Annotated in this window: 104 protein-coding genes (1 of these 104 cut by a window edge); 58 read left to right on the top strand and 46 right to left on the bottom strand. The window is 66.5% G+C overall.

The window, feature by feature from the left end:
• Positions 1–756, top strand: the 3' portion of a protein-coding gene (locus Pla123a_RS16505) for an endonuclease/exonuclease/phosphatase family protein (RefSeq protein WP_231956516.1). It extends 99 nt beyond the left edge of the window; the window shows 756 of its 855 coding nt (coding positions 100–855); its start codon lies off the left edge, out of view; it ends in the stop codon at positions 754–756.
• A gap of 15 nt (positions 757–771) precedes the next feature.
• Here the strand turns inward: Pla123a_RS16505 and Pla123a_RS16500 are convergent, their stop codons facing one another.
• The 6 genes from Pla123a_RS16500 to Pla123a_RS16475 all read right to left on the bottom strand — a co-directional run bounded on the left by Pla123a_RS16500 (position 772) and on the right by Pla123a_RS16475 (position 6,341).
• Entirely contained in the window at positions 772–1,209 is a 438-nt protein-coding gene (locus tag Pla123a_RS16500) for a response regulator (RefSeq protein WP_146588960.1), read from the bottom strand.
• Entirely contained in the window at positions 1,187–2,863 is a 1,677-nt protein-coding gene (locus tag Pla123a_RS16495; protein ID WP_197528049.1) for a sensor histidine kinase, read from the bottom strand. Before Pla123a_RS16495 ends, Pla123a_RS16500 begins: the two co-directional genes overlap by 23 nt.
• A gap of 52 nt (positions 2,864–2,915) precedes the next feature.
• Positions 2,916–3,863 (bottom strand): response regulator, encoded by a 948-nt coding sequence (locus Pla123a_RS16490; protein WP_146588955.1) that lies wholly within the window; start codon positions 3,861–3,863, stop codon positions 2,916–2,918.
• Positions 3,864–3,932: 69 nt separating this feature from the next.
• A complete protein-coding gene (locus Pla123a_RS16485; protein WP_146588953.1) occupies positions 3,933–4,298 on the bottom strand; it encodes a response regulator in 366 nt (121 codons plus the stop codon).
• A gap of 13 nt (positions 4,299–4,311) precedes the next feature.
• Positions 4,312–5,886 (bottom strand): ATP-binding response regulator, encoded by a 1,575-nt coding sequence (locus Pla123a_RS16480; RefSeq protein WP_146588951.1) that lies wholly within the window; start codon positions 5,884–5,886, stop codon positions 4,312–4,314.
• A 2-nt stretch (positions 5,887–5,888) separates the two neighbouring features.
• Positions 5,889–6,341, bottom strand: coding sequence for a response regulator (locus Pla123a_RS16475; protein WP_146588949.1), 453 nt, complete (start codon positions 6,339–6,341; stop codon positions 5,889–5,891).
• Between the two features lie 579 nt (positions 6,342–6,920).
• On the opposite strand from Pla123a_RS16475, the gene Pla123a_RS16470 reads away from it, so the two are divergent.
• The 13 genes from Pla123a_RS16470 to Pla123a_RS16410 all read left to right on the top strand — a co-directional run bounded on the left by Pla123a_RS16470 (position 6,921) and on the right by Pla123a_RS16410 (position 20,303).
• Positions 6,921–8,108, top strand: coding sequence for a GspE/PulE family protein (locus Pla123a_RS16470; RefSeq protein ID WP_197528048.1), 1,188 nt, complete (start codon positions 6,921–6,923; stop codon positions 8,106–8,108).
• Positions 8,109–8,120: 12 nt separating this feature from the next.
• Complete coding sequence (locus tag Pla123a_RS16465; RefSeq protein WP_146588945.1) at positions 8,121–9,158, top strand: type II secretion system F family protein; 1,038 nt, start codon at positions 8,121–8,123, stop codon at positions 9,156–9,158.
• A gap of 60 nt (positions 9,159–9,218) precedes the next feature.
• Positions 9,219–10,271, top strand: a complete 1,053-nt coding sequence (locus tag Pla123a_RS16460; protein WP_146588943.1) for a type II secretion system F family protein — start codon at positions 9,219–9,221, stop codon at positions 10,269–10,271.
• 6 nt (positions 10,272–10,277) lie between these two features.
• Complete coding sequence (locus Pla123a_RS16455) at positions 10,278–11,531, top strand: type II secretion system F family protein (protein ID WP_146588940.1); 1,254 nt, start codon at positions 10,278–10,280, stop codon at positions 11,529–11,531.
• Positions 11,528–11,971, top strand: coding sequence for a hypothetical protein (locus Pla123a_RS16450; protein ID WP_146588938.1), 444 nt, complete (start codon positions 11,528–11,530; stop codon positions 11,969–11,971). The genes Pla123a_RS16455 and Pla123a_RS16450 overlap by 4 nt, the downstream gene beginning before the upstream one ends.
• Positions 11,968–12,471: a PulJ/GspJ family protein gene (locus Pla123a_RS16445; RefSeq protein WP_146588936.1), complete on the top strand. Its 504-nt coding sequence runs from the start codon at positions 11,968–11,970 to the stop codon at positions 12,469–12,471. The genes Pla123a_RS16450 and Pla123a_RS16445 overlap by 4 nt, the downstream gene beginning before the upstream one ends.
• Positions 12,468–12,890, top strand: a complete 423-nt coding sequence (locus tag Pla123a_RS16440; RefSeq protein ID WP_146588934.1) for a hypothetical protein — start codon at positions 12,468–12,470, stop codon at positions 12,888–12,890. Before Pla123a_RS16445 ends, Pla123a_RS16440 begins: the two co-directional genes overlap by 4 nt.
• Positions 12,890–13,843, top strand: coding sequence for a DUF1559 domain-containing protein (locus Pla123a_RS16435; RefSeq protein ID WP_146588932.1), 954 nt, complete (start codon positions 12,890–12,892; stop codon positions 13,841–13,843). Before Pla123a_RS16440 ends, Pla123a_RS16435 begins: the two co-directional genes overlap by 1 nt.
• Positions 13,844–14,016: 173 nt before the next feature.
• Entirely contained in the window at positions 14,017–16,620 is a 2,604-nt protein-coding gene (locus tag Pla123a_RS16430; RefSeq protein WP_146588930.1) for an alpha/beta hydrolase-fold protein, read from the top strand.
• A gap of 163 nt (positions 16,621–16,783) precedes the next feature.
• Positions 16,784–17,731, top strand: a complete 948-nt coding sequence (locus Pla123a_RS16425) for a hypothetical protein (protein ID WP_146588928.1) — start codon at positions 16,784–16,786, stop codon at positions 17,729–17,731.
• Between the two features lie 182 nt (positions 17,732–17,913).
• Positions 17,914–18,597 (top strand): hypothetical protein, encoded by a 684-nt coding sequence (locus Pla123a_RS16420; protein ID WP_146588926.1) that lies wholly within the window; start codon positions 17,914–17,916, stop codon positions 18,595–18,597.
• Positions 18,598–18,867: 270 nt separating this feature from the next.
• Positions 18,868–19,398 carry a hypothetical protein gene (locus Pla123a_RS16415; RefSeq protein WP_146588924.1) on the top strand — a complete coding sequence of 177 codons (531 nt, stop codon included), beginning with the start codon at positions 18,868–18,870 and terminating at the stop codon, positions 19,396–19,398.
• 158 nt (positions 19,399–19,556) lie between these two features.
• The gene (locus Pla123a_RS16410; protein WP_146588922.1) at positions 19,557–20,303 is read left to right on the top strand and encodes a hypothetical protein; all 747 of its coding nucleotides are present in this window, start codon (positions 19,557–19,559) and stop codon (positions 20,301–20,303) included.
• 208 nt (positions 20,304–20,511) lie between these two features.
• Here Pla123a_RS16410 and Pla123a_RS16405 read toward each other — a convergent pair whose 3' ends face one another.
• Complete coding sequence (locus Pla123a_RS16405) at positions 20,512–21,231, bottom strand: hypothetical protein (protein WP_146588920.1); 720 nt, start codon at positions 21,229–21,231, stop codon at positions 20,512–20,514.
• A gap of 464 nt (positions 21,232–21,695) precedes the next feature.
• Positions 21,696–22,067 carry a VOC family protein gene (locus Pla123a_RS16400; protein ID WP_146588919.1) on the bottom strand — a complete coding sequence of 124 codons (372 nt, stop codon included), beginning with the start codon at positions 22,065–22,067 and terminating at the stop codon, positions 21,696–21,698.
• Positions 22,068–22,217: 150 nt separating this feature from the next.
• Between Pla123a_RS16400 and Pla123a_RS16395 the strand changes: the two genes are divergently transcribed.
• The 6 genes from Pla123a_RS16395 to Pla123a_RS16370 all read left to right on the top strand — a co-directional run bounded on the left by Pla123a_RS16395 (position 22,218) and on the right by Pla123a_RS16370 (position 26,938).
• Positions 22,218–23,093 (top strand): ion transporter, encoded by an 876-nt coding sequence (locus tag Pla123a_RS16395; RefSeq protein ID WP_197528046.1) that lies wholly within the window; start codon positions 22,218–22,220, stop codon positions 23,091–23,093.
• Between the two features lie 105 nt (positions 23,094–23,198).
• Positions 23,199–24,185 (top strand): hypothetical protein, encoded by a 987-nt coding sequence (locus Pla123a_RS16390; protein WP_146588917.1) that lies wholly within the window; start codon positions 23,199–23,201, stop codon positions 24,183–24,185.
• Positions 24,186–24,208: 23 nt separating this feature from the next.
• Positions 24,209–25,138, top strand: coding sequence for a hypothetical protein (locus Pla123a_RS16385; RefSeq protein WP_146588915.1), 930 nt, complete (start codon positions 24,209–24,211; stop codon positions 25,136–25,138).
• 59 nt (positions 25,139–25,197) lie between these two features.
• A complete protein-coding gene (locus Pla123a_RS16380; RefSeq protein ID WP_146588913.1) occupies positions 25,198–25,542 on the top strand; it encodes a PadR family transcriptional regulator in 345 nt (114 codons plus the stop codon).
• On the top strand, positions 25,539–26,282 hold the full coding sequence (locus tag Pla123a_RS16375; protein WP_146588911.1) for a permease prefix domain 1-containing protein: 744 nt from the start codon (positions 25,539–25,541) through the stop codon (positions 26,280–26,282). The genes Pla123a_RS16380 and Pla123a_RS16375 overlap by 4 nt, the downstream gene beginning before the upstream one ends.
• Before the next feature lie 47 nt (positions 26,283–26,329).
• The gene (locus Pla123a_RS16370; RefSeq protein WP_146588909.1) at positions 26,330–26,938 is read left to right on the top strand and encodes a nucleotidyltransferase family protein; all 609 of its coding nucleotides are present in this window, start codon (positions 26,330–26,332) and stop codon (positions 26,936–26,938) included.
• Here Pla123a_RS16370 and Pla123a_RS16365 read toward each other — a convergent pair.
• From Pla123a_RS16365 to Pla123a_RS16330, 8 genes are all read right to left on the bottom strand, one after another.
• Complete coding sequence (locus Pla123a_RS16365; protein ID WP_146588907.1) at positions 26,895–27,275, bottom strand: hypothetical protein; 381 nt, start codon at positions 27,273–27,275, stop codon at positions 26,895–26,897. The genes Pla123a_RS16370 and Pla123a_RS16365 overlap by 44 nt on opposite strands.
• 89 nt (positions 27,276–27,364) lie before the next feature.
• On the bottom strand, positions 27,365–29,296 hold the full coding sequence (cysN, locus tag Pla123a_RS16360; protein WP_146588905.1) for a sulfate adenylyltransferase subunit CysN: 1,932 nt from the start codon (positions 29,294–29,296) through the stop codon (positions 27,365–27,367).
• A gap of 46 nt (positions 29,297–29,342) precedes the next feature.
• Entirely contained in the window at positions 29,343–30,413 is a 1,071-nt protein-coding gene (locus Pla123a_RS16355) for a dockerin type I domain-containing protein (RefSeq protein WP_146588903.1), read from the bottom strand.
• Positions 30,413–31,612 carry a dockerin type I domain-containing protein gene (locus tag Pla123a_RS16350; protein ID WP_146588901.1) on the bottom strand — a complete coding sequence of 400 codons (1,200 nt, stop codon included), beginning with the start codon at positions 31,610–31,612 and terminating at the stop codon, positions 30,413–30,415. Before Pla123a_RS16350 ends, Pla123a_RS16355 begins: the two co-directional genes overlap by 1 nt.
• Positions 31,613–31,667: 55 nt before the next feature.
• Entirely contained in the window at positions 31,668–32,579 is a 912-nt protein-coding gene (gene cysD, locus Pla123a_RS16345; protein ID WP_146588899.1) for a sulfate adenylyltransferase subunit CysD, read from the bottom strand.
• Between the two features lie 119 nt (positions 32,580–32,698).
• Positions 32,699–33,070: a hypothetical protein gene (locus Pla123a_RS16340; RefSeq protein ID WP_146588897.1), complete on the bottom strand. Its 372-nt coding sequence runs from the start codon at positions 33,068–33,070 to the stop codon at positions 32,699–32,701.
• 37 nt (positions 33,071–33,107) lie between these two features.
• Positions 33,108–33,497 carry a hypothetical protein gene (locus tag Pla123a_RS16335; protein ID WP_146588895.1) on the bottom strand — a complete coding sequence of 130 codons (390 nt, stop codon included), beginning with the start codon at positions 33,495–33,497 and terminating at the stop codon, positions 33,108–33,110.
• A 52-nt stretch (positions 33,498–33,549) separates the two neighbouring features.
• Positions 33,550–34,593, bottom strand: coding sequence for a DUF1559 domain-containing protein (locus Pla123a_RS16330; protein WP_146589282.1), 1,044 nt, complete (start codon positions 34,591–34,593; stop codon positions 33,550–33,552).
• Positions 34,594–34,869: 276 nt separating this feature from the next.
• Between Pla123a_RS16330 and Pla123a_RS16325 the strand changes: the two genes are divergently transcribed.
• The 5 genes from Pla123a_RS16325 to Pla123a_RS16305 all read left to right on the top strand — a co-directional run bounded on the left by Pla123a_RS16325 (position 34,870) and on the right by Pla123a_RS16305 (position 40,421).
• On the top strand, positions 34,870–35,598 hold the full coding sequence (locus tag Pla123a_RS16325) for an FKBP-type peptidyl-prolyl cis-trans isomerase (RefSeq protein ID WP_146588893.1): 729 nt from the start codon (positions 34,870–34,872) through the stop codon (positions 35,596–35,598).
• 659 nt (positions 35,599–36,257) lie between these two features.
• Positions 36,258–37,847 carry a hypothetical protein gene (locus Pla123a_RS16320; RefSeq protein WP_146588892.1) on the top strand — a complete coding sequence of 530 codons (1,590 nt, stop codon included), beginning with the start codon at positions 36,258–36,260 and terminating at the stop codon, positions 37,845–37,847.
• 199 nt (positions 37,848–38,046) lie between these two features.
• Positions 38,047–39,072 carry a DUF481 domain-containing protein gene (locus Pla123a_RS16315; RefSeq protein ID WP_146588891.1) on the top strand — a complete coding sequence of 342 codons (1,026 nt, stop codon included), beginning with the start codon at positions 38,047–38,049 and terminating at the stop codon, positions 39,070–39,072.
• Positions 39,073–39,144: 72 nt separating this feature from the next.
• Positions 39,145–39,654 carry a YiiD C-terminal domain-containing protein gene (locus tag Pla123a_RS16310; protein ID WP_146588889.1) on the top strand — a complete coding sequence of 170 codons (510 nt, stop codon included), beginning with the start codon at positions 39,145–39,147 and terminating at the stop codon, positions 39,652–39,654.
• 338 nt (positions 39,655–39,992) lie between these two features.
• Positions 39,993–40,421: an Hsp20/alpha crystallin family protein gene (locus tag Pla123a_RS16305; protein WP_146588887.1), complete on the top strand. Its 429-nt coding sequence runs from the start codon at positions 39,993–39,995 to the stop codon at positions 40,419–40,421.
• A gap of 111 nt (positions 40,422–40,532) precedes the next feature.
• On the opposite strand, the gene Pla123a_RS16300 is transcribed toward Pla123a_RS16305, so the two are convergent.
• The 4 genes from Pla123a_RS16300 to Pla123a_RS16285 form a co-directional block, all read right to left on the bottom strand.
• Positions 40,533–41,849: a hypothetical protein gene (locus tag Pla123a_RS16300; RefSeq protein WP_146588885.1), complete on the bottom strand. Its 1,317-nt coding sequence runs from the start codon at positions 41,847–41,849 to the stop codon at positions 40,533–40,535.
• A gap of 4 nt (positions 41,850–41,853) precedes the next feature.
• Positions 41,854–42,264: a hypothetical protein gene (locus Pla123a_RS16295; RefSeq protein WP_146588884.1), complete on the bottom strand. Its 411-nt coding sequence runs from the start codon at positions 42,262–42,264 to the stop codon at positions 41,854–41,856.
• A gap of 8 nt (positions 42,265–42,272) precedes the next feature.
• On the bottom strand, positions 42,273–42,791 hold the full coding sequence (locus Pla123a_RS16290; protein ID WP_197528044.1) for an RNA polymerase sigma factor: 519 nt from the start codon (positions 42,789–42,791) through the stop codon (positions 42,273–42,275).
• Positions 42,792–42,992: 201 nt separating this feature from the next.
• A complete protein-coding gene (locus Pla123a_RS16285; RefSeq protein ID WP_146588879.1) occupies positions 42,993–43,376 on the bottom strand; it encodes a fluoride efflux transporter FluC in 384 nt (127 codons plus the stop codon).
• Between the two features lie 220 nt (positions 43,377–43,596).
• Here Pla123a_RS16285 and Pla123a_RS16280 point away from each other — a divergent pair, with 220 nt between their 5' ends.
• Positions 43,597–46,311, top strand: a complete 2,715-nt coding sequence (locus Pla123a_RS16280) for a hypothetical protein (protein ID WP_146588877.1) — start codon at positions 43,597–43,599, stop codon at positions 46,309–46,311.
• A gap of 13 nt (positions 46,312–46,324) precedes the next feature.
• Here Pla123a_RS16280 and cls read toward each other — a convergent pair whose 3' ends face one another.
• The 4 genes from cls to Pla123a_RS16260 all read right to left on the bottom strand — a co-directional run bounded on the left by cls (position 46,325) and on the right by Pla123a_RS16260 (position 51,071).
• Entirely contained in the window at positions 46,325–47,800 is a 1,476-nt protein-coding gene (gene cls, locus Pla123a_RS16275) for a cardiolipin synthase (RefSeq protein ID WP_146588875.1), read from the bottom strand.
• Positions 47,793–48,539, bottom strand: a complete 747-nt coding sequence (locus Pla123a_RS16270; protein WP_197528043.1) for an endonuclease/exonuclease/phosphatase family protein — start codon at positions 48,537–48,539, stop codon at positions 47,793–47,795. The genes cls and Pla123a_RS16270 overlap by 8 nt, the downstream gene beginning before the upstream one ends.
• 80 nt (positions 48,540–48,619) lie before the next feature.
• Entirely contained in the window at positions 48,620–50,620 is a 2,001-nt protein-coding gene (gene feoB, locus Pla123a_RS16265; protein WP_146588867.1) for a ferrous iron transport protein B, read from the bottom strand.
• Positions 50,621–50,747: 127 nt separating this feature from the next.
• The gene (locus Pla123a_RS16260) at positions 50,748–51,071 is read right to left on the bottom strand and encodes a FeoA family protein (RefSeq protein WP_197528042.1); all 324 of its coding nucleotides are present in this window, start codon (positions 51,069–51,071) and stop codon (positions 50,748–50,750) included.
• A gap of 290 nt (positions 51,072–51,361) precedes the next feature.
• Between Pla123a_RS16260 and Pla123a_RS16255 the strand changes: the two genes are divergently transcribed.
• Entirely contained in the window at positions 51,362–52,936 is a 1,575-nt protein-coding gene (locus tag Pla123a_RS16255; protein ID WP_197528041.1) for an amidase, read from the top strand.
• A 4-nt stretch (positions 52,937–52,940) separates the two neighbouring features.
• Here Pla123a_RS16255 and Pla123a_RS16250 read toward each other — a convergent pair whose 3' ends face one another.
• Positions 52,941–53,372: a secondary thiamine-phosphate synthase enzyme YjbQ gene (locus tag Pla123a_RS16250; protein ID WP_146588861.1), complete on the bottom strand. Its 432-nt coding sequence runs from the start codon at positions 53,370–53,372 to the stop codon at positions 52,941–52,943.
• 494 nt (positions 53,373–53,866) lie between these two features.
• On the opposite strand from Pla123a_RS16250, the gene Pla123a_RS16245 reads away from it, so the two are divergent.
• Entirely contained in the window at positions 53,867–54,097 is a 231-nt protein-coding gene (locus Pla123a_RS16245) for a hypothetical protein (protein WP_146588858.1), read from the top strand.
• Positions 54,098–54,332: 235 nt separating this feature from the next.
• Positions 54,333–57,236: a thioredoxin family protein gene (locus Pla123a_RS16240; protein WP_146588856.1), complete on the top strand. Its 2,904-nt coding sequence runs from the start codon at positions 54,333–54,335 to the stop codon at positions 57,234–57,236.
• Positions 57,237–57,263: 27 nt separating this feature from the next.
• On the opposite strand, the gene mtaB is transcribed toward Pla123a_RS16240, so the two are convergent.
• From mtaB to Pla123a_RS16225, 3 genes are all read right to left on the bottom strand, one after another.
• On the bottom strand, positions 57,264–58,526 hold the full coding sequence (mtaB, locus tag Pla123a_RS16235) for a tRNA (N(6)-L-threonylcarbamoyladenosine(37)-C(2))-methylthiotransferase MtaB (RefSeq protein WP_146588854.1): 1,263 nt from the start codon (positions 58,524–58,526) through the stop codon (positions 57,264–57,266).
• 34 nt (positions 58,527–58,560) lie between these two features.
• Entirely contained in the window at positions 58,561–58,914 is a 354-nt protein-coding gene (locus Pla123a_RS16230; protein ID WP_146588852.1) for a four helix bundle protein, read from the bottom strand.
• Between the two features lie 65 nt (positions 58,915–58,979).
• Positions 58,980–59,366 carry an ATP-dependent Clp protease adaptor ClpS gene (locus Pla123a_RS16225; RefSeq protein ID WP_146588850.1) on the bottom strand — a complete coding sequence of 129 codons (387 nt, stop codon included), beginning with the start codon at positions 59,364–59,366 and terminating at the stop codon, positions 58,980–58,982.
• Between the two features lie 125 nt (positions 59,367–59,491).
• Between Pla123a_RS16225 and Pla123a_RS16220 the strand changes: the two genes are divergently transcribed.
• From Pla123a_RS16220 to Pla123a_RS16155, 14 genes are all read left to right on the top strand, one after another.
• Positions 59,492–60,859, top strand: a complete 1,368-nt coding sequence (locus tag Pla123a_RS16220; protein WP_146588848.1) for a dipeptidase — start codon at positions 59,492–59,494, stop codon at positions 60,857–60,859.
• A 167-nt stretch (positions 60,860–61,026) separates the two neighbouring features.
• Positions 61,027–62,325 (top strand): serine--tRNA ligase, encoded by a 1,299-nt coding sequence (gene serS, locus Pla123a_RS16215; protein WP_146588846.1) that lies wholly within the window; start codon positions 61,027–61,029, stop codon positions 62,323–62,325.
• A 44-nt stretch (positions 62,326–62,369) separates the two neighbouring features.
• Positions 62,370–63,062 carry a DUF4166 domain-containing protein gene (locus tag Pla123a_RS16210; protein ID WP_146588844.1) on the top strand — a complete coding sequence of 231 codons (693 nt, stop codon included), beginning with the start codon at positions 62,370–62,372 and terminating at the stop codon, positions 63,060–63,062.
• A gap of 1 nt (position 63,063) precedes the next feature.
• On the top strand, positions 63,064–63,618 hold the full coding sequence (locus Pla123a_RS16205) for an adenylate kinase (protein WP_146588842.1): 555 nt from the start codon (positions 63,064–63,066) through the stop codon (positions 63,616–63,618).
• A 908-nt stretch (positions 63,619–64,526) separates the two neighbouring features.
• A complete protein-coding gene (rpsB, locus tag Pla123a_RS16200) occupies positions 64,527–65,318 on the top strand; it encodes a 30S ribosomal protein S2 (protein WP_231956515.1) in 792 nt (263 codons plus the stop codon).
• 100 nt (positions 65,319–65,418) lie between these two features.
• Positions 65,419–66,255, top strand: a complete 837-nt coding sequence (gene tsf / locus Pla123a_RS16195; protein WP_146588837.1) for a translation elongation factor Ts — start codon at positions 65,419–65,421, stop codon at positions 66,253–66,255.
• 106 nt (positions 66,256–66,361) lie between these two features.
• Entirely contained in the window at positions 66,362–67,099 is a 738-nt protein-coding gene (gene pyrH / locus Pla123a_RS16190; protein WP_146588836.1) for a UMP kinase, read from the top strand.
• A 65-nt stretch (positions 67,100–67,164) separates the two neighbouring features.
• Positions 67,165–67,725 carry a ribosome recycling factor gene (gene frr / locus Pla123a_RS16185; RefSeq protein WP_146588834.1) on the top strand — a complete coding sequence of 187 codons (561 nt, stop codon included), beginning with the start codon at positions 67,165–67,167 and terminating at the stop codon, positions 67,723–67,725.
• 43 nt (positions 67,726–67,768) lie between these two features.
• On the top strand, positions 67,769–68,377 hold the full coding sequence (locus tag Pla123a_RS16180) for a hypothetical protein (protein ID WP_146588832.1): 609 nt from the start codon (positions 67,769–67,771) through the stop codon (positions 68,375–68,377).
• A gap of 166 nt (positions 68,378–68,543) precedes the next feature.
• Positions 68,544–70,460, top strand: a complete 1,917-nt coding sequence (locus Pla123a_RS16175) for a peptidylprolyl isomerase (RefSeq protein ID WP_146588830.1) — start codon at positions 68,544–68,546, stop codon at positions 70,458–70,460.
• A gap of 136 nt (positions 70,461–70,596) precedes the next feature.
• On the top strand, positions 70,597–71,850 hold the full coding sequence (locus tag Pla123a_RS16170; protein WP_146588827.1) for a hypothetical protein: 1,254 nt from the start codon (positions 70,597–70,599) through the stop codon (positions 71,848–71,850).
• Between the two features lie 18 nt (positions 71,851–71,868).
• Positions 71,869–72,183, top strand: a complete 315-nt coding sequence (locus tag Pla123a_RS16165) for a hypothetical protein (protein WP_146588826.1) — start codon at positions 71,869–71,871, stop codon at positions 72,181–72,183.
• A gap of 455 nt (positions 72,184–72,638) precedes the next feature.
• Entirely contained in the window at positions 72,639–74,114 is a 1,476-nt protein-coding gene (locus tag Pla123a_RS16160) for a DEAD/DEAH box helicase (RefSeq protein WP_197528040.1), read from the top strand.
• A 497-nt stretch (positions 74,115–74,611) separates the two neighbouring features.
• Positions 74,612–75,931 carry a glycosyltransferase family 4 protein gene (locus Pla123a_RS16155; protein ID WP_231956514.1) on the top strand — a complete coding sequence of 440 codons (1,320 nt, stop codon included), beginning with the start codon at positions 74,612–74,614 and terminating at the stop codon, positions 75,929–75,931.
• A 20-nt stretch (positions 75,932–75,951) separates the two neighbouring features.
• Here the strand turns inward: Pla123a_RS16155 and Pla123a_RS16150 are convergent, their stop codons facing one another.
• The 12 genes from Pla123a_RS16150 to ppdK all read right to left on the bottom strand — a co-directional run bounded on the left by Pla123a_RS16150 (position 75,952) and on the right by ppdK (position 85,838).
• A complete protein-coding gene (locus Pla123a_RS16150) occupies positions 75,952–76,305 on the bottom strand; it encodes a YciI family protein (protein WP_146588822.1) in 354 nt (117 codons plus the stop codon).
• A gap of 26 nt (positions 76,306–76,331) precedes the next feature.
• Positions 76,332–76,820, bottom strand: a complete 489-nt coding sequence (locus Pla123a_RS16145; protein WP_146588820.1) for a VOC family protein — start codon at positions 76,818–76,820, stop codon at positions 76,332–76,334.
• A complete protein-coding gene (locus Pla123a_RS16140; RefSeq protein WP_146588819.1) occupies positions 76,820–77,575 on the bottom strand; it encodes a DUF899 domain-containing protein in 756 nt (251 codons plus the stop codon). The genes Pla123a_RS16145 and Pla123a_RS16140 overlap by 1 nt, the downstream gene beginning before the upstream one ends.
• A gap of 6 nt (positions 77,576–77,581) precedes the next feature.
• Positions 77,582–77,893: a hypothetical protein gene (locus Pla123a_RS16135; protein ID WP_146588817.1), complete on the bottom strand. Its 312-nt coding sequence runs from the start codon at positions 77,891–77,893 to the stop codon at positions 77,582–77,584.
• Positions 77,894–77,926: 33 nt separating this feature from the next.
• Positions 77,927–78,343 (bottom strand): YciI family protein, encoded by a 417-nt coding sequence (locus Pla123a_RS16130; protein WP_146588814.1) that lies wholly within the window; start codon positions 78,341–78,343, stop codon positions 77,927–77,929.
• A gap of 57 nt (positions 78,344–78,400) precedes the next feature.
• The gene (locus Pla123a_RS16125; protein ID WP_146588811.1) at positions 78,401–78,745 is read right to left on the bottom strand and encodes a YciI family protein; all 345 of its coding nucleotides are present in this window, start codon (positions 78,743–78,745) and stop codon (positions 78,401–78,403) included.
• Positions 78,742–79,137, bottom strand: coding sequence for a YciI family protein (locus Pla123a_RS16120; RefSeq protein ID WP_146588809.1), 396 nt, complete (start codon positions 79,135–79,137; stop codon positions 78,742–78,744). The genes Pla123a_RS16125 and Pla123a_RS16120 overlap by 4 nt, the downstream gene beginning before the upstream one ends.
• Before the next feature lie 40 nt (positions 79,138–79,177).
• Positions 79,178–79,654, bottom strand: a complete 477-nt coding sequence (locus Pla123a_RS16115) for a VOC family protein (RefSeq protein ID WP_146588807.1) — start codon at positions 79,652–79,654, stop codon at positions 79,178–79,180.
• Positions 79,655–79,713: 59 nt separating this feature from the next.
• Positions 79,714–80,277, bottom strand: a complete 564-nt coding sequence (locus Pla123a_RS16110; RefSeq protein ID WP_146588805.1) for a DUF1579 domain-containing protein — start codon at positions 80,275–80,277, stop codon at positions 79,714–79,716.
• A 107-nt stretch (positions 80,278–80,384) separates the two neighbouring features.
• Positions 80,385–81,641, bottom strand: a complete 1,257-nt coding sequence (locus tag Pla123a_RS16105) for an RNA polymerase sigma factor (protein WP_146588803.1) — start codon at positions 81,639–81,641, stop codon at positions 80,385–80,387.
• A gap of 1 nt (position 81,642) precedes the next feature.
• Complete coding sequence (locus tag Pla123a_RS16100) at positions 81,643–82,968, bottom strand: TlpA family protein disulfide reductase (protein ID WP_146588801.1); 1,326 nt, start codon at positions 82,966–82,968, stop codon at positions 81,643–81,645.
• A 182-nt stretch (positions 82,969–83,150) separates the two neighbouring features.
• Positions 83,151–85,838 (bottom strand): pyruvate, phosphate dikinase, encoded by a 2,688-nt coding sequence (gene ppdK / locus Pla123a_RS16095; protein WP_146588799.1) that lies wholly within the window; start codon positions 85,836–85,838, stop codon positions 83,151–83,153.
• Positions 85,839–86,089: 251 nt separating this feature from the next.
• Between ppdK and Pla123a_RS16090 the strand changes: the two genes are divergently transcribed.
• Positions 86,090–86,689: a CPBP family intramembrane glutamic endopeptidase gene (locus Pla123a_RS16090; RefSeq protein WP_146588797.1), complete on the top strand. Its 600-nt coding sequence runs from the start codon at positions 86,090–86,092 to the stop codon at positions 86,687–86,689.
• Here Pla123a_RS16090 and Pla123a_RS16085 read toward each other — a convergent pair.
• Entirely contained in the window at positions 86,674–87,504 is an 831-nt protein-coding gene (locus Pla123a_RS16085; RefSeq protein WP_231956513.1) for a glycoside hydrolase family 16 protein, read from the bottom strand. The genes Pla123a_RS16090 and Pla123a_RS16085 overlap by 16 nt on opposite strands.
• 91 nt (positions 87,505–87,595) lie before the next feature.
• The gene (locus Pla123a_RS16080) at positions 87,596–88,291 is read right to left on the bottom strand and encodes a DUF2461 domain-containing protein (protein ID WP_146588795.1); all 696 of its coding nucleotides are present in this window, start codon (positions 88,289–88,291) and stop codon (positions 87,596–87,598) included.
• A 49-nt stretch (positions 88,292–88,340) separates the two neighbouring features.
• On the opposite strand from Pla123a_RS16080, the gene Pla123a_RS16075 reads away from it, so the two are divergent.
• Positions 88,341–89,270 (top strand): aminotransferase class IV, encoded by a 930-nt coding sequence (locus Pla123a_RS16075; RefSeq protein ID WP_197528038.1) that lies wholly within the window; start codon positions 88,341–88,343, stop codon positions 89,268–89,270.
• Here the strand turns inward: Pla123a_RS16075 and Pla123a_RS16070 are convergent.
• On the bottom strand, positions 89,249–90,589 hold the full coding sequence (locus Pla123a_RS16070; RefSeq protein ID WP_146588792.1) for a YifB family Mg chelatase-like AAA ATPase: 1,341 nt from the start codon (positions 90,587–90,589) through the stop codon (positions 89,249–89,251). The genes Pla123a_RS16075 and Pla123a_RS16070 overlap by 22 nt on opposite strands.
• A 364-nt stretch (positions 90,590–90,953) precedes the next feature.
• On the opposite strand from Pla123a_RS16070, the gene Pla123a_RS16065 reads away from it, so the two are divergent.
• From Pla123a_RS16065 to Pla123a_RS16055, 3 genes are all read left to right on the top strand, one after another.
• Complete coding sequence (locus Pla123a_RS16065; protein ID WP_146588790.1) at positions 90,954–92,555, top strand: hypothetical protein; 1,602 nt, start codon at positions 90,954–90,956, stop codon at positions 92,553–92,555.
• A gap of 160 nt (positions 92,556–92,715) precedes the next feature.
• Entirely contained in the window at positions 92,716–94,467 is a 1,752-nt protein-coding gene (gene lnt / locus Pla123a_RS16060; protein ID WP_146588788.1) for an apolipoprotein N-acyltransferase, read from the top strand.
• A 50-nt stretch (positions 94,468–94,517) separates the two neighbouring features.
• Positions 94,518–96,284, top strand: a complete 1,767-nt coding sequence (locus tag Pla123a_RS16055; protein ID WP_146588786.1) for an ABC-F family ATP-binding cassette domain-containing protein — start codon at positions 94,518–94,520, stop codon at positions 96,282–96,284.
• A 47-nt stretch (positions 96,285–96,331) separates the two neighbouring features.
• Here the strand turns inward: Pla123a_RS16055 and Pla123a_RS16050 are convergent, their stop codons facing one another.
• Both Pla123a_RS16050 and Pla123a_RS16045 read right to left on the bottom strand, forming a co-directional pair.
• Positions 96,332–97,261 carry an alpha/beta hydrolase gene (locus tag Pla123a_RS16050; RefSeq protein ID WP_146588784.1) on the bottom strand — a complete coding sequence of 310 codons (930 nt, stop codon included), beginning with the start codon at positions 97,259–97,261 and terminating at the stop codon, positions 96,332–96,334.
• Positions 97,262–97,318: 57 nt separating this feature from the next.
• Complete coding sequence (locus Pla123a_RS16045; RefSeq protein WP_146588782.1) at positions 97,319–98,002, bottom strand: RsmD family RNA methyltransferase; 684 nt, start codon at positions 98,000–98,002, stop codon at positions 97,319–97,321.
• A 127-nt stretch (positions 98,003–98,129) separates the two neighbouring features.
• Here Pla123a_RS16045 and Pla123a_RS24700 point away from each other — a divergent pair, with 127 nt between their 5' ends.
• The 8 genes from Pla123a_RS24700 to Pla123a_RS16005 all read left to right on the top strand — a co-directional run bounded on the left by Pla123a_RS24700 (position 98,130) and on the right by Pla123a_RS16005 (position 109,767).
• On the top strand, positions 98,130–99,302 hold the full coding sequence (locus Pla123a_RS24700; RefSeq protein ID WP_197528037.1) for a peptidylprolyl isomerase: 1,173 nt from the start codon (positions 98,130–98,132) through the stop codon (positions 99,300–99,302).
• Positions 99,303–99,549: 247 nt separating this feature from the next.
• Positions 99,550–100,509 (top strand): LysR family transcriptional regulator, encoded by a 960-nt coding sequence (locus Pla123a_RS16035; RefSeq protein WP_146588780.1) that lies wholly within the window; start codon positions 99,550–99,552, stop codon positions 100,507–100,509.
• A 74-nt stretch (positions 100,510–100,583) separates the two neighbouring features.
• Positions 100,584–105,257, top strand: coding sequence for a glutamate synthase-related protein (locus Pla123a_RS16030; RefSeq protein ID WP_146588778.1), 4,674 nt, complete (start codon positions 100,584–100,586; stop codon positions 105,255–105,257).
• A 306-nt stretch (positions 105,258–105,563) separates the two neighbouring features.
• On the top strand, positions 105,564–107,144 hold the full coding sequence (locus Pla123a_RS16025) for a glutamate synthase subunit beta (protein ID WP_146588776.1): 1,581 nt from the start codon (positions 105,564–105,566) through the stop codon (positions 107,142–107,144).
• 41 nt (positions 107,145–107,185) lie between these two features.
• A complete protein-coding gene (locus Pla123a_RS16020) occupies positions 107,186–107,950 on the top strand; it encodes a GDSL-type esterase/lipase family protein (RefSeq protein WP_146588774.1) in 765 nt (254 codons plus the stop codon).
• Positions 107,947–108,153 (top strand): SlyX family protein, encoded by a 207-nt coding sequence (locus Pla123a_RS16015; RefSeq protein WP_146588772.1) that lies wholly within the window; start codon positions 107,947–107,949, stop codon positions 108,151–108,153. The genes Pla123a_RS16020 and Pla123a_RS16015 overlap by 4 nt, the downstream gene beginning before the upstream one ends.
• Before the next feature lie 143 nt (positions 108,154–108,296).
• Positions 108,297–109,244 carry a tRNA glutamyl-Q(34) synthetase GluQRS gene (gene gluQRS, locus Pla123a_RS16010; RefSeq protein WP_146588770.1) on the top strand — a complete coding sequence of 316 codons (948 nt, stop codon included), beginning with the start codon at positions 108,297–108,299 and terminating at the stop codon, positions 109,242–109,244.
• Positions 109,245–109,281: 37 nt separating this feature from the next.
• The gene (locus Pla123a_RS16005) at positions 109,282–109,767 is read left to right on the top strand and encodes an SRPBCC family protein (RefSeq protein ID WP_146588769.1); all 486 of its coding nucleotides are present in this window, start codon (positions 109,282–109,284) and stop codon (positions 109,765–109,767) included.
• A 300-nt stretch (positions 109,768–110,067) separates the two neighbouring features.
• Here Pla123a_RS16005 and Pla123a_RS16000 read toward each other — a convergent pair whose 3' ends face one another.
• Complete coding sequence (locus Pla123a_RS16000) at positions 110,068–111,918, bottom strand: glycerophosphodiester phosphodiesterase family protein (protein ID WP_146588767.1); 1,851 nt, start codon at positions 111,916–111,918, stop codon at positions 110,068–110,070.
• A gap of 403 nt (positions 111,919–112,321) precedes the next feature.
• Between Pla123a_RS16000 and Pla123a_RS15995 the strand changes: the two genes are divergently transcribed.
• Positions 112,322–112,801: an Appr-1-p processing protein gene (locus Pla123a_RS15995; RefSeq protein WP_146588765.1), complete on the top strand. Its 480-nt coding sequence runs from the start codon at positions 112,322–112,324 to the stop codon at positions 112,799–112,801.
• 169 nt (positions 112,802–112,970) lie between these two features.
• Positions 112,971–113,552, top strand: a complete 582-nt coding sequence (locus Pla123a_RS15990; RefSeq protein WP_146588763.1) for a suppressor of fused domain protein — start codon at positions 112,971–112,973, stop codon at positions 113,550–113,552.
• The last annotated feature ends 95 nt before the right edge of the window (positions 113,553–113,647 follow it).

The raw sequence follows: 113,647 nt of genomic DNA, 5'->3' as shown, positions 1-113,647 counted from the left end.
GTCCGCGCGGCCGACGGACCGATCCAACTGCGCGTGATGAGCTACAACATCCACCACGGCGAGGGCGTCGACGGCAAGATTGATCTCTCCCGCATCGCCCGCGTCATCAACGACGCCCGCGTCGATGTAGTAGCGTTGCAGGAAGTTGACTCCGGAGTAGAACGCACCGCGGGGGTCGACCAGCCGCGGGAGCTTGCGCGTCTCACAGGACTCGCGATCGTGTTCGGAGACAACATTGCCTACCAGGGCGGTCGGTACGGCAACGCCGTCTTGTCGAGGTTTCCGGTGGAAGAGTGCGTCAACCACCCTCTCCCGAGTCACTACGAAGGGGAGCAACGCGGCGTCATGCGTGTGGTGTTGAAAACGCCCGATGGGTGGCCGGCGGTGCGGGTGCTGGCAACCCACTTCGACTACCGCCAGGGGAGCACCGAGCGGCTCGACTCGGCCGAGGTGGTCAATCAACTGCTGCGTGACACAGCGCCCGACGCTCGCTCGCTGACGCTGCTTGTGGGGGACCTCAATGCCCAACCGGGCAGCCCCACGCTCCTCAGGCTAGCCGAGCAATGGCGTTCGGCCAGCGCCGCTCCGGCGCCGACGTTCCCGGTTGATCACCCCACTCGGCAGATCGACCACGTGCTTGTCGGCAAGTCCTCGCGTTGGCAGAACGAGTCGTTCGAGGTCCTTGCTGAACCGACCGCCTCGGACCACCGGCCGATTGTCGCCACGCTGCGGTTCGCGCCTCAGCAGTTGGACTAGCAGGCGGCCGAGCGTTCACCGGCCGGGCAGCTTGACCACGGTAAACCAGTACTTCTTGAGCGTCGCCAAACACTCGCGGAACTGTGTCAGGCCGACCGGTTTGGTGATAACGCTGTTGGCCTGACGCGAGTAGCTTTCTATGAGATCGCGTTCGTCGTCCGAGGTGGTCAGGACGACAACCGGAATGCACTTGAGCTCCGGGTCGGACTTGACCTCCTTGAGCACCTCGCGGCCATCCATACGCGGCATGTTGAGGTCGAGCAGGATCAGGTCGGGCCGCGGCGCATACTCGTACGGCGGCGCCCTACGCAGGAAGTCCATCGCCGCGACACCGTCTTCGACGCGGTGCGTGTTGACCATCACACGGTCTCGCGCGAGCGACTTGAGCGACAAGAAGTAGTCGTCGTCGTCGTCCTCGACAAACAGAATCTCAATCGGCGCTTCCACAGGCATAGATCTGCTCCCCGCTGTTGATGGTGGCTTGATCTTCCGCCGTGATTAACTGGAAGCGGAACACACTCCCACCGCCCGGCGCCGGGTCGACCCAGATAGAGCCCCCAAATCGCTCGACGACACGGCGGCAGAGCGCCAGTCCAATACCGGTTCCGCTGTACTTGTCGCGAGAATGCAGACGCTGAAAGATCTGGAATACTTTGGCGGCGTACTCCTGGGGAATGCCGATCCCGTTGTCCTCGATCGAGACAACGCACTCCCGGCCCTGACCCTCAGCGGTGATATTGATCACCGGAGGCTCGCTGCTGCGGTACTTGAGCGCGTTGCCGATCAGGTTCTGAAACAACAGCGTGAGTTGACTCTCGTCGGCCATCACACGCGGCAGCCCCTCGCACTCAACGCGGGCCTGGCTCTCTTCAATCTGCAAGGCCAGGTTGTCGAGCGCAGCGTTCAGGCAGGCGTTGGCGTCGGTCGGCGCCAGCGGCTCGCCCTGGGTCGCGATCCGAGAGAGGCTGAGCAGGTCCTTGACGAGCACCCGCAGCCGTTCTGCGCCGTTGATCGAGACGTCCAGGTAGCTGACCGCTTCCGGGTCGAGCTGATCGCCCTTCTCTTCCTTCAGCAGCTGGCAGTAAGAAGAGATCTTGCGGAGCGGCTCCTGCAGGTCGTGCGAGGCGACGAAAGCGAAGGTCTCAAGCTCTTGGTTGCTGCGGAGCAGCGCGGCGTTGGCTTCCGCCAGCTCTCCGCTCTTGGCATCAATCGCCCGCGCCATCGCCGACCGTTCGCTCGTGTCGACAATCGCGCTGACTACTCGCAAACCGTTTCGGGTCTGCACCGGCTGGAGCCCGATCTCGACCGGGAACTCCTCGCCGTTGGCCCGCAGTCCAAATAGCTCGCGACCGGCCCCCATACGGCGGACGGATGGATCGTTGAAGTAGTTGTCCCGCTGCGCGGGGTGCGCCGCGCGGTAGCGTACTGGCAGCAGCACTTCGATCGGGCGCCCGACCAAGTCTTCGCGTTTCCAGCCGAAGATCCGCTCCGTAACGCCGTTGACCATGATGATCACGCCACTTTCATCAGCCATGACGATGCCGGTGGGCGACGACTCGATTACCTGCAGGGCTTCGTGCTGCGCGAGCTGGAGCTCCCCGGTACGTTGCTCAATGAGTGTCTCACATTCGTCAGGGCTGCGGTACGCCATCGCCAGCGGAGCAATCCTGACGAGCGCGACCACCGTGGTCACCGAAACGAAAGCGGTCGCCGCCTTGAGGCAGCCCGCCAAGCCGTAAGCGGGCCACCAGAAGATAACGGCCTCCATCAGGTGGGACAGGCCGCACAGCAGGATGAACGCCCCAAACAGCAGGTACACCCTGCGGAATGGCAGGTCGGGCCGGGTGCGGGCGAACCAGCCGAGCGTCAATGGGATCGCGAGATACGCCGCCCAGATCAGGGTATCCGAGACAATATGCAGCCAACCGATCCCGGCCGTCCAACGTCCGCACCGCCAACGAGGTGGGTACGGGGAGGTGTCGAGGACCCAACCCAGGAATGGCGCGGCCGACGCCTCGCTGCCGCCGCCGCCCGGCGCCGACGCGTCGACGCAGCAGCTGGGGATCCCGGCAGTTTTAGCGGGCGGGCCGTCACTGGCCGAGGCCACACCCGCTGCGGCCAGACAGGTCAGCAACGCGCCGGCAAAGCACAGCGCCCGCTCACAGCCGCGCGGGCTGGCAGGTGGGCGCCAAGCTGAGCACAGCCTCGCGCAGCTGCTCCCACTCGTAGGGCTTGTTAAGGAACTCATCCGCTCCGAGTCTCCGCATTTGATGTTCGATCGTGGGCTCGCGCCGCCCCGTCAGAACAATGACCGGGATCGACGCGGTGGCGGGCGACTCCTTCAGCCTGCGCAGCACATAGTCCCCGTTCCCGTCGGGGAGCTCGTAATCCAACAGGATCAGGCTCGGCGTATCGAAGAACGCGCGTCGGTAGCCGTCACGCCCCGCGACGGCGCGGCGGACATCCAACCCAAGCTCTTCCATACGGCAAGAGATTGACCAAAAAACGTCCTCGTCGTCTTCTATCGACAGGATCCAAGGACGCGGGTCCTCGGTTGATTCCGTTTGTGGGATGCCGTCGGACTCGCGGCCGGGTGAGAGCATCTCGAACGCTGCATCTATTAGATTCACTTTTGACGCTTCTTCGGGTTGCTCGCCCCGGGGTGTCCCCACGACGATCGGCGGCAGTAGCGCGCCGGTCCCGGGGGCCGGCGACTCTTCAGTTGGGTCGTTATCGCCTTCCGCATGCAGCAGCTCGCCGATGAGCGGCTCGATCCGCGACCACAGTTCCGGACCCTTGGGCACGTAGTAAGCGCACAGCTGGTGGCAACGCCGGACGGTGTCCTCGCAGACCGCGCCGGTCATCACGATCACCGGGATCTTGGCGAGCTCGTGGTGGTCGGCCATCATCTCGCACACCCCCAGACCGTTTCCGTAGGGCATATTCACGTCGAGGATCACGAGGTCCGGCAGGGTCTCCTCGGCCTTGCCGAGGGCCGACATCGCGTTGGCGGCGATGTCGGCGGTTAGCCCCAGCGACTCGCAGCGGCGGGCGAGCAGTTCGGCGAGGTCGAGGTCGTCGTCGGCAATAAGCACAGTCTTGTTCATGGCGTCGGTCTCTGATGCAGCGCGTGTGGTCGAGAAAAGAGAAATAAGAAAAGGTGTCGGCGTGCGCGTCTAGGCGAGCGCCGATTTCAAGGCAGCCAGCAGCTTCTTGTGGTCGTAAGGCTTGTGGATGAAGAACCGGGCGCCGGCGTCTAGCGCACGCTGCTCGTCGCGGAGACTGGCCGACAGCATCACCACCGGAATCTCCGCGGTCGCCGCGGTCGCCTTCAGGCCCTCCATCGCCTTCAGGCCGTTCATCCGGGGCATCATCATGTCCAGCAGGATCGCGTCAGGGGGCGAGGTCACCGCCGACTCCAGCCCGTCGACCCCGTCGGATGCCTGGGTGGTGTCGTAGCCCGCGACGCCAAGCCACATCGCGACGCTCTCGCGAATGTCTTCCTCGTCTTCAACGATCAGCACGCGGCTAGGGCTGTTCATGGCGGATCCTCTTCTAAACAGTAAGCGTGACGTTCTCAGCCGGGGCGGCAAGTTCCTCCCGCACGCATTGGAACTCGGTGAGGCGTTGGTCCAGCGTTGATTGGGTCTCCCAGACACAGCGGAGCGTCACCTCAAAGTCGGGAAGCGGGCCCAGCGGGCGATTGCGGTTGGCGCGTTGGAGTTCTTGCTTCATGCGGTCGCACCACTGCGCGGCCTCGACGGAGCCGACCGCCATCACGACCAGCCACGCCCGCTCGCCTACCCGCAGCAGCAGATCGCCGCGCCGGACAAAGCAATTGAGAAAGTTGTCCAATTCGTCGGCCGACTGCTCGGACACCGCCTCATCAACCCGCAGCTCTTTGAGGCGTAGTTCGGGCGCGCCCGGATGACCTCGCAGCCAGCGCCGCAGCACCTCGTCGGGCTCGGCGACCGGGATCGTGAACGAGAACGTGCTGCCCTTGCCGACCTCGCTCTCGACCGACAGCTCGCCCAGGTTCAGCCGGCACAGCATGTGGGCGATGTTGAGACCCAGTCCAAACCCCTTAGAAGCGATGCCGCCGGCGTTGCTGAGCTGTTCGAAGCGCTGGAATATCTTCTTGAGCGAATCGTGATCGATGCCGGGGCCGGTGTCGGTCACGCCGATGCGGACCTGCCTGTCCCGTGGTTCGTGCCGGGCCCAGAGCGACACCTCGCCACCCTTGCCAGAGTACTTGACTGCATTGACGGTCAGGTTGGTAAGCACCCGGCTAACCTGCTCGCAGTCGCAGAACACCCGCGGTGTGTTGTCGTCGCAGTCGATAGTTAGCGCAACCTGATTGACCTCGGCCCGTTGCACAAGCAGCGGCGCGACGCGGTCCAGAACGCTGCCGAGTTCGACCGGACGGCGCCACGTCCCGAGCAGTCCCGACTCGAGCTTGCTGGCGTCGAGCAGGTCGTCGACCATGTTGTTGAGGTCGTCGGCCCGGACGCTTACCTTGTTGAGCATCCGCCGCTGCTCGGCGTTGATCTCGCCGATCAGCCCCTCGCTGATCATCGCGACGTAGTCCTTGATGACCGTCAGCGGTGTCCGCAGGTCGTGCGAGACGTTGTCGACAATCTCCTGCGCGGTGTTGTAGAGCCGTTTCAGGTCCTCGTTCTTCCGCGTCAGCAGCATCTGACTCGACTCGAGCTCAGCGACAAGCGAGGTGACCTCGTTGAGTGCGTTCTGCCGCTGCACCGCGTGCATCACGGCCCGCGTCACGGCCCGGCCGCCGACCTCTCCCTTGACCAGGTAGTCCTGCGCGCCGGCGTCGACGATCTCGTGCTCGATCGCCTCGTCGTCGAGCGAGGTCAGCACCAGGATCGGGGTCCGACCCGCGTGCTGGCGGAGCCGCGACACGGTCTCGACGCCGACACTGTCGGGCAGGGACAAGTCGGTCAGCACGACGCTGAAGTCGCGCGACGACAGGTGCTCGACCGCCTCGGCGAAAGACTCCGCGGAGGTGATGCAGATCTTCCCGCGGTCGCGGCGGAGCTGCTTTTCCAAGAGGAACCGGTCGTCGGGGTCGTCCTCAACGAGGAGGACTTCGATGGGGTCGTTCAACTGCATGGCTAGCGGCTTTCCTGGTCATGGGGGCGGAGATCGACAAACTGCCCAAGCGTGTGCAGCAGTTCGTCAAACGCGACCGGCTTGCTGAGGAATGCGGCCGCGCCGGCCGAGATCATCTTCTTCCGCAGCCCGGGGTCGCGCATGCCGGTCAGCACCACCACCGGGATATCCGAGGTCGCGGCGTTTCGCTTGATGCAATCCAGCAGGTACTCGCCGTTGCCGTTGGGCATGGCGATGTCCATCAGAATGACATCGGGGTGATTCTTGATGGTCTCGGTGATGCCCTGCATCCCGTAGAACGCGTGCTCGACCTCAACGCGGTAGTCGCGCATCCGCATCTCGATGGTGGTCTGCACGTCGGGGTCGTCGTCGACGCAGAGCAGCTTCGGCATGGGAGCCCGGGTCTCCGGGGTTGGGAAACTCTTGAACACGACGCGATCAACGGTGGCTAACATCTAACACTCCTTCTAGGGCGCGCGTGGGCGCCCAGCGGTCATAGAGGTCGAATCAGGTGGCTACGTGCAGACACCCCGGGCTGGCGCCCGGGGAGGGTGAAGCAGAATGTTCAAACAGCCGGAAGCTGCTGGGGTGAACCACCCTGTAGGTTGTAGCTCTTGAAGAACATGGCCCCGGGTCGAACCCGGCCGGATTACCGCAGCAGCGTAGAACTACACCGAGCGGAACGGGCGGAGCCAACAGCGTGGGGACCGCCCACTGAAAACCTACTTCGCCCCGCACGGCCGGCCGCGGCGAATGTCCGCTCCTGCCGTAGTTTCGACATTTCGGGTACTTCCCACAACGAACTTCGCGGCGAGCGGCGGCGCTTGACCCGGCTCGGCCGCGGCGGTTCCACTGAGGGCCGGCCGCACCGCGGGTTGGTAGACTCAGCGGCCACAAAATTCGTTGCCACCAGTTTGAGTGATCCCGCGTAAGCGAGCGAATAGGGTAGTGACTCCACCCTGACCTCGGCCGCCGCGGCGGCGAAATCCGTCATGATCGCTCTTAGCCTTACTCAACACGCCAGGCCCAGAACGATGCCAGACAATGACTCGCCGCAGGAAGGTCGCCGCCCCGAATCACTGCTAAACGACGCCTCTGCCGGCCGCGGGCCGAGCGGCGACGCACCGGAGATTGTGGACTCGCTTATCCACCAGACCTTCGAGCTCGGCGCCAGCGACATGCACCTGCTGCCGATGGCCCACGGGCTCCGCGTTCACTGGCGGATTGACGGCGTGCTGCACCACGCGGGCGACCTCCCCAAAGCCGTGGCGACGCATGTCGTGACCCGGCTCAAGGTCTTGGCCGACCTGATCACGTACGACAACCACAAGCCCCAGGAGGGGCGACTCCGCACCAGCCCCGACCGGCCACCGGTGCGTGTCACCACGATGCCGACCCTGTTCGGCGAACAGATCGTGGTGCGGGTCCTGCCCGGCAACGCCCACCACCTGGGGCGCCTCGGCGACCTTGGGATGCCGGAATCGGCGTACCAGGTCCTCTCCGAGGCCCTGCGTCAGACCACCGGCGCAATCCTGATCGCGGGGCCTGCCGGGAGCGGCAAGTCGACCACGGCGTACGCCCTGATCCGTGAGATCGCCGCCGCGTCGACCGGCGCCCGCAGCATCGCCTCGCTGGAGGACCCGGTCGAGATCGTGCTGCCCGGAGTGGCCCAGGCGCAGGCGGCCCCGCACGCCGGGTTCGACATGCACACCGGGCTCCGGGCCTTAGTGCGGCAGGACCCCGAGGTGATCCTGCTCGGTGAGATCCGCGACGACGAGTCCGCCAAGCTGGCGTTCCAGGCCGCCCTCACGGGGCAGCTCCTGGTCACGACCTTCCACGCCGGAGACATCGCCACCGCGATCACCCGGCTCATCGACATGGGCATCCCGCCCTACGTGCTCAAGGGCGCCACGCAAGCGATTGTCGTGCAGCGGCTGCTGCGGCGGCTGTGCGAGTGCTCCACGCCCGACTGCATTGTCGGGTGCGAAGAGTGCCGCGGCGCCGGTCACCAGGGCCGGGTTGTAATCGCCGAGGCGGCCGACATCCGCCACCCGGACCTGGCCGACGAGATCCGCGGCGACTACGACCGCCAACGCCTGCACGGCAAGCTGCACGACCACGGCTCCTCCAGCCTGCGCGAGCAGGCCGAGGCGCTTGTCGAGCAGGGCGTGACCTCGCGGCTCGAGCTCGAGCGCGTGCTCGGCTTCCCCCACAAGGACTAGGACGCGACTGGCATGGCGGGCGCCTCGATCCAAGACCTGATCGCGCTGAACCAGGAGATCCTGGCGATCGCCCGTGCAAAGGCGCCGATTGCGGCCGAGCTGGCCGCCGCCGCCCGGCAGATGCCGTCGGGCGCGGCGATGCTGGCAGAGCTGATTGCCCACGAGCTCGAGCGGGGCAAACCGCTCGACCAGGCGGTCGCCGCTCAGCAGGCCAGGCTGCCCCGCTTCTACACGGCGGTCGTTGCCGCGGGGGTCAACTCGGGGAAACTAACGTCGGCGCTCGAGGGCCTGAGCGAATCACTAACGCGGATGCAGGCGCTCCGCTGGCGGGTGCTGAACTCGTTCTCCTACCCGTTGTTTGTGGCCTCCATGGCGTGGGTGTTGGCGGTGGCCGCCGCCCGGACCTTCGCCCCCAGGTTCGACTGGGTAGACCCGTCCATGCCGCCGACGCTCGAGTGGCTCCGCGCCGACGGCGTGGGCTTCTGGCTGTTGCTGGTGAGCGTCCCGCTGGTGTTGTTCGGGGCGGAGCTATTCACCCTCTGGGGTTCGGCCCGGACAGGCCGCTCGTACGCTACCGGGCTCGGTGTGCTCGACCGCCTACCCGGCGTGAACTCCGCCTGCCGCTCGACGGCGTCCGCCAACTTTGCCGACCTGCTTTCGCTGCTGGTCGCGCACCGCACGCCGATGCCGGACGCGTTGCGGATGGCTGCCGACGCGGTCGACTGGCGGCCGCTCACCGCGGCGGCCGGCGGGCTCGCCTCGGAGATCGAGGTCGGCCACCCGATCGCGGCCGGCGGGGCCTCGCTCCGGCTCCTCCCGCCGCTGGTCCGGATGGCGCTGCTGACCGGCGCCGACGCCGACTCGATGGCCGCCCTGCTGCAGCAGGCGGCCCAGTCCTACCACCGCCGCGCGTTGTCGGCGATCAACGGGCTGTCACTGCTGCTCCCGGCCGCCACCACCGCCACGATCGGCGGAGTCGCGGTCGCCGCGTACGGGTTGCTGATGCTCGGCCCCTACTTCTCTGCGCTCAACAAGCTGGCGCTCCCCTAAACCCCGCCCCCGCATCTGCCGTTCGCCACCCACCCCAAAAGCTCCGCGTTCCAATCTCTCATGTCACTCACCAGCAGCCACCAGACGCCCTCGAGGTTCGCCGACTGGCCGGACGACCCCGCGTCGCGGCTTGCAATCTGGCTCGACCAGCGGCTGCCGCTGCCGCAGATGCTGCGGGCGCTGGCCGAGGAGCAGGGGGGCCGCGCGGCGGCGGGACTGGGGCTGATGGCCGACCGCGTCGAGGCAGGCGACGACCTGAAACAGGCGTTCGCCGCCGCCCAGGACAAGCTGCCTCGCCGGCTGCGTCGGCAGCTCGCCGTGGCGGCCGAATCGGACGACCTGCGGACCGCGCTGCCGGCCGCCACCGCCGCCAACGCGTCGTCCGCCGGCCTGACCCTCGAGACCCTCGCCATCCTGGCGTACCCCGCGATCTTCCTGGCGGCGGTGCTGTTGGTGTTCAGCCTATTTTCTTACGTGGTCTTCCCCGAGTTCTGCGCGATCTTCAACGACTTTGGATTGGACCTGCCGGTGATGACCGTGGTGTTGCTGAACGCGGGCGCGGCGTTGCCCGGGATCGTGCTGACGCTCTTTGTGTTGATCGTAGCGGCGCTGATCCTGTCACGAATCCCCGGCGTTGGCCGGTGGGTGCACTGGCTGGCGACCGCAGCGCCACTGGTGGGACGCCTGTGGGTCAGCTTCGGGCACCAGTCATTCTCACAACTGCTGTCGGCGTACACCGCGGCCGGCATGCAGGCCCCGCAGGCGCTGCGGGCCGCGGCGGCCGGCCTGGCCGACCGCAACCTGGCCCACGCCACCCGGCTGGTCGCGCGGCGGTGCGAGGCGGGTGAGTCCATCGCGCAGGCGATGGCCGCCAGCCGGCATTTCGAACGCTCGCTCACCGCGCTCGTCCACTGGGGGGAGAAGAACGGCCAGCTCCCCGCCGCGCTCACCGAGGCGAGCCAGACCTACTGGATCCAGACACGGCACCTGGTGCAGCTGGTGCAGCGTGTGGTCCCGCCGCTCACCTTCGCGCTGGTGATCGGGGCGGTGTTCTTTTCGGTGCTCGCGTTGTTCCTGCCGCTCGTCTCACTTGTCCAGAACCTGAGCGGGTAGCCCACCATGTTTTACCCCATCCTTGTCCTGCTGTCCCTGGTGGCGGTCGCCGGCGTGCTGACGCGGTTCGCGTTGCGTCTTGCGTACGGCGCCCGCGGCCCCGACACGGGGGACGACCTCTACTCGATCATCAACCTGCTCAGCTGGGTGGCGATCGTAGTCGGGGCTACCGCGTTCTCGCTGCTCAACCTGCTGTTCGGCGTGCTGCTGGCGACCATGATCGGCATTGCGTTGCTCGAATACACTCAGTCCCGCCGCCGCGTGCAGCGGCACGCCGCCTGGGGCATCCTCAATCAGGCGGCCCGCCACGGGCACAACGTCGCCGAGATGGTGAAGCTGCAGCAAAGCCGATTCTCCGGAGTCGCCCGCAGAGAACTCGACGGGTTTGCGTGGCAGGTGACCCAGGGGGAACCGCTGCCGATGGCGGTCGCGATCTGGCGGCGGGCGTTCCCCCGCGAGGCCCAGGGCTTCGCGGCGCTCGGCAAGGACGACGGCGTGCTGGCGATCGAACCGAACGACGCCTCGCAGCAGGCGCTCGACCCGTCGCCTGGGTGGTCGGACAACCTCGGCTACCTCGTGTGGGTGGTCATCAGTGGGATGGCGGTCGCCGCGTTCATGACAGTCTGGATCGCGCCGTCCTACCAACAGATATTCGTCGATTTCTCCATCGACCTTCCCGACTCAACCGAAGCGTTCTTTGCGATCACCAACGGCCCCCTGCCGGTGCTGCTGGTCGTCGCGCTGCCGCTGCTGGTCCTGCTCCTAGTGAGCGTGTTCTTCTTCTACCTGACCGACGTGCCCATCTTGCAGGCGGTGACCGACCGGCTGATGTTCTCGCGTCACCGAGCCCAGCTGCTGAGGCTGCTGGCGCTCGCCGCCGAACGCGACCAGCCGTTCGCCAAAACGCTGCAGCACCTGGGGCTGGGCCAGCCCCGCTTCCCGGTGGGGTGCTTCGACCGCCCGCTGCGACGCGCGCTGCGGTCGGCGGCCAGCGGGGCCAATTGGAAAGACGCCCTCGCGTCCGCGGGCCTTCTCAAGCGGAGCGAGCTCTCGCTGATCACAGCCGCCGAGGCCGCGCAGAACCTGCCGTGGGCGCTGCGTGCGCTCGCCGAGCGGTTGATCAACCGCTCGGTGGCCCGGTGGGAATCAATCCGCAGCATCACGACGGTGATCGGCACCCTGCTGGTGGGGCTGCTGGTGCTGTGGTTTTGTGTCGCGATGTTCAGCCCCCTGGTCGTCCTCATCGAGTCGCTGTCATGACACGAACCTCAATTCTCAGAATCCGACGCCTGCCCGCACGCCGCTCGGGCGTGACCATCCTGGAGTGCGTCGGCAGCCTGGTGATGCTGTCGGTGCTGCTGACGCTGGTCGCCAAGATGACGCTGCTGGTAGACCGGCAGAGCGAGCTGCGTTGGCAGCAGCGGTTGGCCAGCGCCACCCTGTCGAACCTGATGGAGCACGCTTCCGCCCGGCCGTGGGAGCAGCTCAGCACTGAAACACTCGCCGCGGACCTTGGTGAACGTGTCGACTCTCTCCGACTCCCGTCCCCGGAACTCGACGTCGAGGTCACTGAGGCTCCCGGCGAACCAGCGGCGAGGCAGATCAACCTCTCGCTCGGCTGGTCGCCTCTCGCGGCTGCCAAGCCGCAGCAGTTGAGCCTGCGGGCCTTCGTCTACCGCACCCCGGAGGCCAACGAATGAGCCGCTCTGCCCCCGCTACCACCTGCCGGCCACGCCGCGGCATCAGCCTCGTCGAGATGCTGGTGGTGATCGCGATTGGCTCGGTCGTCATGGGCGCGGTCGTGTCCGGCGCCGCGACGCTGCTGAGCGTCAACGGCCGGGTGAAGAACCGCGCCGACGCGGCCGAGCAGGTCGACCTGCTTGTCAGGCGGCTCCGCGCCGACCTGCACGCCGCCGACCAGGCGCAGTTCGACGACGAAGCAACGGAGCTCGTTCTGACCTCGCCGCAGGAAGAGGAAGTCCGCTACCGGTTCGAGCCCGGCGGCGGCGTCCGCGAGTCGAGCGAGGGCGCCCTGCCCTTCCGATTGCCGGCCGGCGCAACGGTCGCGTGCGACGCGGGACAGACGTCGGCCCCCGCGGTGTACCAGTTGTCGATCACGCTCGACGCCACCCACTCGCTGCCGATCGCGGCCCGGCTGGGCTCGGCCCGGCGGCTGCTGGCCCCAGGAGGATCGCCATGACCAACCGGCTGCCGGCCCGCCGCCAGCGCGGGTTCTCGATCATCGCGGTGCTGGCGTTGTTCGCGCTGGCGGGCTCGCTGTTCACCGTCTGGGCGCGGGACGCCCTGCAGCAGCGGCAGCGCACCCAGCTCTCGCACCAGCGGGTGCAGGCCGAGTGGCTCGCCACGTCGGCCCTCGGGCGGGCCGCCGCGCTGCGCACCGACAATCCCGAGTACGACGGCGAGCAGTGGGAGCTCGACCGCCAGCAACTCGGCCAGCCCTACGCCGCGGAGGTCGCGATCTCCCTCGAGCCCAACGACGCCCCCACCACCATCAAGGTCGTGGTGCGGCTGACGCTCAACGCCGATCGGCGGTTGCAGGTGACCCGCACGGCGCCCCTAGCCCAAACAAACCCCAGCCCCCAATCGGGAGACCCCTGATGAGAAACCAAAACGTCCGCGCCTTCACGCTCGTCGAGTTGTTGGTGGTGATCGCCATCATCGGCATCCTGGTCGCCCTGTTGCTGCCGGCGGTGCAGTCGGCCCGCGAAGCGGCCCGCCGCTCGATGTGCCAGAACAACCTCCGGCAGACACTGATGGCGATGCACTCGTACGAGGGCGCCTACGAGGCGTTCCCGATGGGCGTGTCGAACGACACCGGGCCCGTGCTCAACCTGCCGCAGGGCGATCACAAGAGCTGGGTCGCACGCGTGCTGCCGTACCTCGGCGAGCCCGCCCGCTACCGCCACATCGATTGGGACGTCGGCGCCTACCACGCCGCGAACAACGCGGTGCGGCAGACCTCGATGGACATCCTCTCGTGCCCGTCGTGGCCCGGTTTTGACGGCCCCGGCTCGAGCTACGCCGGCGTGCACAATGACGTCGAAACGCCAATCGACGCCGACAACAACGGCATGCTGTTCCTCAACAGCCAAGTCACCATGAACGACGTGCAGGACGGCGCCAGCTACACGCTGCTGCTGGGCGAGAAGGACTTCATCACCACCCACTCGCTCGGCTGGCTATCGGGCACGTCCTCGACGCTCCGCAACACGGGCACCAAGCTCGACGCCGACGAGTCCCGGCCGTGGCGGTCCAGCAACCGCAGCGATCTGCTGGAACCGCCGCCGTGGTACAAGGACGACCCAGACTTCGAAGAAACCGGCGACGCCGAAGCCGGTGACGACAAGCCGCAGGACCCGCTCTACGCCGCCGGCGGCGACACCGACTCGCCCCGCGCGGTCGGTGGGTTCTCGAGCGCGCACCCCGGGGGCGTGCAGTTCGCCTTCGTCGACGGCTCGGTCACATTGATCCGCGACAATGTCGAGCTGGAGATCCTCCAGAAGCTCGCCAACAGGCAAGACGGCGCCATGGTCGACTCCGACGATTTCTAGCGGAAAAACGGGGTGAGGCGACATGCGGGCGGCGCGCAGGTAGACTAGTAGCTGCACGCCCCGCCCCGATAGTTGCTTCCCTCGCCGGCCCAACAGGCCGGATCTCCGTCATGGTCGATACAGCCCGGACGCGCCGACGCTGGTGGCCCGCGGCCCTGTGCCTCGGGGCCCTGATGCTCTTTCCCGGCACGACGCCGGCCCAGCAAGCCGACGCCCCCGCAGGCGTCGAACAAAGCGTCGCTGCTACTGCCAGCAATGATGCCGCCGGCAACGGCGCCCAGGCCGCCGAGGGCGACCAAGACTCCGCCCAACCACCGGCGACGGGGCGCCCGAACACGCAGCCAGCGGCCGCTCCTCTGGAGATCGTGCTCCGCGACTACCTGGTCCTCCCCCTTGTCGGCGAGTACCAGCGGACCATCGTCACCCGCGACCCCATCGACGCCGCGATTGTCAGCGGCAAGTGGCAGGCGCCCGTCGCCGGCGACAAGGTCACCGGCGACGACGGCAAGCCGTACCAGTGGAAGCGTCAGCAGGCCGCGGCCGACGGCGTGCTGGCCACGAACGTGGTCCCCGGCGGTTACGCGTTTGTGTCGGTCGAGGTCGACTACCCGCGGATCATGATCCTCGAGGCCCAGCGCCACGCCGCGGTCTGTGTGAACGGCGAGTGGCTGGCCGGCGACCGCCACGGGCAAGGCTGGCTGCGACTGCCGGTGCGTCTCAAGCAGGGCCCGAATGAATTCCTGTTCCACATCGCCCAGCCCGGCATGAAGGCCAGGCTCGTAGCGCCCGCCATGCCGGCGTACTTCATTGCCGAGGACGCCACCCTGCCGGACGTTGTGACGGGCGACGACTCGGAGCTGTGGGCGGCGGCGCCGGTTGTGAACGCGACCAGCGAACCACTCGCGGGCGCCGAACTACTGATCTCGATCGACGGAGGCGAAGCGATCGCCTCGCCGTTGGCGACTGTGCCGCCGCTGTCGGCCTACAAGGCGCCGCTCCGGTTGCCGGCTCCGGTGTCCGGCGAGGGGCAACAGCACAAGCTCACCCTCTCGCTGCGGATGCCAAACACCGACGCCACGCCCACCGCCACGATGGCGCTCGCCAAGGTCGGCCCGCAGGACGCCCGCCGCTGCACGTTCGTCAGCAAGATCGACGGCGGCGTGCAGTCGTACACGCTGCTGCCGGCCACGCAGTCCGACGACCCGTCGGCCGACCAGACCGAGCCGCCGGGGATCATCCTCGCCCTGCACAGCGAGGGGGTCGACCACCGCGCGTTCGCCGACAACTACCTCGCCAAGCCGTGGGCCCACATCGTCGCCCCCAGCAACCGCGGCGAGTACGGCTTCGACTGGGAAGACTGGGGCGCGGTCGACGCGATGGAGGCCCTGGCCGATGCCCAGGCCCGGCTGCCGCACGACCCGCGGCGGGTCTACTGCACGGGGCACTCGATGGGGGGGCACGGCGCGTGGCGGCTCGGCGTGATCTACCCCGACCGCTTCGCCGCGATCGGCCCCAGCGCCGGCTGGCTCAGCCTGTGGAGCTACGGCGGCGGCATGCCGACCTACGACGACCCCAACCACGTCCAGCAGATGCTGCTCCGTGCGGCCTCGACCAGCGACACCCTCAGCCAGATCAGCAACCTCTCGACCCAGGGCGTGTACGTTCTGCACGGCGACCGCGACGCCCACGTCGGCGTGGCGCAGAGCCGGTTCATGCGATCCCGGCTGGGCGAGTTCCACACCGACTTCTCGTACTTCGAGCGGAAGGGCGCCGGCAACTGGTGGGGATCCGCCTGCTGCGACTGGCCCCAGATGATGGAGTTCTTCCGCGAGCGGTCGCTGCCCCAACCCGGCGACACCCGGCAGATCGAGTTCGCCACGCCCAACCTCGGGCTCACCGCCGAGTGCCACTGGGCCCGGGTCGAGACCCAACTCCAGCAAGGCCAGACCTCGCGACTCACCCTCGGCATGCTCAAGCGGTCCCGCGCGTTTATCGGGACCACCGAGAACGTGCGGCGGCTGTCGCTTGACGCGTCCGTGCTGGGCGGCGACCAGCCGGTCCGCATCAAGCTCGACGGCGGCCGCGCGTTCTCCGCCAATCCGTCGTCCAAGGGCCGCGTCTGGCTCTCGCGCGACGAGGACGGCCGCTGGTCGCAGATCGCCCGCCCGCCGGTCGGCGGCAAGAGCCCCGCCCGGCACGGCGGATTCAAGTCGGTGTTCAACAACAACGCCGTGCTGGTCTACTCCACCGGCGGCTCGGAGGAAGAGAACGCGTGGTCGCTGGCCAAGGCCCGGTTCGACGCGCAGTCGTTCTGGCTCCGCGGCAACGGCGCGCTGCAGGTGATGGCCGACAAGGAATTTGACGCCAACCGCCAGCGGAACCGCAATGTCGTGCTGTACGGCAACGCCGACACCAACCTCGCCTGGCCGGCGCTGCTGTCGACCTCGCCGGTGCAGGTCCGCGGCGGCCGCGTGCGGGTCGCCAACCAGGGCCAGGAACGCCCCGAGGACGACCCCGGGCTGGCCGCCCTGTTCGTGCGGCCCCGCCCGCGGAGCGAGACCGCCACGGTCGGCGTCGTGGCGGGCGTTGACCTGGCAGGCATGCGTCTGACCAACCGCATCCGCTACTTCCACTCCGGCGTCGGCCTGCCCGACCTCACGCTGCTCGGCCCCGAATCGCCCGCCGAGGGCGACTACGGCGTCCGCGCGGTCGGCTACTTCGGCCACGACTGGGGCGTCGAGTCGGGCGACATCGCCTGGCGGGACACGGCCCTCTAGGCCAGCCCGTGGGCCCTTTCCGTGGGCCAATCGAATATTTCTCGACCGATGCGGCGAACCCTGTGGCAGCCGCCCCGTACCTAGGAGCCCTGTACCCAGGACTGGAACAGGGCGAGCGCGCATGGAATGGTGACCCACTACCGCACCGCGTAGGCTCCTCTCGATGAACACCCTCAAGCGTTTGTTCGGCCGCAGCCTGGCCGAGCTCGACCAGCTGCTGCGCGGCGCCGCCACGCGGCCCGCGCTCCTTAATTCCGACAAGCTCGGCGTTTCCGCCCGCGGGCTGGCGGTCGTGTCGGTGCTGCTGGCCATGTTCTACGGCGCGTGCATGGGCTCGTACTCGCTGCTGAAGGAGGTTCCGCCCGACCTCCACGACCCGTACGGGCCGTACCTGCAGGTGCTGGCCTCGACGATCAAGACCCCGGCCCTGTTCCTGCTGACGCTGCTGATCACGCTGCCGTCGCTGTACGTGTTCAACGCGCTGGTCGGCTCGCGGTTGACGCTGATCGGGATGACCCGGCTCTTGGTGGCGGCGCTGGCGGTGAACATCGCGGTGCTCGCTTCGCTGGGGACGATCGTCGTGTTCTTCTCGCTGACGACCGGCAGCTACGCGTTCATCCGGCTGCTGAACGTGGCGGTGTTCACGGTCGCCGGCGTGCTGGGGCTGATGTTCCTGCTGCAGACGCTCCACCGGCTGATCCGCGCCAGTGAGGAGCGGGAGCTGTCAGAAATGCTCGCCGCAAAACGCGCCGCCGATCGTGCTGACGACGGGGCCGACGGCGACGCCGAAACCGCAAAGCTCGCCGCCGCCGAGAGCATCCTCTACGAGACCGACACCCCACCGGATGCCGCGGTCGACGAGTCCCGGCTCGAGGAGCAGATCGCCAGCGCGCTGGACATGCCGTCGGGCCAGGTGCTGGGGCGGCACACGCGGCTGGTGTTCCGCTGCTGGATCGTGCTGTTCTCGCTGGTCGGCGCGCAGATGGGCTGGGTGCTGCGGCCGTTCATCGGCTCGCCCGACCTGCCGTTCACGTTCTTCCGCGAGCGGCAGTCGAACTTCTTCGCCGCCGTCCTGCACTCGCTGATCGAGCTGCTGTCGGGCGGGGCCTAGCAATGGTGACGACAGAATCCCAAACACGCGAGCCGAAAAAACGGGGACTGGCTCGACGCGTCTGCCGAGACTCGAACCAAGATGGTCGCCTGCCGCGTCGTGCCTGTCCCCGTTTCAAGCCACACTACCGACGAACGTAGAATCATATCCGACGAGTCGCTTCCCAATTGGTCCGCCAACCGATGACCGCCCTGCTCCGCACCGCCGACGACATCCTCCGCCGCGCGCCGTGGACCACCGCCCCGCACGACGCCGGGCGGGCCGTGCCGCGGCTGGCGGGGTGCGTCGTGGCGTTCGCCTGCGTGTACGGCGCGGCGATGGGCGCCTACCGCGGCTTCAATGCCGAGCCGCAGTGGGCCCTGCAGATGGCCTACTCGGCGATCAAGGCGCCGCTGCTGCTCGGCGGCTCGTTCCTCTTGACGCTGCCGGCGTTCTTCACGCTCAGCAGCCTGCTGGGCCTCCGCGACAGCTTCGGCCAGATGGTGCGGGCGCTGGTCGCCGGCCAGGCGGCGCTCGCCATCGCGCTGGCCGCGTTCGCCCCGCTGACGCTGCTGGCGTACGCGTCGAGCCCCGACTACGACTTCGCCCGCGCGTTCAACGCGGTGGTGTTCGCCACCGCGGCGCTGGCCGGCCAGTCGGTGCTGCGGCGGCACTGCCGCCCGCTGATCGAGCAGAACCGGCGGCACCGCACGCTGCTCGTGGCGTGGGGCGGCGTGTACGCGTTCGTCGCGATCCAACTGGCGTGGCTGCTCCGCCCGTTCTTCGGCGCCTCGGGCCTGGCGGTGCGGTTCCTCAGAGAAGAGGCGTGGGACAACGCCTACGTGCAGCTCGCGAGGATCGTCTGGCGGGCGGTGGTGGGGGAGTGAGGGCTGTGCGGGACCCGTCTTAGATGCGCAGAACGATGAAGCCTGCGGACTCTCGGTAATCCCGGATCTGACCGAGGTTGTGACAACCTCAGCGCGCTAGATGCCTGCCCGATTGCCGTAGGAGCGAGCCAACGCGGTCGAAAAGCAGGTAGCTTGAGAAGGCCCGCGGCAGCCCGCTAGAATGGCAGCCTGCTTACTGAAGGTCTCCTTCAATATGCCGGGCATACTGAAGAAGTTTCTGTCTAATAACAAGTTAGCCGGCGCACCAACATGGAAGCTCGATACGAGATCCTGCCGGGCCTTCCTTCAACGGGCCCGATGCCCGAGCAGTTCAGTGCGACGGGCATGGGGAAGCACAGCGAAGGTTTCGTGGTTCGCTTTCACTCATCAGCCGGAGACCCCTGGGTAGGCAACTTTCAGGGCGGCCTCGGCGAATGCGAAGGTGTCTACCGCGAACCCGGATTGCGTCACCTCATCGTTGTCTCCGCTGGTCAAGCCTACGTTGTCGATCCTGAAGAACGAGCTCTCGTGCGCACGTTCGGTGGCGGGATCTGCCACGTACTTCCAGTTCCAGACCTTGAGCTACTAGTATTCGACAACGGAATTTGGCTCGAAGGTATGGGCGCGTCCGGCCTCGCGTGGAAGACGCGTCGTCTCTCGTGGGATGGGTTTCGCGAGTTGCGGGTTGCGGGCTCGTCGCTATTCGGCGAAGCGTACACTCCGATGGGTGACAGCTGGCACGAGTTCGAGGTCGACCTCGAGACCGGTGAAGCCGTGGGCGGCTCATACAACGGCCCGTAAGCCAGGCGCCGGCTAACAAGGGCTTGCAGCTGACAACAGACAGCTGGGCGTTCCTGAATTGGGTAGCATCCTGGCGTCGGGACTCTGCGGCCTAGCGTTGACGGTCAGCGCTGTCTGTTGCAGCTGAAGCCCGATCCGTTATGCTCAAGGATAGAATCATGATCCATTGCCGATTCGTGACTTTGGCTTTTTGCCTCGTGACCACACTCTCGGTGAACGACGATGCGGTTGCCGCAGGCGGAACCACAATTGTCGCCACGAAAGGTCAGCCTGCTAACGTGTCACCAAACTGGCCAGAAGGGGCTGGCGAATTGGTCAACGACGCATCGCGCACCTCCGGATGGAACTCGTGGTTCTCTGAGTGGCCGAATGACGTCCATCAGTACGCTTTTGAAATCAAATCAACCGACGACTTGAATCGGTTGATCGAGCGATTGGCGGCGATCAAGAGCGATCTACGACAGATTCGATTGTCGCATCTGAAAGAACCCAACGGACTTGGTTTGGTCACGCGAGTTCCAGAAGGGAACGGAATCGCAGTCATCTTCTCGATTGGCGACCAAGCTCGTATCGACCAATGGTTCAAGCATGTGCGAAAGCCGTTCGGCGTGATGGAGTTCGCCGCGACACCAGAGGCTGTTCCACCGACACTTACTATTTTTATCCAGAACGCAGTCGTCGACCTCAACGAACTAAAAGTCCCCGAGGGAATTGACGTGTTGGCGGGCTACGTTCCAACGGTCTTTCATAAATCTAATACGACCATCAAACAGCGAAAGGCAAAAGAAGGCTCGAAAACACCCGAACCGGAGTCGCAGAGAAACAAGCTTGATGACCGTTCACTCACTGCGATGAATCAGATCGAAGCGTTTATCGACTCGCAAAAGAGCAGAACAAAGCAGTGAACCGAAGCCGCCGGTCACTCGAGTTGTGAAATCAGAGTTTCTTGGCGGCGGCCCGGTTACCGCGGTCGTTCCCCTTGCGTGTCGAAGGCCTCTTGTCGCAAGCGACCCCGACTATCGCCCGGTTGATGGCCGATAGCAGGCGAGCGGTTTGGCGGGCGACTGTCGGGGCTACCCAGGCAGGCTTGTTCCCCGCACCGCACGCCCCTGACTACGCCCGCACCAACGCGTTCAAGACAAACGACCCGAACGTCGACACGAGCAGGGCTATCACGATGTAGGCAATCGCCCGCCGCGGGCCTTGCTGAACGAGCCACACGCCGAGGGCCAGTTCGACCGCGGTCAGCAGCACCGCCAGCCAGGGCGTCTCGTTCATGCCCTGCCCGAGCAGGCTGTTGATCAAGATGGCAGAGAACAGCACGGGCGCCCCGCCCATGATCCAGAAGATTGACGGCCAGAGCCGCTCGAGTTCCTCGTAGAAGAACACCCACACAAACGGCAGCAGCATGCAGGCCAACAGGGCGGCAATCGGCCAGCGGCGGTCGCGAGATCGCCCCCCTACCCAGCCGGCGTAGCCGTAGGCCACCGCGCACAAGGCGCCGCTCACCACCAGCGGATACCGGACGCCCGCCGCGACGACCACGGCCAATGCGGCGGTTGCGGCGAGTAGCAGCCTGATCGTGAAGCGGAACCGCGGCCGGGCGTCGCCGCGCGGCGTAGGCGACGCCAAGGGCGCCCACGGCAACGCCGCGCAGACTACCGCCGCCAGAACGCACATCGCGATCGCGGCCTGGCCGACGAGCGGCGACATCCGACTCTGTTCGGAGCCGGTCCACTCGTAGAACCAGGGAACGAGGCAGCCGACGAGCAGGCTGAATGCCATCAGCAGCAAGTAGAGCGGAACGACCGGCATGGTGGTCTTAGTTCTCACACGCTGCTCTCATCGCTGTTGCCGTTGGCTCCTTCGACCGCAATCCTCTGCCGAGTCGCTAGTGGAGATTCAGGAAACCTACCATTTCGTTGTCGAGAACAGCCAGCCGGCGCGGTCCAATGATGAATGGCCGGAGGTTCTTCGACGTGGCGGTAGGAGCGGACGGGGCTGGGCTCTCAAGCCGGCGGAGCCTTCGCAGGGGCGGGTCGGCGGTTCGCAATCACACCCGGCGTTTTGTCCCAGCCGCCTACCACGGGGGCGAACCTTGGGACAAAACCCCACCACCGCGAGGAGCGGCGACGCCGCAACCCATTCGTAAACAAACACTTAGAGCAAACGGGGCTGAAGTACGCCGGGGGTTTTGTCCCCTCCGAGCGTTTTTTCGGACTAAACGAGGTCGGCCCAGCCACCACGACAAGGAGCCTGCATTCCCAAACAGAACCGCACCGCGGACCCGGCCCTCGCTACTGCTGCGAGTGCATCCCGAACATATTGCCTTCGGTGTCGGTCGCCAGGGCGATAAAGCCGTACTCGCCAACGGAAAACTTCGGCTTGAAGACCTGACCGCCGGCGGCCTCGACGCGACCGGCCTCGACCGCGCAGTCCACGCAGCTGAAGTACACCAGTGTGCCGCCACTGCCCGACGGGACGCCCTCCATTTTTACCAGGGCGCCCGGCGCGCCCGGCAGGTCGGGGTTCATTGGGAAGGTGTGCATCTCGATCTCGGGCGCGGGCAGTGGCTCGAGCTTGACCGCCAGCACGGCCTCGTAGAACGCCTGGGCGCGGGGCATATCCTGCACGTAGATCTCGAACCAGCCGACGGGGTTGCGCTGCATAGCGGGCCTCGCAAGTGTAGTGATTGACAAGGAGATTCTGCCGCGGGGGCGGAGAACCACACCCCAAGGCCCGGCAGTGTAGCACGCCGCGGACGGCCGGGCGAGCTTCGGCGTTGGCCCCTGCCGGGCCATGAGCTACCCTTACAGACCATGCCTGCCGAACCGCCCACCGCCGAATCGCCTCAGCCCAAGCTGCACAGCTTGGAGCGCCGGATGCTGCCGCCCGGCCCAGCGGCGTGGCAGCATAAATGGTACGAGGTGATCTTCGAGGCCGAGACTCCCGCCGGCAAGTGGTTTGACGTCGGGCTGCTGGTGGCGATCGTCCTCAGCATCCTGGTCGTGATGCTGGAGAGCGTGTCGTCGCTCAACGAGCGGTTCGGCCCTACGTTCGACGCGATCGAGTGGGTCATCACGCTGCTGTTCACACTCGAGTTCGCGGCCCGGCTGGCGTGCGTCGCGCGGCCGCCGAAGTACGCGTTCAGCTTCTTCGGCCTGGTGGATCTGGTGTCGCTGCTGCCGAGCTACTTGAGCCTGATCGTGGTGGGCGCCGACTCGCTGCTGGTGATCCGCACGCTGCGGCTCTTGCGGGTGTTCCGCGTGCTGAAGCTCGCGCGGCACGTCAGCGAGTCACGGACGCTGCTCTTGGCGCTGCGGCACACGTGGCCCAAGATCACGGTGTTCCTGCTGGTGATCTTCTGCGCGATCCTGATCTCCGGCACGGTGATGTACTTGATCGAGGGCAAGCAGGACAGCGGCTTCGACAACATCCCGATCAGCGTCTACTGGGCGATCGTCACGATGACCACGGTCGGCTACGGCGACATCGCCCCCAAGACCGACGCGGGCCGGTTCGTGGCGGCGCTGATCATGCTGTTCGGCTACGCGGTGATCATCGTGCCGACCGGCATCTTCTCGGCCGAGGTCGTGACCAGCAGCCAGGGCAAGCGGAAGGGCTGCCCCTCCTGCGGCGTCGACGGGCTGTCGCCCCAGGCGAATTTTTGCGAGCACTGCGGGGGGCGGGTGTAGAGGGAATTGCCCCAATCGTGCCCGCCGTGCCCCGGCCCCCGGTCGCCACAAGTTTGACACCCGCTTCCCAACGGCCTAGCATGCAGGCTGCGACTAAGCGCAGCGATGACTTTCTTCCAGGTGAGCTCCATGTTTTCGATGCTGAGGCGGTCGGCACTTCTCCTCGCAGCCTTTGGATTGGCATTCGAGTGCCACGCGCGGGAGTTTCAGAATCTGGACTTCGAAGGCACGACGTTTGACTTCGAACTGCTCGTCGACAACCATCCGTACAGCATCGATGCCGCCTACGATATCCAAACGATGATCCCCGGTTGGTCTCTCCGCACCGAATCCGAAGAGGGGGAGGTTTGGGGCGCGCGAACGAACGGAACATGGGGCAACTTTCTTCTGCCGAATCTAGATGACTCGCCATGGACGCTGCTCGGCAGCACCGATCCCAGCATCCCCCCTGAATGGATCAGCACGGATGGCTATCAAGGCGAGTATTTCCTTTACCTGCAGAATGGACAGCGGCACGAGTTTACCAACGTCGGGCTAGAAAGCTTCAATCTGACAAACGTCGCGTTTCAGACGGGCACCGTCCCCACCGACGCAAAGTCGGTGCTGATCCAAACCAGCAGCTGGGACCTCACCTACGAGCAGGTTGAGGTAACGCCCGAGAACCCTTGGGGCGAGATTGAGATTGCTGTGCCCTTATTCCGTATGCTCTTCAACGGCTTCGAGATCGACGCCCAGCTGGTAGATATCGCTGACTACCCCGACGTCAACAACCCGCTGCCGGGCGACGCCGACCCTTCACGAGAGAACGCTTACTGGGCAGCGAATATCGAGTCCATCGCCGGGCTGGAAAGAGAGCTGGCGGTTCAGCCCCCCTCCGGAATCAACTGGCAGCTTAACTTCAACGCCATTTCGTTCGACAACATCCTGTTCTCAACGACGCCCACGGCCGGGCGGCCGGTAAGAGTGCCAGAGCCGGCAACGGCAGTGATGCTGGCGATCGCGTGTTCTTGGCAAGCGCTGCGCCCACGCCGCGTCCGTGCCCTTAAGTCGGCCGGGCGAATCAACCCCGCTCAATACGGCCGCATTTGCTAACCCGAACAGCTTCTATGATGCGCATGTTTAAGAAGATGGCACTGCTTTCGCTAGCCTGCCTGGCTCCCGCGTGCCACGCGCGGGAGTTCCAGAACCTGGACTTCGAGGGCACGACGTTTGACTTCGAACTGCTCGTCGACAACCATCCGTACAGCATCGATGCCGCCTACGATATCCAAACGATGATCCCTGGTTGGTCTCTCCGCACCGAGACTGAAGACGGCAAGATCTGGGGCGAACGCACGCTCGGGCAGTGGGGCAACTTTCTTCTTCCAAGTCTCGATGATTCCCCTCGGACGCTGCTAGGCCATATCGACCCTAGCCTGCCACCCGGATGGATCAGCACAGACGGCTACCAGGGAGAGCATTTTCTGAGCCTAGAGAATGGTCGCGGATACGACTTCTCCGATCCCGAGATCTATCCGTTACCCAACTTCCTATTGACGTCAGTCGCGTTTCAGACCGGGACCGTCCCAAATGAGGCGAAGTCAGTGCTTATCCAAACCAACAGTTGGGACCTTACCTACGAACAAGTCGAGGTGACGCCCGAAAACCCCTGGGGCGAGATCGAGGTCGCTGTGCCCGGGTTTCGCTTGCTCTTCAACGGCTTTGACGTTGACGCCCAACTGGTAAGCATCGCCGACTATCCAGACGTGTACAATCCGCTGCCGGGCGACTCCGACCACACGCAACAGAATGCCTACTGGGCCGCGAACATAGAATCGATCACCGGCCTCGAGCGAGAGCTGGCCATTCAGCCGCCCGCAGGAATTCACCCTTGGACGCTAGATTTCAACGCAATTTCGTTCGACAACATTCTGTTCTCAACGATGCCCACGGCCGGGCGGTCGGTTCGGGTCCCGGAGCCATCGGCAGCGTTGATGGCCATAGCAGTTTTTTCCGCTATCGCTTCAGCTCGCAGCAGTCGGGAGCTTCTCGTGGGAAGCGCTTGACTCCGGAACTAAGTCTGCCTATATATTTAGGCAGACCTAGTACCCAGGAGCTCGCGACCGTGCCCGATCCGATTCAAGGCGATGCGCTCCGCGGCCACCTCCAGACGCTCGTGCTGTCGGTGCTGGAGGACGACTCCGCCCACGGCTTCGAGATCCTCCGGCGCCTCGAGGCCGCCGGCCGCGGTGCGCTGCACATGAAGGAGGGCTCGCTCTACCCGGCCCTGCACCGCATGGAGAAGCAGGGCCTGCTCAAGGCCGCTTGGGAAGCAAAGAGCTCCGGCCGGGGCCCCCGTCGACGCAACTACCGGCTGACCGCGAAGGGCCGCCGTCAGCTGCGGGCCGGCCGCGAGGAGTGGACCACGTTCGTGTCTGTCCTGTCCCCCATCATAGGAGCCACGGCATGATCGAGTTGAAGCGGTTCGTCGAGCGGGCGGTGCGGCCGGTGCGCTCCGAGACGATGCACAAGCTGCGGCTCCGCGAGGAGCTGTACGCCCACCTGCAGGACGCCTACCAGCAAGAGTGCAACGCCGGCCGTGAACCCGAGGAAGCCCAGCGGCGGTCCATCGCCCGGATGGGCGACCCCGCCGAGTTGACCGCGCAGATGCAATCGACCATCTCCGTGCGCGAACGGTGGGCCGCCTGGGTCAACGACCGGCTTGGCCGCGCCCGTGGTGAGTCGCCCGAGCGGGGCGCCCGCCGGGTGGCGTGGGCGATGGCGTGGCAGATGACGATGATCGAAGTCGTGCTCGTACTGATGGAGAGCTCGTGCCTCACCCATTGGGACGCCCGCGTGGTTGTCGCGGCTCGGCTGATGACGGCCCTGACGCTCGGCATGTCGGTCGGGGCGTACCTGCTGACGATGCTCTCGCTCCGCTTCATCGATCGGGAGTCCGCCGAGCCTCGACCCTACCCGTCAGTCAGCACTTCGCTCCTGTTCCTCGCCAGCGCCGCGGCGGTGATCTTTGCGCTAGGCGCCGTCACGCACGCCCTTGCCGCCTGGGGGCCGTTTGATCTCTGGCCGGCAACCGCCCGGTGGCTGGGGGCGTCGGCAGGCGGAAGCATGGTCGCACTAGGCGCGAGCCTGATGGCCGCGCGAGAAAAGCGGCAGCTTGAGCCCTGGTTGGAGTTGGAAATCGAGGGCTAGCTGGCTGGCGATCGTGCTATACTGGATGGGGGCGACCGAGGCAGACCATGACCAGCATCCGCTACACCGGCGAAGAACTCTGGAACCGAATCGAGCGTTCCGTGGAGAAGGTAAAGGACCGACTGCAGCGGGTGGCGACGGCGCTCAACGCCGCCGGCATCCCCTACGCGGTCGTCGGCGGCAACGCGGTGCAGATCTGGGTTGCCCAGGTCGATGAGTCCGCCGTCCGCAACACGCGTGATGTCGACATTATCCTGAACCGCGACGACCTCGAATCAGCCAAGGCGGCCCTCGCGGCGGCCGGTTTCCTCTACCGGCAGTCGGCGAGCCTCGGCGGCGGCCGCGTCGAGATGTTCCTCGACGGCCCCGACGCCAAGGCCCGTGACGCGGTGCACGTAGTCTTTGCCGGCGAGAAGGTTCGCGAGGACTACGCGGCGCCGGTCCCGCTGATCGATGTGTGCGAGATCGATAAGGACGTGCGGACCCTGCCGCTGGAAGCGCTGGTAAAAATGAAGCTCACGAGCAATCGGCGCAAGGACCAAGTACACCTGCTCGATATGATCCACGTTGGGCTGATCGACGAGTCCTGGCCTGAGCGTTATGAAGCCGAACTCAGCCATCGCCTGCAGGCGCTGCTGGACGATCCGGACGGTTAGCAATCGCGTAAAGCGCCGCCACCTCACGAAAGGCCGCCAGGACGCCCTCGATCTGCTCGTGGCCTTCACTCGTTGCGGCGGCGATGAACGAGTTGTTCTTTTCGAAGCCTCGCACTTCCACCCCTGGATCGCCCTCGATTGCCACCGCCACCGCCGCGACAAGATCGGGCAGCGCCAGCGGCCCCGGCGCTCCATTCTCGTTGGCGGCAACGAGGTCGGCGGCGTAGTAGGACTTCACGACCACAGCCTCCGGCGGGGCCTCGTTCTGCCAGCGACCCATACGGTAGCCGCCGAAGAACAACGCCGCGCAGGTCAGCAACCAGAGGGCGGTCGACACGCCTAGCTGCCATCGCCGCCGCGGTCCGTCCATGGGAGCCCTTCGAGAGTGACGCCGGTTGCGTAACGCCTATCGCTGTCGGTAACTCGCTATCCCAACACCCCCCGCGAATCCAACAGCTCCACCACCTTCGCAGCGCACTCCTCGATGCTGAGCTCGTGGGTTGGCAGCACGACGTCGGGGTTGGCGGGGGCCTCGTACTCGGCGGTGACGCCGGGGAAGTTCGGGAGCTCGCCGGCGTCGGCCTTGGCGTACACGCCCTGTTCGTCCTGCTCGCGGCACCACTCGACCGGGGCCGAGCAGTGGGCGACGATGAAGCGTTCGGCGCCGACCGCCTCGGCCGCCTTCTGGCGGACCGCCTCGTGCGGGGCGACGAACGCCGCGATCGTGATCAGGCCGGCGTTGTTCAGCGTCTTGGCGACTTCACTCGCGCGGCGGAGGTTCTCGCTCCGTTCCTCGGCCGTGAAGCCGAGGTCACGCGACAGGCCCCGACGCATGTTCTGGCCGTCGATCACGGCGACCGCCCTGCCCTGGTCGAACAGGAGCCGTTCGATGGCGTTGGCGATCGGCGTCTTGCCGCTGGCCGGCAGGCCGGTCAGCAGCACGGTCACCGGGTGCTGGCCGTAGCGGGCGGCCCGCTCGTCGGGGGTCACCGCGCTGATGCGGGCCTCGAGGCCCTCGGCCGCCTCGGTGTCCCACGAGTCGCTCGGCTCGTCGGCCTTGCGGTCGAGGATCATGCCGGCGCCGACCGTGACGTTTGTCACCTGGTCGATGAGGATGAAGGCGCCGGTCCCCTTGTTCCGCTTGTAGCTGTCCAGCGCGATCGGGGCGTTCAGACGCACCTCGGCGCGGCCGATCTCGTTCAGTTCGAGGGTCGGCGTCGGGCTGCGGTGCAGGGTGTTGACGTCGATCTTGTAGCGGAGCGTGCTGACCCGGCCCGGCGTCAGCTTGGCGCCGTGCTTGATGAAGTACTCCTTGCCCGGCGTCATGGCGGACTCGTCCATCCAGACGATCGTGGCGTCAAACTTGTCGGCCACGGTCGGCACGTTGTCGGGCCGCACGATCATGTCGCCGCGGCTGATATCGATCTCGTCCTCGGTGGTGAGGGTGATCGCCAGCGGCGCGAACGCCTCGTCGAGCTCGCCCTCGTACGTGACGATCGACTTCACGCGGGTCCGCTTCTTGGACGGCAGCGCGAGGATCTCGTCGCCCTTCTTCACCCGGCCCGACGCGATCGTTCCGCAGAAGCCGCGGAAGTCGAGGTTCGGGCGGTTGACGTACTGCACCGGCAGGCGGAAGTCGATCAGGTTCCGGTCCGAGGCGATGTGCACGTTCTCCAGGTGGTGCATCAGGGTCGAGCCCTCGTACCATGGCAAGTTCGGGCTGTGCGTCACGAGGTTGTCGCCCATCAGCGCGCTGATCGGGATGAAGTGCTGGTCCGGCATATCGAGCCGCGTGGCGAACTCGCGGTAGTCGCGCTTGATCTCCTCGAAGCGTTCCTCCGACCATTCGACCAGGTCCATCTTGTTGACCGCGATCAAGACGTGCTTGATGCCCAGCAGCGACACAATGAACGAGTGCCGCCGGGTCTGCGTCATGACCCCGTGCCGGGCGTCGATCAGGATGATCGCCAGGTCGCAGGTGCTGGCGCCGGTCGCCATGTTGCGGGTGTACTGCTCGTGGCCCGGGCAGTCGGCGATGATGAACTTCCGCTTGGCGGTGGAGAAGTACCGGTACGCGACGTCGATCGTGATGCCCTGCTCACGCTCGGCCTTTAGGCCGTCCATCAAGAGCGCGACGTCGATCTCGCCGCCGGTGGTGCCGTACTTCTCGGAGTCCTTCTGCACGGCCGCCAGCTGGTCCTCGTAGACCATCTTCGACTCGTACAGCAGCTTGCCGATGAGCGTGCTCTTCCCGTCGTCGACCGAGCCGCACGTCAGGAACCGGAGCAGCTCCTTGTTCTCGTGCTGCTCGAGGTAGGCGTCGATGTCGGTGGCGATCAGGTCGGATTGGTGAGACATGTTCTAGACGGTTGCGGTTGAGGCGGGTTGGCCTGCGTGGTTGTATTTAGCGTCGCGATTTCATCGCGAGTGAACCGGCGAGGATCAGCAAGAGGAACGACGAAGGCTCCGGCGCCGTGCTCGCGACGGCGGTGGGCGCCGCGGATACCGCGTCGCGCCATACGGTGTAGTCGGCGGCGTTGACCGTGCCGTCGGCGTTGGCGTCGGCGGAGCCGGCTGGGGCGCCGTACTGGTTCTGCCAGGCGGCGTAGTCGGCGGCGTCGATTGAGCCGTTGCCGTCGAAGTCGCCCGGCTCGGGATCAGCGGGCGTTGGGATTACAACAATGCCCTTGGGCGAGAAGAACGTCCCCTCGGCGACCAGCGACCGCGTCCCGGTAACGCCGTCAAAGCGGAACACGCCGTCGGTCGACGTCATCAGCACATCGCCATCGGCCTCGACCGCCAGGGCGATTGGGAAGGTTGGCAGGTCGGTCGAGAACAACCCAGTGGCGCCGGTGTCCGGGTCGATCCGCAGGAGCTGGTTGTCGATGTTCAGCACAATCAGGTCGCCCGAGGGCTGCACCGTAAGCAGCGACGGCGAGTCGAGGTCGGGCGTTGGGACGGAGGAGCGTCCGATTGAGGTCGACGACAACTCCCACAGGTCATTGAAGAACTCGGTGAAGAATACCCGTCCATCCTGCCCCTGGGCGATGCCGGCCGGCCCGAACAGGTTCCCCCTGCTGACCTCGGTGGTCTGCCCATTGGCCGGGTTGAGGCGGCTGATGCTGTCGTCCTCTGAGATCAGTAGCGACCCCGAGGGCTCGACCACCAGGCCGTCGATGAATTGCAGTCCCGCCGAGGGGACCAGCGAGGTCGCGTTGGATGCCCAGTCGACCCGGCTGACCTCGTCCGTGTCTGAGGCGAAGTAGATCGTGCCCGCCGGGTCGACCGCTAGGTAGTCCGACGAGCTCTTCACAAACGGCAGCTCGGTCACTTGGTGAGTCACCGGGTCGATCTTGTGCCACCCGTCGAAGAACTCGGTGATGATGATGTCGCCGGGCGAGAGCGTCACGCCCAGCAAAGTTTGCCCGCCGAGCATCACCAACGTGGCAGCAAGGATGTGCGAAAGGATCTTCATTAAAACATCAGTGGTGGAATCGTAGAGATATTTGACGGGCGACGACGCTGAGCAAGGCAGGGAATCGACGAAAGGATGGTTAGCACGATGGTGCGAGGTTCCGGGATGCCAGAATGGCTGACGCCGCCGCTCACCGCGTCGCGCCAGATGGTGTAGTCGGCGGCGTCAACGTAGTAATCGCTGTTAACATCTGCCGCGTTCGCAGTGGTTCCGAACGTGCCGCTCCCGCGAGACAGGCGCCATCCATATTGTGACGTCCAGGCAGCGTAGTCTTTAGCATCAACGCTTCCGTCACCGTTGATGTCTGCTGGAATCGGCGTCTGAGGGTCCACGTAGTCGCCAGGTACCGCCGCAATTGCAAAGTGTGTCGACGTCGGCCAGTCCCCTGGCCAAACAAGGTTTCCATCATCGTCTAGGTAGTAATACTGGGAAGAGATTAGTATCCATAGCTTGTCGTCAGGACCAACCGCCATGTCAGTCACCAATCCATAGTACTCGAGGTAGGCAAAGACGACGCTCTGTTCGCCAGTCGCTGGGTCAGCGAGCACAATGTCTCTCGCGTTCCGTTCCAGCGTGTAGAACTTCCCATCGGATCGCGTCTCGACCCACGCGCCGTAGGACACGCCAGGAGGCGTGGCCTCAAGCACCAGTTCGGGCGTCAGCGAATCAAGTCCCAGTCGGAAGACCCCCTGCCTGCCGAGTGAAACAGAGCCATCGGATCCCTCAAGCTGCTCGTAGCCCTCGACAAGCAGATCGCCATTGTCGGCTCTTGCCACTCCGAATGACGTCATCAGGCCGACGTCCAACTCTGTCGTCGAGTTTGACAGAAACTCCCATGTGAACAGCTTGCCCGAATCAGAGATTAGCAGCGTCTCGTCATCAAGCAGAGCAAAGCCGTCCACATAGTCCACGACACCGGGGACGACACCTGAAAGTGACTTTCCACTCGTAGGGTTAATACGTGTGATCAACCCATTCGGCTGCCCGATAAAGATGGAACCGCTGGACGCGATCTCCATCCCTTGCACCCGCCGGTAAGTAAACGGCAGGGCAGCTTCATCCGATTCTCCTGTGACGGAACTTACAACGCTCCATCCTCCGCGTTGCGCAACCAAGAAGTCGCCAGGCGAGAGCGTCACGCCAAACGCAGCGCGGCAAACAAGCAGCAGAATGGCGGCTGTCAGGCAGATGCGAGGCATGGGATCGGAAGGTTATTCGTCAGGGTGGAGAAGCACACGCGAGGAGCGTCGTGCGTTAGAAGTACCCTTCCTTCTTCTTCTCCTCCATCGAGCCCGCCTGGTCGTGGTCGATGACGCGGCCCTGCCGTTCGCTGGTGGTGGTGAGCAGCATCTCCTGGATGATCTCCGGCAGCGTGGTCGCCTGGCTCTCGACGGCGCCGGTCAGCGGGTAGCAGCCGAGCGTGCGGAAGCGGACCATCTTCTCGACCACCTGGTCGCCCTCTTCGATGGGCATGCGGTCGTCGTTCACGTAGATCAGCGTGCCGTCCTTCTCGACCACCGGACGCTTCGCGGCGAAGTACAGGTCGGGGATCGGGATCTGCTCGAGGTGGATGTACTGCCAGACGTCCAGCTCGGTCCAGTTGGAGAGCGGGAACACCCGGATGCTCTCCCCCTTCTTCACGCGGCCGTTGTACAGGTTCCACAGCTCGGGCCGCTGGTTCTTGGGGTCCCAGGCGTGGTTCTTGTCCCGGAAGCTGTAGACGCGTTCCTTGGCCCGCGACTTCTCCTCGTCGCGGCGGGCGCCGCCGAACGCGGCGTCGAACTTGTGCTTGTCGAGCGCTTGCTTCAGCGCGACCGTCTTCATGATCCGGGTGTGCACGTCCGACCCGTGGGTGAACGGCCCCACGCCGTCCCGCACACCCTCCTCGTTGATGTGGACGATCAGTTCCCAGCCCAGCTCGTTGCGGACGTAGTTGTCGCGGTACTCGATCATCTCCTTGAACTTCCACGTCGTGTCGACGTGCATCAAGGGGAACGGCGGCTTGCCGGGAGCAAACGCCTTCTCGGCGAGCCGGACCATGCAGGCCGAGTCCTTGCCAACCGAGTACAGCATGACCGGGTTGTCGAACTCGGCCGCCACCTCGCGGATGATGTGGATGCTCTCGGCTTCGAGCTGCTTAAGATGCGTGAGATTGTAGGACGACATGCGACGCGCGGGTGGGAGGTCGGTGAGCATGCAGGCGGGGCGGGGAACTGGTCGGCCAGGCCCCCGCTGCCCCCGTGGACGATCGAACCTCCTATCATCGCTGGCAGGGCGGACGACGTCTACCCGCGTTCGGCCTGGCGGTCCTCGGCCTGGTTCTGCCGCAGGATCAGCCAGACGGACCCCACCAGGCCGAGCCCAACCCCCAGCATCTGCAGGATCATGGCGGCCATGAGCGAACCTCCGCGGGCCTGCTTCAGCTCTTCATAAAGGGCGTCGTAACGCGTCTGGACGTCCTGCCGTTGCGGGTCGTCGGGGGCTACCTCGTTCTGGTCGAACTCGACGAGCTGGTCTGCCGCTTCGCGGAGCTCGGCCTCCTGCTCCAGGGTCCAGCCCGCATCGGTCTTGGGGAGCCGCTGGACGACGCTCGAGCCGGCGATCACGACGAGCCCCAGCACAATGCACGCGATTGGGGCGAAGTAGGGGTGTCGCATGCTGGGGGCGGCTCTTTCGGGTTCAGGCGTAGGCGTGCTAGCGTGCGGGGTCGGCGGCGCGGAGGATCCAAGCGCCAGCGGCCGCACAGACGACCCCGGCCACCGAGAGGACCTTACCCCACAGCCCTCGAGCCGCTCGGGCATTGGCGAGCTGCTGGTGCATGGTCTCAAACCGAGCCTTGGCGTCTTCGAGGCTGATCGCTTCGGTGTGGTCGCCGTGGTCGTGGGATCCAGCGGAGCCGTGGATAGACGCCTCGTGCGCCGCGGCGTAGGCCTGCTCGTACTGCTCTGCCTGGGCGTCCGACCAGAAGGCCGTGTCGGGGACGATCACCTTCCACAGCAGGCCAATTACCACCGCCGCCACGCCAACCACCACCAGAACGTAGGCGGCGATAGGATGTCGAGAAGGGTTTGCCGAATCTGCCATAGAACGCGAGGCGATCGAACCTTAGCGGGCCGCGCGCCGATCGGGAGGGGGGTTAATTGCCGGTGGAAATAACTTCGCCGTCGGCCACGGAAATCATGTAGTGCATGGCGAGCTCGTTGATGTTGTTGGCGAGGAACTCAACCCGGCCGTCGAGGAACGCGCCGTTGACCCCGCCCGGGTGCATGCTCCGAGGCGCGGCGGAAATGTAGCCGTGGTAGGCCGTGTTGCACGGCATCCCCTCGAGCTGCGCCGCGGCCATGTTGGGGCACTCGTACAACACGTCGGGCTGTGCGCCGTTGGGCGACTGCGTCAGCCCGAGCGAGTTCGGGTTCGGCGTGTAGTCAACCGAGAGGGGCGTCGACTCTTTGGTGCCGCTGTCGCCGTAGTACAGCGGGTGCAGGTCCATCGCCAGCAGCGAAGCGCCCGCCCAGCCGAGCATCCACGCGCCGCGCTGGTCGAGCTGGTTGTCGCGGGTGCGGATCTCGGCGAGCATCAGCGTCTGGCTTGCGCCGTCGAGCACCTTCCGCAACGACATCCCGTACAACGCGATCGGGCCCGAGCGGAAGTAGCTGTCGGCGTGGAAGGGGTTGCTGTACGCCGCGTAGTTCGACTTGCCAAACAGCACCGTTTGGTCGCTCCGCCGGCCGGGTATCACGTACTCGAACGTGCGGCCGACGGCCGCGTCGCTCGGGCAGAGCAGCGTCTGAGGCTGAGCCGCCAGCACCGCCGCGTCGGACCGCGACACATGCTGCGAGAAGTCGAGTTGGTCGTGCAGGCCGCTCTCTTCGATGTACGGCAGCAGATCGCACAACCAGCTGTGGTTCGGGCCCGACTTGAGGTCGACGCGCCAATCGCTGTAGCTGAAGTAGACAGCGGTCTCGGGCGGCGCGTAGTGCCCCGCGGCGGGCAGCTTACGCCGCGAGTCTTCGTAGTTGAGCGTCGCCAGACCAAGCTGCTTGAGGTTGTTGGCGCACTGCAGGCGCCGCGCCGACTCACGCGCCGACTGCACCGCCGGCAGCAGCAGCGAGATCAGCACGCCGATGATGGCGATCACCACCAGCAGCTCAACCAGCGTGAAGGCGTCTCGTCGTCGCATCGCCAAATGGTGTGTCAGTAGAGGAGAAATTACAGAATGCGGCCGTGCTCAACGGATTCACGAACCAGCAAAACGATGGTCTGAGGAAGGGCCAGCGGGCGGTGGGCGATCGCGGCCGATCCCCAATGCTGTAAGTATAGGCGAAGACTCGGGTTGGTCCCACAGTTTAGTCGCCCCGACCAGAAGCATCGCGAACCGAGCCCCCTGCCGCCGCCCCCCGCAAGCTGATAACCTCTTAGCTTGGAAAACTTTGCTCCGTCGCAGGATATTACGACTATGCGCAGTCGATGGCGTGCTACCCTCGGGCTGATTCTGTTGACCTCGGTGGTGGCCATTCAGCCGGCAACCGCCCAGGACAACCTCCCCTCCGGCCGCCCGGCCGCCGGCCAGCCTACGTTCGAGCAGAACGTGAGCTATGTGATCGGCTTGTACATGGGCCGCGACCTGATGCAGAAGCAGGTTCCGGTCGATCCCAAGTCGCTCATCGCCGGCATCCAGGACGCCCTCTCGAAGGCCAAGCCGCGGATGACCGACGAGCAGGCACGGGACGTGATGACCCAATTCGAACAACTCATGAACGAAAAGGCCCAGGCCCAAATGGCTAACGAAGCAACCCAGAACAAAGAAGAAGGCGCCGCTTTTCTCACCGAGAATGGCAAGAAGGATGGCGTGAAGACCACCGACAGCGGCCTCCAGTACCGCGTCCTGGAAGAGGGCGAGGGAGCCTCGCCCACGGCCAGCAGCACCGTGAGCTGCCACTACGAGGGGACGCTGATCGACGGCACCGTCTTTGACAGCTCCTACAAGCGTGGCGAACCGGCGCAGTTCCCGGTGAACGGCGTCATCAGCGGCTGGACCGAGATGCTCCAGATGATGAAGGAAGGCGGCAAGGTCGAAGTCTTTATCCCCAGCAACCTAGCCTACGGCGACCGCGGCGCTCCCCCAGTTATCGGCCCGGGAGCAACCCTGGTCTTCAAGATCGAGCTGCTGAAGGTCTTGAACTAGGTCTCGTCAGTCCCCCCGCGGCTGAGGGCCCCACCGGCGGCTGAGGCGCTAGCCGATTGCAGTCTTGCGGGTCTCTGCCGGATCCCCAAGGCTGTCGGCACCCGCCAGCCTGTCACTCCAAACGCACCGCGCACGGCGCCGTGGCCCACCAGCCGCGGCGCCGTCGTTCGTTAGTAGCGGGTGCCGTTGAATTGGTGGGCACGCGGGCTCAGGGGCTCGCAGTCACGGCCGAAACAGCTCTTCGTTACCACTCCGGCTGGCTCAAAGCAGGTCCTCCCAAGCGGCAATTCGGGAAGCCGTTCGAGAGCTCGTCCTCCAAAACGCCACCCACGTCTAGTGGAACCGCTGAGCCGGAAAATCCGGAAATTAACGGCAAAAATGGCGCCGAATCGATAGCCGTTCGCCACCCTCTCCATTGGTACGTGGCGTAGGCTCGAGCTCAGGCGGCAAATTTATCGCGAATTGCCCAGCTACCCACTTTTACAACTAGGTGGATCGATTACGATTAGGGGGCGTGCGAAAAGCGGGTAACCGTGCGGCATGGGGCAGATTCAAGCACTCATTCAATTACTCACTCCCCCTTTTTCGCCCAACAAGCGTCTTCCCACCTGGTGAGAGCGCTACCAATTCCTTTTTTTGTTCGATGGAGGACACCCGTGATGAAACGTGCGACCCTAGCGTTGCTCCCAGCATTCGCCCTGCTGGTTGCGACCACTCAAGCCTGGGCTGGCTGCGGCTGTGGTTCGGCTAGCGCCGACTGCGGTTGCGCCGCTGCTGCTAGCAGCGATTGTGGCGGCGGTTGCGGCGAAGCCGCTAGCGGCTGCGGTGGCGGCTGTGGCGCGACGACCAAAACGACCTACGTGCCGAGCTACGAGACCGTGATGAAGACGGTCACCTCGACCGAGTACGTCAAGGAGCAGCGTGAGCGCACCTACACCGTGTACAAGAAGGTCCCTCGCACCGAGGAGCGCACTTCGACCTACACCGTCATGGAGCCTCAGCAGGAAACCAAGACGGTTGAGTACACCGTCATGACCCAGGTGCCCGAGACCAAGACCCAAGACTACACGGTCATGGTTCCGACCACCGAGGAAAAGGAAGTCACGTACACCGTGATGGTTCCTTCTTACGAGGAGAAGACCTCGACCTACACGGTCATGGTTCCGACCACCGAAGAGAAGGAAGTTTCTTACACCGTGATGACCCCCTCGTGGGAAGAGAAGACCTCGACCTACACGGTCATGGTCCCGACCACCGAGCAGAAGGAAGTCACCTACTCGGTCAAGGTTCCGCAGTACAGCGAAAAGGAAGTCACCTACACGGTCCAGGTTCCTGTCTCGGAAGAGAAGACCGGCACCCGCACCGTGACCAAGCGCGTCCCGGTCACCACGATGAAGACCGTCACCGTCAACAGCGGCCACTGGGAAACCCAGATGGTTGAGGTTGGCTGCGGTGGTTCGTCGGCCGGTTCGGCTTGTGGTGGCGGCTGCGGTTCGAGCTGCGGCGGTTGCGACAGCGGCTGTGGCTGCGAGAGCAGCTGCGGTGGCTGCGGCTGCGGCACCCGTACCGTGTGCAAGCGCGTCTGGGTTGGCGGCTGCGAGACCAAAGAGGTCCCCTGCACCACCTACGAGTGCGTGAACGAAGAGGTGCCCTACACCTACACCGTGTGCAACATGGTTTCGGAAGAGCGGACTAAGACCGTCAAGGTGTGCAACTACGTTGACGAAGAGCGCACCAAGACCGTCTCGGTCACCAAGTGTGTTCCCGAAGAGCGCACCAAGACCTACAAGGTCTGCAAGATGGTCCCCGAGACCAAGACCAAGACCGTTACGGTCAACAAGTGCGTTCCCGAAGAGCGCACCAAGACCTACAAGGTCTGCAAGATGGTCCCCGAGACCAAGACCAAGACGGTCACCGTCACCAAGTGTGTTCCCGAGACCCGTACTCGTGAGTACACCGTGATGAAGTGCGTCCCCGAGACCAAGACCAAGGAAGTCACCGTCACCAAGTGCGTGCCGGTTCAGAAGACCAAGACCTACAACGTCACGGTCTACGACACGGTCCCCGAAGAGAAGACCCAGACCTACACGGTCTGCGTCCCTCAGACGGTCACCAAGGAAGTCCCGGTTCAGGTCTGCCGTATGGTTGCCCAGACCGTTGAGGTCCCGAGCAGCGACTGCGGTTGCTCCGCTCCGGCCGCTTCGGACTGCGGCTGCTCGGCTCCCGCTTCGGACTGTGGCTGCAACTGATCCCTGCCTGACAGCAGAGCTAGCAAACCGCTAGTTGATTGAAACCCACGCGGGCCGGAACCCTTGTTCCGGCCCGCTTTTTTTGTGCGGTTGCCGAATCCTCCCCGCCTGCTTCTGACAACCGCCTTGAGCGAAGCGGTCATTCTTTGCTACAAGCCCGCCACCATTGCACCCCACTGCTGCACGTTCAGAAGCCAAGATGCTACGACGACTCCTGTCACCCCTGATGCTCGCGTGCTGCCTGCTGGCCGCCGTTACAACAGCGGGGCAAGAGATCCGGCGGCTGCCGACGCCGCCCGAGCTGCTCCCCGCTACGGCCGCCGCCGACGCGACGCCCATCGCGGCCGCGGAAGATGCCCACAGCGCGGCCCCACCCGCGGAGCCGGCGCAGGCATCCCCCGCTCCTGAAGCCCCTGCGGCAGAGGCGCCTGCCGAGACGCCGCCGGCGGCCGCCCCCGCCGCGGCCGACCTGCCCGCCGACCCCCACATCGCGGACCTCATTCCCAACTCCTCAGACGACGCCCTAGTCACCCCGGTCGCCCACTGGTACCAACCGTCGTACTGGTTTGGCCCCGCCCCGTGGGACACCGGCGTCGAGTTCGGCCTGAACGGCTCCAGCGGTTCGGGCGACTCGCTGAGCACCCGCTCCGGCGGCTACCTCAAACGCAAGACCGCCACCGGCAAGCTCGACACCAAGCTGTTCCACAACCGCACGAAGAGCGAGGGCCGCGAGACGCAGAACAACGCCCGGCTCGACCTCCGCTACGACTGGTTGCTGGGAGACACGCCGTGGTCGCTCTACGGCATGAACCAGACCTTCTACGACCGCTACCAGGCGTTTGACCTCAACGTCAACCTGAACGCGGGTCTCGGCTACCAGGTGTTCGACGCCGACTTCGTCAAGTTCGGCACCAGTTTCGGCGCCGGCGCCACGCGGAAGTTCGGCGGCAAGGTCGACGAGTGGGAGCCGGAAGCCCAGATGGGCATGGCCTGGGAGCAACGGGTGACTGACAGCCAGCGGTTCATTGCCAAGCTCGACTACTTTCCCAAGTGGGCAGACTTCAACAATTACCGGATGGTGTCGGACCTGAGCTGGGAGATCGACCTCGACAAGCCGTCGAATGTCAGCCTCAAGCTCTCGCTGGCGGACCGCTTCGACAGCAACTCCGACGGCGTCAATCCGCACAACACCAACTACTCGGTGCTGCTGCTCTGGAAAAAGTAGCCGCGGGTGGCCGCCGCCGCCCCGATTGGCTAGCATAGACGGGCCCCATCTTCCCCTTCGAGCCGGCCCCCGATGCCCGACCTGAACGCCGAGCCCGTGCGGACCCCGACGCCCGACCCGCGACTCGCCCAGCTGCAGCAGGTGATCTACGCCGAGATCCCGATCTGCCAGAAGCTGGGAGTGGTGGTCGAGGGAATGCAAGACGGCGCGCTGATCATGTCGTGCCCGCTGGAGCTCAACCACAACCACCAGGCGACCGCGTTTGCCGGCAGCCTGAACGCGTTGTGCACGATCGCAGGCTGGAGCGTGACGCACCTCGAGGCGCAGCGCCTGGACGATCAGGCAGTGATCGTGATCCGCCGCAGCAGCATCAAGTACCACCGGCCGGTCGACTCGCCCAGCATTGTCGCCCGCTGCCTGCTGCCGACAGAAGAGCAGCGGGCCTACTTCGCCGAGATGCTGGCCGAGAAGGGCCAGGCGAAGCTCGACCTGGTCGTCGAGATCGACCACGGGGTCGCCGAAGACCGCGCGCGGGTCGTGTTCACCGGCTCGTACGTGGCGACCGCCCCCGAGACCGCCTAGGGCCGTCTAGCTTAGCTCCGGCAGCGGCCAGACTTGCGCAGCCCGTGACCCAGCAGGTCAGCCGCGCGCTCCCTTTCTGCCCGGCTATGGCCTCGTCGCCGCAGGGCTGCCATTTTGGCGCCGCGAGTGGCCGCCCCACTGCTGGTCGCCCAGGCTCGGAAACGCCATTTTGGCAGCCCCCCCTCTCTGCCGCGTTCGGTGGGTACACCGTAAACTACTGTGAATTCACCACTTGCAAACACACATGCAGTTTGGCGCCGGTCTTGCTTCTCTAGGGTTCGTGGCTGCGATAAGTCAGCTCAATACCAACTCTTTCTTCTAATACGCAGGAGTGAACCATGCAGAACGCGACCCACAAGAATCGCTTGTCGGAAGTCTTCCCCGGCTCGCTCGCCGAGGTCGACACGCTCTTTAACCAGTTCTTTGGCCAGGGGCCAGCCAACCGCGGGATGGCGGCTTGGCGGGCGCCGGCCTCGCTGTGGGAAGAGAACGACCGGTACTTCATCGAGGTCGACGCCCCCGGCGTTGGCCGCGAGTTGGCCGACGTGACGTTCGACAAGGGCGTGCTTTCGATCACGCTCGAGCGACCCACCAGCGAGCGGAAGTACCACCACAACGAACGCGGTTTCGGCAAGGTGACCCGCACCATCACGCTGCCGGACACGGTCGACCCCGAGTCGATCGAGGCCCAACTGGTAGACGGCGTGCTGAAGGTGTCGATCGCCAAGACGCCCGAGTCTCAGCCGCGGAAGATTGAGCTGAAGTAGTCTGTCACCGACAGGCTGCCTCCATCATTGGGGCGGCGGCGCAACGGGCGTCGCCGCCCTTTTTTTGTGCGCTGGTCGCCGGTCGCTCCTGGACGACAGCAGCGGCGCCGACTAGCCTTCGTCGCCCTCAGAACCAACGCCCTGGACGGGGCCGAACCCGACGTCCTGGACTTCTTCGAGCATGCCGCCGTCGTCCGTTTGGTTCTCGCCCACCGAGTAGACCAGCCACCCCGCGTCGGTCTTCTTCACCACCAGTGGCTGGCCCGTGAAGGGGTCGATTTTCGACGTGGCCGGCAGGTCGATGTCGTCGAGACTCGGGGCGTCGTCGCCGGACTGCTGGAGCGCATTGAGCACGCGGAGCGAGCGGATGAACGCGGTATCGCGATTGGCAGCCTTGATGGTGGCCTCGACGGAAGGAGCCAGCAAGTCGGCAAACACGCCCTTGCCGGTCGGCACGGCCAGCTTGCCACCCGCCTGGAACTCCTGCTTGACTTCGTGGTAGGGCGCGTCAGCCAGCGGAATGATCTCGAGGTAGAACTCGATCGGCCTCAGGAAGACCCGCTTGATAGGCCATCCCAGGAAGCTGCCGATCACCGGCGGGGCGCTCCTCCAGCCTTGCTCGATACACGCACTGATGCCGAACGCCCGTTCTGTGCGGAACACCTGCTCGAGGCGGACGTCCTGCTCCAGCGCCTCCAGGACGCGGTCGACCTTGGCGTGCGTCGCCGCGTCGGCAGGGCCCGCCAGCAGCGACTGGTGCAGGTCGTGCAGGGCGATGGTCCGCATCGCGACCGTCACCAGAAAGCTGACGGTGGTTGGCTCTTGCCCGCAGAGCGCCGACAGCTTGATCAGCGACAGGCTCCAATCAATGGCCGCTTCCTGGTTCCCGTCTGCCAACAGGGTTTGGACCCGCCAGTCGACGAACCGGGCGATCGTGCGAAGGTGCTGCAGACGCGCTAGCTGCGCCTCGGTGAATGCATTGAACGCGAGGGAAAAATCGGCAGTCGACGCATACTGGGGAGCGGCCGATGCGGCTTCAATCTGCCGCTCCAGGTCCGCGTAGCGGTCGAGGATCGCCCGCATCGCCTCGGCCTGCTTGTCGTCGGGCATCTCGCCAGGCTGCAGATTGTCGAGCTGCTTGCCCAGCTCGGTCTCGTAGAAGGCGCCGTAGTCTTTGCTGAAGTCGGTCAGCCAGGGCCTGATCGCATCGATCTGCACAGCGGCGTTCTCTGCAGCCGGGATCGGCGGGGGGGCGAGCTCCGCGATCGAGGCGGGGTCACCCTGGGCGCGGACGTCGGCCACCAGCCGCTCGAACCGTGACTCGACGCTCCACGCCAGGCCCGCGTTGATCAGCAGCAGCACGCCTAGGAGGATGCCCAAGCCAATCGCCCATCGCTTGAGCGTCCGTTTAGTCGGTAGGAACCTCATGCGTCTATCCCTTTCGATCCTTGGCGAGCGCCTCGGCGATGGCCGCGTCGAGGTCCCCCAGTTGTTCCGCCGTTAGTATGCGACCATTGAAGGCCGAGATCTGATTCGCCACCTGCCGAGCGGTCTCGACGTCGGTCGCCCGCGCCACGGCCACGGCCGTCTGCACCAGCGACCTCTCGGACGCCGCCGGGCCGGTGGCGGCAAAGTCCCTGTCGCCACGCAGCAACAGCGAGGAGTTGAGCGCCAGCCCGGCGACCAGCAGCGTGGCCGCCGTCCTGCCCAGCCACCGGTCCCACCGCGCCGCCCGAAGCTCGCGGCGGACGTCGCGCAGCACCGTGTCGCGGAGTTCGCCGGGCGCGTCTGCCGACGTGCGCGAGTTCAGTCGCCGCTCAACTGCCGTTAAGGGATCGTTCATTGTGTGCCTCACCGGTACTGCTTTTCGAGCCAGCCGCGGAGCGATTCGACCGCCCGGCGATACCGCGTGGCGGCGGTGCCGACCGGCTGGCCAGTCGCCTCGGCTACTTCTTCGAAAGTGAGCCCAGCGAAAAGTTTCAATTCAACAACCTCGCGACTCGCGGGGTCCAAACGGGCCAGCAACGCGGCGGCCGCGTCGGCGTCGTCAACGCCATCCCGCCAGCGGGAGTCAACCGCGTCCAGCGCCTCGTCAAGCGGCTGGTGGCGGTGGCTTGCCTGACGTGCGCTATGTCGGGACAGCTCGTTGCGGAGGATCTGGAACAAGTAGGCGACAGGGCTCTCGACCGCACGCAGCCGGCGGCGACTCTTCACTAGCCTCAGGAACGCACTCTGCACCACATCCGCCGCCAGATCGGGCGACTCGGTGCGAGCACTAGCGAAAGCGAACAGGCGATCGGCGCAGGCGTCGTAGAGCTCGGCGAACGCCCGCTCCTCGCCGCTGGCCAGTCGCTCTGATAGTGTTTGCACGCTCCCCCCTCTGCGGCCGATCAAAACCTCACTCTATTAGACCCGCGTGCTGGGCCTACTTATTCAAGTTCCTCCCCAGATTTGCCGAGGGATCGCTGATCGCAGAGCGGGCTCTTCGTGGAACAAGACAGTCCGTGCGACAAACCCGCAGCGATGGAAGAGACCGAATCAACCGCCCAAACGCTTGAGGCCGCCCCGCTCTCAAACCGCCGGGGCGGCCAGCGCGCGGGACAGCGCCATCCCGGCGACCGTGGCCAGCAGGCCGAGCACCAGGTTCGCGGCGACGTTGATCGCGGCCAGCAGCCACGCGCGTTCCTCGAGGAACACGATGGTCTGGAAGCTGAAGGTCGAGAAGGTGGTCAGCGCGCCGAGGTAACCGACTGTCACGGCCGGGTGGGCCAGCATCTTCAGGCGGCCGTCACCGGCTAGGCCGTTGTGCACCAGCGCGCCCAACACGAAGCAGCCGGCGACGTTCACTAGTAGCGTCGCGTAGGCGAACCGCGTCCCCACCAGCGCGAGCGCCACGCCGTGTCGGCACAGCGCCCCGAGGGCGCCGCCTATCGCTATGGCAAGTAGTTGGGTCATCCCGAGTTCTTCGCAGCGGTTACCGAATGCGCAGGCGCCACCCCAAGGGGCGCCCGGCGCTCTCTGGGTAATCCATCGGCTCGACCCCTTCGGTTTCCATAACTCAATTTAACTACTCAGCCTATTCTGCCGATCCTGTCAAGGAACGCAGGATAGGACTGCGCCCTCTGCCTCGCCAGGTTTAGCGGGGAGGGGGCGCGCCGCAACACGGATCGTTGCAATGGTACTGAAACGGATTGAGCTGGCGCCCATCGCGCTGTACACCCTCGCCGCCGGAGCCCTGACGCTGAGTTGGGTTGCTGTGCAGCTGCGTGTGGATAGGGACCCGCCGCGCCACCGGTACGCCGCGAGAACCGCCCTCGCGGACGCGTCGGATTCGACCCCACGGGCGATTGCTCAGGCCGCGCCGCGTGAATCGCGGCCGGAGCCCTCGTACCGCCCTGCCCTGACGGCGCTGCAACCGCCGACCCTGAACTTCGTCGAGTCGACCCGCGGCCCGGTCGTCAGCCCGGTGCTGGGACTGCCGCCTCTCGAGCCGCTGTTCGCCTTGGCCCCGGCGCGTCCCGAGTGGCGGGCCGGCGACGCGAGCCAGCCGTGGCGGCTGCTGGGCGCCAACACGCTGGAGTGGGTCCGCCGCGGGGGCCAGGCCCTCGGGCGGCTGCAGGATCAGGCCGCCCGGCGGATCGACCTCCGCCCGGTCGTTGAACGCCTGGTCGAGCTGCAGCCCGCGCCGGAACCGAAGCTGATCCGCTCGCCGGCCGGCCTGTCGGGCCCAATCGTTGTCGGCCCGGGCGACCGCCTGGCAATGGCGAGCGACGCCGCCCGCCGGACTCGTCCGAGCCTGACGATCCGTCAGCGGGATGCGCTCGATGGGTTGATCAACGAGATGCAGCTCGACGCCGACCAGCCCAACCCCGACAGCGTCCTGCGGGCGCAGCTCGTGGCGTTGCTCGACCTCGGCGAGACCGAGGTCTGGGCCGCCGAAGCCCTGCGGCTGCTCGACCTGCTCACCAACCCGGACAACCTGTCGGCGGCCGAGCGGCAGACGGCCTCCGACGAGTTCGCCGCGCACGCCGAGCAGGGGCTCGAGGCTTCGGAGTCGCTCGCCTTGCCGCGGGCGCAGGTCGAACTCCGCCAGGCCGCGTACGCGGTGCTGCGGCGGGCCCGCCTGTGGCAGGTCGCCGCGGGGCTCGAGCAGCGTGACGCGCTCGTTGCCGTGAGCGACACCGAACGCACCAACCGTGCGCTGCGGCAGCGGCTGCAGAGCTTCGCGGCGCAGGTGAAGGGCGACCAGCAGGGCAACGGCTGGCTGCGGTACCTCAAGCTGGTGCAGCTGGACAACGCGTTGCAGACCGCCGGGGACGACCAGGGCCGCGCGCGCCGCGACGTCGCGAAGGAGATCTTGGCGCGGCTCGCCGCCGCCAGCCTGGACGACGCGCAGCGGTCGTTCGCCACGACCGGCGTCGTGGCCGCGTTGACGGACGAGCTGCACGTGGCGGCCGCCGACCCGGTCGACGTGCCTAATTTGATCAGCGACCTCGAGCTGTACGAGGTCCGTCCCAACCCGGCCCTCGCCGAGCGGATCGCACTGCGGGGCCGGCTGCTGCGGCGGTCGGCCACCGAAGGGCACCAGCAGCTGGCCGGCGAGATCGAACGCAACTACCGCAACGCCAACCTGCGGATCGCGGTCGCCGCCGACCTGCTGCGGCGGCTGCTGCCGCAGCCCACGCCGGAGGCCCAGACCGTGTCCGAGCGGATCGCCGGCACGCCGGTCCGCGGCGAGGCCCTCACCAACACCAACCTGAACCTCCGACTGACGCCCGACCCGTACGCGTGGCGGATCACGCTCGAGGCCCGCGGCTCGGTCACCGCCCGCACGGTGGCCGATGGCGGCCCGGCGATGCTGCAGACCCACGGCGACACCGAGTTCGTCGCGCACAAGCCGCTGGTCGTGCACCACGGCGGCGTCCGGGCCTACGCCGCCGACTGCCGCGCGGACAGCCACTCGCACCTGGTCGGCATCCGCACCGACTTCGACCGGGTGCCGCTGATCTCCGACATCATCCGCTCGCGGGCGCAGGAGGAGTTCCTGCGGAACCAGGGCCGCGCCCAGTGGGAGACCGAGAGCCGTGTCGGTTCCCGGGTAACCAGCACGCTGGACCAGCAGGCCGACGAGTTCGTCGCCAGGCTGAAGCAGCGTTACGAGCAGACCGTGCTGACCCGCGCCGGGTCGCTGGGGCTGAAGGTCGAACCGATCGAGGTCCGCACCACCGACCAGCGGCTGATCGCGCGGCTCCGCTTCGCCAGCGACCTGCAGCTCGGCTCGCACACTCCGCGCAACCGGGCGCCGGCCGACAGCCTGCTCAGCCTGCAGCTGCACGAGTCGCTGCTCAACAACGCGCTGGACGGACTCGAGCTGAACCACGGGCCGATCTCGCCGGAGGAGCTGCGGGCGTTGGTTCAGCAGCGTCTCGCAATCGACCTCCCGCCGGCCGACGCCGACGACCACGGGCGGAGCGTGCTGATCAACCTGGCGACCGACCAGCCGCCCCGGGTGTCGCTGGCCGACGGCCGCGTCGAGCTGCTGTTGTCGTTCACTGAGCTGCAGGTCGACGCGTCGCGGTTTGGCGACTTCGTCGTGCACGCGTACTTCCTGCCCCGCGCGACGATCGACGGGCTGCGGCTCGAGCAGGTCGACCCGGTGCAGATCGAGGGCCGGATGCGTTCGGCCCGCCGGGCGCAGCTGCACGCGGTGTTCGGCAAGATCATGCCGCCGGGCCGGACCATCACGCTCGCCACCTCGACGCCGGAGCAGCGGCAGACCATGGCCGGGCTGATGGTGACCCAGTTGATTGTCGACGACGGCTGGCTCGGGCTGGCGCTCGGCCCGGAGGAGCCCGCACGGACCGCCCTGCGGGTGCGCTACGTGCGGTAGCATGGATTGCGTTCTACAACAACGGCGCGACCAGCCGCGCGAGGCTCTCGACCAGGTGGGTCGCCGGCGGTCGGCTTTCGAGCTCGTCCAGCGTGAGGCGCTGCGAGCTCTCGACGTACTCTAGCTGCAGGCCGCGGAGCGACTGGGTGAACTGGTCGTCGTAGACCCCGAGCGAAAGCTCGAAGTTGAGGTGCAGACTGCGGGGGTCGAGGTTCAACGACCCGAACAACGACCACTCGCCGTCCACGGTGACGCTCTTGGTGTGCAGCAGGCCGCCGGAGAACTTCATCACGCGGACGCCGGCCTCGATCAGCTCGGCGTAGAACGCGTTGCTGGCGAACGCGACCAGCTTCGAGTCGACATGCTTCGGCGCCACCAGGGTCACGCTGACGCCGCGCATCGCCGCGCTAACAATCGCCATCTGCAGCGGCTCGTCCGGCACAAAGTACGGCGTGGTGAGGATCACCTCCTCACGCGCGGAGTAGACCGCCATCACCAGCGCCCGCTCCATCGCGTTGAGCGCGTAGGCGGGCCCCGACGGGACCGCCTGGACGACCGTTTCGCCCGCGGCCGGCAGCGGGTAGGGGCCGCTGTGCTGCTTGAGGTCCTCGATCCGCTCGCCGACCTCGACGCTCCAATCGGCCAGAAACGTGATGGCGAGCGCCTTGACCGGCGGCCCCTCGATGCGGGCCATCGCGTCGACCCACTGGCCGACGCCCGAGCTCTGCTTGAAGCACCGCGGGTCCACCAGGTTCATGCTGCCGGTGTAAGCGACGCGGCCATCGACCACGACGTTCTTGCGGTGCAGCCGCAGGTCGAAGCGGACGAACAGCAGCCGGAAGATGCCGCCCGGCAGAGCGGCGTGCACCTGCACGCCCGCCTCACGCAGCCGCCGGGCGAGCGGGCCGCGGAGGAACGTGCGACTGCCGAGCGCATCGAGCAGCAGCCGGCAGTCGACTCCGCGGCCGGCGGCTTCCAGCAGCGCGTCGACCACGTCGTCGGCGCGGCCGCCGGGGTGCCAGATATAGAACTCCATAAAGACGCTCTTTTCGGCGACGCGGATGTCTTCCAGGATCGCGTCGAAAGCAACTTGCCACGACGGCAGCAGCTTCATCTTGCCGCCCGACAGCGGCGGGAAGCCGAGCGAACGCTCGGCCAGCTCGGCGAACGGCTGCCCGGGGTGCCCCGGCTCGAGCTTCACCCGCGTGTCGTCGAGCTCCTTGAGCCACATCACGACCGGCCGGAAGAGTTGCTTGAAGCGTTGGGCCCGACGCGAGCCGAGCCGCAGCTCGCCGAGCACCAGGTACAGCAACGGGCCGGCAACCGGGAAGCCGTCGACCACCAGGATCCACGCTAGCGACACCCCAACCGGAAGCCTCCGCATAATGACCCGCGCCGAGATCCCCAGTTGCAGCAGCACGTGGGCGATGACAAACAAGCCGTAGTAGCTGGTCATTGCGTGGTAGGCGTTGTTTAGCAGCTCAGGCATCGACGGCGTCCGGGGGTGCGAATTCGAAGTCGACGATCAGCGGGAGGTGGTCCGACGCGCGGCGGGCGACGCCAATGCGTCCGGCGAAGGCCCCCGTGGCGTGCAGGCCGCCGCGGTAGAACACGCGGTCGAGCGCCCGCAGCGGCGCCGCCGCGGGGAAGGTGCGGATCGACTTCTCGGCGGCGTTGTAGCCGGCCGGGAACATCACGGCCCGGCCGAGGTCGTTGTAGACGTCGTTGAAGTCGCCGGCGACAACCACCGGGGTCCGCGGCGAGAGCGAGCCGAGGAAGTCGCAGGCGTTGAGTCGCGCGAGCTGCCGCTTCCGCTCGTAGCCCGCCAGCCCGAGGTGGACGTTCACCACCCCGATGGTGTGCTGGCGCCCGTCGAGGTGAATCACGCAGCGGGCCATCAGCGCCTGGCGGCGTTTCTTAAGGGGCTGGGTGAGGTCGAGGTCGCACGGCCCTTCGAGCGGCCAGCGGCTGAAGATGGCGTTGCCGTAGTGCCCCTGCTTGACGCGCACGTTGCGTTGGTAGCAGCGGTGCTCGAAGCCGCAGCGGTCGGCCAGCATCTCGGCCTGCTGGTGGAACTGCGAGCGTTTGACCCCCTCGTCCACTTCCTGCAGCAGCACCAGGTCTGCGGCGTAGTGCTCGATCACCTCCTGGGTCCGCTCGGGCCGGTAGCGGCGGTCGACGCCGCCGATGCCCTTGTGGATGTTGTAGGTGAGCAGGCGGAAGGACATCGAGTCGCCTTGGAGGCAGCAGAGCGGGGAGCCCTCGATTCTCGCTCGTCCCGCCGGCGCCAGCAACCGCCCGGGGCCCGCTAGCCGACCGTCAGGGCCGCGGCCGTCTGGTAGGTCGCCAGCGCCGCCACGTAGGCCAGCACGCTCATGTACCCCAGCTGCAGCGCGGCCCATTTCCAGCTGCCGGTCTCGCGGGCGGTGATCGCCTGGGTCGGCAGACACTGCATGGCCAGCACGTAGAACACCAGCAGGCTCAGACAGGTCGCCGTAGTGAAGACCGGCGAACCGTCGGCCCGGTGGGAACGCCGCATCGCGCCGATCAACGAGTCGCCGTCCTCCGGCTCATCGCCCAGGCCGTACAGCACCGACAGGGTCGAAACAATCACTTCGCGGGCGGCGAACGAGCTGACCACCCCGACGCTCATCTTCCAGTCGAAGCCGAGCGGCGCGAACACCGGCTGCACGGTCCTGCCGAGCCAGCCGGCCGCCGAGTGCTCGAGCTGCGCCTGCTGGAGGGCCAGCTCGGCCGCGTCGGCGTCGAGGGTGACGATGCGTTGCTGCTCGACCGCGGGCAGGTCCGTCAGCCCGGTCTTGGGGTAGGTCGCCAGGGCCCACATGCCGATGGTGATCAGCAGGATCACGGTCCCGGCGTTGCGGACAAACGACCAGCAGCGGCTCGCGGTTTGAAGCAGCGCGTCGCGGAGCGAGGGGAGCCGGTAGTTGGGGAGCTCGATCACCAGCGGGCGGGCCTCGCCCGGCAGCAGGGTCGCTTTGAAGCACCACGCCATCACAAACGCCGCGACGATGCCGAGCGAGTAGCTGGCCGCGAACAGGACCGACGCCTGCAGCGGCGAGTCGCCGAACAGCAGCGCCACTACCATCGCGTACACCGGCACGCGGGCGGAGCAGGTCATCAGCGGCAGCACGAGGATGGTCACCAGCCGGTCGCGCCGGTCCTCGATCACGCGGGTCGACATGATCGCCGGGATCGCGCACGCGTGCGCCGAAAGCATCGGTACGAACGCCTTGCCGGGCAGCCCGACACGGGACATCAGCCGGTCCATCACGAACGCGGCGCGGGCCATGTAGCCGGTCCCCTCGAGCAGCGCGAGGACGAAAAACAGGATGGCGATCTGCGGCAGGAACACCAGCACGCCGCCGACGCCGCCGATGACGCCGTCGGTGATCAGGCTGTTGAGGTCGCCCGGCGGCAGCCACTGGGCGAGCGTGCCGCCCGCCAGGGCGAACCAGCCGTCGATCAGGTCCATCGGGACCGTGGCCAGCTTGAAGATCAGCATAAAGGTGGTCAGCATCACCAGGCCGAACACCCCCAACCCAAAGACGCGATGGGTGAGGACCGAGTCGAGCGCCTCGGTGACGCGCGAGGGCGCCTCGATCCCACCGCGGAGGGCCCGGGCCCCTACGGACTCGGCCCAGTCGAACCGGTCGGCGTACGGGCAGTCGGAGCACGAGCCACACGCCTTGGCGGGATCGAAAGTCGGCGGCTCGAGCCGCCCCAGCAGCGAGTCGAGTCCGCCCCGCAGCTCGTCGAGCCCCGAGCCGGTCTTGGCCGACACCGCCACGACCGGGCAGCCGAGCTCCTCGCGGAGCGAGTCGAGTTCGATCTGCAGCCCCTGCCGATCGGCCAGGTCGCTCATGTTGAGCGCGACGATGGTCGGGATGCCAAGCCCCAGGACCTCGGCGGCCAGAAACAGGTTGCGCGACAGGTTGGTCGAATCGACCACCAGCAGCACGGCGTCGGGCACGGTCTGGTCGGGCAGCGCGCCAACCAGCGCGTCGCGGGCGACCTGCTCGTCAAGCGTCGAGGCCTCGAGCGTGTACAGTCCGGGCAGGTCGAGCAGCACGGCGCTGCGGTTCGGCAAGCGGAGGGCGCCGACCCGGTGTTCGACCGTCGTGCCAGAGAAGTTGGCGGTCCGCGCCCGCAGCCCGGTGAGCCGGTTGAACAGGCTGGTCTTGCCGGCGTTGGGGTTGCCGATCACCGCGACCGTGGAGGCGCCCGCCCGGCTGTCGACACCGGGGCCGTCGACGATGTTCAGCTGTGGAAGGTCCGGCCCGCTCATGACAACAGCCAGTCTAATCGCGTCGCGGGGAGTCGGCACGGCCCTGGCGCGACGGCCGCTTCGTTACGTTGATACCGAAGACTTGGCTAGCGGCCGGTGGCCGCTGAAGTGGGCCGCGGCAGTAGGGCTAGCAGCAGGAGTTGAGCGTGACCCGTTCCGCAATTGCGGCCGCAAGCCCCACCCGAGAGTTGAGGACCTGCACGATCAGCGGGTTCCCTGCCGAGACCACCCGCAACGTCCGGCCCGCACAGACGCCCAACGCCTTGAGCCGACCGGCGTCGGCCGGGTCGACCGAAACGCTCGCCACTCGGCCAACGTCGCCGACCCGCATCTCTGCCAGCAAACGAGACGTCACTGCAGGGGTAAGTCCTACAGCCGCAGCGATCTCCTGCGGGGCGTGCAGGGCCTGCGGAGCGTGCAGGGCAGGGGTGGTGTTGGGAAGGGCCGACATCGACAGCGAGGACTCCAACCGGGGCCGAAACATCCGAGACCGTTATGAGACTCAATCTCACAACGAGCGTAGTAACAAGAATACCGCCGGCGCGTAAGAGCGGCAAGTGGATCTTTGCCTGGATCCCGCAAATACCGCCCGACACCGGCTTTTGCCGCTCTCGGGGCGTCCCCGCACCGTACGAGGAGGGACGCCACCAGCTAAACTATGACGAAGCACCCCTGACCCCGGCCGTCCGCCGTCCCGCCCCACAAGGGCGGGCCCCGAACCGGCCCCTCGACCAGGCGTTTATGACTACCACGGTTTCGGACCCCCTACCCGCGCCCCGGCTCGGGACCACGGAAATCGCCCAGCAGATCGCTAGCGGCCAGGTGTCGTCGCGCGAGGCGGTAGAGGCGTGCCTCCACCGTATCGACCAAATCAACCCGCGGCTGAACGCCATCGCCCAGCCACGCGGCCAACAAGCCCTCCGCGACGCCGACGCCGCCGACCAGCAGCTTGCCAGCGGCGGCCCGGTCGGCCCGCTGCACGGCGTCCCGATCACGATCAAGGACTGCTACGAGCTCGCCGGCAGCCAGACCACGCTCGGCATCCCGGGCTACAGCCACGGCCCAGACGCGACCGACTCGCCGCTGGTGAAGCGGCTCAAGGCGGCCGGCGCGGTAGTCCTCGGCAAAACCAACATCCCGCAGGGGATGCTGCTGCACGAGTGCGAGAATCCGGTGTTCGGCCGCACCCTGCACCCCGATGACGACCAGCGGTCTCCGGGCGGTTCGAGCGGTGGCGAGGCGGCTGCGGTCGCCGCCGGCATGAGCATGCTGGGCCTCGCCAGCGACCTCGGCGGCAGCACGCGTCAGCCGGCCCACTGCTGCGGCCTGGTGGGCTTCAAGCCGACTAGCGGCCGTCTCACCATCCGCGGCTCCCAGCGTTCGATGCCGGGACTGCGGGCCCTGGTCATCCAGCCCGGCCCGATCTGCCGCACTACCGGCGACGCCGACCTGGCGATGCGGGTGCTGCTCGACCCAACGGCCGCGCCCAAGCAGCCCGATGAGCGGCCGGTCGCCTGGCCGGACTACCGGCAGGTCGACCTGGCCGGCCTGCGGATCGCTTACTGGACCGACAACGGCGTCGCTCCGCCTTGCGTGGCGATCGCCCGCGCGGTCGAGCAGGCGGCCAAGCGGCTGACGGAACTCGGGGCCGAAGTGATCGCCACGCCGGCGCCCAACCCGGATGAGATGATGCGGACCTACTTCGGGCTGATCTCGGCCGACGGGCTGCGTTCTTTCGGCCGGTTGTTGCAGGGCAGGGAGAAGACGGATCAAATCGCCCGCCAGGTGCGGCTCGGCAAGCTGCCGCGCGGGGCGCGGGCCTTCCTGGCGCCGCTGCTCGACCTGGCAGGCCAGCCGGCGTTGGCCAAGCTGCTGCGGCTGTCGGGCCCGCGGAGCGTCGACCAGTACTGGCAGCTAACCGTTGCGGCCGACGCCTACAAGCAGCAGTTCTGGAAGACTCTCGACCAGGCCTTCGGCGGGCGGCCGGTCGACGCGGTCCTGGCGCCGCCGCACTCGCTGCCTGCCCTGCGTCACGGCTCCGCGCTGCACCTGCTGCTAGAAGGCTCCCACTGCTACCTGGCGAACCTGCTGGACGCGCCCGCGGGCGTCGTGCCGGCGGGCCGGGTCACCGCCGAGGACGAGCGGGCCGAGCTCGCCAAGCCGCACAGCCGCTGGGCGGTCGAGGGCCGGCTGCGGCGTCAAAACGCCCTGGGGAGCGCCGGCCTGCCAATCGGCGTGCAGGTGATGGCCCGCCCCTGGCGGGACGACGTCGCGCTGGCAGTGATGAACCGGCTCGAGCAGCCGCTAGCTTCTTAGCGCACTAATCATTCATCGCCTGGCCCCAGGCGGTCAGCACCAGCCGACGCCCCCCACCGTGGTTGCGGTGCTCGCAGAGATAGACCCCCTGCCATGTCCCTAGCGCCGGCCGGCCTGCGGTAATAGGCACGGTGACGCTGCTGCCGGTCAGTGAGCTCTTCACATGGGCCGGCATGTCGTCGGGCCCCTCGCAGGTGTGGACGTACGGCAGGTTCTCGGAGGCGATCCTTGAGAGGGCCATCTCCATATCGACGCGGACGTCCGGGTCGGCGTTCTCGTTGAGCGTCAGCGAGGCCGAAGTGTGCTGGATGAAGACCGTTAGCATCCCGACCTCCATGTCCGCCAACTCTGGCAGCGAGTCCATGATCTCACTGGTAATTAGGTGGCACCCCCGGCGGCGGGGTCGCAGCTGAATGGTCCGTTGAATCCACTGCATGGGTGCTCCCCTGGGTGCTCTTTTGACGGGCGTCGCTCGTCCTAAAACAGGCCTCGGCGTGAGTCGAAAAACGGAGCCGTGGCGACCGACGCAACTCGTTCGGATAACCTCACCAGACGGGCTTACCTCGGTCAAGTCACCGTATGCCGCAAGGTTTCGCGCAGGAGGCTGTCAAGCGGGGTGGATTCCCGGGAATTGTGCCTTGAAAAAACTTGACTTTACGATCTGGCCAGTAATAATCGGCTACTCGATTCGGGCGACTAAGGATTGACACCGGACCCAGGGCATGATTTCGCCCCCACGCGGTCCAAATACATACCCCACCAGTTACGCCCCGCCGGCCGGAAGCAGTCGCTTGGAGTAGAACCTCCCAGCACCCAGCTTCTGGAGACCCGGCAACTGTAACGGATTGCGTGATAAACCGAACCCATTAGCTTGCCGAAGTGTCTGTACGTACGCAGCCATCGGCCTAAAAGAGAAAGATATATCAAGCCATGCCCGATCCAACGCTCAAGAACGTATTCGAGGCGATCCTTAAGTACGGCCACGACGAAGACTTCGTGCCGCGCAAGGACGAAGAGTTCATCCCGACGACGGCCCCGGCCGGTTCGGACGAGAAGCTCGAGATCCTGGCCGAGCGGATCCGTCAGGGCCACCCGCTGTGGCACTCGGAAGACCGCGCCGACTACTCCGGCTTGACCGGTGTTGTCCGCCCCCGCGACTGATGTCGATCAGTGGCAGAAACCACGAAAAAGCCCCGCGGCATTCCGCGGGGCTTTTTTCGTGCGCAGCTCGCACTGTCGCCCCTGTGGGCCGAGGCGGCCGCACCTTGGCCAGGCCTCCTATCGACTCTGCTGCAATAGGGCGTCAGGGCCCAGGCGAACCTTTGGCCTGCGGTTGATCGTGCAGCTATAATCCGGCCGCAAGTCCTCGCCTGACACTCTCCTACCGGGGTAGATCATGACGACGATGAGATTCGCGGCGATCTGCGGCACACTCTCCTTCTTGATGGGCTGCTCGCTGCTCAGTCCGCGCATCTCGACCTCGCGAGCCGATGAGCCGCCGAGCTGGCTCCACGGATCGGGCGACGACCTCGAAGTAGTTCTACGCGGCGAGGTGTTCGAACCCGATGGCTCGCCAGCCGAGGGGGTCTCGGTGGACGGTTCTTTGCGGTCGCATGGCAAGAGCACTCTGGTCCGAGCCGAGTGCGAAGGCCACCACTTCGCGGCGCGTCTGCCGGTCAATCGCACCTCGTGGTATTCGATGCAGTTTCGCGTCGCTTCGAAGAGCGGGGCGGTTGGGTACGTGAAGATGACGCCCGATTCCCTCCGGCAGGCCGCCATCGACGGCAAGCGGGTGACGCTGGCCAGGCCCACGCGTCGCGTGGCGGTCACGGTCGAGCACGCCGGATCGCCAGTGGCGGGCGCGCAGGTTCGCGCCGACCTGGGGTACAACGTCGAACTCCACACGGTTACGGACGCAGACGGGGTCGCCTGCTTCGACCTCCTGCCGGACCAGAAGCTGAGTTCCTTCACCGCCTGGACCGACGATCGCCGCGTCGGCGGCTACCAATTCGGACGCAAGCCGACGAGGAATGCCGACGAGGATTCGCACGTGGTCGAGCTGTTCGACTGCCGCGACCTCACGATCCGCTTTGTCGACGGCGAAGGGAACCCGGTCGAGGGAGTCGCCTTCGAGTTCCAGGTCGCCACTCCCGCGCCCAACTACAACTACCTTGGTCTGGTCGAGCCGCGGGTGCTGACGACCGACGAGCAGGGGGAAGCGTTCTACCGCTGGCAGCCCGATTGGGAGCAGTACCACTACTACCCCGAAATCGTGGAAGGAACGGGGTGGATCCTCGCTGGCAGTAATTCGGACCACGAGGAGTCAGAGGGCGCTATCGTCTACCGGGTGAAACCGGCGGCCGAGCGGCATACGGTTGCCGGCCGCGTGGAACCGCCCGCCGGCGTCGAAGCCGGGGGCTTCTTCGTTCAGGTCCGATCGTTTCAGGGAGAGCAGGAAGGCTTCTCGGATCACTTGAGCGCGATTGCCGATAGCCAGGGCGCCTTCTCGGTAGACGTGCTGCCGGGCGCGACCTACTGCGCGTGCGTCAACGACGCGGGCTACACCGGCAAGATGATCGACCTCGTCCCCTACGAGCCCGCCACCGACTGCGCGACCGAGATCGTGCTGCCGGTGGTTGCGGGCGAGGAGCTGAGCTTCTCGGTCACCCGGGGGCCGCAGAGGGTTCCGTACGAGGGGGTTGGTATCTCTGTGCGAGAGACCTATCGGTACACATGGTGGGAGGATGACGAGAAGCAGAGTGGGACCGGTAGTCGGGACCGGTGGCTCACCACCGACGAGTCGGGTCGCGCCGTGACGCGGGTTCTGCCCGGCGAGATCAAAGCGCGAGTCATCGAGCCGCTGTGGCAGGTCGGCGAGAGGATTGAAGTCAAGCAGGGTGAGCCCGCCCACCTGTCGCTCCACCGCGAGCGGGAGACTTTAACGCCCGTCGCCGGGCGGCTGGTCCTCGCCGGGGGCGCCGAGGGGGAACTCGCCGGCGCCCAGGTGCGGTTCGGCGCCGTGGACGGGGCGTACGACCACACCGGTTCGACCACCGCCAGCCACGAGGGAACCTTCGAATTTGAAACGCTTGGCGAGCAGCTCGGCGTGTTCGCCGTGTCCGCCGACCAGAAATTGGCCGGCGCCACATTTGCCAAGAGGATTGACGAGCCGTTGCAGGTCGAGATGAAGCCGACCAGGGAGTTTCGCGGCCGGTTGCTCGACGGCGACGACACGCCTCGGCAGGGGTACTCGGTGTGGGCAGTCGTCCGCGTCGAAGGCGATGAAGACTACGATGGGCGATTCGTGAAGAGCACCGAAGCGGCGAGGTACCAAACGGTCACCAACGACCGCGGCGAGTTTGTGTTCGAGCACCTGCCGACCGAGATCGAGATCGCTCTCGAGAGTGACAACCTGCCCGAAGACGAAGACCCAACCGCCTACCTTGGCGAAGTCTACCTGACGCAGAACGAGACGCGCCCCCCGGCCGTCTACCACCTTGAACGCCGCGCCGCCGCGCCGACCAAGCCCCTGGCCGAACGCTTCGCCGAGAGCCTGCGCGACGCGCGTATTTCTGATTGCCATTTCATGGCGATCGCCTGCGGTGAAGCCGACCATCTGGCAAACTTCATGCAGCTCCACTTCACCAACTACGAAAAGAACCCAGTCGTGTCGCGGTACATCCAGTGCCCGATCTACCTGCAAGCCGACGGGCAGGGCGCCCGCCTGCTGGAGGAGCGCGGCTGGGCGGCGCCCGAGGGCGACGCCGTGCACGCCTGGGCGCTCGACGGCGACGGCAACCTGCTGGGCGAGCTGAAGGTCGACGCGGCCAAGGACGACGCCGGCGCCGCCGCGGACGCATTTGTCGCCGCGCACGCGCCCGAAGCGCCCGACGCCGAGGAGAAGTGGCGCCACGCCTTGGCCGATGCCGCGGCCACCGACCGCCAGGTCTGGGCGCGGGTCAGCGGCAGGTACTGCGGACCCTGCTTCATGCTCTCGCGTTGGATCGACGACCAGTGTGAGCTGCTCGAGAAGGACTACGTGTTTGTGAAGGTCGACCGCGTGACCGACACACACGGCCCCCAGATCGCCAAGCTGGTGACCAATGGAAAGTCGTACGGGATCCCCTTCCACGCGATCTTCTCGCCCGACGGCAAGCGGCTCGAAGAGAGCATCGGCCCGCTGGGCAACATCGGCTACCCCAGCACCCACGAAGGGAAGCTCCAACTCCGCAAGATGCTCGACGCGACCCGCATTCGCCTAACCGACGAGGAGGTTGACCAGTTGATCGAGAGCCTCTGACGCAGTCCGCGGGGCGGCGGCGCGGGGTCACACTGCCTCGCCGACGATCCGTCCCTCCTCGACCCGCCCGGCGGTCACCCGAACGAACGCGCCGACCGGGCCCCCCGACAGCACCACCGGCGCGTACCGGCACGACGTGCCGATCTGCCCGCCTGCTGCTTCGAGCCCCGACTCGACCAGCACCCGCAGTTCGCGGCCCCGCAGGCTGGCGAAGTACGCGTCGCGCAACTGGTGCTCGACCCGCGTCAGCTCGTGCACGCGGGCCTTCTTCACGTCGCCCGGCAGCTGCCCCGGCATGGTCGCGGCGGGCGTGCCGCGGCGGGCGCTGAACGGGAAGACGTGGATCTTGGAGAAGCCGGCCTGGCGGCAGACGTCGATCGTCTCGGCGAACTCGGCGTCGGTCTCGCCGGGGAAGCCGACGATCACGTCGGTGGTGATGGCGGGCTGGGCGAGCCGCTCGCGGAGCATGCCGCAGCGGTCGACAAACCGCTGGGCTCCCCACCGCCGCCGCATCCGCCGCAGCACGCTGTCCGAGCCCGACTGCATCGAGATGTGCAGGTGCGGCGCGACTTTTTCTGGGTGCGCCGCCATGACGTCGATCAGCTCGCGGGTGGTCTCGGTCGCCTCGATGCTAGAGAGCCGCAAGCGGAAGTCGCCCTCGAGATTGGCGAGCCGGTCGACCAGGTGGGCCAGACGGGTCCACTTGTCCTTGGGGAGGTCGCGGTTCCAGTCGACCCCGTAGTGGCCAAGGTGGATGCCGGTCAGCACGACCTCGCGGTAGCCGTTGTCGACCAGCCGCCGCACCTCGTCGACGATGTGCTCGGCCGGGCGGCTGGTGAGCTTCGGCCGCACGTGGGGGATGATGCAGAAGCTGCACCGCAGCAGGCAGCCGTCCTGAACCTTGACGTACGCGCGGGTCCGCTGCCCGAAGCCCGACACGCCGGTCGGCACGTCGGTGACGCCGAAGCGGCCCAGCAGGTCGCCCAGCTCACGCTTGTCGGTCAGCACCTGGGTGACGTTGGGCAGCGCGGCGACTTCCTCCGGCGCACGGGTGGCGTAGCAGCCCATCACCACGATCTTCGACGCCGGGTTGTCCCGCGCCAGTCGGCGGATGACCTGCCGGCTCTTCGAGTCGCCCTCGCCGGTCACCGTGCAGGTGTTGACGATGCACAGGTCGGCCTGCTCGCCCTCGCCCGCGTCGCGGTAGCCGATGGTGGCCAGCCCCTCGCGGACGTACTCGGTTTCGTACTGGTTGACCTTGCAGCCGAGGGTGTGGGTGCGGAGGAGCATTGCGGATTGGAGATTGGGGATTTCGGATTGCGGACTACTTGTTTCGGGACGTGTTGATCGAGGCCACGATCATCGCCAACAACTCATCTGCTTCCGAGAGCAGCGGGGCCACGAGCTCTTCTTTCACCAAGTCAGAATCGACAAGCAGCTCGATCCAGTAAATCGACTCATCACACTCTTCTTCGCAGATGCCGAGCTTCGCACGAAACTCTGCCGCCGACCTTGCCCGGCAAGCCCCGCGGTAGTTGGCGCCAACCGACGTGCCCGACCGGAGCAACTGGTTGCCGATCACACGGCTCACGCGGTCGTCGCCGAGACTCTGCACCAGCCGGATCACTCGCAGCCCGAACGCCTTGGTGCGCTGCTTGAATTCGTCCTGCTTCGACATCTCGTCCCTCAGCCCGCGCGGCCGTGATTTAGAGCAATCCGCAATCTGCAATCCGAGATCCGCAATCAGCTCACTTCCTCGATCGTCGCCTTCATCGATCCCTTGCAGTTCTTGATGTACAGGTCGGTACCGAAGGCGTGCACCTGGTCGCGTTTGAGTTCGGCGTGCTCCTTGGTGGTGGTGATGACGATCGCGCGGCCGTGCTTGTCGACGGTCTCGGCGAGCTTCAGGCACTGCTGGTCGGAGTAGCCGAACAGGTCCTTCATCATCTTCTCGACGTACTCGTAGGTGTGGTCGTCGCTGTCCCACAGCACGACGTTGTACTTCGGGATCGGCGGGCGGTCCTCTTCCTTCTGCGGGGCGGGCTTGGGGGCGACCACAACCCCGGCGCCTGGGTCCTCGACTCCTGGGTCGTTGCGGCCGGGGTCGTCGGGGGCGGTGTCATCATCCATGGGCTCACCCTAGGGGGTGTACGGTGGTGGCGGTCTAAATGCGACAGTATATTGAACCGTTTCGCCGCCGGCCATGTGCCGGCGCCAGTACAGCTCCCCCTCACTCCTGCTCTCCGCCGAGATATATGGGCAAGATTGCCGACTACCTAGATTCGCAGCAGGCCGCCCGCGAGGAGCGACTCTTCGAGCTGCTCCGCATCCCCAGCGTCAGCGCCGACCCCGCCCACAAGGACGATGTCGCCCAGGCCGCCCAGTGGGTCGCCGACCGCATCCGCGGGATGGGCCTCGAGCCGGAGGTGATCCCCACCAACGGCCACCCGCTGGTCTACGCCGAGACGCCCCCTGTCGCCGGCGCGCCGACCGTGCTGGTCTACGGCCACTACGACGTGCAGCCGCCCGACCCGCTGGACGAGTGGATCACCCCGCCGTTCGAGCCAACGGTCCGCGACGGCAACGTCTACGCCCGCGGCGCCACCGACGACAAGGGGCAGATGCTCACCCATCTCGAGGGCGCCGCCGCCGTGCTGGCGACCGAGGGCAAGCTGCCGCTGCAGCTGAAGTTCTTGATCGAGGGCGAAGAGGAGGTCGGCAGCGAGAACATCGGGCCGTTTATCGAGAACAACAAGGACCGCCTGGCGTGCGACTGCGTCGTGATCAGCGACAGCGGCCAGTTCGCCCCCGGGTTGCCGGCCATCACCTACGGCCTCCGCGGCATCGCCTACTACGAGATCTTCCTGACCGGCCCGAAGCAGGACCTGCACTCCGGCAGCTTCGGCGGCGCGGTCACCAACCCGGTCAACACACTGGCCAAGCTGCTCGGCTCGCTGACGGACGACCAGGGCCGCATCCAGATCCCCGGCTTCTACGACGACGTCGTGCCGCTCGAGCAGCGCGAACGCGACGAGTTCGCCGGGCTGCCGTTCGACGAAGCGCGGTTCATGAAGCAGCTCGCCGTCGACGGCCTGTCGGGCGAGGAGGGCTACACCACGCTCGAACGCCGCTGGGCCCGCCCAACCTGCGACGTCAACGGCATCTGGGGCGGCTACCAGGGCGCCGGAGCCAAGACCGTGCTGCCCGCCCGGGCGGGCGCCAAGGTCAGCTTCCGCCTGGTCCCCAACCAGCACCCCAAAGACATCTACCAGGCGCTCAAGCAGCACCTCGAGTCGCAGCTCCCGCCCGGCATCAAGCTCGAATTGGTCGACCACCACGGCGGGGCGGGGGTCAAGTTCCCGCTCGACAGCCCGTACATGGCCGCCGCGTCCAAGGCGATCGAGCAGGGCTTCGGCACGAAGCCGGTCTTCATCCGCGAAGGGGGCTCGATCCCGATCGTCGACGATTTCGCCCGCAAGCTCGACGCCGACGTGCTGCTCTTGGGCTGGGGCCTGGACGACGACAACACGCACAGCCCGAACGAGAAGTTCTGCCTGGCCGACTTCCACCGCGGCGTGCGGTCAAGCGCAGCACTCTGGCTAGAGATGGCGTCCGCGAGTTAAACTCGCCTCACGGAACGCCGGTTGAGCACGGGCGACACAGACACGAGCGGCACGAACACGAGCGGCACGGAGCAGGGACCACAGCGAGCGGGCGTCGAGGTCGCTCCCTGCAGGCTTCATGTTGGGGCAAACAACATCAAGCACACGATCAAGCGGTTGGAAAAAAGATGCTGGATAAGCGCTACATCACCGAGAACCCCGAGCTGGTTCAGGAAAACTGCAACATCCGCGGCGTCAAGGCAGACGTGGGCCGCTTCGTGCAGCTCGACAGCGAACGCAAGACCCTGATGCAGCAGGTCGAGGAGCTCTCGCGCCAGGCCAACGAGGTCAGCAAGTCGATTGGCAAGGCCAAGGACAACGACGAGCGCGAGGCCCGCAAGGAAGAGGGCCGCAAGCTGCGTGAAGAGAAGGACGAGCTGCAGAAGCAGATCGACCGCATCAGCGCGGAGGCCGACGCCATCCACCGCGCGATGCCCAACCTGACGCACGCCGACTCGCCCCGCGGCGGCGAGGACGCCAGCCGCGAGATCCGCCGCGGCGATCTCGAGGTCCGGCAGCCGAGCTTCCCCGTGCTCGACCATGTCGAGCTCGGCGAGCAGCACGACCTGATCGACTTCGAGGGGGGCTCGCACGTCGCCGGCCAGGGCTTCTACTACCTCCGCAACGAGGCCGTGCTGCTGGAGCTCGCGCTGCAGCGTTACGCGATCGATATCCTGATGAAGGAAGGCTTCACGCCGACCATCACGCCCGACCTCGCGCGGGGCGACGTGCTGCAGGGGGTCGGCTTCATCCCCCGCGGCCCCGAGACCCAGATCTACAGCATCGAGAACTTCGACCTCAACCTGGTGGCCACCGCCGAGATCACGCTGGGCGGCCTGTACGCCGGCAAGGTGCTCGACGAAGAGGACCTGCCGATCAAGCTGTGCGGCATCAGCCACTGCTACCGCACCGAGGCGGGCGCCGCCGGCCGCGCGTCGCGCGGCCTGTACCGCGTGCACCAGTTCACCAAGGTCGAGATGTTCGCCTTCACCACGCCGGAGCAGAGCGAGGACACGCTCAACATGTTCTGCGACCTGGAGTGCGAGATCTTCAACGGCCTCGGCCTGCCGTTCCGCGTCTTGGACATTGCGACCGGCGACCTCGGGGGCCCCGCGTACCGCAAGTTCGACCTCGAGGCCTGGATGCCGGGCCGCGGCGACCACGGCGAGTTCGGCGAGGTCACCAGCACCTCGAACTGCACCGACTACCAGTCCCGCCGGCTCAACATCCGCTACCGCAAGAAGGGCGAGAAGGGGACCAACTTCGTCCACACGCTCAACGGCACCGCGGTGGCGATCAGCCGCGCCATCATCGCCATCCTCGAAAACTGCCAGCAGCCCGACGGCTCGATCCTGATCCCCGAGGCCCTACGGCCGTACGTCGGCAAGGACCGGATTGGTTCGTCGTCGGATGAGGATGACGAATAGTCTCCTGGTTTAATTCCTAAACTAAGCGCCGGGAGCGAATCGCTGTGACCGATCAGTGCGATTCCATCGTGCAACGATCGATGGGCAGCGAGTTCGCCCGGCTGCACTCGCGGATTCAGGAGCAATACGGGATCACTAGCGTTTCCCAATCCGCGTTCATCGGGCGTGGAGTCATGGAGGAGGTGTGGCACGGGCGGTGGTATACCGTGCCGTTCCTTTTCCTTGGCGCCACGCGGCGCATTCTGTTCCCAGAGACCGGCAGAGGGATTCCGTTTGAGATCCGCAACTATGCGTATCTCGACGACCTCGGACGCGAGACCGTCACCTGGAAACGCGTGTTTGAGTTCCCCCGCCGCACGCGTGATTTCGATGAGTATTTCGTCTACAGCGAGCGGCAAGGCGGTCCCGTACTCTACGCCGGCACCCACCAGCACCTCTCGGTTGATCTCGTATTCGAGGCGGCTACCGATGGCTCGCTGGTCGTGACGACAACACGGCAGCAAGTCCACGTGGGTCCGTTCAGCATCCCCTTCCCTAGGTTCTTTTCGGGGGATGCCTGGGTCCGTGAATCGTTTGACGAAGAGCGACAATGCTTCTTGGTCGATGTCGCGATTTCCAATCGTTTTTGGGGTCGTATCCTGGGGTACAGAGGCTGGTTTCGACTCGAGCGTGTGAGTTGCAGTCTAGAAGACATTCCTGACGGCGTTCATCCGATCCGAGTTGTAGGACGCCACTAGGATGCCCTCGCCGCCGACGCAACCACGCCGCATCGCGGTCGTCGGCTCGACTTGCAGCGGCAAGAGCACGCTCGCGCGGCAGTTGGCCGCGGTCATTGGCGGTCAGCGCATCGAGCTCGACGCCCTGCACTGGCTGCCCGACTGGCAGGAGCAACCGACCGACGAGTTCCGCGAGTCGGTCCGCCAGCAAGTCGCCGCCGACTGCTGGGTCTCTGACGGCAACTACAGCAAGGCCCGCGACCTGGTGTGGGGCCGCGCGACCGACGTCGTGTGGCTCGACCACTCGTTCCCGACCGTGGCCGCCCGGGCGCTCTGCCGGACCACGCGGCGGGTGATTACCCGCGAGCCGCTCTACGCCGACAACCGCGAGACCTTCGCCAAGTCGTTCCTGTCGACCGACTCGATCCTGGTCTGGCTAGCGAGAACGTTCCGCCAGAACCGCCGGCAGTACGCCGCGCTGATGGACTCCGACGAGTGGCCCGCGGTGACCTTCACCCGACTGCACAAGCAGGCCGAGGTACACGCGTTCGTCAGTGAATTAAAATCAATCGTGTAGCACCGACTTGCGTGCGCACCTCGCGCAGCCTGCTCTCAGAATCCATTCGCACGATTGTCGGTGGGCGCAGCCCAAGAGGTCTTGCCGGACGGAGCATCGCTTGCGGCTCGATTGCCTCTTGTCGCAGGCGACACCGACATTCGCCCGATTGAGCCCTCGCGCTGACCTGCCGTCCCCCGGGCGAAGGTCGCTGCTACCCAAGATGACCTGGCGCCCCAATCCGGGGTAGCACCGATTTTCGTTCGCAGGAAGCTCCGCCAGCACGAAAACCACCGTCGAACGAACATCGGTGGCCGCAGCCCAAGTGGCATTGCCAGACCCGGCATCGCTTGCGGCTCGATCGCCTCTTGTCGCAAGCAACACCGACTATCGCCCGAATGAGCCAATACGCCGGCCTGCCTTTCGCCGGGCGAAAGTCGCTGCCACACGGGGGTCGTGATTGACCTGTTTTCCGGCTGAAATAGGCCTAGACGTCGGGTAAAATCAGTGAGCCACGAGCTCGAAATCCCTAGCCTTTCCGAACCGACCTTCGATCCCACTCGAAAGGCTCTCAACAAAGCCGAGACAAAACCCCCTGGGGCCGCACCCGACCCAAACCGTAAGGTGTTTTCATGAAATCACTTACGTTCACCGCAGCCCGGGTATGGCCTGAGTTTTGTCCCCTCCAATCGATATTTCGGACAAAACCCGAGAACGCAGGCCCCCAACCGCTAGCATTTTGCCCACGTTGACCCCCATCCGGCAGCCGAGTATTCTACTGGGCTACGCCAGACTGATCGGCCCGGTCTGGGGCGTTTAACTTCTTACTCGGCCGGACTTTACTAACGCCGGACGCCCGCTGCGGTTTTCCCCATGGGGAGCGTGCCGCCCGGGACTTAGCCGGTGTGCCATTTTTCAGGAGCTGTGTTTTGTCGACCCTCGTCAAAGAGCTAGTTGAGGCAGGCGTCCACTTCGGTCACCGTTCGAGCCGGTGGAACCCGAAGATGCGGCCGTACATTTACGCCCGCAAGAACACGATTCACATCATCGACGTCCGCGAGACGATCCGCGGCCTGCTGCGTGCCAAGAAGTACTTGTCGGACGTCGCGGCGCGTGGCAGCCTGATCTTGTGGGTCGGCACCAAGCGTCAGGCGGCCGAGAGCGTCGAGCGCGAGGCCAGCCGCTGTGGCATGCCGTTTGTCGCGGAGCGTTGGCTCGGCGGCACGCTGACCAACTTCCGCACGATCCGCGACCGGCTGTCGCGTCTGGAAGAGCTCGAGGGCATCCGCCAGTCGGACGCGCTCAACTCGTACTCGAAGAAGGCCCAGGCGTCGCTGAACCGCGAGTACAAGAAGATGTACCGCAACCTCAACGGCATGCGGACCATGAACCGCCTGCCGGAGTGCATGGTGGTGATCGACCCGAAGAAGGAAAAGAACGCGGTCAAAGAAGCCCGCAAGCTGGGCATCGCCGTGGTGGCGTTGATCGACACCGACTGCGACCCCGACACGGTCGACCTGCCGATCCCGGGCAACGACGACTCGATGCGTTCGATCGAGATGATCACGAAGATCCTGGCCGACGCGATCGCGTCGGGCAAGGTCCAGCAGGCCACGCAGCAGCAGGCGGCGTCCGAGGGTTCGGACAAGCCGGCGGCCGCTGAGTCCCAGAATGGGGCCCCGGCCGAAGCAGTCGCCGCGGGCGAGTCCACCGAGGGCTAACCGCTCTGGGACCGGCCCCGCATCTGACACAACATCCGACGCCACGACAACAGGCGGCGTCACGGCTGACACTCTACACCGACTCTACAGGAGCAACCCCATGGCAGAGATCACTGCCGCATTGGTTAAGGAGCTGCGGGAACAGACCCAGCTCCCGATGATGAAGTGCAAGAAGGCGCTGGTCGAATCCGGCGGCGACATGGAGGCCGCCAAGAAGGCGCTCCGTGAGGAGGGCGCCAAGTTCATCGACGGCCGCGGCGACCGCACCACCGAGGAGGGCCGCATCGCGCTGTACACCTCGGACACGGCGGGCGCGATCATCGAGCTGCAGGTCGAGTCGGCCCCTGTGGCCGGCAACGACGAGGTGGTGCAGCTGGCCAAGGACCTGGCCGAGCAGCTCGCCACCGGCCCCGGCGCCGCGACCCCCGAGGAGCTGTGGGAGCAGCCCTGCCCCAGCAAGTCGGGCCAGACCCTCAAGGAAGTGCGCGACGAGATCGTCAACAAGATCCGCGAGGTGTTCCGGGTGCCCCGCATCCACCGCGTCGACGGCGCGTGCGGCGGCTACGTCCACCACGACGGCAAGACCGGCGTGCTGCTCGAGGCCGAAGGGGGCGACGAGGCCCTGGCCAAGAACATCGGCATGCAGATCGTCGCGATGAAGCCGGCCGCGGCCACCAAGGCCGAGATGGACCCCGCGATGGTCAAGGCCGAGGAGGACATCCAGAAGGAGCGGGCCCGCGCCGAGGGCAAGCCCGAGGAGATCATCGAGAAGATGATTGTCGGCCGGATGAAGAACTTCTACGCCGAGCACGTGCTGGAAGAGCAGCCCTACATCCACGACGACAAGCAGACCGTCGGGGCCGTGGCCAAGGCGGGCGGCATGAAGATCAAGGGCTTCACGCTCTGGAAGGTCGGCGAGACGCCCACCAACGCCTAGCCGCGACGCCAAGAAACGACCAAGCCCCGGAGTTCGCTCCGGGGCTTTTTTGTGTCACAATGGGCCCGACCCCACTGCCCCGCCGCACTTCACTCAACGATCGCCCATGTCCTCGCCTTACAATCGCGTCCTGCTGAAACTCTCCGGCGAGTCCTTCGCCCCCGCCGGCCAGCGTGGCATCAGCATGGAGGAGGTGGTCGACATCGCTTCGCAGACGATCAAGGCGCAGAAGCTGGGCGTGCAGATCGGCATCGTCATCGGCGGCGGCAACATCCTCCGCGGCGCGCAGTTCACCGCCGGGGCGCGCAGCATCCAGGAGGCCACGGGCCACTACATGGGCATGCTGGCCACGGTGATCAACGGGCTGGCGCTGCAGGACGCGCTCGAGTCGCTCGGCGCCGAGACCCGCCTGATGAGCGCCATCAAGATGGACGGCGTCGCCGAGCCGTACATCCGCCGCCGCGCCAAGCGGCACATGGAGAAGGGCCGCATCGTGATCTTCGCCGCCGGCACCGGCGCGCCGTTTGTCACGACCGACACCGCCGCCGCCCAGAAGGCGCTCGAGCTCGAGTGCAACATCCTCATGAAGGCGACCCGCGTCGACGGCGTCTACAGCGACGACCCCGAGACCAACCCCCACGCGGTGCTGTACAACCACCTCACCTTTGGCCAGGTGCGCGAGAAGAACCTCCGCGTGATGGACTCGACCGCCATCGCCCACTGCATGGAACACGACCTGCCGATCCTGGTGTTCAACTACCGGACCGACGGCAACATCGAGCGGGCCGTCCGCGGCGAGACCCTCGGCACCCGCGTCGACAGCACGCCGATGACCCCCGCCTAGGGAATCGGGCGCTAGGCCGGACGGCCTTTTCACCAACACTCAACTCCAAGACCTCCGCTAGCAACATGAGCGTAGAAGAAACCCTCCTGGACGCTGAAGAACGTATGGAGAAGGCCGTCGGCCGCCTCAAGGGCGACCTGGCAGGCATCCGTACCGGCCGCGCGAACCCCGGCATGGTCGACTCGCTCAAAGTCGAGGTCTACGGCTCGCCCACGCCGGTCAAGCAGATCGCCAGCGTCAGCGCGCCCGAGCCGCAGCAGCTAGTGATCCGGCCGTTCGACCCCGGCACGATCAAGGACATCGAGAAGGGCATCATCGCCAGCGACCTGGGCCTCGCCCCGCAGTCCGACGGCAAGGTGATCCGCCTGAACATCCCCGCGCTCTCGGGCGAGGTCCGCAAGAAGATGGTCGCTCGCACCAAGGACCTGGCCGAGGAGTCGAAGGTCAGCATCCGCAACGTCCGCCGCGACGCCAACAAGGCGCTCGACCAGCTCGAGAAGGACAAGGAGCTCAGCGAGGACGAGTGCAAGACCTACAAGGACGACGTCCAGGAGCTGACCAACAAATACGAGGGGCAGGTCACCGAGCTCGCCAAGACCAAGGAAGCCGAAGTGCTGGACGAATGATCGCCCGGCCCCTGGAGTGGCCATCGCTGCGCCGGACGCAAGCATGAACCTCGATCAGTTTGTCGCAACCGCCATAGGGCAGGACAACTCCGGGGAGTTGGCTCCTGACGCAACCGCAGCGCAGCGCTTGCTCATCGATTTCAATCGATCGATCGACCAACTTGTTGACCGGCACGGCCTCGAAGCCATCGGAAAAACGCTTTGGTTTGCGTATGGGTGCGTGGGCGACGTTGCACATGACGCATTGCAGCCGGCAGGCGAGAGCGGGTACGGCGATTTTTACGCGTCACTGATCGATCTGTACGAGCTTGGTTTCGCAAATTACTGCGAAGACGCCGCTCACCATTCCCACCGCGCAGCCAATAGCTTTGCAACGGCGTGCTACATGCTCTGGGATATGGATGGGGGCTTGGAGCACCTAACGCTTCATGCACGCCCCGAACTGTTCCCATACGCTGAAGTGCTATTTGACTTCGGACTCTCACACCGACACGCGGCGGTCCAAGAATCGTTCCTCCATGGCCTGGGGCATCTTCACGGACAGAAAACCTCGTTCGTCGAGGACAAGATCTCACAATTCCTCCTGCGCACCGATACAACGCGCGAGCTTCGCCAGTATGCTCAGGAATGCTCGACTGGTCTGATCCTCTAGGCAGTGCGTGTTCCTCCGGTAAGGTGGCGTGTGCTAGCACGCCCAAACTCTTCTCTTGCCCCCAATCCCGCGGGCGCGTTAATCTTCCTGCCCCGATACCCAAGGAGCGTGCGCACCCGCAGCGCGACGCCCAACGCCTGTTGACCCGGTTTATGGAGAAACCGTCATGGCCCGCATGGAAGCCGAACACGACCCCCACACCGCCCACGACCCACGCGTCGTCCGCTCTCGCCGGTTGGTGATGGCGGTTATTACCACCGCGGTGATCGGCGGCGCGATCGCCGTCCGCACGCTCAGCACCAACACGGCCGAGGCCCAGGCGCCGAGCCGTCAGGCGACGCCCAGCGAGCCGCAGAAGCCGCTCCGCGCCCCCGAGCCGCAGCACGACGTCATGGCCATCGTCAACGGCCAGGACGTCAGCCGCCCGGCGCTCGCCCAGGCGTGCGTCGAGCGTTACGGCGAGGACGTGCTCGAGGCGCTCGTCAACAAGCGGCTGATCGAGCACCACTGCAAGAACCGCGGCGTCACGATCACCAACCAGGAGATCGAGGCCGAGATCGACCGCATGGCAAAGCGTTTCAAGCTGGGCCGCGAGCAGTGGCTCGGCCTGCTGCAGGACGAGCGGGGCGTAAAGCCCGAGGAGTACAAACGCGACATCCTGTGGCCGACCATCGCCCTGCGTAAGCTGGCCGCCAAGGACCTGGTGGTCGCCGACGCAGAGATCAAGAAGGCCTACGAGAGCCGCTACGGCGCCGCCGTGCAGGTCCGCCTGATTGTGGTCGAGGACCAGCAGCGGGCCAAGGCCCTGCAGCGTCAGCTGTCGGCCAACCCCAACGACTTCGCCCGCCTGGCGATGCAGGAGAGCGTGGACGTCAACAGCGCGTCGATCGGCGGTTTGATCCAGCCGATCCGGCCGTACATCGGCGAGCCGACAGTCGAGCGGGCGGCGTTCGCGCTGCAGCCCGGCCAGGTGTCGCAGGTGCTGCCGGTCGGCGAGCAGTTCGCGCTCCTGAAGTGCGAGAGCCACCTGCCACCCCGCAAGGTTTCGATGGAAGCGATCAGGTCCGAGCTCGAGGAGGGGATCCGCGAAGAGAAGCTCCGCGGCGTCGCCTCGAACCTGTTCGAGAAGCTGCAGAACGCGGCCACAATCAAGAACGTTTACAACGACCCGCAGCTCAGCCAGTCCATGCCCGGCGTCGTGGCGACCGTCAACGGCGAGTCGATCACGATGCTCGAACTCGGCAAGGAGTGCCTGGCCCGCCACGGCGAGGAGGTGCTCGACGGGCACGTCTCGCGGATGCTGCTGGAGCAGGAGCTCAAGAAGCTGAATGTCACGGTCAGCAACGACGACCTCCGCGGCGAGATGTCGCACGCCGCGCAGCTCGCCGGCGTCGTCGGCCCCAGCGGGCAGCCCGACCTGGCGAAGTGGGCCAAGGTTGCCCCCGAGGAGCAGGGCGTCAGCTACGAGGTCTACGTGCGTGACTCGGTGTGGCCGTCGGCCGCGCTCAAGAAGCTAACCCGCGACAAGGTGCAGGTCACTCAGGAAGACATGGAAAAGGGCTTCGAGGCCAACTTCGGCGAACGGGTCCGCGTCCGGGCGATCGTGCTCGGCGAGATGCGTCGCGCCCAGGAGGTCTGGGAGAAGGCCCGCGGCAACGCGTCGATGGACTTCTTCGGCGACCTCGCCGAGGAGTACTCGATCGAGCCGACCAGCCGCGCCCTGCGGGGCGAGGTGCCGCCGCTGCGGAAGTTCGGCGGGCAGCCCCAGCTGGAGCAGGTCGCGTTTGAGCTGGCCGAGGGCGAGCTGTCGGGCATCGTGCAGGTGGGCGACAAGTTCGTGATCCTCAAGTCGGAGGGACGCACCGAGCCGGTGGAGGTCACCCCCGACGAAGTCAAGGACACGCTGTACCCGGACTTGTACGAGAAGAAGCTGCGGATCGCCATGGCCGAGCGCTACGAAGAGATCCGCAAGTCGGCCCGGATCGACAACTACCTAGCCGGCACCAGCCAGGCGCCACCGGCGCAGCGGTCCGCAGAGGCCCGGCGCGACACGAATGTCCGCCAGACCGGCGCCGTGCGGTAGCCGCGGAGACGCATAACCTCCCCCTCAAACCCGGCCCTCCAGGGCCGGGTTTTTTTATCGCCACAGCGGCGACAACCGTACCATGGAAGACGGGCCACTCTGGTCGGCTGATTGACGTCAGGCAGTGAGGGGACAGATGAACACGCAGAGCAGGGGGTTGATCGCACTGGTGTGCGGAACGGCAATAGCCACGGCTGCGCCGCTGCTCGGGGCGGGCGGTCGCCCCGACATCGAGCCGCGGCTCGCTGCCGGCGAGCTTGAGTCCGCCGAAGAAGTGCTGGCGGAACACCTGCGTGGCGAGCCGGACGACGACCTCGCGCGGTTTCAATTGGGTACCGTGCAGTTCCTGCGGGCCGTGGAACGGCTCAGCCAAACCGGGGTCCGCTACGGCGTCCGCACCGAGGCTGGCTGGCTGCCCTTCCTGCGGGTAGGGGCCGCGGCGGGCGGCAATCGGGAAGCGCAACTAGTCCGGTACGAGGACCTGCGCACGATGGTCGAACGATTCCAGTCCGACATCCAAACTGCGGAGGCGACGCTCGCCGAGATTGACGACGAAGACCTGCACTGGGATCTCAACTTCGACCAGGTTGGCATCGACGCGGACGGGGACGGCCACATTGCGGAAGCGGAACACCTGAACGTCATCTTCGGCACGCTGATGAACCGGCGGCAGCCACGCAACCAGGAGGAGCCGCTGGTGGTGGGCTTCGACTCGGCGGACGTCTACTGGATGCGCGGCTACTGCCACGCGGTCATGGCGCTGGCGGACGCGGTGCTGGCGTACGACCACCACGAGCTGTTCGAGAACACCGCCCACGCCTTCTTTTTGAACCCGGACACCGAGTTCGCGAGGGAGCAGTCCGAACGCAAGCCACGGCGTCGGCGCGGGATGTTCGAGTTTGAGAACGCTTCGGACTTTATCGCGGCCATCCACCTGATGGACTTCAAGCTCCGCGAACCCGCGCGGATGCGCGACTGCCAGCGGCGGCTGCTGAAGATGGTCGCCCTCAGTCGCGACAGCTGGCGGCTCATCCAGGCGGAGGACGACGACCACCTCGAGTGGATCCCCAATGCCAACCAAGAAAGCGTCATCGCTAACCTGAGTGTCTCGCCCGACCGGATCATCGCCTGGCACAACTTCCTCGATGAGGCCGAGGCGATCCTCGGCGGCGACAAGCTCGTTCCGTTCTGGCGGCGGGGCTTCAAGGACGGAGTGAATCTCCACCGCGTGCTGACCGATCCGCGCGACTTCGACCTGGTGCTGTGGGTGCAAGGCTCCGCCGCCCTGCCCTACCTCGAGCCGGGCAAGCTGAGCAGCAAGCGATCTTGGAGCGAGTTGCAGCAGGTGTTCCGGGGGAATTTCATCGGGTTCGCGCTGTGGGTCAACTGATCGAAGGAGCAACTGAAGTTGGACGACACGACCACCCCCGCCACGCCGCTGGGCGCCTGCTGCCTGAACTGCGCGACGCCGCTCACACGCCGCCAGCCGTCGCTCGACGCCTGCCCGCAGTGCGGCGGCGAGTTCAACTGGCAGGATGAAGGTTCCTGGTCGGACAGCTACTGGGGCACCCGGGCGTTCAAGCGGCAGCTGGGGGCCGCCGGTGCGGTGCTGACGTGCGTTTTCGCGGTCGGGGCGGTCGAGTCCGGCTCGCTGTCGTGGGTGATCGCGTTCGTGCTGGCAGGGCTCATAACCGGAAAATTGGCTCACGCCAGCCTCCGGTAACCCGTTTAGGGCCCGAGCGGCGGCCGCCGCTCTTGCCCGGATCAGGATTTCTGCTATGCTTACTCGACTACCCAAGGTGTGAGACCTTCCGGCCCCCCACCTAAGATATTGGCCGGTTGTGTTCATTCAAATTCGACGTAAGCGTCTTCCCAGGCAGTCTGGCCCCAGTCAACTCCCCTGTTGACTGGGCTTTTCCATTCGGCCAAGCCGCCAGCCCCTCAACTCGGGGCCGGCCCAGGGATTCTTGCTATCGAGGGCGATTGATTTTCTTGCCCCTAACGGCCTCCGCCGCTTCGAGCGTTTGAAGCTCGACGCGGCGTCGAATGCTTGCTGTCGTGTGACACAAGACGCAGGCCGTCCTTAGCACTGCCCCACCACAGTGGGGTCCCGCCGCTAGAGCTGCGCACCGGGTTCGCCCGACGCGCTCGCCCGGCCTCACGAAAGTAGTACTGTAGATGGATTTTTCCGAACTCGGCCTGGCCGACGCGTTCCTCCAAGCGACCGACCTGTTGGGCTACGCCACCGCCACGCCGATCCAGGCCAAGGCGATCCCGGTCGTGCTGCAGGGCGGCGACCTGATCGGCTGCGCCCAGACCGGCACCGGCAAGACTGCCGCGTTTACGCTCCCGACGCTTCAGCGGCTGCTGGAGAGCATGCCGCCGCGTCCCCCCAAGCAAACCATTGACGGCAAGCGGCAGAAGCCGCGCCGCCAGCCCCGCCCCCTGCGTGCATTGGTGCTGTCGCCGACCCGTGAGCTGGCCGCCCAGATCGGCGCCAGCTTCGACAAGTACGGCAAGTTCACCCCGCTGCGTCAGACTGTCATCTTCGGCGGCGTGTCGCAGTACCATCAGGTGAAGGCCCTGCAGAACGGCGTCGACACGCTGGTCGCCACGCCGGGCCGCCTGCTCGACCTCAAGGACCAGGGGCACATCGATCTATCGCAGGTCGAGATCCTGATCTTCGACGAGGCCGACCAGATGCTCGACATGGGCTTCCTGCCCGCGCTCAAGCGGATTGTCGCCGCGGTGCCCAGTAAGCGTCAGACGCTGATGTTCTCGGCGACCATGCCGAACGAGATCCGCGAGCTGGCCCAGCAGTGGCTCACCAGGCCCGACTCGATCGAGATCGGCGCCGTGTCCAAGCCGGCCGACAAAGTTACCCAGTCGGTTCACATGGTTGACAAGAAGAAGAAGCACCACCTGCTGGCCCACTTCCTCAAGGCGACCCGCCGCGACCGCACGCTGGTCTTCAGCCGCACGAAGCACGGGGCCGACAAGATCGTCAAGCACCTGGAACGCGAAGGCCTGAAGGCCGCCGCCATCCACGGCAACAAGAGCCAGAACGCCCGCAGTCGGGCGCTCGCCCAGTTCAAGGGCAAGAACCCGCCGGTGCTGGTCGCGACCGACATCGCCGCCCGGGGCCTGGACATCTCGGGCGTGTCGCACGTGATCAACTACGACCTGCCCGAAACGGCCGAGACCTACGTGCACCGCATCGGACGCACCGCCCGGGCGGGCGCCGAGGGTGCGGCGGTTTCGTTCTGTGCCGGCGACGAGCACGGCCTGCTCAAGCAGATCGAGCGGCTGGTGAAGCGTTCCATCCCGGTTGAGGCCACGGTCCCCGGCTTCGAGCCGACCGACCCCATCAGCCACGGCACCGGCTACAAGCGTTCCGGTGGCCAGGGCGGTCAGGGCGGTGGCGGCAAGCCACGCTCGGGTCAGGGCGGCCGCCCCAGTGGCAAGGGCTACGGCAAGTCACGCAGCTACGGCAAGAGCCGCCCGAACGGCAGCACAGGCGGCGGCAGTGGAGCCGGCCACAGCGGAGGCGAGTCCGCTGCCGGCGAACGTCGCTCCGGCCAGAAGCAGCGTCGCCGCCGTCGCGGCGTTGGCAGCGCCGCCGGCCAGCGGCCCAGCCGCCCCGCCGCGTCGTAGTACGCAGCCCTTACATTGCAATTGCTCCAACCGCGGGCGGCCTCTTGGCCGCCCGCGGTTTTTTTATTGTCTGCGAGGAGGTCGGCGCCGTGCGTTCCGCAGGCACGCGGCATGCGTCCGCGCCGGGCTCTGTCTTCTTGCGTCGTAAGATTTGCCGATCCACACATGCCTCGGGCTTCTTGCCCGCCCTGCATTGCCTGCGCTATCGACGCTGTAGCGACTTGGAGCACTCCCTCGTGGAGTACGGCCGGCAATACTTCACAGCAGACCAGACATCGCGATCGCGTCTTCGCTAAGTCCTCCTATTGCGATCGACCTGATGAGAAATCGGTTGCAAATCTCCCCCCAACGCATTAGGCTCGTGGCAACCCGCAGTTTTGCGGCTAAGTGCGTCGCTGCAAATGCTCGCCAAAACCTGCGGTCCTTGCCGCCAACTTGGAGTCCTTCACCGTCTTACCGCGGACGATTCGGCTCACGCACTGGGGCAGCCCAACCTAATGAACGACGTTCTCCCATCCACTGCCCCTGCCTACTCTTCGCCTGATCTAAGGGGCGCTGGGTTGCGGATCGGCTTTATCAGCCTCGCCGACCCTTCCGACCCAAACGCCATCAGTGGAATGCCCTTCCACGCCGCGTCTGCGCTCGCAGCAACCGGCGCGGAGGTCGTTCCGCTGACGCCCGGAGGTCGCTTCAGCGATAAGCCGGCCAAGCAGACGTTAGCGTTCCTGCCAAGGGCTATCCGCAAGAACCCTCAGATCCGTAATCTCCGCAACGCGGTCCGCGACCGGCTAAAATCAGCAATTGAGCAAGTCCAGGCCGCGCAGGCCTACGACAGGCTGATCGGCATCGCGGAGTCGATGAGCGCGGACATCGGCCGCCAACTCGACTCCTTAGACCGTCCGCTCGATGCGTTGTTTGGCGTATGTATCAGCTCGCCGCTGTACGCACTGAAAACCGATCTGCCGATCGTCTACTTTTCTGACGCCACCGCGCGGCTGGTGGCCACTACCTACGCCAAATGGACGCGGATGCCCGAAACCAAGAAGCAGGGTTTCGAGGAGATCGAAAGCGTTGCGCTCTCGCGTACGGCGGCCGGCCTCTTCGCGTCACAATGCACACTCGACTCAGCGATAAATGACTACGGGCTGTCGCCCGACAGAGCACACCTGCTGCCCCTAGGCTCAACGGTCGTGCCCGACGCCTACGACACGATCCATATCGACCTCCCGTCACGCGAGCGACTCGAACTCATCATCGTCGCCGCTGACCCAATCCGGAAGCGTTTGGACCTGTGCGTCGAGATCACCCGAGAGCTTGCCGCCCGCGGCTGGAACGTGACGCTCCATTCGATCGGCGGTCACACCCGCGCGGCCCTCAGTTGCGAACGCGTGCGTGTTCACGGCTTTCTCTCGATGGGCGATCCAATCGACCGCGATATCCACAAGACGCTGCTGCGTCGAAGTCATTTCATGCTGCTGCCGTCTACCGGGGAGATGTTTGGAATAGCGCCCGGTGAAGCCGCCCACTTCGGTAGACCCTCGCTGGTCAGCGCCGTGGGAGGACTGCCGACCGCGGTGCAGCACGGAAAGACCGGGCTCTGCCTGCCCGTGGACGCTTCCGCGAAACAATACGCCGACGAGATCGAGCGACTCGCGGATAACCCCGACCAGTACCGGGCCATGTCCGAGGCCGCACTCGAGCGCGCCCGGACCACACTTAACTGGCCTGCATTTGGACGCCGCGCCATCGAGGTGATTAGGGATGTGGTCGAGAACCAAGCCGAGCGCCGTCCGCGTGTGTGCGTGGGCGCGGAATGAACTGGCCAGCACAAGGTTGGCTATTCCGGCAGCCCCTTCAACTCGAACAAGGGCCGCACCTCGACCGTGCCTTTCTTGGCGGGCGGGATGCTCGCCGCGAACGCCAGGGCGTCTTCCATGGTTGGCATGTCGACGATGTAGAAGCCGCCGAGCTGCTCGGTGGTTTCGGCGAACGGCCCATCGGTGAGGTGGCGTTTGCCGTCGCGGACGCGGACGCTCGTGGCGGTCGCCACCGGGTGCAGCGGGCTAGCGTCGACGAACTGGCCCTGCTCGGCCAGCACGCGGCACAGCGCGGCCGACTCGCTCATGCAGGCAGAACGCTCTTCTTCGGTCCACGCGGCTTCGTCGCCGTACACCAGTAGCATAAACCTCATGGTCGCCTCTCCTGTAAAGCTCGTGACTATTGGGACGCCGCCCGCTCGAGGGCCGCGATGTCGGGCTTCTTCATCTCGAACAAGGCCCGCATCGCACGTTCGCTCGTGTCCGGATCGGAGGTGAGCCGTGGCACGCACGCCGGCACAACCTGCCACGACAGACCGTACCGGTCCTTGAGCCAACCGCACTGGGACTCGGCGCCGCCGTCCGTCAGCCGGCGCCAGTAGTAGTCGACCTCTGCTTGGGTCTCGCAGGCAATCTGCAGCGAGACCGCCTCGGTGAACTGGAAGATCGGCCCCCCGTTTATAGCCACAAACGACTGCCCGTCGAGCGTGAATCCGAGCGACATCACCGAGCCCGGCTCGCGGCCGTGCTTCTCCTTGCCGACCTCGCTGTAGCGGGCGACCGACGTGATCGACGAGTTTGGGAAGATCGACGTGTAGAGTTTCGCGGCCTCTTCTCCTTGGTCGTCAAACCACAGGCAGGGCGTGATCCGCTGGCGGGCGATGGGCATTACCCTTCCTCCGTTGAGTTTGCAGCGAACGGGCTGCCCCAGCCGCCATAGGTCGGCCGCTGCGGCCAGCCCGCGGGCGAGTCTTCGAAGTCCTCCTGGCGGCCGAACGGCGTGCGGTCGAGCAGCGCGTACGCATCGGTCACCGACTCGACACCACGGCCGTAGGTCGAGTAGGTGTGGTAGACGCTCCCCTCGTGCCGCATGAACACGCTGAGGCCGTGGGACTCGCCCTTGGGGATCGACTCCGCGGCGTGCTCCTCGGGGGGGCGGTAGTTGTACTCAATGGTGGTGACCTCCGCGTCGAGCGTGGCGTGGTAGTCGTAGTTGAACTCGCTGCCGAACGACGAGTACCAGGGCAGCGTCCAGCCGTGCTGGCGGCGGTAGGCGGCGAGCTTTTCGAATGGCGCGCGGGAGATCAGCGTCATCGTCGTATCGCGTTGGGCGAGCATCGACAGGTCGCCCTGGCTGTTGACGAAGCCGGTGCAGCCAGGGCAGCCCTTGTCCCAATCGGGGTCGAACATGAAATGGTAGACGATGAGCTGACGCCGCCCGTCAAACAAGTCCGCCAAACCGACTTCGCCCGCCGACCCCGTGAACCGGTAGTCTTTCTCGACTAGCGTCATCGGCAGCCGGCGACGCATCGCGTTGACGCGGTCGTACTGTTTGGTGAGCTCCTTCTCGGCCTGCAGCAGCTCGCGGCGGTGGGCATCCCAGGCGGCAGGGTCGGCTATCGGCGGGTGGGCGGTCGTGGTCACGAAGGGCTACTCCTGAGGTGGTTTGGGAAGGATCTCGAACGGGCTGTTGTAGTCGCTGCAGCGTGGCCGGCGGCGGATCGACCACACGCACGATACGGCGGTGACACAGAGCAACGCCGCCAGCGCACCCGCCACGCCGTAGTAGAGCGTGGTCGCAGCGGACGCGGACAGCGTCACCCCGGTCAACAAAGCCAGGTAGGCCGCAAGGCACAACGGGCACTTCGGCATCAGCAGCAGACCGACACCGGGCGCAAGGCCGCCGACGAGTTTTGCCGCCCAGTGGGCGACATTGTTCGACTTGCAACGACATCGGGTCATGCTGAGTTACGCGGGCAGGAACGGGCCACTCCGCTACGAATCCAACGCTTTGCGCATCTCGTTCTCCTTCTCGACAACTTCGGGCGCGATGTCGGCGAAGTCTTCCGGGCCGTACATTGGGCGGATCTCGAGCTCGGAGTCCTCGGGCATCGGGGACGGACATTTCTTCGCCCACTCGATCGCGGACGCCATCGAGTCGACCTCCCAGATCCAGAACCCGGCGACCAGTTCCTGCGTCTCTGCGAAAGGGCCGTCGACCACGGTGCGGCGGTCGCCGCTGATCTGGACACGGGCGCCGGCGGAGCTTGGCTTGAGCCCCTCGCCAGCCTTGAGCAGGCCGGCCGCCATCAGCTCCTCGTTATACGCCTGCATGGCGTTCATGAGCTCGACGCTCGGCATCGTGCCCGCTTCGGAGCTGGGCGTGGCTTTGACAAAGACAACAACCTTCATAGGTTCCTCAGATGGCTAGGGTGGCCTCGATTGGTTTCACAACGACTCTGCTAGCGATCAGGCCGGCGGTTCTTCCAGCGGCCGGATCTCTACCGTGCCGCGGAAGGCCGACGGGAAGCGGGCCGCGACCTCAATCGCCTCGTCGAGCGTCGGGACGTCGATCAGCACGTAGCCTCCGAGCTGCTCCTTGGTCTCGGCGAACGGCCCGTCAACAACAGCGCCCTCCCCCTTCCGAATGCGCACCGACTTGGCGGTCGCCACCGGCTCGAGCGGCGACGCCGCGACATACTTCGACTCGACGTGCAGCTCGTGGCAGATCGCCAACGCGTTCTGCATCTCGACCGGCATCTCCTCGGCAGTGAAGGCGTCCTCTCGGTTGTACATGAGCAACAAGTACTTCATGCGTCGGTCCCCAACGCGGCCGTCCGCTCGGCGATCATAGCATTGATCTCCTCATTGGCGGGGCGGACCTCAAACGGTCCGAACCTGACGCCCGGGTGCTTGGACATCAGGGCGATCGCGTGGTTGAGGTCGCGGGCCTCAAGCAACAAGATGCCGCCGAGGTGCTCCTTGGTCTCGGAGTACGGCCCGTCGGTCACCGCGGTCTTGCCCGCTCGGTGACGGAGCACGACACCCGCCTCGCCACCCTGCAGCGCCTCGCCGCCGAGGAAGTGCCCTCCGCGGCGGAGCTCGTCGTCGTAGGCGAAGCACGCCTCCATGTGGGCCTTCATCTCTTCCTCGCTGTAGCTGGCGAATGTCGACTCATCGTAGTACCCCAGGCAGACAAATTTCATAGCACCGCTCCCAAAGGGTTGTGGCAGGGACACCGCAAGGCTAGCTGCCCTGCTGAAACGCATCGACCATCGCCTGGTTGATCTCCTCAGGCGACATGTCCTTCAGGTGGGTCCCGAACGACCAGCAGTGCCCACAGGGGTCGATCACCACAGCGTAGCGGTCGCCCCAGAACATGTCGGTCGGCGGCATCCGCACCTCTGCCCCTGCGTCGACGGCCCGCTGGAACGCGGCGTCGCAGTCGTCGACGTTGCGGTGCAGGGTGACCGTGGTCGAGCCGAGCACCTTCGGGCTGCGTGACGCGCCATCGCAGTACTCCTCGAACTCGTCGGCGATGAACACAAACTGGGCGTCAATCTTGAGGCACGCGTGCATCAGCCGCTCGCCGTCGGGCGCCGGCAAACGCATCAGCTCCTCGGCGTCGAACGCCTGCTTGCAGAACGCGATCAAGTCCGCGGCCGGGCTGCAGACCAAATGCGGGATGATACCGCGGAAGTTGACGGGGTTTTCGGCGGACATGATGGCCCTTTGGCGGAATCTGATTGTGAATGGATGGGGGACTCGAGCTGAGCATTCGGCTAGCGATCGCGGGTGTACTCGATCTGCATACCCTTTGTCCACTCGCTGTTTTCGCCTTGAACATACGAGGTAAACACCAGGTGGTCGGCGTCCTTAACCTCGTAGACCTCGCGGAAGCTGACGAGCTCGCCCGGCTGCAACGGGCAGGGGCCTTTGCACTCCAGGACCAACTGGTTCTTGGCCTTGTTTAGCTGCCCGCGATGGAGCCACTGGTGCGAGCTCATCGAGTCGACCCACGACCCGACATACTCCTGCTTCTCCGCGTCAAACCCGATGGTCTGCAGCCCCTCGAACGGGTCGCCCATCATCTGGCCGGTGACCTCCGAAACCGCCCAAAAACCGCCGACCAACCGCGTCGTTGCGTGGCCGTCGCTGCTCATCGGCGGCTGGCCGGGCATGTACATCGTGACCTTGGTCGTCCAGTCGCCCGTGAGCTGCCGCAACCACTGGTGCTGGGTGGTCGGCTGGGGCATCTCCGGCATGGCAGGCGTTTCGGCGGCCTGGGCGGCGACGGAGAGGGCGCCCAAGAGCGTCAGGGCAACGGCGGTTGAAAGCGTCTTCATGGCGAACTCGCACTGGGGTGAATATGTCTTGGACCGCCAATTCTGGCGTTGCTATGTAGTAGTCGAGCCACGGCCGCCGGGATCGACAACCATCCAAAGAAAAACTTTTAGCCGAGTTCGGCCAGACGCTTTTCGAGGAAACGCCGTTCGGGGGCCTGCTGGGTCAGGGAGAGCGCCCGTAGGTAAGCCGATCGGGCGTCGTCGCCGCGGCCCAGCCGCCGACAGAGGTCCGCGCGGGCGGCGTGGGCCAGGTGGTAGTCGGCCAGCTCGCCACGGCCGAGCAACTCGTCGACCGCTTGCAACCCGACCTCGCAGCCGTCCCGCATAGCGAGGGCGACCGCGCGGTTCAGCTCGATCACCGGCGACCGGCTGCCGCCCAGCAGCAGGTCGTACAGCCGCACGACCCGTGGCCAGTCGGTCGCCTCGGCGGTGGGGGCCGTGGCGTGCACGACTGAGATCGCGGCCTGCAGCGCGTACTCGCCGACCTCGCCGCTGGCGAATGCCCGGTCGACCAGCACGACGCCCTCGGCGATGAGCCCCGAGTCCCACCGGGCGCGGTCCTGGTCTTCCAGCAGGACCAGGTCGCCGCGCGTGTCGGTCCTGGCGGTGCGGCGGGACTCGTGCAGCAGCATCAGCGCTAGCAGGCCCATCACCTCGGCGTCCGGCAGCAGTTCGAGCAGCACGCGGCCCAATCGAATTGCCTCGGAAGACAGGTCGGGCCGCAGCGCGTCCTCGCCGGCCGACGCCGAGTAGCCCTCGTTGAACACCAGGTAGATCACCGCCAGCACGGACTCGAGCCGCTCCGGCAGGTCGGCCGGCGGCGGGGTCTCAAACGGGATGCCGGCGTCGCGGATCTTTGCCTTGCCGCGGACGATCCGCTGAGCGATCGTTGCGCTCTTGGTAAGGTACGACCGCGCAACCTCCTCGGTCGTCATGCCGCAGACCTCACGGAGCGTGAGCGCGACCTGCGTCTCGGGGGCGAGGGCCGGGTGGCAGCAGGTGAAGATCAGCCGCAGGTGGTCGTCGCGGAACCGGGCGTCGTCGAGGTCCTCGGGCCGCGGCGCCGGCTGCTGGACCTGGTCGATCAGCCGCTCCGACAAGGCGCCCAGCCGCGACCGGCGGCGGATCGTGTCGATCGCCTTGAACCGCGCGGCGGACACCAGCCACGCCCGCGGGTTCTCCGGCACGCCGTCCTGACGCCACTGGCGGAGCGCGGCGGCGAAGGCCTCGTGCAGCGCGTCCTCCGCCAGATCGAAGTCGCCGATCAGCCGCACGAGGGTCGCGAAAACCCGCCGCGACTCGCGGTCGTAGATCTCGCCAACCCGCTGCTCGAGCGGCTCCGCGGGCTGCCCGCCGCCGGCCATGCTAGTTGGCCTTGGCGCCGGTCTTTACCTTGCGGTTGGGGTGCTCTTCGTTCCAGGCGTCGATGGTCTGGGTCGCCAGGTCCTCGCCCGCCAGCAGCGAGTCGAGTTCGCCGCGGAGCTTGCTGTCGAGGTCCGGCGAGAAGCCGACGTGCACCACCTGCACGCGGCCGTCCTTGCCGATCACGATGGAGGTTGGCAGGCCCTCGATCGAGTACTTCTGGGCGGCGGCGCCCTCGGGGTCCATCGCCACCGAGACGTCCAGGTTCTTGCCCTCGAGGAACGCGTTGACGGTGTCGGCGCTCTCGCCTTGGTTCACCGCGTAGAGCACCACGCCCTTGTCGGCGTACTCGTCCGCGACCTGGTCGAGCTTCGGCATTGCCGCGACGCAGGGGCCGCACCACGTGGCCCAAAAGTCGAGGATGATCACCTTCTTGCCGACCAGACCGCCCAGGTCGATCGGGGCGCCGGCCGGGTCGGCGGTGTCGAACATCGGCGCCTTCTGGCCCAGCAGCTGGTGCGGCGGCGGCTCGGGCGGCGACAGCGCGTCCTCTACCTGGTCGGCGTCCTCGGGCGGGGTCATGGCGAACGCTTCGGCCGGCAGCTCAGACTCGGCGTCGTAGTCCTTGACCTCAAAGGTCATCGTGAATGAGAAGTTGTCGAACTGCTTGGCGGCCGGGGCCTTCGAGGCGATCTCCTTGAGGTCGGGCTGCAGCCGGACCAGCCGCGGCGAGTCGCCCGCGGTGAACCACGCGTCCCAGCTCATCTTGTCGGCGGTGTAGCGGCAGTGGTGCAGCGTCTGCTCGCCCACCTGCTCCTCACCGATGTAGGACGAGTCGGTCAGGGTTTCGGCGACCGTGCCGGTCGAGCCGCTGTCGAGCATGCTGAACACAAGCGAACCAAACCCGTTGCCGAGCATGCTGGCCAGCCGCGACGCGGCGAACGCGCCGACTCCGCCCGCCTCGTCGGCGACCGAGTACTGCGAGAGCGGCTGCAGGTAGGTCATGGTCTGCTCGCCGTTAGAGCGGACCCAGAACTCGTTGGTCGGCTTGACCAGCTCGACCTGGTACTTGCCCTCGGCGCCCAGCATCACCGCGTAGACCTGCTGCTGCGTGTTCTCCTGCTCGCCCGCCACGACATCGATTGTGTTGACGATGTTGAACGACGACTGCTCGACCGATGAGAAGGTCTTGGCCGAGGCCTCCATCAGGCCAACCGCGTCTGGGTTTTCCGCCATCCGGTCCTGCAGCTTGCCGATCAGGTCCTGCGCGGCGCAGGGCGAGCAGAGCAGAATAAGCATCAACGGGAGCAGGCGGCGGTGGAACAGCATAGGAAACCTGGCGGTGGGGTGTTCAGGAAGGGGATGCGGTCGTTGGAGAATTATCACGCGGCGGGGCCGCGGGTAATGTGGGTTGGCTTACAGTACACAAAAAGCCGTGGCCCCCGAAAGTCTGGGGGGCCACGGCATTGTCAATGGTGTCGCGGGCGGGGGCAAGACCACCGCCGCGGCGACTAGTCGGCCAGGGCCGCCTGGGCCGCGGCCAAACGGGCGATCGGCACCCGGAAGGGGCTGCAGGACACGTAGTCCAGGCCGACCTTGTGGCAGAAGTTGATGGACGCCGGGTCGCCGCCGTGCTCGCCGCAAATGCCGAGCTTGATCTTGGCGTTGGTCCTGCGTCCCTTCTCCACTGCCATCGCCACCAGCTGACCAACACCCGAGGTGTCCAGCGACTGGAACGGGTCCTTCTCCAGCACCTCCTGGCCGATGTAGTCGGGCAGGAAGGTGTTGACGTCGTCGCGGCTGTAGCCAAAGGTCATCTGGGTGAGGTCGTTGGTGCCGAAGCTGAAGAAGTCGGCCTCGGTGGCGACCTCGTCGGCGGTCAGCGCGGCGCGGGGGATCTCGATCATCGTGCCGATCAGGATGTCCAGCTTGCCGCCGTACTTCTTGGCCGCGACGACGTTGTCGATGGTCTCCTGGGCGAGTTGACGCAGAATCGCCAGCTCCTGCACGGTGCCGACCAGCGGGATCATCACCTCGGCCTGGGCGTCGATCTTCTTCTTCTTGCAGTTGATGACCGCCTCGGTGATGGCGGTCACCTGCATGGTGAGGATCTCCGGGTAGGTGATGCTCAGGCGGCAGCCGCGGTGACCTAGCATCGGGTTGGCCTCGTGCAGCTGCGCCACGCGGCGCTCGACCTCGGCCGGCTTGATCGCTAGCGACCGGGCGACGTCCGCCTGGCCCTTCTTGTCGTGCGGCAGGAACTCGTGCAGCGGCGGGTCCAGCAGACGGACCGTCACGGGCAGGCCGTTCATGGCCTTGAAAATGCCCTCGAAGTCCTTCCGCTGGTACGGCAGCAGCTTGGTGAGCGCCTTCTCGCGGGCTTCGAGGTTGTCGGCCAGGATCATCTCACGCATGGCGAGGATGCGGTCGCCCTCGAAGAACATGTGCTCGGTGCGGCACAGGCCGATGCCCTCGGCGCCAAACTCGCGGGCCCGCTTGCTGTCGGCCGGGCTGTCCGCGTTGGTGCGGATGCCGAGCCGGCGGTGCTTGTCGGCCCACTTCATGACCGTGGCGAAGTCGCCGCCGAGCTTCGGCTCGACGGTGGCCATCTGGCCGGCGAAGACCTCACCGGTCGAGCCGTCGATCGACAGCACGTCCTTGTGCGTGTAGGTCTTGCCATTGACCGTGATCTTGCGGCCCTTCTCGTTGATCTCGATCGCGCCGGCGCCGGCGACGCAGCACTTGCCCCAACCGCGGGCGACCACCGCCGCGTGGCTGGTCATGCCGCCGGTGCTGGTGAGGATGCCCGCGGCGGAGTGCATGCCGTCGACGTCCTCGGGCGAGGTCTCCTTGCGGACCAGCAGCACCTGCTCGCCGGCGTGCGAACGCTCGACCGCCTCGTTGGCGGTGAACGCCAGCTTGCCGAACGCGGCGCCCGGCGAGGCCGGCAGGCCGACGCACAGCGGGCTCTGCTTCTTCTTGGCCGCCGGGTCGAACGACGGCAGCAGCAGCTGCGTGAGGTCGCCCGCCGGGATCCGCATCACCGCGGTCTTCTCGGTGATCAGCTTCTCCTTGACCATCTCGCAGGCGATCCGCACCGCGGCCGGGCCGGTCCGCTTGCCGTTGCGGGTCTGCAGCATGTACAGCTTGCCCTGCTCGATGGTGAACTCGATGTCCTGCACGTCCTTGTAGTGCTTCTCGAGCTTGTCCTTGATCGCCATCAGCTCGGCGTGGACCTTCTTGCCGATGGTCTTGTCGTTGGGGGCCTTCCACTTCGGCATGTCCTTGACCGGCTGCGGCGTGCGGATGCCGGCCACGACGTCCTCGCCCTGGGCGTTGACCAGGAACTCCCCGTAGAACTTGTTTTCGCCGGTCGACGGGTTGCGCGTGAACGCGACGCCGGTGCCGGAGTCGTCGCCCATGTTGCCGAACACCATGCTCTGCACGTTGACCGCCGTGCCCTTCAGGCCGGTAATGCCCTCGATGCGGCGGTAGGAGATCGCCTTGTCCGAGTCCCAGCTCTTGAAGACCGCCTCGATGGCGAGCTCCAGCTGGTGCATCGGGTCCTGCGGGAAGTCTTGCTTGGTGTGCTTCTTGTAGACCCGCTTGTAGGCGTCGACCAGCTCGACCAGGCCCTGCGTGGGGACGTCCGTGTCGAGCGCGACGCCGTACTTCTTCTTGATCTTGTCAAAGGCTTCTTCGAAGTACTCGTGACCAACCTCCATCACGACATCGCCGTACATGTTGATCAGGCGGCGGTAGGCGTCGTAGGCGAACCGCTCGTTGCCGGTCTTGTTCGACAGGCCGACCACCGACTCGTCGTTGAGCCCGAGGTTGAGGATCGTGTTCATCATGCCCGGCATGCTGACCGCGGCGCCAGAACGCACCGACACCAGCAGCGGGTCCTTGCTGTCGCCAAACTGCTTGCCGGTCTCTTTCTCAAGCGTTTTGACGACCTTGGCGACGTCTTCCATCAGGCCCTTCGGCATCTTGCCCTTGGCCTTAGAGTACTGGTCGCAGCACTCGGTGGTAATGGTGAAGCCGGCGGGCACCGGCAGGCCGATGCTGGTCATGTCGGCCAGGTTCGCGCCCTTGCCACCCAGCAGCTGCTTCATCGACGTGTCGCCGTCGGTACGGGTCTTGCCGAAGTAGTAAACCATCTTGGAGGACGAGGAGGCGGCCCGCTTCTTCTTAGCCATTCTAAAAAAATCCTTGAGTCTGCTGTCGTGTGACGTTTTTGGGCGGATGCTGCCCGCTTGATCCTCGCCCCGCCAGGCTCAGGGGCCCTTGAGAACGAACGCTGAAGGTTGGAAAGCAACCTGGAGTAGTCGCTTGATTCCGCGGAAAATGAACGGGTAATGTACCTAGCCGCCCGAGCGATCGTCAACGGGTGGCCCCGGTCGACGTGGGGCCGCAGCCCCACCCCAACCCGCTCAGCCGCCCGGTCGTTATGGCTCAAAACCTCGAGAACCCCGCCGTCCTGGCCTCCGCGTTGGCCGCCGAGTTGGGGCTAGCAATCGCAGGCGCGGCGATCTGCTGGGGGCTTGGCCTGCCGCTGGCAGAGGACCTGTCGCCCCGCCACGGCTGGGCCTGGTCGCTGGCGATCGGGGCCGCAACCACCGCCCCGATGCTGACGCTGCTGGCCGTGCTCGAGCGGTCCCGCTGGCGGCCCCTGGCCCGGCTCCGTCGCCAGACGCGGCGGCTGATTAGCGAGCTGCTGGGCCGAGCCGGCTACGGGACAATCGCCGCCGTTTCGCTCGCGGCCGGTCTGGGCGAGGAGGTCCTGTTCCGCGGCGCCCTGCAGCCCGCCCTAGCAACCTGGCTCGGGCCTTGGCCCGCAGTGGCCGTGGCCTCCGTGCTGTTCGGACTGGCCCACCCGCTGAGCCGGGCGTACTTCGTTGTCGCTACCCTGCTGGGGCTGTACCTCGGCGTAGTCACGGAGCTGACCGGCGAGCTCTGGCCGGCAATCATCGCTCACGCGGCGTACGACTTCGTGGCGCTGGCGCGGCTGCGACGGAGCGGTCGAGCCAAGAATTATTCCACCTCTTGATAGACCCGCACGTAGTCAATCAGGTACCGGCTCGGAAACTCCGTCCCCGACGGGTCGCCGCCGTTCATGCCGCCGATCGCTAGGTTCAGCAGCAGGTAGTGCGGCTGGCGGAATGGGTGCGGCTCGGCCGTTCTGTCGGCCCGCGTGGTGTCGGTGGTGTTGAGTACGAGGTCGTCGACCGATAGCACGATCTGGTTCTCGTCCCAGTCCATCCGCCAGACGTGGAAGCGGTCGTCCCATTCGTCGCCGAGTTCGGTGACCGGCGTGTGCGACGAGTCCCACACGATCCGCCGGTTCTTGCCCAGCCACGCGGCGTTGGCCAGGATGTCGCCGCCGTAGTACTCCATGACGTCGACCTCGCCGTTGGCGGGCCAGCCGTTCTTGACGCCGAGGGTCCAAATCGCCGGCCACAGCCCATCGGACGCGATCACCTTCGCTCGCACCTCGAGCCGCCCGTACTGCCACTCGAAATTGCCGCGGGTCGTGATGCTGGCGGCGGTGTACGCGGCATTCTTGCGCTGCGGCTCCCGCCGGCGGAGCCGACGCGGCTCGTCGCTCAGGTCCTTCTGCTCGCGGCGGCCCTCGATGACGAGCACGCCGTCCTCGCAGAAGGCGTTTTCTGGCTGGTACCACTGCAGCTCTTGGTTGCGGACAAAGCCGCGTTCGTAGCCCCACTTCTCGGGGTCGGGCCGGCCTTCGGCCTCGAACTCGTCGGACCAGACAAGCCGCATCCCTTCGGGAGCGTCGGCGAACGAGCTGCTGCCGGTCAGCAGCACGGCGGCGGCGAGAGTGAGGGCGAGGATATTCGATTTCATGGTGTTTGGTCCCACCCCTGGCGGGGTGGGCTGCTCCAGTGGAATAGTCGCAAGTATTTCTAGCCCACCCCGCCAGGGGTGGGACCAGCGTTTAAAACTCAACCCCAACGGCCTCGCAGAGGAACTGCAGGTAGCCCTTCGATTTCTTCATCAAATCCGAAGTCACCTTGACGATGTCGGGCTGCAGCAGTTGGTCGTGGTCGAGTTTGCAGATTGCAATGTGGTCCTTCCGCTTGAGGTCCTCGATCATCGGGTGCTCGGCGTCGTATCCCTTTGGCGGCCGCTTGAGCGAGTCGCCGCTCGGCTCGAAGTGCGTGCGGAAAGACTTCGCCCGGCTAACCCGCTTCCACGCCTTCGGGTCGGCGTCGATCGCCTCACGGATACCGGCCAGCGCCGGCGGGTCGGGCCGCCACAGGCCGACGCCCAGGAAAGCCTGTTCGGGCTCGATGTGCAGGTAGACTCCGGGGGCGTGAACATCGCGGCCGCGTTCGTGGCGGAACTGGATCCCGACGTTCGTCTTGTACGGCGACTTGTCCTTGGCGAACCGCACGTCGCGGTGGATCCGCATCAGCGAGCCGCCGACCTTCTTCGGCACCGCCAGGAAGTGCGGCGAGAACCTGGCGAGCGGCGCCCGCATCGACTCGATGTAGGCGACCGCCGGCCCGCGGACCTCGCTCTCGTAGCGGGCCTTGTGCTTGTCGAACCACTTCTTGTTGTTGTTCCGCGACAGCTCCTCCAGGAAATGGAGCAGCCCGAGCGGGAATCCGGGGAACTTGCTGGCGGCCATGTTTGCTTTCCAGAGGTCGGGACAGGCGGCGGCTCTCAAGCTATCCTGGATGCAACCCGCTGACCAGCTTGGCCCCAATCAAACCGCGATGCCCCCTGCCTACCTCAACGGCGAATGGACCGACGACGCCCGGCTGAGCATGCCGGTAGGCGACCTCGGCTTCTCGATGGGGGTCACGGTCACCGAGCGGCTGCGCACCTTCGGCGCCGCGCCGTTCCGGCAGCCGCAGCACATCGCGCGGCTGCGGCGGTCGCTAGAGATCATCGGGCTGCCTGCCGAACCGATCGCCGCGGAGCTCGACGCCGCCGTTAGCGAGTACGCCAAGCAGATCGAGCCGCTCCGCAAGCCCGGCGACGACTGGGCGATTGTCGTGTTCGCCACGCCCGGCTCGGGCGACGGGCCGACGCGGTGCGTGCACGGCTTCCCACTGCCGTTCTCGCAGTGGGCCCGCCAGTACGAGGGCGGCGTCGCGCTGCAGGTCAGCGACCACCACCAGACGCCCGCCAACTGCTGGCCGCCGGAATTGAAGTGCCGCAGCCGCATGCACTACTACCTGGCCGACCAGCAGGCCCGCCGCAAGGAAGCCGGCGCCCGGGCGTTGCTGCTCGACCAGCACGGCTTTGTCGGCGAGGCGTCCACCGCCAACGTGATGGTGTACCGCGAGCACGAAGGGGTGATCTCGCCGCCGATCGAGAAGGTGCTGCCCGGCGTCAGTGTGGCGGTGGTGCGTGAGCTGGCCGACTCGCTCGGCACGCCGTTTATCGAGCGTGACCTGACAATCGGCGAGTTCCGGGCCGCCGACGAGGCGTGGCTCGCCAGCACCTCGGTCTGTCTGCTGCCGGTCGTGCGGTGCGACGGCGTCGCCATCGGGTCCGGCCAGCCGGGGCCGCACTACCTGCGGTTCTTAGCGGCCTGGGGCGAGCTGGCGGGCGTCGACATCGCGGCGCAGGCGCAGCGTCACGCCAGCCCGACAAAGTAGTTCCGCACCGCGACATCCCACACCGCCTCGGTCACGACAGCCGGCAGCTCGTGCACCTCGCAGTAGTTCTTCGCCTGCCTTAGCAGGTCCCGCGGGTGGCAGAAGCGGAGCACGCGGTCGGGGTTCGTGAAGTGCTCGCGGAGCAGGTAGTCGACCGACTGGCCGCTAACCGCGAGCCCCTGCTGGGACGCCAGCTCCCGGACCAGCGAGCGGAACTCTTCCTCGGTCGGGCCGTGGACCTCAATCTTGTACGGGATGCGGCGGAGGAAGGCCTCGTCGACCAGGTCGCCCGGCGCGAGGTTGGTCGAGAGGATGAACAGCAGCTCGAACGGCGTCTGCACCTTGCGGCCGCTGGCCAGGTTGAGGAAGTCGAAGCCCTTCTCCAACGGCACGATCAGACGGTTGAGGATCTCGGTGCTGCTGACCCGCTGACGGCCGAAGTCGTCGATCAGGAGCGCGCCGCCGTTGGCCTTGAGCTGGACGGGCGCCTCGCTGACGCCGGCGGACGGTTGGAAGCTGACGTCGAGCTGGTCGAGCGTCAGCTCGCCGCCGACCACGACGGTCGGCCGGCGGATCAGCACCCAGCGGCGGTCGTAGCGCTGCGCGTCGAGCCCCGGCGGGCTCACCTCCTCGTGGCAGCTCGGGTCGTACAGCCGGATCAGGTCGCCGCCGATCGACAGCATCCGCGGGATCCACAGGTGCTGCCCGAACACGTCGACAATCCGCTCGGCGAGCGTTGTCTTGCCGTTGCCGGGCGGGCCGTGCAGGAACATGCCGCGGCCGTCGGCGATCGCCTGGGCGACCTGGCTGAGGAAGTCCTGCTGGATCGTCAGGTCGGACAACGAATTGGAGAGCTGGGCGAGCGTGAGCCTCGCCTGCTTCAGCGACTGCCGACGGACGGCGGTCTCGTAGACGGCGAGCGGGACCGGCGCGGCGCCCACAAACCGGCAGTGCTCGACGTGCCGTTTGGCGCGGGCGTCGCCGGCCTCGGTGAGTTGATACAGGAAGTCGTTGACGCCCGCCGAGCCCTTAATCGCCACGAGCAGCTCGTCGCGGAGCCGGGCGAGCGCCTCGTTGATGATGACGCGAGGCAGGCAGATCTGCTCGGCCACCTGGGCGCCTGTGCAGCTGCCGTGCTGCAACAGCGTCTTCAGGACCAGCGCGTCGACCTCGCCCACCGAGACGCCCGCCTTCTCCAGCGAGGCCGGCTCGGGCGGCGGGGGCGGGAACGCCGCGGCGGCGATCGGCGGCGTCCATTGCTGCTCTGACGGGAGGCTTCCGGCGGGAAGCAGGCTGGGTGTGGCGGGGAGCGTTGGCATGGCGCACAAAGCGGTGAGGGGGCGGCTAGCGGTGACTACCTCAAGCATGTGTCACACCGCAGCCCGGCACTGCGGCAGACCGGCTTTCCCCCCGGCATCCCGCACCCGGCCGGCCCGCCATCCGCCCCAGGCCGTACAGCCCGCAGCAGCGACACCCCACCCCGGCGCCGGTCGGAGGACCAGGCTTCCGGTTGCAACGACGGCGAAGAGCCTGACGGCACAGGCGGTGGGGCCCGTCCGGCGGCTCCGATTGACGGAATTCGCCCAACCCGCCATCGTGGTTGGGTGGGTCCTCTCCCGCGTAGCTGCCCCTCCCCTCTCGTGCGAGCAAGAAATCGTGACGGCGTTTGCTAGCTGCTGGTGTGTGTCCCTTGCGAGGCTGCTCGCCCTCGCGGCGTTGGCGTTGGCAGTGACGCTGCCCGGCTGCAGTCAACCGGTCGAGGTAGGCGATGCGTCGTCGGCCGATCAGCCAGCAGACCCGGACAATCCGGCATCGGCGGACGCGGAAGAGCCGGTAGCGACCGACCCCGGCACTGAGGAGATCGACTCAGAGTTGGGCACAGAGCAGATCGATACCCCCGCCCCTACGCCGCTATCCGCCGACGACCCGCTACCAGGCGCCCCCGCTGAGTCGCCTGAGACGACACGAGCGCCGGCCCCCAGCGGGTCCGGCCTAGTTGCTTCGCCCGACAACCTCGACGACTTCTTTGGCAACTCGACGCCCGCGGCGGCAGACGACCGCTACACTGCCGACGCGGCGCCGCCAATTCCAGGGCAGCCTTCGGACGAGCCGGCCCTGTGGAAGCGCGACGCAGCCGACGACGCCCCAGACGAGCGCGTCAGCGAGTTCTTTGGCGACATGATGGACGAGCCGCCGCCCGCCGACAGCGCGCCGGCCCCCGCAGAGCAAAACCCGTTGGCCGGACTGCCGATGGCGGAGGAGGAACCGGCTCCATCGGCAGACGACGCGGGCAACTCACAGGACGCACTCGGCGGGTTCTTGTCGCAGCCCGAAACCGAGCCCGAAACCGCGGAGGAGACCCCTCCCGAACAGCCGCCCTCCGCCGAAACGCCATCGGTTGAGCCGCCGGGCAGCGGATTCCCCTTCTTCGACGAGCCCACCGAGCCAGCGCCGCAGCCCGAGCCGGACAACTCGGACGTGCTCCCCCCGCTCGACTTCCCGCCGCTGGCAGAACCGCCAGCTGAACCGGCCGCTGAACCACTCGAGCCAGCCGCCGAGAACCCGAGCGATCCGGACCCGGGCGACACTCCCGCCGACACGGGCCTCTCGGATTGGAGCCCGGTGCGGCCGACCGACGAGCCGCAGACGCCGGTCGCCGACGACGAGCCACCTGCTGCCCCGGCGCCAACGCCCGAGCCGCCCAGCACACCACCGATGGAGTTGCCCGCGCCCACGCTCCCGCTAGAGCCGGGCGACCCGATCCCGCCGCCGGCCGAAGAACGCCGCCCGCCCCCCAAGCGGCCGACGCCGCACATGAACAACACCCGACAGCTCGCCTGGCTGCTCGGCGCCAAGCTCGGCATGACGACCGCTGGCGAATCGGCGCCTAAGGCGTGGGAGCTGGAGGGCCTGGCCGAGACGCTCGGCATCGAACCGGTCGCGATCGATGCGCGCGGCGACGCCGCGCAGTCGACCGCCCGGCTGCTGAAAGCTTCGGGGACGCTCGGCAAACGCCTCGCCCGGCAGCACGGCTCCGACCACGCCGCGCTGCTGGAGATCGCCGTGAAGAGCAACGCCCTGGCGTCACTTATCGCCGACCACCCCAAGCTGGCCGAGCCGGTCGCGAAGGCCATCGAGCAGGCAGCCGCTCGCAGCGAGCTCGACCCCGAGTTGATGAAGCCCCTAGTTAAGACGCTCCGCGCGAATCCATCTCCCCAAGAGGCCCGCGAGGCCGTGTTCCAGCTCCACGAGGCGGTCGTGGCCGAGCTGGAGTCGGAGGGGTAGAGCAACCGTTCCCGTTCGGACCGCGGCAAGCAGGTTTGCTGGCCGGCAGGACCAAACGGGTAAGGGGGATGCCGAAAGGCGAGCTCGCGCGCCGCTTACACGGCTTCCCCTTACGCAAGCCGGTCTGGCCCGAATTGGGCCGCCGCCGTACGCTGTCGTGATGCCGCCCGACGCCTCATCGCCCGCAGAACGCTCCGACGCCGCTCCGCAAGCCAAGCAGCCGTGGCGCCGCTCGCCGCTGGCGGTCATGCTGCTCGGCGGCGTGCTGGTGTGGCTCTCCCAGCCCGGCACGGCGCGGATGTTCGGCCTCGAGAACCTGCCGTGGGGCCTGCTCGGCTGGGCGGCCGCGGCCCCTTGGATTGCTCTGGTGCTCCGCCCAGAACCGCTGTCGCGGTGGGGCTGCGTCCAGGTGTGGCTCGGCGGCGTCGCGTACTGGCTGCTCTTGCTCTACTGGATCTGCTACCCACACCCGCTTACGCCGATCGGCTGGCCGCTGCTGGCCGGCTACCTGGGCGTCTACCCGCTGGCGTTTGTGCTGATCTCCCGCCGGGTGGTTCATCGCGGCGGCGCCCCGGTGTGGGTCGCTGCGCCGATCGTCTGGGCGGCGCTCGAGTTCGTCCAGGCGCACCTGTTTACCGGCTTCTTGATGGGCGCCCTTTCGCACACGCAGGCGAGGCTGCCGCTGGTCATCCAGATCAGCGACACGGCCGGCGCCTACGGCGTGTCGTTCGTGCTGATGATGTCGGCGGCGTGCGTCGCCGTGCTGCTCGACCGCAACAGCCACCAGCAACGCCGCGTGGCGGCAGCCGCCACGACGGCCGCAACGGCGCTCGCGGTTCTGTACTACGGGTTCGTCCGCATCAACGACGACACCGCCACCCGGCCCGGGCCGTCCGTGGCGCTCATCCAGGGCGACACCCGCGCCACGTGGGACCCGAGCGAGGGCCGCGACCAGCGGATCCTCGACGCGCAGCTCCGCGTGACCCGCCAGGCGGCTAAGGCGGCCGGCGAGGCGGGCCGGCCGGTCGACCTGTTCATCTGGCCGGAGAGCATGTTCCGCGCGCCGGTCGTGACGCTCGCCAACCGGCCGACGCCGACCACCGAGCTGCCAGAGCTCTACCAGCGGTTCGGCCGCGCGGCGGAGGAGTGGTTCGGTGGACTCGCCGCGGAGCAGGGCGCCGCGTTCCTGCTGGGCGTCGACCGCTTTGACCTGACCAAGTCCGACACGGCCGAGACCGGCTACGACCAAACGATCTACAACACCGCGGCGCTGGTCGACCACGAGGGCCACGCCACCGCGTTCTACGACAAGACCCACCGCGTGCCGTTTGGCGAGTACATCCCGTTCGCAGAGAACATGCCGGGCCTCTACTTCCTGACCCCGATGTCGGGCGGGCTGGGCGAGGGCGCCGGGCCGGTGAGCATGCCGCTCGAGACCTCCATCGGCCCCGTCCTGCTGGCGCCCAATATCTGCTACGAGACCGTCATCCCCCACGTCATCCGCCGGCAGGTCGCCGAGCTGACCGCCGCCGGCAAAGCGCCCGACCTACTCGTGAACATCACCAACGACGCCTGGTTCTGGGGCGCCTCGGAGCTCGACCTGCACCTCGCTTGCGGCCAGTTCCGCGCGGTCGAGAACCGCACGCCGATGGTGATCGCCGCCAACACCGGCCTGTCCGCGGTGGTCGACAGCTCCGGCCGCGTCCGCAACCTCACGCGTCGGATGCAGGAAGACTTTATCGTCGCCGCCCCGGCGCTCGACGGCCGCTCAAGCTTCTACAGCCGCCACGGCGACTGGTTCGCGCTGGGCTGCCTAGCCGGTACTGTAGTACTGCTGCTGTTGAGCTGCTCAAAGGGGGATGGCGGAATGGGGAAGGCGGCGTCCACCGCCGAAGCTCGCCAGCAGGAATGACCCTTCGACGCTTGCACCATCCCCCCCTCCCATCCTCCCTCCCCCCTGCTATGCCAGTCGTCCTCTCGCTCCAAGACGCCCACAAACGCTACGGCCACCAGGTCCTGCTCGACGGCGCCACCTGCGCGCTGGCCGACGATCAGAAGGTCGGCCTGATCGGCCGCAACGGCGCCGGCAAGTCGACCCTCTGCCGTATCCTGCTCGGCGAAGAAGAGCTCGACTCTGGCGAGGTCGTCCAGAGCAAGAAGCTGCGGCTCGGCTACCTGCGGCAGCACGACCCCTTCCACGACGGCGAGACCGTCATGGACTTCCTGATGCGCGACAGCGGCCATCCCGACTGGCGGTGCGGGCAGGTGGCGTGGCGGTTCGCCCTCTCGGACGACATGACCGGCCGCCCGGTCCGCGAGCTCTCCGGCGGCTGGCAGACCCGCGTCAAGCTGGCCGCCCTGCTGCTGCACGACCCCAACCTGCTGGTCCTCGACGAGCCCACCAACTTCCTCGACCTCCGCACCCAGATGCTGCTGGAGCACTTCCTCCGCGACTTCAAGGCGGGCGTGCTGGTGGTTTCGCACGACCGGGCGTTCCTCAACCAGACCTGCACCCACACGCTCGAGCTCTCCCGCGGCGACCTCACCATGTTCCCGGGCGATGTCGACAGCTATCTGCAGAACCTGGAGGAACGCCGCGAGCACGACGAGCGCAAGAACGCCGCCACGGCGACCAAGCGTAAGCAGCTCGAGAGGTTTATTAACGAGAACCGCGCCAACGCCAACACGGCCAGTCAGGCCCGCAGCAAGGCGAAGCAGCTCGAGCGGCTGGAGATGATCGAGGTGGCCGGCGAGGAGGCCAAGGTCCACTTCAGCTTCCCCCAGGTCGAGCCCCGCAAGGGGCCGGCGGTGCGGGTCGAAGACCTGGCGATCGGCTACGACGACCGCACGGTCGCCGACGACATCCGGCTGGAGATCGAGCACGGCACCCGAACCGGCCTCGTCGGCGACAACGGCCAAGGCAAGACCACCTTCCTGCGGACGCTGTGCGAGTCGCTCAAACCCAAGGACGGCGAACTCAAGTGGGGCTACGGCTGCCAGTTGGGCGTCTACGCCCAGCACGTCTACACGACGCTCGACCCCAAGCAAACGGTGCTCGAGTACCTCGAGTACCAGGCCGCGCCCGGCACCAACACGCTGCAGATCAAGAGCGTCGCGGGCAGCTTCCTGTTCTCGGGCGAACTGGCGGAAAAGAAGATCCAGGTGCTCAGCGGCGGCGAGCGGGCCCGGCTCGTGCTCGCCGGGCTGCTGCTCGAGCAACACAATGTGCTGGTGCTCGACGAGCCCGGCAACCACCTCGACGTCGAGACGATCGAGGCCCTCGGCGAGGCGCTCAAGCGATACCAGGGAACGGTGATCTTCACGAGCCACGACCGCCACTTCATGCGCCGCACGGCGACCGACGTGGTGGAGGTCGGCGGCGGCCGCGTGGTGAGCTACCCCTCGAGCTACGACGACTACGTCTACCGCGTGCAGCAGGAGATCGACCAGGGCCTCCGCGACGAGGCGGCCCGCCACCCCGACGAGGACCAGTCCGGCGGCGGCAAGTCCCGCGGCCGCAGCGAGCGCGACGCGCAGAAGAAGCTCAAGAGCCTCGAACGCAAGATCGCCAAGCTCGACGACGAGAAGAAGTCGATCAGCGAGCAGCTGCTCACCGCCACCGAGGCCAAGCGGGCGTCCGAACTGCAAGAACAGATCAACACAATTTCCGGCGAGCTAGAAACGCTCGAGGAGGAGTGGCTGGAGCTGTACAACGAGGTCGAGGCTTGAGTGCGAATACCCGCCCCCACTGGGGGAGGGACACACGATGGCGGACCTCAATCCTGCTTGCCCATCAGATCGCGGCTCACCATCCAGGCCTCGAGCAGCTCGGGCCAGGCAGACACCGGCTCGTTGTCACGCCACATGCCGAAGCCGTGGCCGCCACGTTCGAAGAGGTGCATCTCGGCCGGCACGCCGTGCGCGGTGCAGGCGCGGAAGTAGAGCAGGGCGTTCTCGACCGGCACGCCGCCGTCGTCTTGGGCGTGGAAGATGAACGTGGGGGGCGTCTGGTCGGTGACGTTTAGGTCGGCCGACATCTTCGCCGCCTCCTCGTCAGAGACCTGCCCCAGCAGGTTGTTGCGCGAGCCGCTGTGGGTGGCGTCGCCCATGGTGATGACCGGGTAGCCGAGCACCGAGAAGTCGGGCCGGCTGGTGACCGCTTCGTCGTCGGAATTCGGCGAGCCGGTCGCGAACTGCATCGAGGCGGTCGCGGCCAGGTGCCCGCCGGCCGAGAAGCCCATCACGCCGACCTTGTCGGCCGGGTAGCCGAGCTCGCCCGCCTGCTGCCGCATGTGCTGCAGCGCCGCCTGGGCGTCGCTGAGCGGCGCCGGGTGCTGGTTGCCCCCGCCGCCGGTGCGGTAGGTAAGCACGCCCGCCGCGACGCCGCGCTCGCGGAACCACTTCGCGACCCAGACGCCTTCCTTGACATACGACAGGCCCGCGTAGCCGCCGCCGGGGCAGATCACGACCGCCGCAGTGGGCTGGCCCTCGGCCGGGACGAACACGCGGAGCGACGAGTTGGGCGACTTCCCTACCCAGATGTCCTGCCGGGGCGGCTCGCCCCTGACAACCCGTTGCTCCTCAAAACCGCTGTCCCCTTGCAGGAGGGGTACATCGTACTTGTGGTCGGCGTCGGGCTGGGCGTGGGCATTGGTCATGGGAGTCAGCAACGCCGCGGTCAACAACAGGGCATAACGGAGGTGCATAGTTGCCTCGTTCAGAGCAGAAGGTTTGAAGAGGGGGGAAAGTCGGGCGACGCACCGCTAGGCGGGCTCTACCTCGAGCACGCCGACCACCGCTGGCGCGTACGTGCGGACGTCCCAGCCCGGGTCGCCGCGTTCCAGGCGGACGCCACCCGGGAGCGGGGCGAAGTCGAACCGCTCGTCCGACTCGACCACCAGCAGGCTGCCCGCCGGCGCCGCGTCCGCCAGGGTGTTGATCATACCAAGCATCTCGTCGTGGCGTTCGACAAAGAAGCTGTAGGGCGGGCTGACGAACACCAGCCACGGCAGCTCGGTCGCAAACGCCGGCAGGTCGCGTTTGATCCACAGGAACGCGTTGGTGGTCTTGACCTCGCAGACCTCCTCGACGCCGAGCGCCTCGACGTTAGCTCGGACGATCTCGGCGGTGGGGATGTGGCGCTCGATCAGGGTCGCCCGCTTGGCGCCGCGGCTGAGTGCCTCAAGGGCCAGGGCGCCGGTGCCAGCGAACAGGTCGATCGCGTGCTTCCCCTCGGCCCGCATGCCGATCAGGTTGAAGATCGCCTCGCGGACGCGGTGTTTCATCGGCCGGGTTACCGTGGCGCCGTCGTGCGTGAGGGGCTCGTACGAGAGCTTGCTGCCGCGGTACCGGCCGCCGATGATGCGGAGCGGTTCGGGCGTGCCGTCCCCGTCAGCGGGTTTTTTGCCAGCGGGTGAGGGTTTGGTCTTGGGACGTCGGCGGGGCATGTGCTGGCAAGGTTTAGCCCTTGCGTTGGAACTGTTATGCTGTGCGGCTCGTACAGAGGTGATGGCCACGTGTCGGCGAAGCCCGACGCCCTATCGGAACAGAACTTAGAAGCAGGAGCAACCTGTCATGCGTACTCCCCGGATCCCCGTCACGGCGTTGGTCGCCGCCGCCCTGATGCTCGCGGCGCCCGTGATCAGCGCCCAAGAAACCGAATCGCCCCCGGTCAGCCACGCGGCGTTTGACGCGGCGTTTGCCGACTACAAGGCCTTTATGCGGGAGTTTGAGGACCTCCGCATTCAGTTTCAAACCGCCAACGCCTCCGAGCGCGAACAACTTAACGCCAAGGCGGCCGAGCTGGTCGACCAGGCTAAACCCAAGGTAAAGAAGATGATTGATGAGGCGTTGGAGGTCTACAAAGCGGCCCCCGGGCAGGACCCGCAGATCACCGAATTGCTGGTCAGCGCCGCGGCGCATAACCTGCTCGGCAACGGCGAGAACGGCCAAGGGGGCGACCAGTTTGAACGCGCCCTCGAGATCCTCCAGCCACTGCTGGCGAACGACGAGAAGGCCGAGGGCCTGGCGTCAATGGGCGTGGTGGCCGCGTTCTGCTGCAACCGGTTCGACCTGGTCGACGAGTACGTCGCCCTCGCCAAGGAACGCCGCGACGACCCTAGCAAGCTGGGCGAAGAGATGGCCGGCATGGTCGACCAGTACAGCAATCCGGGCATGATCCAGGAGTACCGCCAGCTCTGGGAGGAAGAGGAGAAGATCCGTTCCGCCGAGGCCACCGCCAACGACCTGCCCCGCGTCAAGTTCGAGACCACCGCCGGTGACATCGTCATCGAGCTGTTCGAGAACGAGGCCCCGACCGCCACCGCCAACATGGTCAGCCTCGTGAAGAAGGGCTTCTACGACGGCATCATCTTCCACCGCGTGCTGCCGCACTTCATGGCCCAGGGCGGCGACCCCACCGGCACCGGCTCTGGCGGCCCCGGCTGGTCGATCCCCTGCGAGTGCTACGAGGAAGACGCCCGCATGCACTTCCGTGGCAGCCTCAGCATGGCCCACGCCGGCCGCGACTCGGGCGGCTCGCAGTTCTTCCTGACGTTCGTGCCGACCCACCACCTGAACGGCCGGCACACCGTATTCGGGCGGGTCGTGGAGGGGATGGAGGTCCTGGGCGAGCTGCAGCGGATCGACCCGGGCGAGCGGGGCGTCACGCCCGACAAAATCGTCAAGGCGACCGTCGTACGCGACCGTGGTCACGCCTACGACTTCAAAAAGCTGCCCGGCCGGTAGGGGTTCCGGCGGGCCGTCCGCTGGGGCCGGGGGGCAATTTGGGGACCTGGCTGGTTGACGCCAAGCCGGGGCGTCCGTAGGCTAATATCGCGTTTCGAAATGGTGCGCCGCCCTGGCATCACCCAGCACGATCCTGCTGGGCGTCACGCGGCCTCCAGACGCCGTGTGCCGGTCATAATCTCTGATCGGCGCACGAGATGACCCGCGTTTACGCACACCCCCGTTTGCCCCCCGCCAGCCCCGGCCCATGCAGATCCGATCGCTGAAGGTCTACTGCGACATCGTTCAGCTGCGTAGCTTCTCGAAGGCTGCGGAGGAGAACGGCGTTTCGCAGTCGAGCGCGAGCCAGCTGGTGCACCAGCTGGAGGAGCGGCTCGGCGTGCAGCTGATCGACCGGTCGAAGCGGCCCTTCACGCTGACCCCCGAGGGCTCCAAGTACTACGAGGGCTGCACCAAGCTGGTCCGCCGCTACGACGACCTCGAGCACGAGGTCCGCAGCCTGCACGAGGACGTCGCGTCGCGGTTGTCGATCGCCTCGATCTACTCGGTCGGCCTGGCTCACATGAGCCAATTCCAGCGGGAGTTCCTGGCGAAGCACCCCAAGGCCCGCATCCGCCTGGACTACCTGCACCCGGACGACGTGTACGACGCGGTCGAATCGGAGCAGTCGGACCTTGGCATCGTGAGCTTCCCCGAGCGTTCGCGGCGGCTGGGGGTGATCCCCTGGCGGGACGAGTCGCTGGTGCTGGCGGTCGCGCCGACCCACCCGTTGGCCGGCCTGTCGTCGGCGCCGGCCGAGGCGCTCGCCGAGCACGACATGATCGCCTTCCAGCGGGGCCTCAAGATCCGCGACGCCATCGACCGCGAGCTCTCCCGTCAGCGGGTCGAGACCCGCGTCGCCTGCGAGTTCGACAACATCGAAACGATCAAGCTGGCCGTCACGATCGGCGACGGCTACGCCCTGCTCCCCGAGCCGACGCTCGCCCGCGAGACGGCGGCCGGGACCCTCATCAAGATACCGCTCGCCGGATTTGAACTCTCCCGCCCGCTGGGGATCCTCCACCGCCGCGACGAGGCGCTCAGCGACACGGCCGAGCGATTCATCGAGCTGCTGCACTCCCACGCCGCGGACGTCGACGACCCGTCGTCGGGCCCGGCGACCGGCGGAGCCAGCGGCCCGGCGAGCAAACGCGTGGTGACCGCCTAGGCCCCGCCCGGCGATCAGCCCGACGGGACCAGCCGGCCACGCAAGCAGCCATTATCCTTCTACCGCAACCGAACATGAACCAACGCCCGAACCACACTCTGCCAGCCGCCCAGGGACTCTACGACCCTCAGAATGAGCACGACGCGTGCGGCGTTGGTTTTATCGCGCACATCAAGGGCGAGCGGAGCCACCAGATCGTGGTCGACTCCGAGGACCTGCTGCGCCGCATGGACCACCGCGGCGCCTGCGGCTGCGAGCCGAACACGGGCGACGGGGCCGGCATCATGACCGCCCTGCCGCACGAGTTCCTGCAGAAGGTCGTGAAGGCGGACCTGGGGGTTGAGCTCCCCGAGCCCGGCAAGTTTTCGGTCGGCAACGTGTTCCTGCCGCAGCTCGAGGACGAGCGGGCCCGCTGCAAGCAAGCGGTTGAGAAGATCGTCGCCGACCAGGGCCAGACGCTGGTCGGCTGGCGCAACGTCCCGACCGAGTCGGCCACGGCCGACCTCGGCCCCACCGCCGCCGCGGCCGAACCGGTCGTAGAGCAGCTGGTCGTGGCCGCCGCCGAGGGGGTCGACAGCGCCGAGTTCGAGCGGCAGATCTACCTGATCCGCAAGCGGGCCAGCAACCAGCTCCGCGCGGACGACTCGCTGCAGCAGTCCAAGATGTTCTACATCTGCTCGCTCTCCAGCAAGCTGATCATCTACAAGGGCATGCTGACCACCGAGCAGCTCTTCCAGTACTACCCCGACCTGAAGGACCCGGACTACACCAGCCACCTGGCGATGGTGCACTCGCGGTTCGCAACCAACACGTTCCCCTCGTGGGACCGGGCGCAGCCGCTGCGGAGCATGAGCCACAACGGCGAGATCAATACCCTCCGCGGCAACAAGAACTGGATGTTCGCCCGCCAGGGCGTGGTCGAGAGCGGGGTCTTCGGCGACGACCTGCAGGACCTGTTCCCGGTCGTGGAGCCGGACTGCAGCGACTCCGGCACCTTCGACAACGTGCTCGAGTTCTTGCTAATGAACGGCCGCACCCTGCAGGAGGCCGTCATGATGATGGTCCCCGAGGCCTGGCAGAACCACGACACCATGTCCGAGGCCAAGCGGGCGTTCTACGAGTACCACTCGGCCCTGATGGAGCCGTGGGACGGCCCCGCGTGCATCGGCTTCACCGACGGCAAGTACATCGGCGCCACGCTCGACCGTAACGGCCTCCGCCCCAGCCGCTACTACGTCACGCACGACGACCGCGTCATCATGGCGAGCGAGGTGGGCGTCGTGGACATCGACCCCAAGAACGTCAAGGAGAAGGGCCGCCTGCAGCCGGGGCGCATGTTCCTGGTCGACTTCGAGCAGGGCCGCCTGATCCCCGACGCCGAGCTCAAGCAGGACCTGGCGACCCGCCGCCCGTACGGCGAGTGGCTCCGCAACCAGCGGATCGACCTCAACGACCTGCACCCGGAAAACGAGTCGCACGGCTTCAACGTCACCACGCTGCTGCAGCGGCTGCAGGCTTTCGGCTACACGGTCGAGACCCTGCGGTTCATGCTGCTGCCGCTAATCGCGGCCGGCAAGGACCCGATCGGCTCGATGGGCAACGACAGCTGCCTGGCGGTGCTCAGCGACAAGCCGCGGATGCTGTACGACTACTTCAAGCAGCTGTTCGCCCAGGTCACCAACCCCGCGATCGACTCGATCCGCGAGGAGGTGATCATGTCGCTGGAGTGCTACATCGGACCCGAGCAGAACCTGCTCGAGACCACCGAGGCCCACGCCAACCGACTGCGCGTGCCGCACCCGATCCTCAGCAACGAGCAGCTCGCCGCGATCAAGCACATGGGCTCCAAGGGCGCCGGCGTGACCGCGGGTTGGAAGACCAAGACCATCGACATCACCTGGGCCCGCTCCGAGGGCAAGCCCGGGCTGCGGGCCGCGATCGAGCGCGTCTGCCAGGAGGCCGAGCAGGCCATCGACGACGGCTTCTCGATCGTCGTGCTGTCGGACCGCGCGACCTCGCCCGACCGCGTGCCGCTCAGCGCCCTGCTGGCGATCGGGGCCGTGCACCACCACCTGGTGCGGGTGTCGAAGCGGACCCGCATCGGCCTGGTCCTCGAGACCGGCGAGGCCCGCGAGGTGCACCACCACTGCCTGCTGATCGGCTACGGCGCCGACGCCATCAACCCGTACCTCGCCTTCGAGGCGCTCTGGCGGGCCCGTCGCGACGGAGCCCTCGACACCGGCGAGGAGGCGATCGCCGGCGACGAGTCGGGCGAGGGGTCCTCGCACCCGGCCGCCGAGTCCGACGGCGAGGTGATCGACCCGGTCACCGCCGCCGACCACGAGCTGGTCGCCCAGTACCGCCGCGGCATCGCCAAGGGCATGCTGAAGGTGATGGCCAAGATGGGCATCTCGACCCTGCAGAGCTACAAGGGCGCGCAGATCTTCGAGGCCCTCGGCCTGCGGGACGAGGTGATCGACGTCTGCTTCGCCGGCACCGCCAGCCGCGTGCAGGGCGTCGGCTTCGACGAGCTGGCGGAGGAGGCCCTCCGCCGCCACGCCATCGGCTACCCGGCCAACAAGGCCAAGAACGTGCCGGTGCTGCCCAACCCGGGCGAGTACCACTGGCGCGCCGAGGGCGAACGCCACATGTGGGACCCGGCCTCGATTGCGGACATCCAGGTCGCGGCCCGCACCAACAGCCGCGAGTCCTACGCTCGCTTCGCCGACCACATCAACAACGACGCCCGCACCCGCTGCCAGCTCCGCGGCCTGATGGAGTTCAAGCAGCAGGCCAACGGCGGCCCGATCCCCGTCGAGGAGGTCATGCCGGTCGCCGAGATCGTCAAGCGGTTCTGCACCGGCGCGATGTCCTTCGGCTCGATCTCGGCCGAGGCCCACGAGTCGCTCGCGATCGCGATGAACCGCCTGGGGGGCAAGAGCAACACTGGCGAGGGGGGCGAGGACCCGGTCCGCTGGACCCCCGAGCCCAACGGCGACTCCCGCCGCTCCGCCATCAAGCAGGTCGCCTCGGGTCGGTTCGGCGTCACGATCAGCTACCTGACCAACGCCGACGAGATCCAGATCAAGATCAGCCAGGGCGCCAAGCCGGGCGAGGGGGGCGAGCTCCCCGGCCGCAAGGTCGACGACAACATCGCCCGCATCCGCTACTCGACGCCGGGCGTCGGCCTGATCAGCCCGCCGCCGCACCACGACATCTACTCCATCGAGGACCTCAAGCAGCTGATCCACGACCTGAAGAACGCCAACCGCGCGGCGCGCATCAGCGTCAAGCTGGTCAGCGAGGTCGGCGTGGGGACGGTCGCCAGCGGCGTGGCCAAGGGCTACGCGGACCACATCCTGATCTCCGGCGACGGTGGCGGCACGGGCGCCTCGCCGCTGACCAGCATCAAGCACGCCGGCCTGCCGTGGGAGCTCGGCATCGCCGAGACCCACCAGACCCTCGTGCTTAACGACCTGCGGAGCCGCGTCGTGCTGCAGACCGATGGCGGCCTCAAAACCGGCCGCGACGTCGTGATCGCCGCGTTCTTGGGCGCCGAGGAGTTCGGCTTCTCGACCGCCCCGCTGATCACGCTCGGCTGCATCATGATGCGGAAGTGCCACCTCAACACCTGCCCGGTGGGCATCGCCACCCAGGACCCGGACCTGCGGGCCAAGTTCCGCGGCAAGCCGGAGCACGTCGTGAACTACCTGTTCATGGTCGCCGAAGAGGCCCGCGAGCTGATGGCCGAGCTCGGCTTCCGCACCATCGAGGAGATGGTCGGCCGGGTCGACATGCTGGACGTCTCCAAGGCGATCCGCCACTGGAAGTCCGACGGCCTGGACCTGTCCAAGCTGCTCGCGCCCGCCAAGCCGGCGCGTCCCGACGCGCCGATGTACTGCACCATGGAGCAGGACCACGGGCTCGACCAGTCGCTCGACATCACCCGGCTGCTCGACCTCGCCAAGCCGGCGATCGAGGACGCCAAGCCGGTCCGCGAGACCGTTAAGATCGTCAACACCAACCGCACGGTCGGCACGATCCTGTCGAACGAGATCGCCAAGAAGTGGGGCGAGGAGGGCCTGCCGGACGACACCATCCACTTCAAGTTTGAGGGGCACGCCGGTCAGAGCCTCGGCGCGTTCCTCGCCCACGGTGTGACCCTCGAGCTCGAGGGCGACGCCAACGACTACGTCGGCAAGGGCCTGTCCGGCGGCCGGGTGATCGTCTACCCGCCGAAGCAATCCGGCTTCAAGGCCGAGGAGCAGATCATCGTCGGCAACGTCTGCCTGTACGGCGCCACCCGCGGCGAGGCGTTCCTCCGCGGCCGCGCCGCCGAGCGGTTCTGCGTGCGTAACTCCGGCGCCCGGGCGGTGATCGAGGGCGTGGGCGACCACGGCTGCGAGTACATGACCGGCGGCCGCGTCGTGATCCTGGGGGCCACCGGCCGAAACTTCGCGGCCGGCATGTCCGGCGGCGTCGCCTACGTCTGGGACCCCGAGAACGAGCTGCTCGGCAACTGCAACATGGGCATGGTCGAGCTCGAGAAGGTCGAGGCCGGCGAGGACATCCAGGAGCTCAAGGAGCTGGTCACCGCGCACCACAAGCACACCGACTCGGCCCGCGCGGCCGACCTGCTCGACCGCTGGGACGAGACCCTCCCGCAGTTCGTCAAGGTCATGCCAACCGACTACAAGCGGGTGCTAGAAGAGATGAAGGCCAAGCAGGAGGAAGAGGCGATCGCGTAGCCAGTTCAGCACCAATGGCGAAGCCGAAACGACCAAGAACGCGTCCGAGCGCGCGGCGACTGACCGATTCGAACTCGAACAACGCGCCGCGTTGATTTAGATCGCGAGACGGGTCACTCTGGACGCCGTAACCGATCCCTTTGGTTCGGCAAGCAAGGAATCCCAAGAGCTGAGTCGAATCTTCGGCACAATTAAGAGAACAAACCGACCAACTCCGAAGCAGCCCTCGGCGCCTGGTGTCTTCGGCTTGGATGTTGGTCATTAACTAGCAAACACACTTCCGCTCTTCATCTAACGCAGAAGATTATGGGCAAACCCACCGGTTTCAAAGAGTTCAAACGCCAGGCCGTCCCGTACCGCAACCCGGTAGAGCGGGCCAGCGACTACCTGGAGATCTACACCCACCCGCCGGAGGAGCACCTCACCACGCAGGGCGCGCGGTGCATGGACTGCGGCGTGCCGTTCTGCCAGTCGGACACCGGCTGCCCGGTCGACAACCTGATCCCCGAGTGGAACGACCTGGTCTACAACGGCCGCTGGGACGTTGCGCTCGAGCGATTGCACAAGACCAACAACTTCCCCGAGTTCACCGGCCGGGCCTGCCCCGCGCCGTGCGAGGGGGCTTGCGTGCTGGGCATTATCGAGCCGCCGGTCACGATCAAGAACATCGAGAACGCCATCATCGACCGCGGCTGGGAAGAGGGCCGCGTCGTCCCCCGCCCGCCGTCCGACGAGATGTTGACCGGCAAGAGCGTGGCGGTCGTCGGCTCCGGCCCGGCCGGCCTGTCCGCCGCGCAGCAGCTCCGCCGCGCCGGCCACGAAGTGACCGTCTACGAGCGGGCCGACCGCATCGGCGGGCTCTGCATGTACGGCATCCCCAATATGAAGCTCGACAAGGGCACAGTCGAGCGCCGCGTCCAGCAGCTGCGGGACGAGGGCGTCAAGTTCCTTACCGGCAAGCACATCGGCAAGCGGGAGGACTTCGAGCCCGGCCACATGACGCAGATCATGCAGGAGGGGGGCGTTGAGATCGAATTCGTCGACCCGCAGAAGCTGGTCGACGAGTTCGACGCGGTGCTGCTGGCGACCGGAGCCGCCAAGCCGTTCGACCCCACCGCCAGCTGCCCGGGCCGCGACCTGGACGGCGTCTACTACGCGATGGACTTCCTAACCCGCAACACCAAGAGCCTGCTCGACTCGAACCTGACGGACGGCCACGCGCTCTCGGCCAAGGACAAGCACGTCATCGTGGTTGGCGGCGGCGACACCGGCGCCGACTGCATCGGCACGTCGCTGCGCCACGGCGCGAAGAGCGTGGTCAACTTCGAGCTGATGTCCCAGCCCCCCGCCGAGCGGGCCGACAACAACCCCTGGCCCCAATGGCCGCGGGTCTACCGTCTGGACTACTCCCACGAGGAGATGAAGAGCCGCACCGGCGAGGACCCCCGCTGCTACGAGATCCTGACCAAGGAGTTCGTCGGCGTCGACGGCAAGCTGACCGGCGTCAAGACCGTGCAGCTCGACTGGACCCGCCCCACCCCGAACGGCCCCCCGTGGACCGAGGTCGAGGGCTCCGAGAAGGTGTGGCCCGCCGACCTGGTGTTCCTGGCGACCGGCTTCGTCGGCCCCGAACTGGCCGCCGGCGAGATGCTCGGCCTCGAGATGCAGGAACCCCGCCGCGGCTGGACCACCTTCAAGGCCGAGCACGGCGACTTCGCCACCAACGTCGAGGGGGTGTTCGCCGCCGGCGACTGCCGCCGCGGCCAGAGCCTGGTCGTGTGGGCGATCAACGAGGGCCGCGGCGCCGCCCGGGCGATCGACCAGTACCTGATGGGCTCGACCACACTTTCCGCCCCGGGGCTGAATCTGCCGCAGCAGGTGGTTTAGACTAGAGGCCTGGCCCCGACCCCCACCCCAGGCGAAACACCATGGCGACCAGTTACAACGCGGCTCAGCAACCCCGGCGGGCGTTCCTCCAGACCGCGGCCATTGGCGCCGTGGCGGCCGGCGCCGCTACGCACGCCTCCGCGGCCGCCGCCGCCAAGACCAGCATGATCCCCGACGGCGCCACGATCCTGTTTCAGGGCGACAGCATCACCGACGCCGGCCGCAACAAGGACGCGCCGGCGGCCAACGACCACGAGGCCCTCGGCAACGGCTACGCCTTCCTGACCGCGGCGTCGCTGCTGGTCGATCGGCCCGACGCCGGACTGAAGTGCTACAACCGCGGGATCAGCGGCAACAAGGTGCACCAGCTCGCCGAGCGCTGGCAGCAGGACTGCCTCGACCTGAAGCCGGACGTGCTCAGCATCCTGATCGGCGTCAACGACATATGGCACTGGCTCAACGGCAACTACGACGGCACCATCGACACCTACCGCGACGACTACCGCCAGCTGCTCGAGCGCACTAAGAGCGAGCTGCCCAGCACCCGCATCGTGATCTGCGAGCCGTTCGTGCTGAAGACCGGCGCCGTCGGCGACAAGTGGTTCCCCAAGTTCGACGAGTTCCGCACGGCCGCCAAGGAGCTGGCCGACGAGTTCGCCGACGTGTGGGTCCCGTTCCAGTCGATGTTCGACAAGGCGATCACGATCGCCGCCCCCAGCCACTGGGCCGGCGACGGCGTGCACCCCTCCGCGGCCGGGGCCGCGCTGATGGCCCACGCCTGGCGCCGGGCGGTCGACGCCGCATGACCGAACGCCAGACCAAACTCGAGGAGCTGCTGGCGCACCAGCAGCAGATGCTCGACGACCTCAACAGCGTCGTGACCGGCCTGCGTCGCGAACTCGACATGGCCAACCTCGAGCAGGTCAAGCTCAAGCGGACCGTCGCCCGGCTGGTCGAGTACTACGAGTCGGCCGAGGGCGCCGCCGACGAGAAGCCGCCGCACTACTAGGCGCTGGTTGGAGGGCGCTGGGCGCTGGAAACACGACCTCTGGAAACGGGGACTGGCTCGCGGCAGCGTGCCAGACCCCGTTTCCAGAGGACCACCCATCGCCTTCTTCCTAGCGCCCTCCAACCAGCGCCCAGCGCCTCCCCATGCCACGCACCCGCCTTGCCCCCTCGCCGACCGGCGCGCTGCACCTGGGCAACGTGCGGACCTTCCTGGTCAACTGGGCCATGGCGCGGCAGGGCGGCTGGGAGGTCGTGCTGCGGATCGAGGATCTCGACGGCCCCCGCATCAAGGAGCAGGCCGCCCGCGGCGTGATCGACACGCTCGCCTGGCTCGGCATCGACTGGGACGACGGGCCGCACTACCAGACCGCCGACCTGGCGCCGTACCACGCGGCGCTCGACCGGCTCGCCAAGCGGGGTGAGATCTACCCCTGCCGCTGCAGCCGCAGCCAGATCGCCGAGGACGCCGCATCCGCGCCGCACGGCGACCAGCACGAACTCCGCTACACCGGCCGCTGTCGACCGGCCAGCCCGGCGCCGCTCGACGGCTGGTCGCCCGCCGACGGCGCCGCCTGGCGGCTCCGCGTGCCAGAGGGCAAGCAGCACTTCGTCGACCAGTTCTGCGGGCCCCAGTCGCTGTCGACCGACCAGACCGTGGGCGACTTCCTCGTTTCCACCAAGGCCGGCACGCCGAGCTACCAGCTGGCCGTCGTGGTCGACGACGCGCGGCAGGGGGTCGACCAGATTGTGCGGGGCGATGATCTGTTGACCTCTACTCCGCGTCAGGAACTCTTGTACGAGCGGCTCGAACTCGGCCCGCCGCCGACCTGGACCCACCTGCCGCTGGTCGTGGGGCCCGACGGCCGCCGCCTCGCCAAACGCCACGGCGACACCCGCGTCGACAGCTACCGCCAAGAGGGCGTGCGGCCCGAACGCGTGGTCGGCCTGATCGCCTCGTGGAGCGGGCTCGCCATGCGAGAGGAACTCTCCGTCGCCGAGTTCGCCGCCGCCTTTGACCTCGCCCGCCTGCCGCGCGACCGGGTGACCTTCACGGCTGAAGACGACGCTTGGCTGCTGGAACAATCATCGTAGGTCGGGCTTTCACCCGAAGTTGGACAGGTCTTGCCCCATGGCCTTGATTTCCCTCGAGACCACCATCAACGCGCCGCGCGATCGGGTGTTCGACCTCGCGCGGAGCATCGACGCGCACCAAGACTCCGCGGGCAACACCAAGGAACGCGCCGTGGGCGGGGTGACGACCGGTCTTATCGGGCTCAATGAAGAGGTCACGTGGGAGGCGGTCCATTTCGGCCTGACCCAGCGGCTCCGCGGCAGGATCACCGCGTTCGACTACCCATCCCACTTCCGGGACGAAATGGTCGAGGGCGCGTTCCGCTCCCTGCGGCACGATCATAATTTCGAAGAGGCTGACGGGCAGACGGTAATGTCCGACCGGTTCGAGTTCTTTGCCCCGTTTGGCATGCTCGGGCGCATCGCCGAGAAGTTGCTTCTGGAGCGGTACCTGCGGCGTTTCCTTGTCGAACGCAACGCCGTGTTGAAGGAAATGGCCGAGACCGACCGATGGCGGAAGTACCTTTGCGGCGCCACCGGTTGAGAGCCGGGTGGCATGCCTACACGCGACAGCAGGCAGGCATGCGTAGAATGGCCCGAACCTTCAGCATGCTCACCCGCTATCGCGTGTGAGCATGGCACCCCCGAAGCTAGCACCGGGTTCTCCGTCTTTCGCAGCCCCACACAATCGGCTTCCAAACCCGCCCACCAACCTGCCGCAGACAATAGCCACAAAAAGGCACGAAACGGCACAAAAGAGAACGGGCGGCCCCACCCTCCTCTTGTGCCTTCTCGTGCCTTTTCGTGGCCATCAACCATTCAACCACCGCTAGGCGCCTCCCACCTACTGCTCTGCGACCTTCGGCTCGATGCCGAACAGGTCGGCTAGTTCTAGCAGCAGGCTTTCGGCCAGGCCGAGGTCGTCTCGCCGCTCGATGACCGCGCGGGCGAGGGACGGGTCGTCGGTGATCAGGCCGTCGACGCCGCGGCCGATCATCCGCGACATCGTCACCGGGTCGTTGACCGTCCAGACGTAGACCCCCAGGCCGCTGCGGTGGGCGGTGCGGACGACGCGGCGGGTGACGAAGCCCGCGTTCATTGCCCAGAAGTCGGCCGACGCGTTCTTCAGGTTCCCGGCCGAGACCGACAGCAGCACGCCCGCGGCAGCATCGGGGTCGAGCGACTTCAGTTTCTCGACCCCCGGCAGCTTCAGCGACATGTACTGCACCTGCGACTGCATGCCGCGCTCGGCTACCAGGTCGAGCACGCGCTGTTCGAGCTGCTGGTCGTGGCCGTAGTACTTGAGCTCGATCAGCACCTTCGCGCGGCCGTCGCACAGGTCGAGCACCTCGGCGAGCAGCGGCGTCCGCTCGGCGTGGAACTCCGGCGCGAACGAGCTGCCGATATCGATACCGGCCAGGTCGTCGAAGTTGGCGTCCCAGATTTTCAGCGGCTCGCCCGCGACCTTCATGAAGTCGCTGTCGTGCAGCACTACGATCTGGCCGTCGGCCGTCTCCTGCACGTCGATCTCGACGAAGTCGGCGCCCTCCTCGATCGCTAGCCCGATCGAGGCCAGGGTGTTCTCGGGCGCCCGGGCCGCCGCGCCGCGGTGGGCGATCACCACCACCTCGTCGTCAACGCGGATCGTCTGCACCAACCAGGCGCCCACCACGGCCGCAAGCAGCACGCCAATCACGCCCGCCGCGGCTACCCTGCCGCGAGTGAAGCGGTAGGCTAGCGACCGGCCGCCATCGCCCTTCGCGGCGTCCCACTGTGGTTCGGCGCCCAGTCCGGTGTAGGCGTCCAGCAGCACCACGGCGAACAGGATCGTGCTCACCAGGTTGGCGACCACGCCCGCCACGACCCAGGCGATCACCAGCCCGCCGAGCACGAATAGCAGCGCCGAGAGGTTGTGCTGGAACCACGGCGCCGCGGACCGCCCGACCGCGATCACCACGCCGGTGATGAGGGTCGAGAGCAGGCTCGAGACAACCAGCCACAACCCGACCCGCAGCAGCACCGCCCGCCGGTGGCCCCGCGTCCGCTCGGCGCTCGCCGGCAGGGCGGCCGCCGGCGGTGTCCCCTCAAACAGCACCAGCGGCAACGCCAGCAGCCAGTGCGAGACCAGCCGCAGCAGCACCGCGACGAGCGCCGCCATGACGACCGCCGCCAGGCCGACCGCCCAGAGGAACACCGGCGGCTTTTCCTTGAGGTAGAAGTTGATGTCGTGCTCGCCGAGCAGCGACACGTAGAGCAAACCGACCACCGCCACCAGCGGGGTCGCCTGCAGCAGCGTGACGCCGACAATCCTCATCGTGACCCGCAGCACGCTTACGGCGTGGCGGGCGGAGAAGACGATCGCCTCGACCGCGCCCATGGTGCGCCGCGTCTCTCCCGCGGCGCGGGACGACGCGAGCACCCCGAGCAGGGCCGCCTGCTCGAGCGCCAGGATCGCGAGCCACACGCCGCCGGCCAGGATCGCGCACGCCCAGCCGACAGGGCCAATCAAGAACTGGAGGATGTCGACGTCGGCCAGCACCGCCTGGCCCGACACGGCGAGCAGCAGCCGGAACAAGAGGGCGAGGGTCGGCGTCAGCAGCACAAACGCGACCGCCTTGTAGGCCAGGTCGGCGGCGACAAGCTGCTTCCAGCAGGCCAATAGATCGGCCAGCAGCGAGCGGTAACGCGGGTCCATGGGGGTTGGTCGTTCTCGGGTTCTTCGCAGAGGGGACGCCGGCAGTAGGATAGCAGGTTGCGGGAGCGGGCGCCGGCGCCGCAATGCCTCTAGGGCTGGCGCCCACCGACTGTCGTCTGATTGAACCACCCTGCTGGCGAGCCGTTGCGCGAACGAAGTTCGCTGCCACACGGGTGCGCAGGAGTTTCACGCTGAGGCAGGTTTGGTGACAACTCTTCGATGCACAGGACGACGCCTCCTCTGCACTTACCGACCCGAGCGAATCAGCGTCGAGGTCTCACGCCGACGCAGATCGCCTAGACCACCCTGCGCCAGGGGATTATCTTGAGTAACGCTGTGTAAGCAGGGCTTACACAGAATCTTTCTGTCTAATAACAAGTTAGCAAGTAAAGGATGGGGGCCTGTGCTGAGCTTTGTCCAAGGTGATCTGCTGCAGGCTACCGAGCCGTACATTGCTCAAGGAGTCGCTGAGGGCAATCAAGAAGGTATGGGTACCGGTCTAGCGCTCAAAATCTCGAGGCGCTGGCCGGAGATTCAGGCTGGTTTTAAGAAGTTCGCAAGGTCTGGGAATTTCAAGGGTGGTGGATTGTGGTCACACCCAGGAATTGATGGTGGCCCGGGTGTGTTTTACCTGGCAACTCAGCCCGATATGTACCACGCGACTATGCCCTATCTCCGTAAGTCTCTACGCCGCCTTAAGAAATGGTCTGCTGAAGGTGGGGTCTCTGCAGTAGCACTTCCAAAGATAGGGGCAGGTTTGGGGAAGCTTTCCTGGGAGGACCAAGTCAAGCCGTTGTTCGTCGAAATACTCTCAGAATCGGAGACTCACTTCGTAGTTTACGAGACTTTTATCAATGAGTTCGAGGCGAGCAGTAGCGAATGAGTCGTAAGGTGGCGGGCGAATTCGGAGAAGGGATTCGTCACGCTTCTGGGGATCTTGCTAACAAGCGCTTGCACCTGACAAAGCCGCTTGTCACGCCCCTGGCTGACGCCAGGGCCGCGCCAACCGACTTTGCAGGTGAAGCACAACGTTCTCCGACCAAAGATGAAGCATGAACTCGCACGCTGAATCCGAAGACGAATGGACTCTTTGGTGGGACGCTCGCCTCGCTGCGATGGAGTCCGTCCTAGGCAAGTCGCACGATACTGTTGGCCATGGGACGATACCATTTCACCTCGGCGCTGACCTCGGTGGTACCGCAGACATTGTCTATTTTCACAACCATGTTGACGGGATTGTTTCCGTCACCGCCGAATTGATCGGCAACGCCGACCAGGCTCCCAACTCCATGGGAAACTACGAACTGGCGATTTGCTCACGTGACGATGACGACTGGGGGGCAAACATCATTGGGCAACTTGCTCACTACACGCTCGAAACAGTACTGGAGCCCGGCCAAACGATGGACATTGGACCTGCGACTCCCGATGGATCGTCAATTACAGCGTTCTTGTTTTGCGACTACGGTCGATTCACTGTTCGTGACCAGAACGCTGGCTTGATCCTGTGCATTGGCATCACAGCCCCCGAACTCAATGCATGCCGGGACGGGAATCGAGACCGCGTAGAAGAACTGTTAACATTAAGCGGCGTTTTCCCTTTTACTGATTTGCATCGCCGGAGCGTAGTTTGAACCAGGATCGCGGAGAACCGGGTAAGGGCCACCGTTGCCGGTGACCCTCCCCACACCACCTAGCATGCGGGTCCGCACTAGGCGGTTCGACGAAG

Origin of the sequence: Posidoniimonas polymericola (genome assembly GCF_007859935.1) — a bacterium.
Lineage (GTDB): Bacteria > Planctomycetota > Planctomycetia > Pirellulales > Lacipirellulaceae > Posidoniimonas > Posidoniimonas polymericola.
Note: the sequence above shows the minus strand (reverse complement) of the source record. Positions and strands in the feature narration are given on the sequence as shown.

What these genes read in the sequence shown, in the direction of transcription:
- Pla123a_RS16240 (WP_146588856.1), top strand. Translation starts at nt 54,333, where the DNA reads ATGACGACGATGAGATTCGCGGCGATCTGCGGCACACTCTCCTTCTTG.
- Pla123a_RS16395 (WP_197528046.1), top strand. Translation starts at nt 22,218, where the DNA reads ATGCCTGCCGAACCGCCCACCGCCGAATCGCCTCAGCCCAAGCTGCAC.
- Pla123a_RS16270 (WP_197528043.1), bottom strand. Translation starts at nt 48,539, where the DNA reads ATGTCCTTCCGCCTGCTCACCTACAACATCCACAAGGGCATCGGCGGC.
- Pla123a_RS16170 (WP_146588827.1), top strand. Translation starts at nt 70,597, where the DNA reads ATGAACACGCAGAGCAGGGGGTTGATCGCACTGGTGTGCGGAACGGCA.
- Pla123a_RS16125 (WP_146588811.1), bottom strand. Translation starts at nt 78,745, where the DNA reads ATGAAGTACTTGTTGCTCATGTACAACCGAGAGGACGCCTTCACTGCC.
- Pla123a_RS16110 (WP_146588805.1), bottom strand. Translation starts at nt 80,277, where the DNA reads ATGAAGACGCTTTCAACCGCCGTTGCCCTGACGCTCTTGGGCGCCCTC.
- Pla123a_RS16340 (WP_146588897.1), bottom strand. Translation starts at nt 33,070, where the DNA reads ATGCGACACCCCTACTTCGCCCCAATCGCGTGCATTGTGCTGGGGCTC.
- Pla123a_RS16255 (WP_197528041.1), top strand. Translation starts at nt 51,362, where the DNA reads ATGACTACCACGGTTTCGGACCCCCTACCCGCGCCCCGGCTCGGGACC.
- serS (WP_146588846.1), top strand. Translation starts at nt 61,027, where the DNA reads ATGCTGGATAAGCGCTACATCACCGAGAACCCCGAGCTGGTTCAGGAA.
- Pla123a_RS16220 (WP_146588848.1), top strand. Translation starts at nt 59,492, where the DNA reads ATGGGCAAGATTGCCGACTACCTAGATTCGCAGCAGGCCGCCCGCGAG.
- Pla123a_RS16030 (WP_146588778.1), top strand. Translation starts at nt 100,584, where the DNA reads ATGAACCAACGCCCGAACCACACTCTGCCAGCCGCCCAGGGACTCTAC.
- Pla123a_RS15990 (WP_146588763.1), top strand. Translation starts at nt 112,971, where the DNA reads ATGAACTCGCACGCTGAATCCGAAGACGAATGGACTCTTTGGTGGGAC.
- cls (WP_146588875.1), bottom strand. Translation starts at nt 47,800, where the DNA reads ATGCCTGAGCTGCTAAACAACGCCTACCACGCAATGACCAGCTACTAC.
- Pla123a_RS16500 (WP_146588960.1), bottom strand. Translation starts at nt 1,209, where the DNA reads ATGCCTGTGGAAGCGCCGATTGAGATTCTGTTTGTCGAGGACGACGAC.
- Pla123a_RS16050 (WP_146588784.1), bottom strand. Translation starts at nt 97,261, where the DNA reads ATGCACCTCCGTTATGCCCTGTTGTTGACCGCGGCGTTGCTGACTCCC.
- Pla123a_RS16000 (WP_146588767.1), bottom strand. Translation starts at nt 111,918, where the DNA reads ATGGACCCGCGTTACCGCTCGCTGCTGGCCGATCTATTGGCCTGCTGG.
- Pla123a_RS16295 (WP_146588884.1), bottom strand. Translation starts at nt 42,264, where the DNA reads ATGAACGATCCCTTAACGGCAGTTGAGCGGCGACTGAACTCGCGCACG.
- Pla123a_RS16145 (WP_146588820.1), bottom strand. Translation starts at nt 76,820, where the DNA reads ATGCCCATCGCCCGCCAGCGGATCACGCCCTGCCTGTGGTTTGACGAC.
- Pla123a_RS16440 (WP_146588934.1), top strand. Translation starts at nt 12,468, where the DNA reads ATGACCAACCGGCTGCCGGCCCGCCGCCAGCGCGGGTTCTCGATCATC.
- Pla123a_RS16285 (WP_146588879.1), bottom strand. Translation starts at nt 43,376, where the DNA reads ATGACCCAACTACTTGCCATAGCGATAGGCGGCGCCCTCGGGGCGCTG.
- cysD (WP_146588899.1), bottom strand. Translation starts at nt 32,579, where the DNA reads ATGTCGTCCTACAATCTCACGCATCTTAAGCAGCTCGAAGCCGAGAGC.
- Pla123a_RS16310 (WP_146588889.1), top strand. Translation starts at nt 39,145, where the DNA reads ATGCCCGACCTGAACGCCGAGCCCGTGCGGACCCCGACGCCCGACCCG.
- ppdK (WP_146588799.1), bottom strand. Translation starts at nt 85,838, where the DNA reads ATGGCTAAGAAGAAGCGGGCCGCCTCCTCGTCCTCCAAGATGGTTTAC.
- Pla123a_RS16335 (WP_146588895.1), bottom strand. Translation starts at nt 33,497, where the DNA reads ATGGCAGATTCGGCAAACCCTTCTCGACATCCTATCGCCGCCTACGTT.
- Pla123a_RS16005 (WP_146588769.1), top strand. Translation starts at nt 109,282, where the DNA reads ATGGCCTTGATTTCCCTCGAGACCACCATCAACGCGCCGCGCGATCGG.
- Pla123a_RS16090 (WP_146588797.1), top strand. Translation starts at nt 86,090, where the DNA reads ATGGCTCAAAACCTCGAGAACCCCGCCGTCCTGGCCTCCGCGTTGGCC.
- Pla123a_RS16070 (WP_146588792.1), bottom strand. Translation starts at nt 90,589, where the DNA reads ATGCCAACGCTCCCCGCCACACCCAGCCTGCTTCCCGCCGGAAGCCTC.
- Pla123a_RS16450 (WP_146588938.1), top strand. Translation starts at nt 11,528, where the DNA reads ATGACACGAACCTCAATTCTCAGAATCCGACGCCTGCCCGCACGCCGC.
- Pla123a_RS16370 (WP_146588909.1), top strand. Translation starts at nt 26,330, where the DNA reads ATGACCAGCATCCGCTACACCGGCGAAGAACTCTGGAACCGAATCGAG.
- Pla123a_RS16410 (WP_146588922.1), top strand. Translation starts at nt 19,557, where the DNA reads ATGATCCATTGCCGATTCGTGACTTTGGCTTTTTGCCTCGTGACCACA.
- pyrH (WP_146588836.1), top strand. Translation starts at nt 66,362, where the DNA reads ATGTCCTCGCCTTACAATCGCGTCCTGCTGAAACTCTCCGGCGAGTCC.
- Pla123a_RS16015 (WP_146588772.1), top strand. Translation starts at nt 107,947, where the DNA reads ATGACCGAACGCCAGACCAAACTCGAGGAGCTGCTGGCGCACCAGCAG.
- Pla123a_RS16425 (WP_146588928.1), top strand. Translation starts at nt 16,784, where the DNA reads ATGAACACCCTCAAGCGTTTGTTCGGCCGCAGCCTGGCCGAGCTCGAC.
- Pla123a_RS16455 (WP_146588940.1), top strand. Translation starts at nt 10,278, where the DNA reads ATGTTTTACCCCATCCTTGTCCTGCTGTCCCTGGTGGCGGTCGCCGGC.
- Pla123a_RS16325 (WP_146588893.1), top strand. Translation starts at nt 34,870, where the DNA reads ATGCGCAGTCGATGGCGTGCTACCCTCGGGCTGATTCTGTTGACCTCG.
- Pla123a_RS16085 (WP_231956513.1), bottom strand. Translation starts at nt 87,504, where the DNA reads ATGAAATCGAATATCCTCGCCCTCACTCTCGCCGCCGCCGTGCTGCTG.
- Pla123a_RS16470 (WP_197528048.1), top strand. Translation starts at nt 6,921, where the DNA reads ATGCCAGACAATGACTCGCCGCAGGAAGGTCGCCGCCCCGAATCACTG.
- Pla123a_RS16135 (WP_146588817.1), bottom strand. Translation starts at nt 77,893, where the DNA reads ATGACCCGATGTCGTTGCAAGTCGAACAATGTCGCCCACTGGGCGGCA.
- Pla123a_RS16305 (WP_146588887.1), top strand. Translation starts at nt 39,993, where the DNA reads ATGCAGAACGCGACCCACAAGAATCGCTTGTCGGAAGTCTTCCCCGGC.
- Pla123a_RS16230 (WP_146588852.1), bottom strand. Translation starts at nt 58,914, where the DNA reads ATGTCGAAGCAGGACGAATTCAAGCAGCGCACCAAGGCGTTCGGGCTG.
- Pla123a_RS16435 (WP_146588932.1), top strand. Translation starts at nt 12,890, where the DNA reads ATGAGAAACCAAAACGTCCGCGCCTTCACGCTCGTCGAGTTGTTGGTG.
- Pla123a_RS16175 (WP_146588830.1), top strand. Translation starts at nt 68,544, where the DNA reads ATGGCCCGCATGGAAGCCGAACACGACCCCCACACCGCCCACGACCCA.
- Pla123a_RS16120 (WP_146588809.1), bottom strand. Translation starts at nt 79,137, where the DNA reads ATGAAATTTGTCTGCCTGGGGTACTACGATGAGTCGACATTCGCCAGC.
- Pla123a_RS16315 (WP_146588891.1), top strand. Translation starts at nt 38,047, where the DNA reads ATGCTACGACGACTCCTGTCACCCCTGATGCTCGCGTGCTGCCTGCTG.
- Pla123a_RS16460 (WP_146588943.1), top strand. Translation starts at nt 9,219, where the DNA reads ATGTCACTCACCAGCAGCCACCAGACGCCCTCGAGGTTCGCCGACTGG.
- Pla123a_RS16375 (WP_146588911.1), top strand. Translation starts at nt 25,539, where the DNA reads ATGATCGAGTTGAAGCGGTTCGTCGAGCGGGCGGTGCGGCCGGTGCGC.
- Pla123a_RS16320 (WP_146588892.1), top strand. Translation starts at nt 36,258, where the DNA reads ATGAAACGTGCGACCCTAGCGTTGCTCCCAGCATTCGCCCTGCTGGTT.
- feoB (WP_146588867.1), bottom strand. Translation starts at nt 50,620, where the DNA reads ATGAGCGGGCCGGACCTTCCACAGCTGAACATCGTCGACGGCCCCGGT.
- Pla123a_RS16155 (WP_231956514.1), top strand. Translation starts at nt 74,612, where the DNA reads ATGAACGACGTTCTCCCATCCACTGCCCCTGCCTACTCTTCGCCTGAT.
- Pla123a_RS16330 (WP_146589282.1), bottom strand. Translation starts at nt 34,593, where the DNA reads ATGCGACGACGAGACGCCTTCACGCTGGTTGAGCTGCTGGTGGTGATC.
- Pla123a_RS16400 (WP_146588919.1), bottom strand. Translation starts at nt 22,067, where the DNA reads ATGCAGCGCAACCCCGTCGGCTGGTTCGAGATCTACGTGCAGGATATG.
- Pla123a_RS16055 (WP_146588786.1), top strand. Translation starts at nt 94,518, where the DNA reads ATGCCAGTCGTCCTCTCGCTCCAAGACGCCCACAAACGCTACGGCCAC.
- Pla123a_RS16245 (WP_146588858.1), top strand. Translation starts at nt 53,867, where the DNA reads ATGCCCGATCCAACGCTCAAGAACGTATTCGAGGCGATCCTTAAGTAC.
- Pla123a_RS16105 (WP_146588803.1), bottom strand. Translation starts at nt 81,641, where the DNA reads ATGGCCGGCGGCGGGCAGCCCGCGGAGCCGCTCGAGCAGCGGGTTGGC.
- Pla123a_RS16045 (WP_146588782.1), bottom strand. Translation starts at nt 98,002, where the DNA reads ATGCCCCGCCGACGTCCCAAGACCAAACCCTCACCCGCTGGCAAAAAA.
- Pla123a_RS16100 (WP_146588801.1), bottom strand. Translation starts at nt 82,968, where the DNA reads ATGCTGTTCCACCGCCGCCTGCTCCCGTTGATGCTTATTCTGCTCTGC.
- Pla123a_RS16475 (WP_146588949.1), bottom strand. Translation starts at nt 6,341, where the DNA reads ATGTTAGCCACCGTTGATCGCGTCGTGTTCAAGAGTTTCCCAACCCCG.
- Pla123a_RS16480 (WP_146588951.1), bottom strand. Translation starts at nt 5,886, where the DNA reads ATGCAGTTGAACGACCCCATCGAAGTCCTCCTCGTTGAGGACGACCCC.
- Pla123a_RS16415 (WP_146588924.1), top strand. Translation starts at nt 18,868, where the DNA reads ATGGAAGCTCGATACGAGATCCTGCCGGGCCTTCCTTCAACGGGCCCG.
- Pla123a_RS16430 (WP_146588930.1), top strand. Translation starts at nt 14,017, where the DNA reads ATGCTCTTTCCCGGCACGACGCCGGCCCAGCAAGCCGACGCCCCCGCA.
- Pla123a_RS16445 (WP_146588936.1), top strand. Translation starts at nt 11,968, where the DNA reads ATGAGCCGCTCTGCCCCCGCTACCACCTGCCGGCCACGCCGCGGCATC.
- Pla123a_RS16260 (WP_197528042.1), bottom strand. Translation starts at nt 51,071, where the DNA reads ATGTCGGCCCTTCCCAACACCACCCCTGCCCTGCACGCTCCGCAGGCC.
- cysN (WP_146588905.1), bottom strand. Translation starts at nt 29,296, where the DNA reads ATGTCTCACCAATCCGACCTGATCGCCACCGACATCGACGCCTACCTC.
- Pla123a_RS16075 (WP_197528038.1), top strand. Translation starts at nt 88,341, where the DNA reads ATGCAACCCGCTGACCAGCTTGGCCCCAATCAAACCGCGATGCCCCCT.
- Pla123a_RS16080 (WP_146588795.1), bottom strand. Translation starts at nt 88,291, where the DNA reads ATGGCCGCCAGCAAGTTCCCCGGATTCCCGCTCGGGCTGCTCCATTTC.
- tsf (WP_146588837.1), top strand. Translation starts at nt 65,419, where the DNA reads ATGGCAGAGATCACTGCCGCATTGGTTAAGGAGCTGCGGGAACAGACC.
- Pla123a_RS16115 (WP_146588807.1), bottom strand. Translation starts at nt 79,654, where the DNA reads ATGTCCGCCGAAAACCCCGTCAACTTCCGCGGTATCATCCCGCATTTG.
- Pla123a_RS16390 (WP_146588917.1), top strand. Translation starts at nt 23,199, where the DNA reads ATGACTTTCTTCCAGGTGAGCTCCATGTTTTCGATGCTGAGGCGGTCG.
- Pla123a_RS16350 (WP_146588901.1), bottom strand. Translation starts at nt 31,612, where the DNA reads ATGCCTCGCATCTGCCTGACAGCCGCCATTCTGCTGCTTGTTTGCCGC.
- Pla123a_RS16150 (WP_146588822.1), bottom strand. Translation starts at nt 76,305, where the DNA reads ATGAGGTTTATGCTACTGGTGTACGGCGACGAAGCCGCGTGGACCGAA.
- Pla123a_RS16160 (WP_197528040.1), top strand. Translation starts at nt 72,639, where the DNA reads ATGGATTTTTCCGAACTCGGCCTGGCCGACGCGTTCCTCCAAGCGACC.
- Pla123a_RS16020 (WP_146588774.1), top strand. Translation starts at nt 107,186, where the DNA reads ATGGCGACCAGTTACAACGCGGCTCAGCAACCCCGGCGGGCGTTCCTC.
- Pla123a_RS16420 (WP_146588926.1), top strand. Translation starts at nt 17,914, where the DNA reads ATGACCGCCCTGCTCCGCACCGCCGACGACATCCTCCGCCGCGCGCCG.
- Pla123a_RS16300 (WP_146588885.1), bottom strand. Translation starts at nt 41,849, where the DNA reads ATGAGGTTCCTACCGACTAAACGGACGCTCAAGCGATGGGCGATTGGC.
- Pla123a_RS16250 (WP_146588861.1), bottom strand. Translation starts at nt 53,372, where the DNA reads ATGCAGTGGATTCAACGGACCATTCAGCTGCGACCCCGCCGCCGGGGG.
- gluQRS (WP_146588770.1), top strand. Translation starts at nt 108,297, where the DNA reads ATGCCACGCACCCGCCTTGCCCCCTCGCCGACCGGCGCGCTGCACCTG.
- frr (WP_146588834.1), top strand. Translation starts at nt 67,165, where the DNA reads ATGAGCGTAGAAGAAACCCTCCTGGACGCTGAAGAACGTATGGAGAAG.
- Pla123a_RS16355 (WP_146588903.1), bottom strand. Translation starts at nt 30,413, where the DNA reads ATGAAGATCCTTTCGCACATCCTTGCTGCCACGTTGGTGATGCTCGGC.
- Pla123a_RS24700 (WP_197528037.1), top strand. Translation starts at nt 98,130, where the DNA reads ATGCGTACTCCCCGGATCCCCGTCACGGCGTTGGTCGCCGCCGCCCTG.
- Pla123a_RS16025 (WP_146588776.1), top strand. Translation starts at nt 105,564, where the DNA reads ATGGGCAAACCCACCGGTTTCAAAGAGTTCAAACGCCAGGCCGTCCCG.
- Pla123a_RS16180 (WP_146588832.1), top strand. Translation starts at nt 67,769, where the DNA reads ATGAACCTCGATCAGTTTGTCGCAACCGCCATAGGGCAGGACAACTCC.
- lnt (WP_146588788.1), top strand. Translation starts at nt 92,716, where the DNA reads ATGCCGCCCGACGCCTCATCGCCCGCAGAACGCTCCGACGCCGCTCCG.
- Pla123a_RS16205 (WP_146588842.1), top strand. Translation starts at nt 63,064, where the DNA reads ATGCCCTCGCCGCCGACGCAACCACGCCGCATCGCGGTCGTCGGCTCG.
- Pla123a_RS16130 (WP_146588814.1), bottom strand. Translation starts at nt 78,343, where the DNA reads ATGAAGGTTGTTGTCTTTGTCAAAGCCACGCCCAGCTCCGAAGCGGGC.
- Pla123a_RS16490 (WP_146588955.1), bottom strand. Translation starts at nt 3,863, where the DNA reads ATGAACAAGACTGTGCTTATTGCCGACGACGACCTCGACCTCGCCGAA.
- mtaB (WP_146588854.1), bottom strand. Translation starts at nt 58,526, where the DNA reads ATGCTCCTCCGCACCCACACCCTCGGCTGCAAGGTCAACCAGTACGAA.
- Pla123a_RS16485 (WP_146588953.1), bottom strand. Translation starts at nt 4,298, where the DNA reads ATGAACAGCCCTAGCCGCGTGCTGATCGTTGAAGACGAGGAAGACATT.
- Pla123a_RS16385 (WP_146588915.1), top strand. Translation starts at nt 24,209, where the DNA reads ATGTTTAAGAAGATGGCACTGCTTTCGCTAGCCTGCCTGGCTCCCGCG.
- Pla123a_RS16280 (WP_146588877.1), top strand. Translation starts at nt 43,597, where the DNA reads ATGGTACTGAAACGGATTGAGCTGGCGCCCATCGCGCTGTACACCCTC.
- Pla123a_RS16035 (WP_146588780.1), top strand. Translation starts at nt 99,550, where the DNA reads ATGCAGATCCGATCGCTGAAGGTCTACTGCGACATCGTTCAGCTGCGT.
- Pla123a_RS16225 (WP_146588850.1), bottom strand. Translation starts at nt 59,366, where the DNA reads ATGGATGATGACACCGCCCCCGACGACCCCGGCCGCAACGACCCAGGA.
- Pla123a_RS16465 (WP_146588945.1), top strand. Translation starts at nt 8,121, where the DNA reads ATGGCGGGCGCCTCGATCCAAGACCTGATCGCGCTGAACCAGGAGATC.